Genomic DNA, 115343 nt, shown 5'->3' on the forward strand with positions numbered 1-115343 from the left:
AGCCCGGCGCATCGATAAAACTAAAGAAGGCCGCTCCAAACAGGGCGGCCTTTTTACTTGGATTGTGTCGTGGGTGCATAAACTTGGCTATGCAGGCCAAAACCCTCTGATCGGCTTAGATTACGCCAGCCAATACCAACCGAACGATATCTTCGCGTTTAAGACTGCGCGCGCGCAGTTCGGCATCACTCATCAGCCAATAGGCGCGGATTCTGCGGGTTGCCGATCTGGTTTCAGACAGTCTGCGCAGGTTGGAACGGAGGCGACGACTCAGCAGTTGCCACAATGCGGCAGGGCTAAGGTCATGCGGGCGGTAAACGGTGGATTTGGGCATAAGAGCGTTTCGTTGCGTTTTGATTGAACCAGTACAATCTACGCACCCGTGTATTTGCCAGCTAGCCCCGCCCGGTCATATCCGCTGTGCGTTTGGCGCAATGGCCCAGCGATTCCGCTGGGCCATGGTATGCAAATCAAATCGCAGCTTTTGCCGCTGCACGAACAGCCCGGATGTTGTCCCCATAAACGTCCGGTTGTGAAACCGAGCCGCCTTTGAAGACAGCAGATCCCGCAACCAGCACGTCCGCGCCCGCAGCCGCGACCAGAGGGGCTGTGTTCGGGTCCACACCGCCGTCAATCTCAATATGGATAGGGCGGTCACCGATCATCTGACGCAGGCGGCGCACCTTTTCGGTCAGGTCGATGAATTTCTGGCCGCCGAAGCCGGGGTTCACTGTCATGACGCAAACAAGATCAGTCAGGTCCAGCAGATGCTCGACCGCTTCGGCCGGGGTGCCGGGATTGAGGGCAACGCCAGCTTTCATGCCAGCGGCACGAATGGCCTGCAACGTGCGGTGCGTGTGCGGGCCAGCTTCGACATGGGCTGTCAGGATGTCTGCACCGGCATCTGCATAGGCGTCAATATACGGATCTACAGGCGTGATCATCAGGTGCACGTCCATCACCGTTTTTACATGAGGACGAAACGCTTTGACGGCGGGGGGGCCAAAGGTCAGGTTTGGCACGAAATGGCCATCCATCACGTCAACATGGACCCAATCTGCGCCCTGTGCTTCGATCGCCTGAATCTCGGCGCCGAAATTGGCAAAGTCGGCGGACAGAATCGACGGAGCGATTTTGATGCTGCGGTCAAAGGACATGTTTGGCCTCGTGTCAGGATAAAGAGTCGGCCCGCATATACCCGCGATATGCGGGGAAGGGTAGGGCCAACAACAGCGAGCGCTGCGTTACAAAACTTTCACCCAATCGACACACAGCCGTTGAACACCGCCTTTAGCTAGCCGCCAACACATTTGGGGGTGGCTCGTGCTGCGAATAGAAAAACTGACGAAACGCTTTGGCGAAAATACGGCTGTGGATGCTGCTTCGCTGGACGTCGACAAGCCGTGCATGATCGGCATCATTGGACGCTCGGGCGCAGGTAAGTCGACCCTCTTGCGCATGATCAACCGCCTGACAGACGCCAGCGACGGAGAGATCATTTTTGAAGGCCGCGATGTAACCAAACTGAAAGGTCGCGAAAAGCGCGCGTGGCAAGCCGATTGCGCGATGATTTTTCAGCAGTTCAATCTGGTGCCGCGCATGGACGTGGTGTCAAACGTTCTGCATGGCACGCTGAACCGTCATTCCACGCTGGCCACCATGTTCAATCTGTTTCCGATGGACGATGTCCACCGCGCTATCGACATTCTGGATCGTCTGGGCATTGCCGAACACGCACCCAAACGGGCCGAGGCGTTGTCGGGCGGTCAGCAACAACGTGTCGCCATTGCGCGCGCCTTGATGCAGGATCCAAGCATCATTCTGGCAGATGAACCGATCGCCTCACTTGACCCGATGAACGCTCAGGTCGTCATGCAGGCGTTGCGCCGCATCCATGAAGAGGACGGCCGGACAGTCATCGCCAACCTGCACACGCTGGACACCGCACGCCGCTATTGCGACCGCGTCGTCGGAATGCGCGACGGGCGTATCGTTTTCGACGGCCTGCCCGAACAACTGACAACCGGTGTCGCGCGTGAGATTTACGGAGCCGATGCCAGCTTCTCGGAAGAGGCGACATCGACCGAGATCGAGACGCTGGATGCGACTCAAAAGGCCCTGATGGAAGCGGAAGCAACCGTCTGAGCCGATCCCCCCTTTCATCGACCGGCCGATGAAAGGCCGGCATATCAAACCGGAGAGATACAGATGAAAAAACTGATTGCTGCCCTTGTTGCGACAACTGCGATCGCCGCCCCAGCCATGGCTGCGGATATAAACGAATTCCGCATCGGCATTCTGGGCGGTGAAAACGCTCAGGACCGTTTGAACAACAACGAATGCCTGCGCGAATACACCGAAGAAGCGCTGGGTGTAGAAACCAAGCTGTTTGCGCCTGCCGATTATGACGGCGTAATCCAGGGTCTGCTGGGCGGCACCATCGACATGGCGTGGCTGGGTGCCTCGGGCTATGCGAAAACCTATCTATCCGACCCCGAAGCGGTTGAGCCGGTTCTGGTCAAGGTCAACACCGACGGCGGCTATGGCTACTACTCGATCGGATTTGCCCGCAAGGACAGCGGCATCACCTCGTTGGACGACATGAAGGGCAAGACCTTCGGCTTTGGCGATCCGAACTCGACCTCGGGCTACCTGATCCCGTCCATCGAAATCCCTGCCGCCACTGGCGCGACCATGGACTCGGGCGACTATTTTGGTGAGGTGAAATTCACCGGCGGCCATGAGCAGACCATCGTTGCCGTAAACAACGGCGATGTTGATGGCGGCGTGACCTGGGCTGACGGGCTGGGCGATTGGGAAGACGGCTATAAGTCGGGCGCGCTGCGCCGTGCTGTTGATGCCGGTCTGGTTGACATGAACGACATGGTCCAGATTTGGAAATCCAAGCCGATCCCCGAAGGCCCGGTTGTGCTGCGCACCGCCCTGCCTGCGGATGTGAAAGAGAAAATGACTGCACTGATGGCGGGTCTGGCCGAGAAAGACCGCGAGTGTTTCTATGGCGTTGCCGCGGGTGAAGCAAAGGCGTTCGAGCCGATCACCCACGAGGCGTATGAGATCATCATCGAAGCACGCAAGCTGAAGTCCAACTAAGCCTGCATACCCCAAAGACCGGGGTCCGGTGTCGAAACCGGGCCCCGTTTCCCACTCAGGAGCATTCCATGACAGACCTGACCGCAGGGTCCCCAACCGTCGACCAGATCCGGGCCGACTATTCCGAGATGACGCGACGCAAGCGGGTCTATGGTGGTATCCTTCTGATCGTATTCGTGGCGTTGATGGCTGCAGGGTTTCGCACCGCCGATGACCGCAACGCAGGCAGCTTTGTGGACGGCTGGCACCGCATCTTTGACTACCCCGCCGAAGTTCTGTCCGAGGCCTGGGACAAGATCGACGCGCTGCCCGCCAACTTGGTCAAATTCTTCCCGGCGCTGGTTGAGACGATCAACATTGCTGCTGCGTCCACGTTGATTGGCACCATCGCGGGAACTTTTCTGGCGCTAATGTCCACGCGGGGTATGGCGCTCTGGCCTGCGCTGATCCCGCTGTTCCGGCGTATTGCCGATATTTGCCGCGCAATTCCTGAGATTGTGATCGCGCTGGTCCTGATCTTTATTCTGGGCGGCGGTCCGGTGCCAGCGATGATCGCCATTGCAATCCATACGGCAGGAGCGCTGGGTAAGCTGTTTTCCGAGGTGAACGAGAACGCATCGTTGAAGCCGGTCGAGGGGCTGCATTCGGTCGGGGCCAACTGGTCACAGCGGATGTATCTGGGTGTGATCCCTCAGGTGGGGCCAAACTATGTCAGCTATGCCTTGCTGCGGTTCGAGATCAACATCCGCGCCTCGGCCATTCTGGGCTTCGTCGGCGCGGGTGGTCTGGGGTACCAGCTGCGCAATTCGATGTCATGGGGGCAGGGGCGCTATGATGAGGCTGCCGCGATCTTCCTGTTGCTGTTTGTCACCATCGTTGTCGTCGACCAAATCTCGGGTCATCTGCGTGATCGCCTGACTCACGGATCCGAGAAAGGAGCGCGGGTATGAGCACCTTCGCCACAAATCTGACCATTGATGAGCTGAAGGCCGAAGCTGACCACCTGTTCAGCCGCAAACGTCTTGTGAATTTCGGTCTGCCGTCGCTGGTGCTGGCTTATCTGATCTATGTGTTCTTCGCTTTCGACGTGCCCGGTCTGGCCGAGCGTGCGAATTGGGAAAACGGCAAGACGTTGGTGGCCGACAGCTATAGCTACAAAACCCATATCGAGCGCGATAACCGCACCGGAGAAATCTCAGCCGCTATCGAAGGCGAGCGTAAGGGTGCCTATCCCGTGGGCGAAGCGCCAGATTGGGTCACGCTGGGCGAAACCACGGTGATTGATCTGGAGGACGGTCACGTCGTGCGGTTCGGCCCCGAGACCGTCGAATACGATATCCCCGGATACGGCACTGTCCGTGCCACACCCACTCGTGCAGCAGGTGTACAGGCCGAACTGCCTGCTGGCGATGTGCCGGACTGGATCAACATCTCGAAAAACAGGATGGCGATCACGACGGATGCGGGGCGGCTGACGGTGACGCGGAACCGGTCCGAAGTCTTCCGCTACTTCACCGGATGGGAGCTGTTCTTCTTTACTCTCGACAGCCCCTATTACGGTAAATCCTTCCCGCAACTGGTTGGGCTGGCCGCGAATGGTGAGGCGGGGGCGATCCTGAAAGATTTCTGGACCAACAAGATGTGGCGGCATCAGGACGTGGCATGGGCCATATTCGAGACGATTCTGATGGCCTTCCTTGGTACGCTGGGTGCAGGCATGGTCGCGCTGCCGCTGGCCTTCCTTGCAACGCGCAACTTCAACCCGCTGAGGTCGGTTCGGTTTCTGACCCGCCGCGTGTTCGACTTTGTTCGTGGCGTAGATGCCTTGATCTGGACCGTCGTGCTGGCGCGCGCTTTTGGTCCCGGACCGCTGACAGGTGCGCTGGCCATTCTAGTGACTGATACAGGAACCTTCGGCAAAATCTTCTCGGAAGCGCTGGAAAACGTCGATCAGAAGCAGATCGAAGGTGTCCAATCCACAGGTGCCAACGCGCCGCAACGGTATAGGTTTGGCGTGATCCCGCAGGTGACGCCCGTTTTGCTCAGTCAGTTGTTGTACTTCCTTGAATCCAACACCCGCAGCGCGACCGTGATCGGTGCCATCACAGGTGGCGGGATCGGGTTGCTGCTGACCCAAGCGATTATCACGCAAAAGGACTGGGAAGAGGTCGCTTATTACATCGTCCTGATCATCCTGATGGTTATGCTGATGGATTGGTTCTCAGGTTGGTTGCGCAGGCGTCTGATCCAGGGGGAAACTTCGCCCAAACGTAAGAAGGCAAAGCCCGTCAAAGCAGGCTGAACTGGCACAGGCAGAGGGATCAAAAGATGGCGCGTCTTCGTTCGGATCAACCTTTCATTCACCCTGGTTGCACGATCTCGAACAGTGAAATTGGCGCGTATGTTGAGATCGGAGCAGGGACGCGGGTTGCGAATTCCGTGGTCGGGGATTACTCGTATTGTGATCGAACTTGTGACATTGCCAATGCCGAGATCGGGAAATTTGCCAATATAGCCAGCTTTACCCGGATTGGGGCAACGGATCACCCGATGGAGAAAGCATCGCTGCACCATTTTCTCTATCGGTCGGCTGATTATTGGGATGATGCCGAGGACGACGCCCAATGGTTTGCCCGTCGCGCAAGCCGGGTCACGACGATCGGGCATGATACCTGGATTGGACACGCGGCAATCATCAAGCCCGAAGTTACCATTGGCCACGGCGCAGTCGTCGCATCGGGTGCGATCGTTACCAAAGACGTCGCGCCCTATACCATCGTCGGCGGCGTTACGGCACAACCGATCCGACGCCGGTACCCCGAGGCCGTGGCCGAGCGGATGATGAACCTTGCTTGGTGGGACTGGGACAATGCGCGTCTTCGCGCAGCGCTGCCGGATTTTCGCGCGCTGGGGGCCGAGGCGTTTTTAGATAAATATGAAAGCGTTCCCGCCTGCTGATACTGCTGATCTTGGCCGCTGCGGTCATTGAAGGCAGGTACAGATTTCAACTCAGTCTTCGTTCAATGTCAGCGTCACGCGGTCGCCCGCGAAAACCGTCCGGCCATATTCCACGGGCACGCCGTTTGTGTCGGCGTTAATGCCTGTGGAATACAGAACCGGTGCGCCCTCGGTCAGGCGGAGGTGCAGGGCTTGCGTGGCCGTCGCAGCCCGCGCCGTCAGGCGGGTTGAGACGCGGGTGTAATCCTGCACGCCGCACACTTGGAGGGCTTTTGTCACCGATTGCGTCTCGGACAGGGCCACAAGGATATTGGGCAGGCGGTCGGCTGGAAATACACTTTGAAACAGACCAATGGGCTGACCATCAGCCAATGACAGACCATCGTAGACATGAACTGTCGCGCCCGGCTCAAGCTGCAACGCCTCGGCTTCGGAGTTGTCTGCTGTTCGGGTGGTGAGTGTCAGTATCTTCTTTCCGGGGATCTTGCCGCTGGCCGAAATGCTCTGGTGATACCGCACGCGTTTTCCGATTGGGTAATCCGTTGGACGCGCGGTCACGAACACGCCTGCGCCGCGTCTGGAATGCACCAATCCCTGATCGGACAGGTCCGACAATGCGCGCCGAACGGTATGCCTGTTGACGCCATGCTGCGAGGCCAACTGCGCCTCGGTCGGAAGTTGGTCACCGGTTTTGTACCGCCCTTCGGCGATGTCCGATGTCAGGCTTAATGCGATGCTTTTCCAGACCGGAGTTTTTCTCATGTCACCAAATCTTCACAGTTCCCCGGATTGCGAGTCGCCCCGGCTGGGTGTATTATTTGTCTAGTTGTATATTACGCATAGACAACCCGGCCAAGAGGGTTTGATGGTGGTTCAGATGAAAACAGAAGATATCGCGCGCAAGGAATGGATGGGCCTTCTGGCCCGTGTGCCGTCCGAGGCGCTGATTGCGAAATGGGGCGAGTTCGACCTGCGTCCTGATTTTGAGTGGCTTCGTCGACCCGAAGTGGGCGGGGTCATGGTGCGGGGGCGCACTGGCGGAACCGGCGCGGCGTTTAACCTTGGGGAAATGACCGTCACGCGCTGTTCGCTGGCTTTGGATGACGGGACAGTCGGTCATGGATATGTGCAGGGCCGTTCAAAATCAAAGGCTGAGGTGGCAGCGCTGATTGATGCGCTGATGCAGACCGACATTGCAGAAAAAGTCCGATCACAGGTGATCGAGCCTCTGGCCGAAATGATGCAAGCCGCAAAAACCAGCCGCGCGGCAAAGGCTGCCGCCACAAAGGTAGAGTTCTTTACTCTGGTTCGGGGAGAGGATTGATGGCGACGCAATCCCAGTTCTCAGGCGGTTTCAGTGACGCGCCGATTCAGGCCGCACACGCGTTTCGGGCCGCGATGACTGCGATGGCCCGACCGGGCGAGATACGATCACTGACCGGTGGGCTGCCGCCCAAGCCGCTGTCTGTCGCCGCAGGTACGCTGTTGCTGACGCTTTGCGATCCTGAGACCAACGTTCACCTGGCCGGGTCAGCCGATACACCCGCAGTGCGCCAGTGGCTGACCTTTCACACGGGCGCTCCAGTCACGGGCGCAGACGAGGCGGATTTTGCCGTGGGGACGTGGCAGGATCTTGGGTCGCTGACGATCTATCGGACTGGAGCGGCCGAATATCCGGACCGGTCCGCGACCCTGATCGTTGAATGCGCCGAATTGGTCAACGCAGGCGCAACACTCAGTGGCCCGGGGATCAGGGATGTAGCGCGTTTGTCCCTGCCGGATATCCCGGCTTTGCAGGCCAATTCGTCTTTGTTTCCTCTGGGCTGCGATTTCTTTTTCACCTGCGGTAGCAAGGTTGCTGCCTTGCCGCGCAGCACGACAATTCGGTCGGAGGGTTAGGCGATGTATGTTGCAGTCAAAGGTGGTGAAAAGGCCATCGAAAATGCTCATTCCTGGCTGGCCGAGGAACGCCGGGGGTCAACGGATGTGGCCGAGTTGAGCATCGCTCAAATTCGCGAGCAGCTTTCCTTGGCCGTGAACCGGGTCATGGCCGAGGGGTCTCTGTTCGACCCCGATCTGGCGGCCTTGGCGATCAAGCAGGCGCGGGGCGATCTGATCGAGGCGATATTCCTGATCCGCGCGTACCGAACAACTCTGCCTCGGTTTGGGTATTCAATTCCGGTGGCCACGGGTGCGATGGCGTGCGACAGACGAGTCTCGGCCACCTTCAAGGATGCGCCGGGCGGACAGGTTCTTGGGCCGACCTTCGATTACACACACCGTTTGCTGGATTTCAAACTGGCGGTCGAGGGGGAAGTTCCCGACGCGCCGAAGGGCGCTCCGCGCGATGAACTGACGCCGCATATTACGGAATTTCTGCAAGGTGAGGGGATCATTCAGGATGAGCCCGAAAACGATGAAACCCCTGACGATCTGACCCGGCAACCGATGGAATTTCCGTCCAACCGTCCGCTGCGGCTTCAATCCCTGACGCGTGGTGATGAAGGCTTCGTTTTGGGCATGGCATACTCGACCCAGCGCGGATACGCCCGCAACCATGCGTTTGTCGGGGAATTGCGCATCGGCAAGGTCACGGTTGAGATGGACATCCCGGAACTGGGATTCGCCATCGACATTGGTGAGGTTGAACTGACCGAATGCGAAACGGTCAACCAGTTCAAAGGATCAAAAACTGAACCGCCCCAGTTCACCCGGGGCTATGGCCTGGTCTTTGGTCAGTCCGAGCGCAAGTCCATCGCGATGGCTTTGGTCGACCGCGCCCTGCGCTGGGAAGAGTTGGGCGAAGACAACCTCGGCGCCCCGGCGCAGGATGAGGAGTTTGTCCTGAGCCACGCCGACAACATTCAGGCCACAGGGTTCCTCGAACATATCAAGCTGCCGCATTACGTGGATTTCCAGTCCGAGTTGGAACTGGTTCGAAAGCTGCGTCGCGAAGCCGAAGATCGCATCACGCCGAAGGAGGCAGCGGAATGAGCGAATACAATTTTGCCTATCTGGACGAACAGACCAAGCGTATGATCCGCCGCGCCATCCTCAAAGGTCTGGCGGTGCCCGGCTATCAGGTGCCTTTTGCCAGTCGTGAAATGCCGATGCCCTATGGCTGGGGTACGGGTGGGGTGCAGGTGTCGGCCGCGACTCTGACCCCGGATGACACGTTCAAGGTGATCGACCAAGGCGCGGATGACACCACGAATGCCGTTTCGATCCGCAAGTTCTTTGAGAACACGGCAGGCGTCGAAACCACCGAGGAAACCGAAAAGGCGAGTGTCATCCAAACTCGCCACCGCATCCCCGAGGCCAAGCTGCGCGAGGATCAGATCCTTGTCTATCAGGTGCCGATCCCCGAACCACTGCGTTTTTTGGAGCCGCGCGAGACCGAGACCCGCAAGATGCACAGCCTTGAAGAATATGGGCTGATGCATGTGAAACTGTACGAGGACATCAGCCAGCATGGGGCGATTTCAACCTCATACGCCTATCCGGTGAAGGTGTCGGGGCGGTATGTGATGGATCCATCTCCGATCCCGAAATTCGACAACCCCAAGCTTGAGATGGACGCGATCCAACTGTTCGGGGCCGGGCGCGAACAGCGTATTTATGCCGTACCGCCACACACCAAGGTCGTGTCTTTGGATTTCGAGGATTACCCCTTTGAGGCCACGAAAGCCGACCACCCCTGCGATCTGTGCGGGGCCGAAGACAGTTATCTGGACGAGGTTATCACCGATGATGCGGGCAGCCGAATGTTTGTCTGCTCTGACACCGATTACTGCCGCTCCCGACGTGAAGCGGGCCACACAGGTCGCATGACCAAGGAGGTTGCAGCATGACCCCTCTGCTACAAGTCAAAGACGTCGAGAAACGATACGGAACCCGGATCGGATGTTCGGGCGTCAGCTTCGATCTTTACCCGGGCGAGGTCATGGGGATCGTCGGTGAAAGCGGTTCGGGCAAATCGACGTTGCTGAATTGTCTGGCCGGTCATCTGGAGCCTGACGCAGGACAGGTTGTTTTTGACACACGCGCGGACGGGCCTGTGGATACGGTGACCATGTCGGAACCTGAACGACGGATGCTGGGCCGGACGGACTGGGCCTTTGTTCATCAGCATGCACGCGACGGGCTGCGCATGTCCGTCAGCGCTGGCGGCAATATTGGCGAGCGCCTGATGGCCGTCGGCGACCGTCACTATGGGCAGATCCGCGACCGGGCGATTGATTGGCTGGGCCGTGTCGAGATTGACGGAAGCCGGGTGGATGACCGCCCGACGGCATTTTCAGGCGGGATGCAACAGCGGTTGCAAATCGCGCGCAATCTGGTGACCGGTCCCCGGCTGGTGTTCATGGACGAACCGACGGGTGGGCTGGACGTGTCGGTGCAGGCCCGGCTGCTGGACTTGTTGCGTGGTCTGGTCCGCGAGATGGGGCTGAGCGCCATCATCGTCACTCATGATCTGGCCGTGGTGCGGTTGCTGGCGGACCGGCTGATGGTGATGAAGGACGGCCACGTGGTCGAGGCAGGATTGACCGATCAGGTTCTGGACGATCCGCAACATGCCTACACGCAGTTGCTTGTTTCAAGCGTGCTGCAGGTTTGAAGGGATAGGGCAATGATTGAACTGATCGGTGTGAACAAAAGTTTTACCCTGCACAATCAGGGCAGCGCAGTCATTCCGGTGATGGAGGGCGCGACGCTTAGTGTCTCGCCCGGAGAATGCGTCGCGCTGACGGGGGCTTCCGGCGCGGGCAAGTCGACCCTGATGCGGGTGATCTACGGTAACTATTTGGCTGCATCCGGGCAGGTTCTGGTCGGCGGGCTGGATGTGGCGCGGGCCGAGCCGCGCCAGATCTTGGCGCTTCGGCGCGAAACGCTAGGATATGTCAGCCAGTTCCTCAGGGTTGTTCCGCGCGTCCCAACGCTTGAGGTAGTGGCGGAACCGTTGCTTGCAATCGGAACCGAAAAGCAAGCGGCGCTGGATCGGGCGGCCGCATTGCTGGCCCGGTTGAACATACCCGAACGGCTCTGGCAGCTTAGTCCAACGACGTTTTCAGGCGGTGAACAGCAGCGCGTGAACATTGCGCGCGGCTTTGCGCATACCTATCCCGCGATGTTGCTGGACGAGCCGACCGCCTCGCTGGACGCGCAGAACCGTGAGACAGTATTGTCCCTGATCGAAGAGGCCAAAAAGCGCGGCGCTGCCATCGTCGGTATTTTCCACGATGTCGAAGCTCGGAGTCGTGTGTGTGATCGGGAAATCGACGTGTCAGGGTTCACACCGGGAAAGGCCGCATGACCCGCGCCCCGGTCATAGCGATTGTCGGCCCGTCCGGGGTGGGCAAGGACAGCGTGATGGAGGCACTGGTTGCGCGTACGCCTGGAATTCTAAGAGTGCGGCGCGTGATTACCCGGCCAAAGGGCGAAGAGGGCGAAGATTTTGACCGGGTCGCTGAAGATGCCTTTCAACACATGGTGGCCGACGATGCGTTTATTTTGCACTGGTCGGCACATGGGCTGAATTATGGCGTCCCGCGTTCGATCGAGACCTTCAGACAAACCGTTGATGCGGTACTTGTGAACCTGTCGCGCGCTGTCTTGCTTCGGGCGCAGGAGGTGTTCGGCGATCTGATCGTAATCTCGCTGACCGCCGACCCCGAGGTTCTTGCCCAACGACTAGCAAGCCGTGGGCGTGAAAGCGCAGCCGAACAAGAACGACGTTTGGCGCGTGCGGAAACCAATTTGCCCGAAGGCCTTGTGCAGGTCTTTGAGGTCGATAATTCCGGCCCGTTGGATCACACGATTGATACTATTCTGAACCGGCTTCAGCCGGAAAGGACGTAACGATGGATCATGTGAAAGCACCCATCCTCAGCCTCGCCCACAAGGGCCAGATCCTTGATCTGAAACGGGTTTGGCAGCAAAGGCGTAAGCCGGTCTTCCAGCGTATTCTGCACCTTGGACAGCGTAGGTTTGTCCAGACGCCCGCTGAGTGTGATGTGAAAGCGGAATGCCTCCATCACGTAGGGATAGCCCCATTGCACGAGATTGGCCTCTTGTTCCGGGATCAGACCTGCGCCGCGCCGGCGGTCAAGTTCGGATTGGGGCGCTGGTGCGCGAAATGCGTCCAGTTCCCGAACACAGCCAGCGGCCAGAGCATTCAGGTCGGTGGTGTCTCCGACAGGGCGAAGAGCCAGAAACCGGCCAAGACGTGCGATCTCAAGCCCGTCCAGAACCACAGGCGCGCGTGTGGTCGCAAATTCAGCACAGGCCGCGTGCAGACCGTCAAACGACTGCCCGACCGCCAGTCGGAATGGAGGCTTCATCGTCGCATGCAGCCCGTATTTTCGCGGAACCTCAGTCACCGAGGAAACGTCAACCCCGGCGATGTCCGGATGGGCCACGGCCTGTCCGGTCTCCATGTCCCAACCCAGCCATTGGGTCGCAAATTTTGTCCAACCGGCCTCGGCCGGGGGCGCAAAATAGATTGCGTATCGCGTGAATGTCACATTGGCCTCCTATGCGTGGCCTTCCCAATAGCTCAAACCGTGTGAAGTTCAGATGACAGAAGAAATGATCCTTGCCAATGCCACACTCGTTCTTCCCAACGAGACGCTAACTGGCAGCGTTCGGATTGCGGGTGAGACAATTATCGAGGTCGCGTCGGGTGCTGCGATTCCTGCAGGTGCGATTGACTGCGAAGGGGATTATGTCTGCCCCGGACTGGTCGAATTGCACACCGACAATCTGGAACGTCACATTCAGCCGCGCCCCAAGGTCGACTGGCCCCACGCAGCGGCCATCCTCGCGCATGATGCTGAACTGGCCAGCACAGGGATCACCACCGTGTTTGACGCCATGCGCATCGGCTCGATCCCCAGCGGCCAGCGCTATAAGAAATATGCGCGCGACCTGTCCCGCGAGCTTTGGCAACTGCGCGAGCAGGACGCGCTGAAGATCAGCCATTTCCTGCACCTTCGGGCAGAGGTCTGTTCCGAGACACTGGTCGAGGAGCTTGACGAGTTTGACGCTGGCGACCGTGTGGGCCTTGTTTCGCTGATGGATCATACCCCCGGCCAGCGGCAGTTTCGGGACATGACCCAGCTTGAGGCTTATATGAAGGGCAAGCATGGCATGAATGATGACGACTTTCTTCAGCATGTCGCCCAGCTCAAGGCGTTGCGCGAACGCTTTGGCGACAGGCACGAAGTCGAAACGGTCAAGGCCGCCCGGCGCTTTGGCGCGATGTTGGCGAGCCACGATGATACCACGGCTGCGCAAGTGCGCACATCCGCAGGGCATGGAATTACGTTGGCCGAATTCCCCACAACGGTTGAGGCCGCCCGTGCCTGCCACGATCACGGAATCAAGGTGATGATGGGCGCTCCGAATGTCATCCGGGGCGGGTCCCATTCCGGCAATGTCGCGGCGCATGAACTGGCCGAGCTTGGGCATCTCGACATTCTGTCGTCAGACTATGTGCCTGCCGCTCTTTTGCTGTCGGCGGCGCGATTGGGCGAGATGTGGGGGGACATGGCACGTGGATTGCGGACCGTGACGCAGACGCCTGCACAGGTCGTCGGATTGAATGATCGCGGCGAATTGCGCGTCGGGGCCCGCGCGGACGTCATTCGGTTCCGAATGCGCGAGGGCGCGCCTGCGCTAAATGGTGTCTGGTCGCGTGGACGCCGTGTGGCCTGATCAGGCTCTGTAGAACAGGTACCGGTCCGGGGCGATGGTGTCCGGGCCGCTAATCTGGTCGAACCCCACCAAGGGCTGACCCGAGATCAATAGCCCGCCCGGACGCATTACGCGCGCTATAAGGGGGCTGAGACGAGCCGCTTCGGCCATATCCTCGTCCTTGATGCCGCGCCCAAAATCATAGTGTGCCATCGCCATTTTTTGCCCACCAGCGGCCAGCTTTTCGAGCATGGGTTCCGCTTCGCCCTGCAGAAAATCCTCGGGCGGCGGAGTGCTGGATGGATGGCATTGCAGAACCCGGTCCATCACCCAGATGCGGCGGTCCGGCAAGATTTCTCTGAGGTGATCATAGGTTCGACCGTTTCCCAGACCCATATCCAGAACGTCCCCGATGATGTCGGATATCTGTTCGGCTGCCCAGTCCAGCCCATCTCTTTGGGCCGTCAGGCGGCGCAGCATGGAATCCAGTCGGCTCATTCGGGTCTCCGTTTTGTGTCGTTTTGCAGCGCGGTCCAGATAACGGCAGGCCCATCCAGAAGCCGGTGCAACAGGTCTCGTGTGAATGTCCAGATGTCTTCGTCATGAACAAGGTGATGGGTCAGAACACCAAAGGGTTCAGCGTTGTCGGTACGCCCCTCACGGCGATCCCGCAGCAGGTCCACGGCTTGGTTGATCAGGACGTCCGGGGCGATCAATCCCCGTGTTCTGCGCCAGTCAATCGGATCAAGATGCGTATTGACCTGCTGAATTCCTGACACCGGGTAAGCGGCGTTTCGCGGTGTGGCAGTAGACAAAAACTGGTAACCCAGATCGGGCAGTTCTTTTACCACGTCTGGGGCAATTCGGTTCCATGGCGGTACGAACATCGGGCACAACCTTTCGCCGAACGATACTTTCAATCGGTCTAGCCCGTTTTGTGCATCCTTCAGTATCTCTGACATAGGTCGGTGCAGGCGGAATTCTGATTTCTTCTCGCCCTGCGGTGCGTGGTTTTGATGGGCCCATCCATGAACGACCGGGATCAGGCAGGGGTTGTCAGTGACATGGTCCGTCAGCGCGTCGCCCGCGTCATGTGGGATTACCGCCAGATGCACTGGCAAACCAAGCCTATCTGACAGGGCCGTCAGACGATCAAGCTGTTGTGTCGTGGTTGTTGCATCGTCGTCGCGCCACCAAAGAGGCAGCGACAGGCCCTTGTTGTGCCAGATCTCAAGTTCAACCATCAAAGGACGCCAATCGACGATCATGTGCGCCGCTCCCAAAGGGTCTTGGCGATGTCCACAGACTTTGCTGCACCGTTAAACCCAAATTCTGCGGCTGGTCTGGTTGGGGCATCAATAACCCGGCCTACCGCCGTCGCCAACGTGTCGCCGTTCAGGTCCTGACTTGGCAGAACGTCAATTGCGGGCAGGTTTGAAAGACTTCGCCCGCGTAAGGTTTGCTCAACCTCTTTGCCATCATCGAATGGCACGAATACTGCGGCTGTTCCGGTCTGAAGGATGTCGAGCGCGGTGTTATATCCGCACATGCTAACCGATGCGGCCGCGTGGGGCAGCATTTGACGGAAATCTGGTCGTACTCTTTCAAGTGTTACCGGAGCGTCGCCAACGTATTGGGACAGGTGATCAATACGTTCGCTTGCGTCCTGTCCACCGACCAGCAGGCGCCAGCGCCTGCTGGACATCTTTCTGGCGGCTTCGATGGCCGCGCGAAAGATCGGTTGCCCCACCGATCCCCCTCCGGCGCTGACAAGCACTTCGCCCCGACCCATGGCGTCGGGGTGCGGATCAGGTGCATTGGGCGCAACGAAGCCTGTGTAGAAAAGCCGTTTCTCAAGCTGTTCCGAGACAGGCCAGCTTAGATCCAACGATACGGCTTTCCGATCGGAATGGACCAAAATGCCGTCATAGATTCCCAGCACGATCTGTTCGGTGCGTTCAGCCTTTGCAGGCTTGGACGGCGGAGCAAGAATATCCCGCACAGATCCCAGGATGACGGGTTTGGCAGGCAGTTCCTGTGCCGCTTCAAGTGCTGCGCTGAATTCACCCGTCAACGACCTGCGCCCAAAGGGATAAAGCTCGGTGATTAGAATATCCGGCGCAAAGGATCGCACCGCCTCTACCAGCGCCCGTTTACGTGCCTGCACATAGGCGTCATCGGCAACGTCGCCTGTTTGGGTCAGCAGTCGTGTGAAATCCGTGCCGTCCGATCGCAAAGGTGGTAACCCGAACACCGTCATTCCGGCGCTGTCCAGTTGCGGCGCGGGCATCCCGCCGGAAACCAGCAGGACTTGATGGCCGTCATGCGCAAAGGCCCGCCCCAACGTGAGAGCGCGGCTCAGGTGCCCTGTCCCCAGCAGATGGGTGACGACGATCATCACTTTCATTCGGGAACCTCTGCCCGGATCAGGCGGACGGGCTCGGGGTCGGGGCGCATTGTATCCATATCAATGATATACAGGCGGTTGCGCTTGATTTTGAAGGGGGGAACCCCGCTAAAATCCCAACCCCAAGCCAGGGCCATAATGACCCGCATTATACCGATATGGCAGACCGCTACGGTATCTGCGCGCATTGAGTCCAGCCACGGGCGCAATCGCATCTTCACATCCGCAGGGCTTTCCCCGTTCGGAGGTCGAAAATCCCATCCCCAATCCTCGATATGACGATAGCCGCTGCCTGTATCAGCGATCAGGTCGACACCGCGCAGACCTTCCCAGTCGCCCCAGTTCATTTCGGTCAGTGCAGCGGACATCATGGGGTCCTGTCCTGATACCAACTGGGCTGTTTCGCGGGCCCGCGCAAGCGGGCTGGACCAAATGTCCGCCGTGTCCCACGGTTGCGGCAGGCTGTAGGTCGACAAGTCCTGGCGCGCTTCTTCGTCGAGTTGGATGTCGCTGCGCCCCTGTATGCGACCGGCGCGGTTCCACTCCGTATGTCCGTGGCGCAGCAGTGCAAGGCGGGTCATTGGCGTCCCTCGATCAATGGCCGTGTGGCCTGCCAGAACCTGTCAGTGGCCGCAGGCATGAGGTGTCGCGACGCAATCCGTTCGCGTGACATACGTCCGATTGATTGGCGCAGCGGCTTGTCATTCAGCAGGTCTTGAAGGCGCGTAGCCAACGCAGAAGGACCGGATTCCACCGACGGATAGTCACCCGGAGCCAAAACATCACGAACGCCCGGCCTGTCCTGAGCCACAACCGGAACACCGTTGGCTTGTGCTTCTAGATAGATAATTCCATAGGCCTCATTCACGCCGGGCCAAACCAGCAGGGACGCGGTGTGGTAATGGGCCTGCAACGCGTCCCGATCCAGTTGACCCAGAAACTGCACCTTTGAACCGAAGGGGGACATCAACGCTTCGACCTCTGCGCGGGCCGGACCATCCCCCGCTATTTTCAAGGACCAATCGCCCTGTAAATGATCCAGCGATTGCGCCAAAATCTCGTATGAAGCCAGCTTGTCACCGTGCCGCATCATTCCAACCGTCAGCATCGGTCCTGTGCATGTTGATAGGGCCGGCAGTTCTGAAAGTGGTAGGAACGGGGGCAGTTCCACCAAACGTTGGTTTCCAAACCTTTCCCGTTCCAGCGTAATCAGGTCGTTGGCGGTGTGGTAATAGATCACCTGGGCAGCGTCGCATGCATCGTGTGCAGCTTGCGCGAACCCGGCCCATGGGCCTTTCAATCTGCTTGTGGCGCGCGTGCTTTCCAATTGCACATAAGGGATGTTGCGGGCTTTGCACACGCGAGGGCCCAGTAGGTCCGGCGCTTTGTAATAGTTGTGATAGGTCACCCAAAGCGCCGTTTCCGTAGGCAATTCTGTAATCAGTCTCTGCGACTCTGTCTCGGCTTGCTTGCGCAATGCCTCTTGGACGTCGGTGTCGCCGTTCTTGTCGTAGATGCGCAGGCGCGACACCAGATCAACCGTGTCACCTTGCGCGCCAATGGCCTGCATCAGGTTGCGCGCCATTTCACGGTCACCCGAAGGAACCGGGCTGTCCGGTGATTTCATTGGCGTGTAAAAGGCGACGCGCGCCATTAGTCCGGACCCGCGCCAAGGGCGTTGAGCCGCTGGGAAAGACGCGCGATGCCTGGATCCATCCGAAAATCGGCGATGAGCCGGTCATAGGCAGCGTCTGCCATTGCTGCGGTTTCGCCGGGATCGGTGGCCATCTGGATCATGGCGGAAGCCAGGGCCGCAGGATCATCGTCGGACAAAATGCCATGCCGACCGGTTTCGATGAACTCCGGGATCGCGGAGATGGGTGTGGACAGGATCGGCAGGCGCTGGGACGCGGCCTCCATCAGCACGTTGGGCAAGCCGTCCCGGTCCCCATCTGACGCGATGCGGCTGGGCAGCACAAACAAGTTGGCTTCGCGCATGGCAGCGATGACTTCCGGCTGGTCGCAGGCACCTTTCCACGTGATCCGATGCGCGACCCCGGCGGCCAGCGCGCGTTCCTGCAGGGCCTTTCCCAAGGTGCCGCCACCAATATGCGTCCAGTGCCAGTTCAGCTCGCCCGGTAGCATGGCAAGTGCGTCGATCAGACGGTCGAACCCCTTCTTTTCGACCAGCCGCCCAACGGACAGCATATGAAACGGGTCATTCGGGGCGCGGGGCGTTCGATCTGGTGGGGGCGGGAACCGCGTCAGGTCCAACCCGTGATAGATCAGATCAACCCGCCTTGGATCGTCGGCCAGACTGCGTAGGTGTTCCGCCCCGACTGCGGTACAGGTCGCGCCAAACGCAGCGCCATGCATGCTGGCCCGCAGTTTTTCGGATTTTTCCCAATCGGGCGAAGTCCAAATGTCCTTGGCGTGGGCGGAAAAGCTCCAGGGCAGGCCGCGCATGATGGCTGCATAGCGGGCGACGGATGATGGCGTATGCATGAAATGGGCATACAACGCCCGCGTCGCCTGCGGCAGTTCGGCGGCCAGAACGCACGCCTGCCCAAAGCGTCGAATGCGGTTATGCGTCGGGTCACGACGCAGGTCAGCACGCCAGACCCGATAGGCCTGAGCATAGCCGGGTAAGCCTTGGGCCAGGTGCCTGGCAGCCCAGACGCGATCAGGCTCTTGGTAAAGGTATTCGGGCAGGTAGTGCACCCGACCCTCGAACCGATCATGCAGCGGGTGGCGTTTCACATCAGTCGGATGCCGCAGGGACCAGATATCAAAGCGATGGCCTGCGTCCTGCAAGGCAACCAGTTCTTGCGCGATGAATGTCTCGGACAGGCGCGGCCACCCTTTGACCAGCACCGCCAGTTTCGGAGGGGTGGACGTCATCCGGTGGCCCGTTCCCGTTCACCACCCAGCAGGGCGTCAACACGGCTGGTGACATAATCCAACCCATCCAGCAGCCCGTCTTGAATGGCCTGAGAAGGCAGCGGCTGATGGGGTAGCGCGCGGATCGCCTGTACCATCGCGTCGGTTGTCAGCCCGTCCCGGTTTTCGTCCAGCATCCGAACCAGTCCCAGACCTTCCGCGCGCGAGGCCCGGATCCACTGTTCCAATCTTGGCGTTGTGCGCGGAACAATGACCGCGCGTTTGTCGAAAGACAGCACCTCGCAGAAGGTGTTGTAGCCCCCCATACAAACCACACCAGCGGCACCCGCAAATAGTGTTTCGATCTGGGATTCAAAGCCCACGGCTGTCACGCGGCCATTCAGGGCGGCGACGCGTGTTTCAAAATCCTCGCGCAACTCACCGGACAGGAAAGGGCCATAGACCAGCACGGCCCGTGGGGAAAGGTCCGGGTCCTGTTCGTAGGCGGACAAAACCAGATTGACCATCGCCTTGCCGTCGCCACCGCCGCCCGGAGTGATCAGGATGTAGGGTTGCTCGGGCGGTTCACCTATTGGCCCCAGATCACGCCGCAGGTAGCCGGTCCAATGGATGCGGGATTGCGTAGCCGGGCTAAGGGGCAAGCCACTGGTGGGATCATAGATCGACCGCAAGCCATATACCCAGATTTCGTCATAGTATTTTTCGGTCGCGGTAACGGCTTCTTTCCGGTCCCACTCGGCTGCAAGAACTTCGGGTTCATCCAGAACATCGCGCAACCCCAAGACCAAGCGTGTGTCCTTGGTTTGGTACAGCGTTTCAAGCGTTGGCAGCAGCTCACCGCGGAATCCGGTGGGTTCCTTGTCGACAATCAGGACGTCGGGTTCGAACTGCTGGACCGCAGTTTGTATCAAGCCTGCCCGCAGTTCCGTCACCTCTTCAATGCCCATGCCCATCGTTTGCGAGGCATAGGACCCATCAGCCCGTTTCGTCACCCCGGGCAGGCGGACGTGGTCCACGCGGCGCGGAAATGTGAATCGGCCCGCGACAGGTGATCCTGTCAGGATCAACGCAGATGCGCTCGAGTCAGCCTGCGTAATCGCCGAGGCCAATGCACGAGACCTGCGCAAATGGCCCAGTCCAAACGTATCATGGCTGTAAAACAGGATGCGGGGCGCACGGCCGATTGTATCTTTTTGTCTTCCTAGGCTCATGCTTTCGCCTGTCTTAGTGTTCCGGTGCAGCTCCGCGCGTTTGCACCTGTATCGTATATGTTTTCCCTGCGCTTGCAAAAACTCGGTTGAGATGACACGAAACCGGTAAGCATTGCGATTTAGCTACATCTTAGTTGTGATTTGCCAGATATTCCCTGTCCTACATCAAACGCAGAGCGCAGGCATCAGTTTGCAGTCCGTCTAACGGGTCATATGCAGTTTTTTCTGGGTTGAAAACACTTCAATTGGCGTCGGTGCACCCGAGACACGAATAGACACGATCACGAGAAGCGCGAGGCTGAATATTTGAACACCGCGTCACGCTTCTGTAGTGTTTTGTGCAAATGCCGAACTGGATCGAACACCTGATGAAACTTAGATTTTTTGCCGTTCTCGCCCTGTTGGTCTGGATGATGCCAGTGGTTTTGGTAAATGGGGCTGCAGCGCAGACCTCGCTTATTCCCGGATACGGCGCCGCCACAAGCACCACCGAAGACACGACTGACGAAGGCGATCTGGCCGCCGCAATTCGGTCAGCCACTGAAAGTGGCGCCAGTGTCATCGTGATCGACAGCGCAGGTCAGATCGTTTCAACGGGTGCGCAACAGGACACCTCGGCCGAATCCGAGCCGCATGACCCGATGGCCGAAGGTTCGCAACTTATGAAGGCGCAGGAGCGGCTTTCGAAGTTCCGCGAGTCGATGGTCTCGCGGCTCGAGGCGTTGCCATATTCGATATTCGAAGTTCAGTACATTTTGCGGCAGACCAGCCCGGACGGACGCATTCAAACATATGTCGAGGTTCTGTTCTGGAATGTCCTTTTCCTGCTGCTGGGGCGTTGGCTGTCCACCGAGATTTACGGCAAACGTATTGCCAAGAAGATCGTTGTTGCGCGGTCCAAGGAAAACCCGCAGGGGTATCGCGAAAAGATGCCGTTTTTGGTGTTCCGCTTCTTGATGGGGATCGGAGCCACGGTCTTTGCAATGTTGATGGCGCTGATCGTCGGGTATTTGTTCTTCGGTGAGGCCGAAGATATCTCGATTCAGTTCACGGTCACGGCGATATTCACAGCATTCTTCCTGTCTCGAACGGTGTCGGACCTTTGGCGTATGGTGCTGTCGCCGTATCTAAGCCAGTACCGACTGCCGCCGTTTTCGGATCGGGATGCCAAGCGGCTGTATATCTGGGCATCCGCATTGGCGACCTATGACATCACCGTGGTGCTGTTTTCGACATGGGTTGCGGATTTCGGCCTGAATTACAACGTCTATGCCATGGTCTATGGCGGCCTGACGATGGTTGGCGCGCTAGGCAATGTGCTGATGATCCTGTTCAACGCGCGCTCCATATCCAATGCCATCCGCGGGGGCAGGGCACCGGATCAAGTGTCATGGATTTTGCGGCTTATCTCGTTCGCCTGGGCCCCGGTTCTGATCGTTTACATGGTGTTTAGCTGGTTCAAACTGGCGGTCGATCTGGTGCTGGAGAACGACAATTCGATTCCCATTGTCGCAAGCAGCTACGCCATCTTCATGTCGGTCGTCATTGCGTATGGCGCGATGAACTACCTTCTGGAACGGTATTTCGACCGCAATCGCAAGATTGAAGAAATGAATGCCGAGGCCGAAAGGGATGAGGAACCCGAAATCATTGACACACCGCTGGCGGAGCGGCGCAAGCACTCGATCGTGACGTATGAGGACCTGGCTCGGCGCGTCGCTGGTATTCTGGCCTTTGTCGTTGGTCTGTATGCACTGGTGGTGATCTGGAACCCGGATGCAAGCTGGAGCGAGGACCTGCCCATCGAGCGTGCCCTCGACGTGATGGTCATCCTGTTCATCGGGTATATCCTGTTCCATTTCTTCCGCGTCTGGATCGACAGCAAAATTGCCGAAGAGATAGATGACGGTGGGGGTGAGGCCGAGTTGGGCGATGAAGGGGGCGAAGGCGGGCAAAGCCGATTGGCCACGTTGCTGCCGCTGTTCCGTGGCGCGATCCTTGCCGTAGTTGTCGTGACCATCGCACTGATTGCCCTGATGGAACTGGGCATCAATGTCAGTCCCCTGTTTGCAGGTGCGGGCGTCGTGGGTCTGGCTGTGGGCTTTGGTTCGCAAACGCTGGTGCGGGATATCTTCTCGGGCGCGTTCTTCCTGATGGATGATGCGTTCCGTAAGGGAGAATACATCGACATTGGTGATGTGAAAGGAACGGTTGAGAAGATCTCGGTCCGGTCGTTCCAACTGCGTCATCATCTGGGCGCGCTGAACACCATTCCCTTTGGCGAGATCAAAGTTTTGACTAACTATTCCCGCGACTGGGTGATCATGAAACTGCCGCTGCGGGTGACGTATGACACGGACGTTGAAAAGGTGCGCAAGCTCATCAAGAAACTGGGTCAGGAATTGCTGAGTGACCCGGTGATTGGTGACAATTTCATCCAACCGCTCAAGTCGCAGGGCGTGATCGAAATGCAGGATTCCGCGATGATCATTCGGGTCAAGTTCATGACCAAGCCGGGTGATCAGTGGCTTGTGCGTAAGAAGGTCTATCAGGACATCCGCGAGCTGTTCGCCCGTGAAGGCATTCGCTTTGCCCACCGCGAGGTTACGGTTCGTCTGGCCGACGAAAAAGGAGCCGAGGACCTGACACCAAAACAGCGTGAGGCCGTAACTGGTGCGGTGCAGGCTGCGATTGACGAGGATTACCTCGACGATATCGGCCCGGGTGGTGGTGATGATCGCTAGGGGCGGCTCCCGCCCCTTTGGATTGAGCCTCTGACGAGGCACTGCCCAAAGCGTTGGGCCGGGCCGCGCGTGCCGCGCGGCGGGCGCGCTACGACTTAGATGTCAGCCAGTTGGGTTGGGACGAGCCTAGTTTCGACGCAGGCAGGGGCCAGTCCATGTTTGCCTTTCCCACACTGAGGGCAGGTTTCAGGCGGTGGCCTTTGCCCCAGCCCGAGTTCTCGGGCGTGTCAGAAAAATCGGCGGGCATGGCCTGCGTTATGTCTTCTGAAGTTTCGGATTTGGCGAGGCTTGCCAGTAACTCGGCTGTGCGAGCCAGCGACAGCCGGGCCTGCATGACAGACCCACCCGATGCGGCCTCGGCCAGCGCGGAAAGAATGGCAGCTGCCATCAGATAGCCGGTTGCGTGATCCAGTGCCTGCACAGGCAGCGGCGTCGGCTTGTCGGATTTTGCCCAGACGCGCCCTGCGTCTGCGATTCCGCTGCTCATCTGTACGAGGCTGTCAAAGCCACGCCGACTGGCCCACGGTCCCTGCCAACCATATGCGTTCAGGGTGACTTCGACGCGGTTTGGGGCAAGTTCGTCCCGCTTTGCCTGTGTCAGGCCAAGCGCGTCCAAAGCGCCGGGTCGGTAACCGTGTACAAACACATCCGCTTGCGCCAGAAGAGACTGCAATTGCTCAATGCCTGCGGGTGATTTAAAATCCAGATAGGTACAGCGCTTACCCAAAGAGATATCTGGGATCACGCCGGGCTCGTCCCAGCCCGGAGGATCAACGCGAAGTACCTCGGCCCCGAATCCGGCCAGGGTGCGTGTGGATACTGGCCCGGCCAGCACGCGGGTCAGATCGAGAACACGGAGGCCCGACAGCGGGCGATCTGCCGTCGCTTGCGGCCTGTCGCGCAAGGTAATCTGGCGGGGATTGGTCCACCCGATCAATGGATCGCGGGACGCGGCGCGCCCCTGCGGATGATCCAACCAGTCCGAACGGCTGCGCATGGCGGCGGCAACGCCACCCTCTGCGACGATCGCGGTTTCGAGGTCAGAAATCGCCCAGGTTTTCACTGCCTCCGATACGGCCTCACGCTCCGGTTTGGCACCCAATACTTTCAAGGCCGCCGCCCGGTGACGGGGTAGATTGGTATGCAGTCTAATCCACCCATCCGCGGCCTGATAATCCCCGGCGATGGCGTCCCAAAGGCTTGGCATGTCCCATCCGTCTGGCTTGAAGGAAAACCCATACCAGAGCGAGGCCAGCCGATGATCAACCGAAACCTCTGGCGCGCTGGGGGCAAGGTTCAGCGCAGCAATCAAGCGGGCCAGTTCCTGACCCACAGCGACGAAACTGGCGGTTGCCAGTTCGGAGACTGCATAAAGACTGGGCCGGGAACCCGATCCCGTTGTCAAATAACCATCTGATGCGGGAAGGGCAGAGATCAGGGTCATTGCTGATAAGGGTCCAGACTGTCCCGCAGCCCGTCGCCAAGGAAGTTGAAGGCCAAAACCACAACAATGATCGGAAGCATCGGGATCGCCGTCCATGGGTAGATCTCGATCGAAGCGAGGTTCTGGGCATCGTTCAACATCACACCCCAACTGACGGCAGGGGCCCTCAGGCCAAGGCCAAGGAAGCTGAGCGCCGTTTCCCCAAGTATCATGGCTGGGATCGACAGAGTGGCCGAAGCGATCAGGTGAGACATAAAGTTTGGTAACAGGTGCTTGCGGATCACCCGGCCCGAGCTTGCGCCCATCATCTCGGCGGCGCGGACATATTCCTCTTCCCGCAAGGACAGGAATTTGGCGCGCACGGATCGCGCCAGACCGGGCCAATCGAGTATCCCGAGAATGATCGAGATGATGAAGAAGACCGCAACCGGACTCCAATTTGATGGCACCGCAGCCGACAGCGCCAACCACAGCGGAAGTTCTGGGAGAGAGCGTAGAATTTCGATCACACGGTTGATAACCCAGTCGATCTTTCCGCCAAAGTACCCGGCCATGGACCCGAATAAGATGCCAAGGAAGAAGGAAACAGAGATACCAATCAGGCCCACCGTAAGCGACAGTTGCGCGCCGTATAAAATTCGGCTGAACACATCGCGGCCCAAACGGTCAGAGCCCCACAGAAACAGGGTTGCGCCCTCGGGCGGACAGAACAGGTGCGTATCCGTTCGGATCAGCCCCGCCAGCTTGTATTCGGTTCCTTCGCAAAAGAACCGGATTGGTCGCGGGTCTTCCTCATCTGGAATGAACTTCCACTGGAATGTCTCAAGGTCAGCCTCGGCGACGATTGGATAAACAAAAGGTCCGACGAACTTTCCCTCGTGGAAAAAGTTGATGCTTTGCGGTGGGGCGTAAAGGTGTTCGTCGTTGCGCTCATTCGGGCCATAGGGGGCGATGAACCCCGCAAACGGCAGCATCAGATAGCACAGCAACAGGAAGATGCCAGAGATCAGACCCAGCTTGTGCGTTCTGAATTTTCGCCAGACCAAAACCCAGTTGGGCGCGTCCAAATCCGCGCGCTCAAGTTGTTGGAGGGCGGCATCCGGATCGAACGGAGCGTCGTCAACAAAGCGGCCGTCGGAACGTTTGGTCATGCCTCGCGCCCCTCATAGCGAATGCGCGGGTCCAGCATGACCAGCAGAATGTCAGAGATCATGGTTCCGATCAGGGTTAGCAGGGCCACGAACATCAGGATAAAGGCAGATAGGAACTGGTCCTGCGTTTTCAGCGCGGTCAGCAAGGTCGGGCCGATGGTCTGCAAACCCAGAACGACCGACACCAGTACCGAGCCGGATACCATTGACGGCAGCAGGTTACCGATATCCGCCACAAAGGGATTGAAGGCCACGCGCAGCGGGTATTTCGTTAGCATCCTCGACGGAGACATCCCCTTGGCGATTGCCGTTTCCACGTAAGGTTTACCCAATTCATCCAGCATATTGGCACGTAGGCGTTGCATCATGGCAGACGCGCCGGACGTGCCGATCACGAATGTCGGGACAATCAGGTGAACCAGAATGGACTTCATCTTGTCCCAGCTCATTGGCTGGCCCTCGAAGGACGGGTCCATCAGGCCGCCGATCGGCAAGTTGAAGTAGCGGTGGCCGTAATAGAACAGGATCAGAGCCAGCAGGAAGTTCGGCGTGGCCAGTCCAAGATACCCAACAAACGCCGAGGTATAGTCAATCCACGTCCGGGAGCGCGCAGCGGCAATGACGCCAAGCGGCAAGGCGACCGCGTAAACGAATAGAATGGCGGCAAGGTTAACCACGACGGTCAGCCACAAAGTGTCGCCAACGATTTCAGCCACAGGACGGTCAAATTCAAAGGACCAGCCGTAATTGCCTTGTATCAGGCCCTCGAACCCGTGGGGACCGGGCCAGAAACCTATCCAGATCAGATACTGCTCCCACATTGGGCGGTCCAATGCGTATTCCGTACGCAGAAACTCGGCCTTGGCTACGCCTGCAGACTGGCCCGATGCCTGAAGCTCGGCGATCTGGTTGCTGAGATAGTCGCCGGGCGGCAGGTTGATGATCACAAAGATCAGTACCGACACCACCAAAAGCGTCAGCAGCATCGTGAAAAAGCGATACACCGCATAGCGCAGCATTACCATTTAGCTGCTCCTGTCAGTCGGCGAAGAAAAACTCGTCGGGACGATGAATACCAAAATGAGCACCCGGTTCCCATGCCCACATTGCCTGCTCGGGCACATTGCGCAGCCGGTTCGAGACAACGATGGGCTGAGGCGCACCGTTCAGGATACCGATCGCGTACAACTGGTCCGCGTGTATCTTCAGCATTTCGTTCCACGCGGTCTGCCGCTCATCGTCCGTCTTGGCGATCTGCCAATCATGGGCCAGCTCCATCAGGCGCTGTGCTTCGGGCATGTCGGGCGGCTCACCAGCTTCGCCTCCGGTCTGATAGTACTGCCCCCATTTGGGCCAGGCCAGAAACACCTGATCGGTCGGCGCCAGATACGCCGGTGAGGTATGGAGCTGCGGAATTCCATCATCCCAACCAAACCAGACCGAGGCCATCGTGTTCCCCGCGAATACCCGGTTGCGAAGGATATCCCTGTCCAATGGGCGCATCACAAGGTCAACGCCAATCTCACGCCAAGTGTCGGTAACGATCTGCAGCGCGTTCTCAACTTCTTGCCGTTCGCCTGCCGTTTCAATGATCAGCTCCATCGGGCGTCCATCGGGCAACAGGCGGATACCGTTCTTGTCACGCTCGGTCAGGCCAGCCTCATCCAGTAGGGCATTGGCTTGTTCAATATCGTACTGGGCCCAAGCCTTTGCGTTTTCTTCGTCATAAAACGGCGAGGCTGGCAGAACAGACATGGCCCCTGGCTGCGCCAGCTTGAAATAGAGTGCCTGATTGATCGTCTTTCGGTCGATGGCCAACGACAGGGCACGGCGCACGCGCACGTCGCGCAGAACCTCGCGCCACGCATCATCGGCAAAATTCAGGTTGGGATAAATCGCAATCTGCGACGCGACTCCGGTTTTCCATAGCAAGGTTTTGTAGTCGCCGCCCGTTTCACCTTTTTTCAGGATCGAGGCGTCGCGGAACGCCAGCCCACGCCCTTGCAGATCGGTTTCGCCAGCGTTTGTTTTCGCGGCCACCAGTCCGGGAGCGACGATCTCCATCTCGACGACGTCGATATAGGGCAATTGCATGCCTTTGCTGTCGATGCGGTGATAATAAGGGTTGCGGACAAAATTGTGCCGGATCTTCTTGCCGGAACTTGCGTTCAGCCACGGCTGCAACGTGGGCAGTTGGTGATTGTCGAACTTATACAGGTTATCCAACTTGTTGTGCAGCGCGGCCCAGCTTTTGACGCGGGCATCCTCGACCTGAAAGGCCAGCTCATCGGCATCAGCGAATTTCTCGTGATATTGCTTGAGGAATTCTGAAGGCCGGTAAATGAAGGGCGGGCGGGCCTGCGCCAGAGATTGCAGAAAGTCGGGGTTCGGATCGTCCCATTCATACACGACTGTGGTTTCGTCCGGGAAGCTGACGGTTGGCGGCTTGCCCTCGACAATCAGGAAGTCGGGCGGCCCGGACGGGCTGAGCAGTTCGTTGTTCGCAACGTCCTCCCACCAGTACCGAAAGTCCTCGGACGTGAAAGGCGAGCCGTCCGACCATTTATGACCTTCTCGCAGGCGCAGCGTGAACTTGCGGTTCCCTTCGTTTTCAAATGACGCGAGCAGGTCCGGGACAATCTCGTAGTTTTGGTCAAATCCAACCAAACGGGCATAGCCGTAAACGACCATCTGGCGAATGTCCTTGGAACGCGTCACCATCGTGCGCAGGGTGCCGCCCGGGGTGCCAAATTCGCGCCCCTTCGCGGCAAGGTCCACGACCAAGGGGTCAGCCGGAAGCCGCTCCTCGATTGGGGGTAGGTTGCCCGCGCTGACCTCAGACTGCCAGAAGGGGCCTTCGACTGGGGTGGGTGTCGCGGCCAGTGTCGGCAGGGAACACAGGGCCGAAAAAGCGGCTGCCAGTAACAGGGGGCGAGTGGTCTTAAACATGGCATCGTACCTTATGGCCGGGCTCCATCTCTACCAGCGAAGGTATCACGGAGTCGGTAAATCGGAAGGCGTCATCCCAACTGTCTGGTGAACCAGCGCCCAAAGCAACCAAATTCAGGTCAATGGGCCGGTTGATGTCGGGTTCCGGCTGAGCGGCAATCAGCGCCTTGGTGTAGGGGTGGCGGGGGTTGTAGAACAGGGTCTCGGGCGGGGCTTGTTCCACCACCAGACCCCGGCGCATCACCGCGACTTCGTCGGCAATCCGCGCCACGACCGCCAGGTCGTGGGAGATGAAGAAATACGACAGGTTCAGACTTTCCTGCAGGTTTTCCAACAGTGTCAGGATTTGTTCCTGAACCGACACGTCCAGCGCCGAAGTAGGCTCGTCGCAGACGATGAGTTGAGGGTCCAGCATCATGGCGCGTGCGATAGACAGGCGCTGACGCTGGCCACCCGAAAACGCGTGCGGATAGCGTTTCAGCATATCGGCGTTCAAGCCGACCCGTTGTAGCATTTCGGCGGCCTTGTCCCTTTGTTCCGCAGCCGAGCCGATGTTGTGTATTTCCAGCGGTTCGGTCATGGCGTCCTGAATGCGCATACGCGGACTGAGCGAGCTGTAGGGGTCCTGAAACACCATCTGCGCCTTGCGCTGAAAGGCGGTGCGTTGCGCGCGAGACATCCGGTGAACGGTTATCGGGTCCTCGTTCGGGGACGTGCGGAAAAGAACCTCTCCACCCGGATCGGGTGGCTCCGCGCCCAAGGCTATGCGGGCGGCGGTGGTTTTGCCAGAGCCGCTTTCGCCCACGATGGCCAACGTCTTGCCGCGAGCAAGGTTCAGGTCCACGCCGCGGCAGGCATGTATCAGCCGTTCCCCTTGCCACCCTTTGCTTGAACGCATTGTATATGTCTTGGATACGCCCTTCAGTTGCAGGATCAGGTCCTCGTCAGGCATCGGGATGCCTACCGAATCTTCGTCGGGAATTTCCGGGGCCGCGTTGAATAACTGCTGTGTGTATGGATGCGCCGGGTCGGTCAGGATAGGTGCGGCCGCACCGGATTCCATGACGCGGCCCTTGTGCATGACAACGACCTGCTCTGCCATATTCGCAACCACGCCCAGATCGTGTGTTACGAGGATCAGCGCCATTCCGGTTTCACGCTGAAGCTCTTTGATCAGCCCCAGCACCTGCGCCTGAGTTGTCACGTCTAACGCGGTCGTGGGTTCGTCGGCAATCAGCAGCTCTGGCTTGGAAACCATGGCCATCGCGATCATCGCGCGCTGCCGCATACCGCCCGACAGTTCAAACGGATAAGAATCATACGCGCGCTGGGGATCGGGAAACCCGACTCGTTCAAACTGTGTCAGAACTTCTTTGCGCGCCTGGGCTTCGGACGCGCCGCGATGCAGCCAGAGGACTTCGCTTACCTGATTTCCGATCTTGTGCAGGGGCGACAGGGAACGCATCGGCTCCTGAAAGATCATCGAAACACGGTTGCCTCGGATATCCCTCATCTGGCGTTCGCTGATCCGGGTCAGGTCTTCCATTCCCTTGGAATCATTCAGAGTAATGGTGCCGCTGCGAATTTGTGCAGTGCGCGGCAGGATGCGTAGCGCCGCCCTGCACGAGATCGTTTTTCCCGAGCCCGACTCTCCAACCAGCGCAAGTGTCTGCCCGGCTTCGACGTCGAAGTTGACGTCTTTAACAACAGAATCGCCCGCACCGAAACCGATGCTGAGGTCTCGGACAGACAACAACGCAGTCATGCGGGTTTTCCACCCGTCTGGCCGTGGGTTTTCATCGGCTTGTTCAACTCCCCGTGTTTTTTGAAGCAGTTTCGCGCGGTTGGACCCAACTAGTCAAACCCGTTCTTGTGCTGAAATGTCGCGAAAATTTGAATCCGAGGCCTATTTGCCTACACAAAGCCTTGAGGATTTGCCATCAAATGCGATGTCGGTCCCACCTTTCATACCGACAGATATCAAGGAGAGATTTCCCAGTGCCTGACGACCAAAGCCGCCTCGATTTGTTCATCGACCGTATGGTTTCGCAGCGAGCCTGTCTGGACCACGCCATTGCACAGACAAAAGGCATGACGGGGCCTGTGTTCGAACTGGGGTTGGGCAATGGTCGCACCTATCACCATATGGCCCAGTATATCAAAGATCGGCCCGTCTATGTTTTTGAGCGTGCTGTTGCCTCGCATCCTGATTCAACCCCGCCAGAGGATCTGGTGATTTTGGGGGATGTACGGGAAACGCTTCCTGCGGCGCTGGATCGCTTTGGCGCAACGGCCAGCGTGATCCACGCTGATCTTGGCGGTCACAACCGGGAAAAGAACGATGCGTTTGCGCGTCTTGTGTCGCCTTTGATCGAGCCGCTTTTGGCGGAAGGGGGGCTGATGGTATCGAGCGACCGGATGTATTTCGAAACCCTGACAGAATTGCCATTGCCGACGGGGGCCGTCGAAGGCCGCTGCTTCGTTTATCGCCGCTAACTGGCTTATAAGGATTTTTCTGATGCTGTTTTATGATTGCTCTACTGCTCCGAACCCCCGCCGTGCACGGATGTTCATCGCTGAAAAAGGGCTTGCGATTGAGACCCGCGACATCTCCATTGCCAAGGGCGAGCAACTCAGCGAGGAATTTCGTGCCGTCAATCCGAACGCGACCATTCCGGTTCTTGTAACCGACGAAGGGACTACGTTGGCCGAGAATCTGGGAATCGCGGCTTATCTGGAAGCACGCTTTCCCGAGCCGCCCTTGATGGGGCGGACACCGGACGAAAAGGGTGCGGTTCTGATGTGGAACAGTATAGTCGAGCAACAAGGCGGTGCGCCGATTGCCGAGGCGCTGCGCAATACCCATCCGGCGTTTGAAGATAGGGCGATACCCGGACCCGTGAACCACGCCCAGATCCCCGAGTTGGCGCAGCGCGCGACAGTGCGGGTCGCGCGGTTTTTCGATGTTCTGGAAGCCAGGCTTGCCGAAAGTGATTTTGTCGCGGGCGAAGTGTTTACGTTGGCGGATATTTCGACATTTGTATTCGTTGATTTCGCACGCGTAATCAAAATGAAGATTCCTCAGGAAAACACGGCAACTCTGGCCTGGTTTGACAAGATAGCGTCGCGACCCAGCGCCCAGCTTTAAAGTCCCGATCAGGTCTTGCAAGATTTTGACCATCAGAACTGTACAGAAATGTCTAGACAGAGGTGAACAGTGCGTCTAGCGTCCCCTGCGAGTCATGCGGGGGAGTGCAGGATGAAATCTCAGTATCGTGTTGTGGTCATCGGGGGCGGCGTCGTGGGTGCCTCGGTTCTGTATCATCTGGCCAAGTTTGGCTGGTCGGATGTGGTGATGCTGGAACGGCGGCGTCTTGCGTCGGGGTCCTCGTGGCATGCGGCGGGCGGTATTCACGCCTTGAACGCTGATCCGAACATGGCGGCATTGCAGGCTTATACCATTGACCTGCTGAGTGAGATCGAAAAAGAATCCGGCCAGAATATCGGCCTGCACATGACAGGTGGCCTGACCTTGGCGGGCACCCCGGAACGGTGGGAATGGCTGCAAGCGAACTATCGCATCTTCCAATCCATTGGGATCGACGATTGCGAGTTGCTGTCCCCGGAAGAGGCGCAGCGACGTTGCCCGATCATGTCCACTGATGGTGTGCTGGGCGCGATGTGGGCGGATCGCGAAGGGTATATCGACACGACCGGCACCGTGCAGGCTTATGCGACCGCAGCCAAGAAACGCGGTGCTGAATATTACGAAGAGACCAAGGTTGAAAGCCTGACGCATACCGCCGACGGTTGGGAAGTCGTGACCGATAAGGGCACAATCACCTGTGAGCACGTGGTCAACGCAGCCGGCCTCTGGGCCAAGCAGGTGGGCCGCATGGCAGGGGTCGAACTGCCGGTCTCACCACTCAAGCACCATTATCTGATCACCGACACGGTCCCCGAGGTTGCCCAGGCGGATTTCGAGATGCCAATGACCGTGGATCTGGAAGGCTTCACCTATATGCGGCAGGACCAGAAGGGCGTTCTGGTTGGTATTTATGAGGTGGAACACGAACACTGGGCCATGGACGGCGCGCCGTGGAATTACGGTGAAGAACTGTTTCAGGAGCAGCTAGACCGGATCGAGAATGAGCTGACACTGGGCTTTGAACGCTATCCGTCGATCCAGAATGTGGGCATCAAGACGTGGGTCAACGGTGCGTTTACCTTTGCGCCGGACGGGAATCCTCTGGTCGGGCCGGTGCCGGGCAAGCGCGGCTATTGGTCAGCCTGCGCGGTGATGGCAGGCTTCTTGCAAGGCGGTGGCGTCGGTAAGACGCTGGCTGAGTGGATGATCCATGGTGAACCCGAGGCTGATGCGTGGCCTATGGATGTGGCCCGCTTTGGCGATTTCGCGCAGAACAAGCGGTATATCCGCGAAACGACCGGACAGTTCTATTCCCGCCGCTTCGTGATGACCTATCCGAACGAACAACTGCCTGCGGGGCGTCCGTTGAAGATGGCTCCGGCGCATGACGCGATGACCGAGGCGGGTTGCAAGTGGGGCATCAGTTGGGATCTTGAAGTGCCGCTTTATTTCGCGCCCAAAGGGTTCGAGGAAACACCAACCCTGAAGCGATCGAACGCGCATGACATCGTAGCCGAGGAATGCAAGGTGATCCGCCAGGGCGTGGGCCTGATGGATATCAGTGGTTTCTCGCGGTTCGAGGTCAGCGGCCCCAACGCGCAGGTCTGGTTGGATAAAGTGATGGCCTCGAAACTGCCAGCGCCCGGACGGGCAAAGCTGGCCCCGATGCTGGGCGAGAACGGGCGGCTCAAGGGTGACCTGACTGTGCTGAACTGGGGCGATGGGACATGGTGGATCATGGGCAGCTATTACCTGCGCGCCTGGCATATGCGGTGGTTTGAAGACCACATGATCGACGGTGTGGCCGTTCGCGATCTGGGCGAGGAATATTGTGGGTTTGCCGTAGTCGGCCCAAAATCGCAGGCCGTGGTCGAGAAATTGGCTGAGCAGGATATCTCGGGCTTAAAATTCATGGGCTGCGGGGATTTCGATATCGGCCTCGTCCGCGCCCGTGTTGTGCGCATGTCGGTCACCGGTGAAAAAGGGTATGAGATCAACTGCCGTTATGGTGATCACATCAAGCTGCGCCGGATGCTGCTTGAAGCCGGGGCAGACGAAGGCATTCGCGAATGCGGCTTTAACGCCATGCTGTCGACCCGCCTTGAAAAGAGCTTTGGCATCTGGTCGGCAGAGTTCACACAGCTTTACACGCCCGGCATGACGGGGATGGATCGCTGGATCGACTGGGACAAGGAGTTTGTCGGCAAACATGCTGCACTGGCCGAACGCGACGGCAACGGCCCCGCGCAGGTGCAGGTCACGTTGGAGGTTGATGCGCTGGATGCGGACGCAAGCGGGTATGAACCCGTCTGGGCCAATGGTGAGCGGGTCGGGTTCGTGACCTCGGGCGGATATGGCCATTACACCGGCAAGTCGCTGGCGATGGCACTGGTCGACCGCGACAAAGCAACTCCGGGGACTGATCTGTCGGTTCATGTGGTCGGTGTTGAGCGCCCGGCAAGGGTGATTGCACCGTCGCCTTATGATCCGCAAGGCCAGGCGATGCGGGGTTGACGATGATCTCACAAACCTCGGAACGCGGCAGGCGACGGCGTGGGCGTGGCGCAGAAGCCCCATCTGCCGCAATGCGTGATGTGAACTACCGCCAACTCAGGAACCCGTTCCCGCAGATGGAGGTTTTCCCGGCAGAGCAGATCGCCGACATGCATGAAACCGCCCTGCGCTTGTTGCAGGAGTTGGGCATCAAGGTCCTGCTGCCCGAGGCAAGAAGGATTTTCGCCGCAGCCGGTGCCAAGGTTGATGAGCAAACCGAGATGGTCTTTATCGGGCGCGACATTGTCGAGGCCGCTGTAGCCTCGGCCCCAAAATCCATTGCCTGTCGCGCAGGGGCTCGCCGCCGGGATTTTACGCTGGAACTGGGCAGTCTGGTCTTTCAGCCCGGGGCAGGTGCCCCCAATGCGACCGATCTTGAACGGGGGCGCCGTCCGGCAACAGGGCAGGACTATCTGGAGTTCCTGAAGCTTACCCATCATTTTGATGTGTTCCAGATGATCTCGCCCCAGGTTGAACCGCAGGACGTGCCAACCCACTTGCGGCACTATTTCACCACGCAGGCGCAGATGGAGTTGACGGACAAGTTTCCGTTCTTTTTCTCGCGCGGGACACCGCAGGTGATGGATTGCTTTGAAATGCTCTCGACCGCTCGCGGGTTGTCGGATGACGCATTCCGCGCAAACCCGCACTGCTATACGATCATCAACACCAACAGCCCCCGGACGTTGGATGTTCCAATGGCGCAGGGGCTGATAGATTTTGCCCGCCACGGACAGATGTCGATTGTCACGCCCTTTACGCTGATGGGGGCAATGGCACCAATTACTGTGGCAGGGGCAATTACATTGTCCCATGCCGAAGCCCTGTCCGCCATTGCGCTGACCCAATTGGTAAATCCCGGTGCGCCAGTCTGCTATGGGACATTCACAAGCAATGTTGATATGAAATCCGGCGCGCCTGCGTTCGGGACGCCCTCGCATTTTCAGGCGTCGCTGGCGGCGGGGCAGTTGGCGCGGCATCTGGGCCTGCCGTGGCGGTCTGCTGCGGGGTCGGCCTCCAACAGCAATGACGTTCAGGCAGCGAACGAAAACCAGTTCGGTTTGTGGGGGTGTTTGATGGCCGGGGCAACGGTGATCATTCATTCGGCCGGGTGGCTGGAAGGCGGGTTGACCGTTTCCTTCGAAAAGCTGGTCTGTGATGCCGAAGTGTTGAACATGGTGGCCGAACTTTGCGCAGGGGCGCAGGCGGGTCTGGCTGAGATCGGTTTCGACACCGCACTGAGCGAAGTTGAACCCAGCGGCCATTTCTTTGCGACCAGTCAGACGATGGAGCGTTACAACACCGCGTTTTATGAGCCGCACGTTCACGACTATGCCAATTTTGGCACCTGGACTGAGCGCGGGTCAGTCGACGCCAATCACCGGGCTACGGGTGTGTGGAAGGACATCCTAGCCAATTTCCAGCCACCCAAACAGGACGGTGACCGGATTGAGGCTGTGAGGAATTTCGTTGCACGTCGTACGGAAGAGGGCGGCGCACCGCCGGAGAGTTGAATGAGCAATAAACCGATCCTCCACCGAGATGACCCTAAAGCCGAACCTCTGGTCGGTAATATCAAGGTTACGCGCGACGACTGGCTGAACGTGGCGATGGACGTTCTGATTTCCGATGGTGTGGATCAGATAAAAGTACTGAATCTGGCCGAACGGATGGCTGTGTCCCGCTCGTCCTTCTACTGGTATTTCAAGTCGCGTCAGGAGTTGATGGATGCATTGCTCGAACGATGGCAAGCCACAAACACGGCAGCCCTGATCGCGCAGGCCGAAGCCTCGGCAGCAACTGTTACGGCTGCGGTGTGCAACGTGCATCGCTGTGTGGTGAACACCGACTTGTTCGATACTGCGCTGGACTTCGCAGTACGCGATTGGGCACGCAAGTCGGGCAAGGTAAGGCGTGCGCTGGATCAGTCTGACGCGCGGCGGCTGAAGGCGTTGCACGCCATGTTCGCCCGCTATGGCTATTCCGAGGTCGAGGCCGAAACCCGCGCCCGCGTGCTGTATTACATGCAGATCGGCTACGATCTGGCGCAACTGAACGAACCCATGTCTGTGCGGATATCGATGGTTCCGCATTATCTGTACGTCTTTACAGGGGTCGAACCACGACCCGAAGAAATCGAAGAATTCAGCGCCTATTCCATGCGCTACTGGAAAGGAGACCCAGCATGAGCCAACCAGACGCAATCATAATCGGAACAGGAGTGATCGGTTCCGCAATCGCGTTCGAGATGGCAAAAGCGGGCTGGAAAACCCTATCCCTGGATCGAAACAGTCAGGTTGGCCACGGCTCGACCGCTGGTTCCTGTGCGATCATTCGGATGCACTATTCGACCTTTGACGGCACGGCCTTTGCGTGGGAAGGGTATCACTATTGGCGGGATTGGGCCGCGTATTTAGGCTTGCCCAAGGATGCAAACCTTGCGCAGTTTCGCGAGACCGGGTGTCTTGTGATGAAAACCGATGCCAACGGGATGTTGGAAAAGCACATGGCGAACAGCGCCGATCTGGATTGCCCGTTCGAGGAATGGTCGCCTGAAAAAATCACGGAACGCCTGCCTGTGTATTCGCTGGAAAGCTACGCACCGGCCCGTCGAAAAGACGATCCTGAGTTCGGGCAGCCTAACGGGCGCAAGATGCAGGGCGGGGTGTTCTGGCCTCAGGCTGGCTATGTTACCGACCCGGCGCTGTCGGCCCAGAATCTGATGGACGCGGCAAAGCAACACGGGGCCGAGCTGCGCACCGGGGCCGAAGTTGTCGAGATACTAAAAGACGGCGGACGTGTTGCGGGCGTCAAACTGGCCTCGGGCGAAGAGATCCGCGCCAAGGTCGTCGTGAATGTTGCAGGGCCGGGCTCCGCGATCGTGAACAAGATGGCCGGGGTTCTGGACGACATGACGATTGAAACCCGCCCCTTACGGCAGGAGGTAGTACACGTCCCGTCCCCCGAGGGTTTCGATTTTGAACATGACGGTACAATCGTGTCCGACAGTGACATTGCCCTGTATTGCCGGCCCGAGCATGGCAACCATATCCTGATCGGCTCGGAAGATCCCGAATGCGATCCGCATCAATGGTGCGAGGACGACGTTCACTATAACCACGACTTTACGGATCAATGGACGACGCAGGCCATGCGTTACGCGCAGCGGGTGCCCAGCCTTGGGATACCTTCGAAGACACGTGGTGTTGTGGACCTGTATGACGCGTCTACCGACTGGATTCCGATCTACGACAAGTCCAGCCTGCCGGGGTTCTACATGGCCTGCGGCACCAGCGGGAACCAATACAAGAACGCGCCGATTGCAGGTAAGATGATGGCGGCCCTGATCGGCTATTGCGAGGGTGGCGCGGATCACGATGCCCAGCCGTTACAGTTTGAACTGCCGTTTATCAAACGCTCGATTGATGTGGGGTTTTACTCGCGCAAGCGACCCATAAACGAAGAAAGCAGTTTTTCGGTTCTGGGCTAGCCCGGTCAAGTCAAGATTGTGCCCAGAATACAAGGTCGTCAACTTGTGCAAAGTTGGCGGCCATTCATGTGGCTGAACGCGTCTTCTAAGCCGCGAATTTTACCCAGGCCCAAACCATAGCCACATAGGTCAGGTTGTGCAGACACTGATCCAACCCGGCGGCGCGCCAGAACGCGGCCTGTGTCGGCATCAGCTGTTTTTTGTCAGAGTAGCTTGCTTTCGCAAAGTCGATGTTGAAATGGACGATCCATTCCAAGGCGGCGATTATCAGGATGAAGGACCACGGCGCACCAAAGATCAAAAACACCAAGACAGAGCCCACAACATGCACCGCGGCATGCTGAGCGCGTCCCAGATGAAAATACTCGCCACGCCCCGCCAGCATCTTGGGCGTTTGGAGATAATAGTCCGCAAACATGTGTTTGATCTGCAACAAGCAGAGCATCAAAAACACAGCGCCTAAGTTGGCAGGCAAATTAGACCTCCCGATATCGTCCTGCGGACAACAGTATGTGCTTAATTGTTGTTGCGCAAATGAACTTGTTCACAGTCGGCAATTATCTGATCAAATTGGAAACTATTTGCGTATTCTGATGTGATTGCGGTAAAATCACCAAGTTGGATTTGCGACGCATATGTCAGGATCGGATCAGTGATCCGCAACAGGGGCAGGTTCCATAGAACGTACTATTTTCCGGTTTATTTGGAAGTATTCGAAACGCGACCAGCTTATCCTTCTGGCCGTCACCTCGACGCTGTTTCCGCTACTCTACCTGACGTTGGAATTGCCGAAGCGGATCATCAATGACGCTATCGGTGCGGCAAGTCCTGTTGTTGACGTCCTTGGCTACAGCCTGCCGCAGACGACCTTTCTGATCATCTTGTGTTTCGCCTTTCTGGCTGCAGTGCTTGCGCATGGCTTGATGAAGATGCGCATAAACACGATGAAGGGCGTGCTTAGCGAACGCATGTTGCGGCGGTTCCGGTATCAGTTGATCAGCCGCGCCCTGCGCTTTCCCCAGCCATATTTCGAGCGGGTCAGTCAAGGCGAGATGGTGTCGATGGTCACCGCCGAAAGCGAGCCGATGGGCGGCTTGATGGGCGATGCGATCAGTCAGCCGGTATTGCAGGCCGGGCAGATGATAACAATCTTGTCCTTCTTGTTCCTGCAAAGCGTCTGGTTCGGGTTGGCGGCTGTTGCCCTGATCCCGGTACAGGCGTGGCTGATCCCCAAACTTCAGCGCCAGATTAACCTGCTCAACAAACGCCGTATTCAGGAAGTGCGCGTTCTTGCCGCCCAGATTGGCGAGAATGCGGCCGGGGCATCGACGCTGCGGGCCAATGGCGGCTGGCGGTATCGCCGCGCCATGATCTCGGATCAACTGGGGCGTCTGTTTGGGATTCGGTTCGAGATTTACCAGAAGAAGTTCTTTATGAAGTTCATAAACAACTTCATCTCTCAGCTCACGCCGTTCATGTTCTATCTGGTCGGCGGCTTGCTGGTGCTGCAAGGGTCGGTTTCACTGGGTGCCCTTGTCGCGGCGCTTGCTGCGTACAAGGATCTCAGCTCACCCTGGAAAGAGCTGCTGACGTATTACAACCAGACGCAGGATATGTCTCTGCGCTGGGACGTCGTGATAGATCGTTTTGCGCCGCCCGGCATGCTGGACGAAAAGCTGTTCGAGGATGACCCAAAAGAGCGCCCGCATTTGAACGCGGATGTTGTTCTGGATCATGTCTCGGTGCGGGATATGGATGGAAATCAGGTTCTGGATGATCTGAACCTGACATTCCCGGGGGGTAAAACCATCGGCATTGCCGCCCCGAGTGAAGAAGATCGCCGTGCGATTGCTGAGTTGCTGACGCGTGAAATCCTTCCCAGTGCGGGTCGCGTCGAAATCGGGGGTCACAATCTGTCTGGCCTGCATCAGAGCGTTGTGGCAACCCGGATCGGGTACGCCTCGTCCCGGCCGGTCATGTTTCAGGGAACTCTGGGTGACAATGTCATGATGCCCATGCGGTTCAAACCGCTGTCGGCCACGACGGATGACCCCGGTTTTGCCGAAACGCAAAGGGCTGGCAACAGTCGTGACCCGTTTAAGGCAGAATGGCTGGATCCGTCGCTGGCCGGGGTCGAGACCGCGGACGCGCTGCGTGACTGGTGGCTGCAACTGATTGACGGGATGGGATCCGGCGCGGCCCTGTTCCAACGCGGATCAGAACAGGCATTTGGCGTTGATGAACATCGCGAACTGGCCCAAAAGCTAGTCGAGCTGCGCCCGATCGTCCAACAAGCCGTGCGTGATGCTGGGCTGGAACAGCAGGCGCTGGTTTTTGACCGCGATGCCTATAATGCCGCTTTGCCAGTTGCCGAGAACCTTTTGTTTGCCACGCCGCGCGTGCCCGTTACGCAGGCCCTGTTGGCACGTCAGCCCGTCTTTTTGGGGCAACTGCGCGAATTGGGGCTCGATGAAACGCTGGTCAACCTGACGCGCGACGTGGTCGATATGCTACGCCAGATCTTTGGTCTGGACGGGACCGACCACCCCTTGTTCCGCAAGCTGGGTCTTGAGGTTCAGACCTACGAAAGCGCGGTGGAATTGCTGGAGCGAACCCGCGATGAAGGTGTGTCCGGGCTGGACGACGAACAGCTTGCCAATCTGCTGGCTGTTCCCGTTGTCATATCCGCCGAACAGATCGGGCCTGCGTTTACGGATGAGCTTAAGAACCGCATCCTCGAATTGCGGCACAGCCACTCACACAAGTTGCTGGAAACGCTGCACGACGTATTTGCCCCTCTGGATGCCGAGGCGTTTGCGCCGGGTCTGACGGTGATGGAGAATGCGCTGTTCGGCAAGGTCAGCCAGATCGGTGGGGCCAGATCGGACGAAGTGCGCAAATTGATCGTCGATGTGCTGGATCAAAACGGTGCGCGCCCCTTGGTGGTCGAGCTGATCTATGACGTCCCGGTTGCTTTGGGTGGCCAGAACTTGCCAGCAGTATTTGCCGAACCGCTGGCCTTTACGCGCGCGACAATCAAGAAGCCGGACATTCTTATTCTGGAAAACGCATTGGCAAGCTATGACATGGCAACGCAGGTCGCGGTTTATAAAAACTTGCGTTCATTGCTGCCTGATACAACTGTCATCTATCTGAATGATCAGTTCGACAGTCCCGACGTATTCGACATGTTTGTCGAAATCAGGCAAGGTCGGGTTGTTTCGGATGAGGGACCGGCGGACGTGGAGGAAGACAGTGCAGCCTCGGCAGACCTTGCGCGTAAACTGCGGGCGCTAGAGCAAACGCCGTTGTTCTCGGGTCTGGATCGACGTCAGTTGCGCCTTTTGGCCTTTGGTGCGCGCTGGTTTGATGCGAAGCCGGGTGAAGTTGTATTCCTGAAGGACGATCAACCAACAGACGGCGCGTATGTTGTGCTGGAAGGAGAGGCGGGCCTGTATCTGCCTCAGGCGGGCGGGCCGGATCAGCTTATCGCGACGGTCGGCGCGGGCGCGTTGGTCGGTGAACTGGGGTTGATCCGAAAAGAACCCCGCGCCCTGAGCATGATCGCCGAAACAGCGTTGTCCTGTCTGCGAATCGGTGAAGAAGAGTTTCTGGCCGTTGTCGAAAATGACGCGGCGACCGCGTTCAAGCTGTTGCAGGTCATCGCGGGATACGTATCGAACTAAGTGGATCAGCTTTTGGGTTTGCAGAACAAATCGTATAGCAGGCCGATCACTTGCGCCGTGTTGCCGTCCTGAAGCGAGTAGTAAATCGTTTTCCCTTCGCGGCGGGTCGAAACCAGACCTTCACCGCGTAACCTCGCAAGCATCTGGCTGACGGCCGCCTGCCGCGTATCCAGCAGCCGTTCAAGCTCACTTACCGATTTTTCGCCCTCGCCCAAATGACATAGGATCATCAGCCGCCCCTCATGCGCCAAAGCCTTCAGGAACGCCGCAGCATTTGCGGCGCTGTCCTTCATGTCCGACAGGGCGTCGTCGGTGTTCTGAATGTTGTCTTCTTTGAGCGTCACGCGCAGCCTGTTCGCAACTGGGGGCTGGTCCAATATGCCTCAGATCGCGGGGGCTTGTCACCCCTCGGTTGCTGGCGCCCCGCCCTGAAAGGCGTTTCCGTTGACATAGTCGCAAGGTTCCTCCTGCATCTGCAGGTGCAGCCCGTCGCCAGTGAACGGATGCGCGCGGGCCAGATCTTCGTCCACGTCGATCCCCAGACCGGGTGCGGTTGGGGCCGTTACAAACCCGTCTTCGACGCGAAGCGTGCCCTTGATCAGGCTATCGTGAAATGGCGTTTCGATGGTTTCCAACAGCAACAGGTTCGGGATAGACGCCGCCAGTTGGATGTTGGCGGCCCATTCAATCGGACCGGCATAAAGGTGCGGGGCCATCTGCGCGTTGAACACTTCGGCAATTGCCGCAACTTTCTTCATCTCCCAAATACCCCCTGCGCGACCGAGTGCGGGCTGCAAGATTTCAGCCGCACCAGCCCGCAAAACCGCGCCGAATTCGGCCTTGGTTGTCATGCGTTCCCCAGTCGCAACTGGGATACGGACGTTACGGGCAACGCGGGCCATATCCTCGATCATGTCGGGCGGGGTGGGTTCTTCGAACCAAAGCGGGGAATAGGGTTCCAACGCCTGCCCCAAGCGGATCGCGCCTGCGGTGTTGAATTGGCCATGGGTGCCAAATAGCAAGTCTGCCTTGTCTCCGACGGCGTCGCGGATCGCTTTGCAAAATGCAACCGACATTGAAATGTCGGTCATCGCAGGCATGTGTCCGCCGCGAATTGTATAGGGGCCGGCGGGGTCGAATTTTACAGCCGTGAAACCACGCCGGACCATTTCGGCCGCGCAGTCCGCGGCCTGATCTGGCGCAGTCCAGAAATCGGTCAGGTTATGCTGGGGCAGGGGGTAAAGATACGTGTAGGCCCGGATGCGCGGGTTCATCAGCCCGCCCAGCAAGGCATAGACAGGGCGGTCGCGGTCCTTGCCAAGGATATCCCAGCACGCGATCTCAAGACCCGAAAACGCGCCCATCACGGTCAGGTCCGGGCGCTGGGTAAATCCGCTGGAATAGGCGCGGCGGAACATCAGTTCGATATTCTCGGGGTTTTCGCCCATCATGTGCCGTTCGAACACATCGCGGATGACGTGCCGCATCGCTTCGGGGCCAACCGATGAGGCATAACATTCCCCCCAACCGGTGATCCCGGTGTCGGTCGTGAGCTTAACGAGGATCCAGTACCGCCCACCCCAGCCCGGAGCAGGCGGTGCGGTGATGATGATATCGAGATCCTGCAGTTTCATCCCGGTTCTCCCCGCGTTGTGTCAGGCCCTGTCGAACACAATGACATTGCGTTTGGCCGATCCGGTTTTGGTGTCTGCGATTGCTTCGTTGATCTGCGCCAGAGACCAGCGGCCCGAGATCAGTTCGTCCAGTTTCAATCTGCCCTGTTCATACAGGTCGATCATCCAAGGAATATCGCGCTGGATGACCACGTCGCCCATCTTGGATCCTATCAAGCCTTGTCCCAAAGCGGCCAGAATGACGGGTTCGTAGCTGGCGGTGTCACCGGAATGGGGCATTCCGATCATGACGGCCTTGCCTCCGCGCCCCAGATACCGGACGGCCTGATCATATGCCGGTATCGCGCCAACCGTAATCAGAACGGCATCGGCACCGCGCCCACCCAACGCTTTGTAGGCGTCCTTCCACGGAGTCTTGGATGTCGCCAAAACGCCATGGGTCGCGCCGAACTCTTTCGCGATTGCAAGTTTTTCTTCGGTCATGTCGACGGCCACGATGCGCCGGGCCCCGGCGATGCGGGCCCCCTGAATGGCGTTCAGGCCAACCCCGCCCGCGCCGATGACCACGACATCTTGCCCGGCGCGCAGACCGGCGGCATTCACTGCGGCACCGACCCCAGTAATCACCCCGCAAGATAGCAGGCTGGCCACGTCCTTTGGCATATTTTCAGGGATTTTGACAATCTGCCGGTGACTGACCACCACCTTTTCCGCAAACGCGCCACAGGCCATTGATTGTTCCAGCGGCTCGCCCTTCGATGTCTTCAGCGGCCCTTTGACCGTGTCGTATGGCGTTTCGCAAATTGTTGGCTGACCTCCTGCGCAGGACGGGCAGGATCCGCAGGCCCGGATCAGCGTGACGACAACAGCGTCACCTACCTTGAACCCATCGGTGGAGCTGCCGACTGCGGTGACGATTCCAGCGGCCTCATGCCCGTAAACGGCAGGCAGGAATCCACCCCACGCTCCACTTGCGTATGAGATGTCGGAATGGCAGATCGCCACCGCATCCAAGGTCACTTCAACTTCGCCCGCAGCCGGTGGCGCAAGCTGAACATCTTCGATCACCAAAGGTTCGTTGAACGCGTGGCATACGGCGGCCTTGATCGTCTGCATGGATTCCCCTCGTTTCGTTTGGATCACGGTGGCGCGGTCAGGGACGCTCTGCAAGACGGAAACCGTCATTTGGGGGTCGTTGTTAAGACTTGTTGGGGCGTGAACGCAAAAACATGGTAAATCCAACGATCATCAAGACCATAGCCAGTAGGAACGGTGCCCCGGGCAGGTAAAGCGCGGTTCCGGGTTTGACGAACTGCGCAAAAATACTGGTCATCAACAACGGGGAAATCACCATGGACAGGGCGTGCAGCGATGTAAGAACGCCCTGAAGTTCACCCTGCTGAGAATCCGGTGTTGCGCGCGACATCAGCGCCTGCAGGGCAGGCGTAACAACCGCCCCAAGCGCCGTAATGGGGATTAGGAGCAACGCAATCAATCCGTTTGTGAGAAAACTCAACAACAGAAAGCTGACGATCTCGAAGGCCATACCGTAGACAATGGTGACACGTTCACCCAGATATCGGGTCGCCGGGCGGATCAGCCCGCCTTGTACTGCGGCCATTCCAATTCCGTAGACACCCAGCGACAGGCCGATCATTTGCGCAGACCAGCCGAAACGCTCGGTCGTGAAATAGGCCCAGATCGCCGGATAGACATAGATCGAAACCGAATAAAGGAAATACACCCACAGCAACGGTCGAATGCCCGGCAGTTCAGCAATTGCGTGCAGCGAATTGACAGGGTTGGCGCGGCGCAAGCTGAAGGGTCTGCGGGTTTTGTCAGTGACCGTTTCCGGCATGACAAACACTCCGATGATGAACGATAGCGAAGACAATATTGCTGCCGCCCAAAAGGGCGCGCGCGTTCCGTATTCACTTAGCAATCCACCAATCACGGGACCGAGGACAAAGCCAACGCCGAAAGCAGCCCCTAGCAGACCAAAGTTCGCGGCTTTTTCATGCGGCTTCGATACGTCGGCCATAAATGCCGCAGCGGTTGAGTGGGTGGCAGCCGTGATGCCCCCGACAATCCGGCCGGCCAGTAACAGCCAGATGCTGCCGGCGATGGCCATAACGACATAGTCCAGCGCCATGACAAAAAGGGAGACTAACAAAACAATGCGTCTGCCATAGGCGTCTGACAGGTTCCCCAGAATAGGGCCGAAAATAAACTGCATCGCAGCGAATGAGGTGCTGAGGACACCGCCCCAAATTGCCGCGCTTGCCAGCGTTCCCCCCTGAACCTCGACGATCAGGTCGGGCATGATGGGCAGCACCAGCCCGATGCCCATGGCGTCGATCATGACTGTCAGCAGGACAAAAAAGAAAGGCAGGCGCATAGGAACCGGGAGAAGGACATGTCGACCGGACCTTAACCACAGTCGTTTGACAAGGAAAATACCGGTTTCGGAAATTCTTATGGGTCGGACGGCAACAAATTGGCGATCTCGTCAAGGATTTCAGCCAACTGGTCCGGATAAGAAAAGAACGGAGAGTGCGAGCTGTCGATCACGTATCGCATGTGTTGGGGCGCGGCTTGGCTCATGTGTTCCTGATATTCGTTTGGTATTGTCCGGTCGTCGGATGCGCGGATATATGCCTTTGGAACTTGCGTAAATTGGTCGCCAAGAGGCAGCGGCGTATCCTGAGGCGCAATGGCCTGCGGACACAATCGCGCCAGGGCATAGGGCACCGTTGCAGGGGGACAGTCATGGTAGAATAGCGCCTGAACGCGATCCGGTTTAACGGAATAGGACAACCCATCCGAGGATTTCTCGACAGCGTCGCCGATCGTTTGTCGCGGCGATTTACGGCGCATCTCGATCATTGATTGACCTTCTTCGGGCACATAGGCGCAAAGGTATACCAGTGCTTTCATACCTTTCGGGTCCGCATCGGCTGCTGCGCTGATCGGATAGCCTCCCCAGGAATGCCCGACGATTATCGTTTGGGGCGAACTGGCGGACAGAACGGTATCGCGGCAACTGCGCAATGTCACATCTGCGATCGGTGTCGGGTCTGAACCGTGGCTGGGCATGTCGATCGCGTGCGCCGAGTGCCCCAGATGCTCTAGCGCTGGGACTACGTCGCGCCAGCACCACGCCCCGTGGCACGACCCATGGACCAATAGGAAATCCGCCAAAATACCGCTCCTTCAAAATACGTCTAAATATGTCCTATGTCGGCCATGAACTGCTGAAGCAGGGCCGCGTATTCAACTGGTTGTTCAACACATGGAAGATGGCCCGCCCTCCGCATTAGCTCGAACCGTGAGCCGGGGATCAGGTCGATGGTTTCGCGCACCAGATCGGGCGGGGTCGAGCCGTCTTCGCTGCCGGCAATTCCAAGCGTTGGCAATCTCAGGCCGCTGGTCGGCGTGTAAAAATCGGTGCCTGAAATGGCGGCGCAGCAACCCAGATATCCATCTACCGGCTGGCGCACCATCATGTTTCGCCACAGCAAGTGGTCCGGCGACGCGCGAAACGGCTTTGAGAACCACCGCTCCATCGTGGCGTCCGCCAGCGCTTCGATCCCGCCCTGACGTACCGCGTTCATCCTGTCCTGCCAGATTGACGGGGTTCCGATCTTCGCGGCCGTGTTCGACAGGACCAAGGCGCGAACCTGATCCATGCGCTTTACGGCAAGCCCCTGCGCGATCAACCCGCCGATGGACAGGCCGACGAAGACACAATCCCGAATCTCAAGAAAGTCCAACAAAGCTTCGGCGTCGCGGATCAGTGACCCCATCGAATAAGGCGCAGAAGGGCAGGACGACAGACCGTGCCCACGCTTGTCATACCGGATGATCCGCAGGCCCGGTGGCAAATGCGGCAGCATGGCGTCCCACAAGCGTAGGTCGGTACCCAGAGAATTGGCGAATACCACGGGTGCGCCATTTGGGTCGCCGTCGACCCGGTAATGGATGCCAATATCTCCTATCTCGGCGAACTGCATGACTTAATCCCCATTCGTCACACGTGGAATTCACAACCTGACTTATCCTGCGTGCGCTGTCAGGTCAGGAATTCCAGTGCTTTCCCAAAGACTTCGGGGTCCGTATTGCCCCCCGATGCAACAACTATCACCGCGTCGCCCTTGATTTCATCGCTGCGGAAAAGGGCCGAGGCCAATGATACAGCACCGCCCGGTTCCAGAACAATCTTGAGGCGCAGAAAGGCAAGCGCCATAGCCCGCAGCGCTTCTTCTTCGGTGACGGAAAACCCCGGACCGCAAAGCCGTTTCAAGATCGGAAAGGTGATTTGGCCCGGTTGCGGTGTCAGGATCGCATCGCAGATATTCCCAGACGACGCGGCGTTGTTCTGTATGTGCCCGGTCGCCAGAGAGCGTTTCACATCGTCGAACCCCTCGGGCTCGCAAGGTCGGGCGCGCAGACCCGGGGCATGCCTTTCAAGCGCCAGCGCGATACCTGACGTCAGCCCGCCACCGCCACAGCACACAAGTACGTCGGCTGTCTCAACCCCCAAGGACGCGGCTTGACGGGCGATCTCAAGGCCGGTTGTGCCTTGCCCTGCGATTACCTGCGGCTCATCATAGGGCCGGATCAGGGTCAGGCCGCGTTCCGAGGCAAGCCTTTCTCCGATATCCTCCCGGCTTTCATTTGCGCGATCATAAAGGACCACCTCACCGCCCAACGCGCGCGTATTGTTGATCTTCAACTGCGGCGCATCCGATGGCATGACAATGACTGACGCCGTGCCGTGTAAAGAAGCGGCGTGCGCAACCCCCTGCGCGTGGTTCCCCGAGGAATAGGCAATTACACCGCGCTTGCGATCCGCTTCGCTGAGGGCCGAGATCGCCGACCATGCCCCCCGAAATTTGAAGCTGCCAGTATGTTGCAGACATTCCGGCTTTACCAATACACGGCGTCCCGCGATCTCATCCAGAAACGGAGAGGTCAGGATCGGGGTTTCCCGAACGTGGCCTTTTAACCGCCCTGCCGCGGCTTCAATCAGGTCAAGCGAGCTCATGCAGCGTCCAGTACTTTGTGAATGAGGTCAAGCGATTGGGGTTCGTCCAGAAATGGGGCGTGCCCCCGATCCGGTATCTCTGCCGAGATAAGGCCGGGGTGACGCTTGTGCATTTCCGTCAGCGTTTCTTTGCCAAGTATATCAGAATTCTCGCCCCGTATGACGCCGGTTGGCGTGTCACGAAGCGCCTCGAAGAACATCCACATATCCGGAACGGCCCCCGTTGCGGCTTGTTCAAGCAATGCGGTTCGCAGCGCCGGGTCATAACGCATCGCAAGCCCGTCACCCGTCTGTTCATACTGGATTTCAGCCTGTTGCCGCCAACGCTCCAATGGGACGCCTGGGAAGGTCGGCTCCATAAACTGTTGCAGGACATTTGCGACTTCATCATAGTTTTTGGACACGGGCTGTTTGCCAACGTAATCCATGATCTTAGCAATACCCGACAGTTCCAGAACCGGGCCGACATCGTTTAGAACCACAGCCGACAGGCGCTCGGGGTGGCTGGCGGCCAACGCCATTGCGATCAGACCGCCCCGGGATGTTCCGATCACCGTCGCCTTTTCGAGACCGAGGTGATCCAGCAATTCGATCGCGTCATGGGATTCGCGAAAGATATTGTAGTTCATATAGTCCGGGTCGCGGTCCGAATTGCCGCGCCCGCGGTAGTCCATGGTGATCATCCGCATACCCGTCAGGTGCGGTGCCAGAAACGAAAAATCTCGACTGCAGCGGGTCAGTCCCGCCAAGCATAACACCGGCTGGCCCGAGCCTGTGTCATTGAAATAAATGTTCCTGCCGTCTGTCGTGGTGAAGAAAGTCATTCAAGCCCAGCCAGTTGCGGTATCGTCGTCAGGTCGGTCAGAACATGTGCGGGTTTCCATGGCAAACGGTCCACCGGTTCACCCGCCCTGTTGACCCATGCGGTCGTAAAGCCGTAACCGGACGCACCGGCTGCGTCCCAGCCGTTAGAGCTGACGAACAGAACTTCGTCGCGTTCGCCGCCGAACCTACCCTGCACAAGATCATAAACGCTTGCGTGGGGCTTAAAGACTCCAACGCTTTCGACCGACAGGACGTCATCCAGAACGTCACCGATGCCTGCGGATTTTACGGCGCCGTCAAGCATTGGGGGGGAACCGTTGGACAGGATGGCGGTTTGCAACCCTCCGGCCTTCAGCGCGCGCAACATCTCGGGGACTTCGGGATATGCCTGCAACTGCCAGTACAAGTCCAAGAGCCGCTGTCGCAACGTGCTGTCTCCGTCTAGGCCGGTTGCCTCAAGCGCCCAATCCAACCCGTCTTGCGTGACATCCCAGAAATCTGCATGGGCATCCGCAACTGCGCGCAACCACGTGTATTGCAACTGTTTCAAGCGCCAGTAATTCGCCAGTTCCGGCCATTTCTGCTGCAATGCTTCAAAGCCGGGTTCGGCAGCAGCCTGACGTGCGGCCGCCGCGACGTCGAACAGCGTTCCATACGCGTCGAAAACGCAAGTTTTGATTGGCATTTGATCCCCTCCATTCTTTGGGCGCAGGTTGGCAAAAGAGCGAAGGGTTTACAATGCCGTGTCACACCCTAGGGTTGGCCGCTCAATCCTTTTTCAGGCCGGAGGCCAATATGACCGAAATCAAGCAAGGCGACACGGTTCGCATTCACTACACCGGGACGCTGTTGGACGGCAAAGTCTTTGACAGCTCGGATCGGCGTGACCCGTTGGAATTCGTTGTCGGCTCCGGTCAGATTATTCCCGGTCTGGATAGCGCTACGCCCGGGTTGTCCGTGGGTGAAAAGAAGCGGGTCGAGATCGCTTGTGCGGACGCTTATGGCCCGATCAATCCCGCAATGCGGCAGAGCATTCCGCGCGAAGGAATTCCTGATGACATCCCGCTGGATCCCGGTTCGCAATTGCAGATGCAGGCCCCCGACGGACAGGTTATGCCAGTGACTGTCGTTGAGGCGGACGAGGCGACCGTTACGCTCGACGCAAACCATCCGCTGGCAGGGCAGGACCTGATTTTCGATATTGAGGTTGTTTCGATAAACTAAGCCCACACAAGGCCCGGATCGGATCAGCCTGTAATCAGGCTGGTCCAGGATTCAAAAGTGGCGCGAACATGCGGTTGCGTGAAGAATACAAATAGCATCAACAGCATTGTCAGCGTCAGCAATGCTGCGCGACCACGAACCCCCAAAAAACCCTGCTTTCGGCGGTAGCGGGAAACGCGCGGGCTACTTGCGATAATATGTTCAGCTTTGCTCATGCCGCTATCACTGCCGGGGAAAGATGTTCAAATCTTGGCACCGACAGGGAAAGATCGGGTCACATGTGATCCGGTTGGGGCATGCCCAGAACGTGGAATCCGCCATCGACGCGGATGATTTCGCCGGAAGTACACGCGCCGGCATCTGATGCCAGGTAGACAGCAGTGCCGCCCACAGCTTCAAGCGTCGCGTTCGAGCGCATCGGCGCGTTCTGGTCGCAGAACTTGTAGGTCTTGCGCGCGCCGCCAATGGCCGCCCCTGCCAGTGTCTTCATCGGACCGGGGGAGATGGCGTTCACGCGGATACCTTCAGGGCCAAGATCGTTGGCCAGATAGCGTGTGGCCGATTCCAGCGCGGCCTTGGCCACGCCCATGACATTGTAATTCGGAACCACGCGGTTCGAGCCCTGATAGGTCAGCGTCAGCAACGTGCCGCCATTGTCTTTCATCAGCGGATAGGCGCGGCGCGCGACCTCGATGAACGAATAGGCCGACACATCCATCGAGTGTTTGAAATTCGCCCGTGTTGTGTTCAGAAACCGGCCCGTCAATTCGGATTTGTCCGAATAGGCAATGGCGTGGACCACGAAATCAATCGTCGGCCAGCGTTCGCCCAATTCGCCAAATGCACGGTCCAGCGAGGCGTCGTCGGTGACGTCCGCATCCACCATGAAATCGCTGCCGAGGCTTTGTGCCAATGGCTCCAGCCGCTTGCCGAATGCTTCGCCCTGATAGGTGAATGCGAGTTCCGCGCCAGCCTCGTGCATGGCTTTGGCAATGCCCCACGCGATCGAGCGGTCATTCGCCACGCCCATGATCAGGCCGCGTTTGCCCTTAAGAAGATCCGACATCATATTCACCCGTTATACTTGGACAGAACCATGGACCCGTTCGTGCCGCCAAAGCCGAAGCTGTTGGTCATCACACTGTCCAAACCTGCATTTTCAATCACTTGTGTTGCAATTTCACCGGGCAGGATGCCTTCGGCAAGTGTGTCGACATTGATCGACGGCGTAATGAAGTCATGGTGCAACATCAGCAGGCAGAAAATTGCCTCGAGTGCGCCAGCCGCCCCCTGCGCGTGGCCGGTCATCGACTTGGTCGATGAAATCGGAGGCACATTGCCTTCGCCAAAGATTCTTCGCACGGCTTCAACCTCGCCCACGTCACCGACCGGGGTCGAGGTTCCATGTGCGTTGATATAGCCGACCTTCCGACCCTCGGGGAGGGTGCCCAAGGCCAGACGCATGGCGCGTTCGCCGCCTTCGCCGGACGGGGCAACCATGTCGTGACCGTCAGAGGTTGCAGCATAACCTGTGACCTCGGCATAGATTTTTGCGCCGCGGGCCAGAGCGTGATCCAGATCTTCCAACACGACGATACCGCCGCCGCCCGAGATCACGAATCCGTCGCGATCCTGATCGAACGCGCGCGAGGCTTTGGTCGGCGTGTCATTGTATTTCGACGACATCGCGCCCATCGCGTCGAACAAGCAGGACAGGGTCCAGTCCAGCTCTTCACCACCGCCGGCAAACATGACGTCTTGCTTGCCCAGCATGATCTGTTCTGCCGCGTTGCCGATGCAGTGCAAAGAGGTCGAGCAGGCCGATGTGATCGAGTAGTTGATGCCCTTGATCTTGAACGCCGTCGCAAGGTTGGCCGAGATGGTCGAGCACATGCATTTGGGTACAGCGAACGGCCCGATCCGCTTGGTTGCGCCGTTTTTCAGAACAGTCTGATGCGCCGTCAGCATTGCACTGGTCGACGGACCGCCCGAGCCTGCGACAAGACCTGTGCGCGGGTTCACGACCTGATCTTCGGTCAGACCGGCGTCAGCAATGGCCTGCGACATGGCGATATGCGCATAGGCCGCGCCGGGCCCCATAAACCGCAGCGTGCGCTTGTCGACATGCTCGGTCACGTCGATCTTGAGCGACCCGGCGATCTGGCTGCGAAAGCCGTGTTCAACCATCTGGTCATTAGCCTCGATGCCGGACTTACCAGCTTTGAGTGAGGCCAGAACCTCTTCGGCATTGTTCCCGATGGAGGACACGACCCCCAAGCCGGTGACAACTACTCGACGCATTTGCGTGCTCCTTATTTCGGCCCTGTCAGGCTTAGGCTTCAGATAATACGACTTTCATATCTTTGACGTCGTAGATCATTTCACCGTCCGCTTCGACGATTCCATCCGCAACACCCATGGTCAGGCGCCGTGTCTGGATCGCTTTTTTGAAGTCTATTTTGTAAGTCAGCATCTTGCGGTCAGGACGTACCATGCCGGTCAGCTTGACCTCGCCCACGCCGACGGCCATGCCGCGCCCCTGCCAGCCGCGCCAACCCAGGTTGAAGCCTGTCAATTGCCACAGCCCGTCCAGCCCCAGACAGCCGGGCATGATCGGATTGCCAGGGAAGTGGCAGTCAAAGAACCACAGATCAGGCGTGATATCGAATTCGGCCAGAACGTGGCCTTTGCCATGCGCGCCGCCATCGGCCGAGATATCGGTGATCCGGTCCATCATCAGCATAGGTGGGGCAGGCAACTGTGCGTTACCGGGGCCGAATAATTCGCCACGGGCGCATTTCAGCAGATCGTCCTTGTCAAAGCTGCTCGGGAATTGGGCCATTCTTGCCGCCTCTCCTGCCAGGGGTCCGTTTATCTAATCTGGCCTCGTCTAGCACCCGTATGCAAGGTCCTGCAAGAGCGGTGGTCCACATCATGTTGTGTTCAGACTATTCTTTGCGAATGAATTTCATTTGAAATTACCTGACCACAGCACTTATATATACCTAAGTACAACGAAGGTATCGGATTGATGACACCTGAAAGCCAGAACATCGCCACGAATTGGTTGGTTCACGCCGGATTGCGTCCGACGCGTCAGCGGGTGGCGCTGGCCGAGTTGTTGGTGGGCGATGGCCGTCATCGCCATGTGACCGCAGAGAGCCTTTTTGAATCAGCCAAAAAGAACGGTGATGCCGTATCTTTGGCAACCGTTTACAACACATTGCGCGCCTTCTGCGATGCGGGCGTTTTGCAGGAAATTACAGTGGACGGGTCGAAAAGCTATTTCGACACCAACACCCATGACCATCCCCACTTTTTCTGGGAGGATGAGGGCCGCCTGAGCGATGCACCATCAGAAGAACTGGTGATTCAACGTCTTCCCGAAGCGCCCGAAGGCGTGGAAATAGCATCGGTGGACGTCGTGATCCGCCTGCGGAAGAAGTAACCTTTTCTCATTAATTATCAGTAATCGCAATGCCTTACCCGTAAACGGGTCCAGCGGCTGTGTGACGTGTCGCGTTGAATCTCCAACGAGGCAGATCCTTGCGCGACCATCGTGTTTTGCCCGATTTTCAGATTTACCCCAAGAATTGCCGGGCCGCTGATGGCAAGCTGCCATGTCTGCCAATCGCGCAAAGATATACGCTCTGAAGCCGGGGGAAACAAAAAGGAAATCAAGTCCAAATTCGAAAGATATGATTTGAACCGGGGTTTGATCCATGCGCAGATCGACGAACCATCGGAACGGAGACAGAAAAGATGCACCCTTTGGTTACGCAAGAAATGATTGACGCCTATCAGCGCGACGGTGTGATTCTGATCAAAGGTTTGTTTGCGGACTACGTCGACACCCTGCGCGATGGGATTGAGGTCAACATCGCTGATCCCGGCCCATATGCGTCGGATAACAAAAAGCAGGGTGAAACGGGGCTGTTTTTTGACGATTACTGCAACTGGTCGCGGATCGAACAATTCCAGAAAGTCGTCCACAACTCGCCCGTGGCCGAAGTCGCGGCGGATCTGATGCAGTCTCAGACTGTTCAGATGTTTCACGATCACGTTCTGGTAAAAGAGCCGGGTACGTCGATGGCAACTCCATGGCATCAAGACGGGCCGTATTATTTTGTCGAAGGTCAGCAAACCATCAGTTTCTGGTCGCCGCTGGACCCCGTGTCACAAGCAACGCTGAGGTGCGTCGCCGGATCGCACCGGTGGAAGAAAGAGGTTCTGCCGACTCGCTGGGTTTCCGAAGAAGGGTTCTTTCCCGATGGGGGGCAGTACATCCAAGTCCCTGACCCCGACGCAGAGGGCATGAAGGTCGTCGAGTATGAGATGGCGCCGGGTGACGCCGTTGCCTTCAATTACCGAACCTTGCACGGTGCACGTGGCAATCATTCAGACAGTCGCCGCCGCGCCTTTTCATTGCGCCTTGTTGGTGACGATGCGCGCTATGTCGAACGCCCGGGTCGCACATCTCCTCCGTTTCCGGGGCATGACATGCAGCCCGGACAGCGGCTGCGAGAGGATTGGTTCCCGATTCTTCTAAGACGTTAGGCGTTCGAATCAAAACCACTGACCGGTTTCGATCAACCCCAAGTCCAGCAATTGTCGCGACGACCACTGAAACGGGGTCGAGTTGCTCCAGCGAAAGCACTGGATATTGCTGTTTGAACCAGCGTTGATTTTCAACGCCTTTGCCGCGCGAAACGAGCAGATGGCAGCGGTCAGGTTGTGATGCCACGGGCAGGAATAGGTATTATATTCGGGCTCGTTGAACGTGTGATCGGGTCTGAGTTCCAATCCCGGCTGCGTTTTGAATATGGCGATCCGGTCGATGCGACGGCGTTCATAAGGGATCTGGTCTTCGAACCGCCACCGCAGGCCACCGGACATGTCCAACTGACGCTCCAGCGGATGGCCGTCGGTGTCGTGGCGGGTGTGGGCATAATAACCGGTCTTGTCCAACAGGGCGCGATCAGGGGCTACCCCATTCGGCGCAGCCGTCAGATCATCCGCGTAAAGATCAACGACATGGCATAGCATGGAATTACGGCGCTCTTCCGAATGGAAGGCTAGCAATTCGCCGATCGTCCGTGTCTCACAAAACGGAAAAAACAGGTACTCGGTGTTATAGCAATAATACATCCAAACATCCGGCGCGGCTTTCATGACCTTGTTGATCGCCTCAAAGACGGTTGTGCGCGGTGCGCATGTCAAAGTGACGCGGTGGATACGGTCGGCAAGGGCAGGGTCCAGAGAAAACTCCTGCGGCATGAACACGACAAGAGATTTGAAGCCCAGGTTCAGGTGGTGCTGAATTGTGCCATCGACCTCAACATCGTCTTCGGCAAAAATCAGTGCGACTGGGCCTTTCATGAGGGCCTTCGCGCCGGTTCGCAGGAAAGAGTTGAGGGAGTCGTACTGCATCGCCCGTCTGATTTCATCCAACTGGAGTTTTTGGCCAAAATCGGGTAATCGCGCGGGCATTGCAAGCGGCGTTCGTAAAGTATAGACGACGTCGATCCCGCGAACGCAAAGGCTACACCCATGTCGGAACCCAAAAAGCTGTACATCAAGACCTATGGTTGTCAGATGAACGTCTACGACAGCGAGCGTATGGCCGAGACAATGGGCGGTCAGGGCTATGTCGAAACAAAGACGCCTGACGATGCAGATATGATTCTGCTGAACACCTGCCACATCCGTGAAAAGGCGGCTGAAAAGGTCTATTCCGAACTGGGCCGTTTCAAGGGACTGAAGGCGGAAAAGCCTGATCTGAAGATCGGCGTCGCAGGCTGTGTTGCGCAAGCTGAGGGCGAAGAGATCATGCGCCGGCAACCTCTGGTCGATTTGGTGGTGGGACCGCAGAGCTATCACCGTCTTCCAGAGATGGAAGCCAAGACCCGCGAAGGTGCCAAGGCGCTAGACACGGATTTCCCCGAGGAAGACAAGTTCGAGAAATTGAAAAACCGCCCCAAGGCCAAGCGCGGCCCGACGGCGTTTCTGACTGTACAGGAAGGTTGCGACAAGTTCTGCGCCTTCTGTGTGGTGCCATATACCCGCGGGGCCGAAGTCAGCCGTCCAGCCGACCGCATCATTCGCGAAGCGCAGGATCTGGTTGAACGTGGCGTGCGCGAAATCACTCTGCTGGGTCAGAACGTTAACGCCTATCACGGTGCGGGGCCCAATGGGGACATGACGCTGGCGGGTCTGATCTGGGAATTGAACAAGGTTGATGGGCTGGAGCGCATCCGGTTCACCACCTCGCACCCCAACGACATGGCCGATGACCTGATCGAGGCGCATGGAACTTGCGACAAGCTGATGCCCTACCTGCATCTGCCGGTGCAGTCAGGCTCGGATCGGATTTTGAAGCGGATGAACCGCAGTCATACCGCCGAAAGCTATCTGCGCCTGATCGAACGCATCCGCGCAGCGCGGCCTGATATCATGATGTCAGGCGATTTCATCGTGGGCTTCCCCGAGGAGACAGACGAGGACTTTCAGGCCACGTTGGATTTGGTCGAGCAGGTCAGATACGGATATGCGTATTCGTTCAAGTATTCCACGCGCCCCGGAACCCCTGCCGCCGAACGGTCTCAGGTTGATCCTGAGGTGGCGGATGACCGCCTACAGCGTTTGCAGGCCATAATCACGCGGCACCAGCGCGAAATTCAGGATTCGATGGTTGGACGAAATGTCCGCGTGCTGTTTGAAAAACCCGGCCGTCTGCCCGGGCAGATGGTCGGAAAATCTGAGTATCTTCATTCGGTTCACGTCTCGGATGCCGATGTCGAGGTGGGTGAGTTGAGAGACGTGCAGATCACCAGCTCAGGCTCGAATTCGCTGGCTGGCAGGTTGCTTTGACGCGACATTTTTCGTGTCGTTGCGTCATGGTTGAATCTTATGGAAAAATTTACCCTTGATTTATGACTTGGAACTATGTTCCGAGAAAAGTCATATTTTTTAGGGGTATACGGCTCTAGCCGTCCCTGAGGTCGTTTTTTGCGTTGCCCAGTATCAAGGGCGTGGCCATGGAGAGTGCGAGTGAAGGTTTTGAATCTTATCAATATACTCAAATTCAAGCTGCCACTTTCTGCTTTGGTTGCATTTGTGCTTCTTTCCGGCGCGGTAACGGCTGGCAACCTTGAAGAAGGTGTTTCAGATCCTCCCATCGTCAGCCCCAAGCGTTTCGACAGCGACGTCAGTGCGTTTTATCTTGGCTTGACCGGCGGATACGCGACCAGTGGAACGGATCGCTTTGGCTTGACAACGCCCACCGATACATTTGCGATCGGTGAATTGGATCTAAGCGGTTCCTATGGTGGTGTACGGGCAGGATGGCGGGGTATTCTACCGGCCAGGCAAGGCCGCGACTATGTCTACGGGTTTGAAATCGGATATGACTTCGGTTCGCTGGATGATGATGTCACGACGCAAATCGGGGGCATCACTGTGGACGGTGGATCCGAAGTCTCGGACGTTGTGTCGATTCGCTTCCGAAATGGCCTTACCAACAAAAGCGGCACGGTGTTGTATTTCCTCTCGGTGGGTTATGTGAACGGTGACGTCGAAACCACGAACAGCTTGTCTCTTGGGCCTACGGTTCAAAGCTTTGTAGAAAGCGACTCGCGCAACGGGTTTTCCGCCAGCATTGGTGCGGAACACAATTTGAACGCCAATTGGTCGATTACAGGCGAATATGAATACGTTCAGTTTGGTTCCAAGGACATCGTCTTTGAAAATGGATTTTCCACCAAGTCGACACCGCGGTATCGAGGTTTGCGATTTGGCTTGAATTACCGGTTCTGAACAACCGGCTTTTTGCCAGTTTTTTATGCCTGCGCGGGTTTTCAAACCGGACTGTGATCGGCGGTTTCGACATCAGTTACGGAAAATTTGAAACTGTGACTTGCACCCACCAAGAGTTGTTGTCTACGCTCAAGGTGAAACGCCAAGACAGGAGAACGTATTGGCCATCGGTGCCCTGAACCCACCGCAAAATGAAATGCCCCAGCGTGAGGCGTTTGTTGAATTCCCAGACAACCGGTTGTTGATTGATCTGTGCGGCGAATATGACCGCAATCTGACTGATATTGAGCATAAATTATCCGTTCAGATCGTGCGACGCGGAAACCAGTTGGTTGTGATGGGCGAGGAAGATGCCCAGAAACAGGCAATTGAGGTCCTTCAGGCCCTGTACACCCGCCTTGAGGGTGGGCGCGAGGTCGAAGCAGCAGATGTGGATCGCGAACTTCGTATGGGCGGATCTGAAAAAGGCACCGGAAGCCGCGACGGTGACCAGCTTGAAATGTTCAAAGGTGGCACGGTTGAGATCAAGACCCGCAAAAAGCTGGTTGAACCGCGTACCGATGCGCAAAAGGCTTATGTGCAATCCCTGTTCAATAACGAACTGGCCTTTGGGATCGGTCCGGCAGGGACAGGTAAAACCTATCTGGCCGTCGCGGTGGGCGTGTCGATGTTCATTGGCGGCCATGTGGACCGCATCATCCTCAGCCGTCCTGCGGTCGAAGCGGGTGAGAAGCTGGGATATTTGCCCGGTGACATGAAGGACAAGGTCGATCCGTATATGCAGCCGCTTTATGATGCGCTGAACGACTTTCTTCCCGGCAAGCAATTGGCCAAGCTGATCGAAGAAAAACGAATCGAAATTGCTCCGCTTGCCTTTATGCGCGGTCGAACGCTGGCGAATGCCTTTGTTGTTCTGGACGAGGCGCAGAACGCCACGACCATGCAGATGAAAATGTTCCTGACCCGGTTGGGCGAAGGCAGCCGGATGGTAATTACGGGCGACCGATCGCAGGTCGATCTGCCGCGCGGGGTCCAATCGGGGCTTGCCGATGCCGAGCGTTTGCTGAAGACGATCCCGAACATCAGCTTCAACTATTTCACCTCGAAGGATGTGGTGCGGCACCCGCTTGTCGCTGCGATTATCGAAGCGTATGAGGCTGACTCGGGTCGTGAAACCGGGTAGTTTCAAAGGCCCTGCGGGGACTTTGGAAGAGACAGAATGAATCTTGAACTAACGGTTGAGGACATGCGCTGGCAGGGGGTAGAGCCCTTGGCCACGCGTGCTGTGACCGCAGTGCTGGCCCATCGGGGCGTGGAATCCGAATTGTGTGAGATAAGCCTTCTTGCCTGCGGCGACACTCGTATAGCCGAGTTGAACGCGGAATTTCGCGAAAAACCCGCTCCGACCAATGTTCTGAGCTGGCCAGCCGATGATCTGGCGGCTGAGATCGCGGGTCAGGAACCCGCTTGTCCAAGCCCGGATTTCACCGGAGAAATCGCACTGGGCGACATCGCAATTTCCTATGATACCTGCGCACGCGAAGCCAATGAGGCGGGGAAACCTTTCGAAGATCACGTGACACATCTGCTTGTTCACGGAACATTGCATTTGCTGGGATACGATCACGTTCGTGACCCCGACGCCACTTTGATGGAGGGTGTCGAGGTCGAGATACTTGGCAAACTGGGTATTGATAACCCATATATAGTTTAATACGGGCCCATTCGGGCCGATCATTTGGAATGGGAAAATGGGCGATACAGACGGCAGTTCTATGGCGGCGCAGGGCGCGCAACCAAAGGACGACGACAATGACATAAGAGAGAAAACGGGTTTCTTTTCTCGAATAGTGGACGCGTTCTCGACCCAGAACGTCGAAGAGGTTGCTGCGGCCAACGGACACGAGGCCGACAAGAGCCAGCCACGGGGCATGATCAACCTGCGGCGTATGCGCGTCGAAGATGTGGCCATCCCAACGGCAGAGATCGTGTCTGTATCCTCGACCATCACCAAAGACGAATTGGCGCAGGTTTTTCGTGACAGCGGGCTGTCGCGGATACCGGTATACGAGGGGACGCTTGATACACCGCTTGGGTTTGTGCACCTCAAGGATTTTGCGCTGACGCATGGGTTCAACGGAACGTCCTCTGAATTTGATCTGGTGTCGATGCTGCGGACCCTGTTGTTTGTGCCGCCGTCAATGCCGATTGGGGTCTTGTTGACCAAAATGCAGACGGAACGCCGGCACATGGCGCTTGTGATAGACGAGTATGGCGGCGTTGACGGATTGCTGACGATCGAGGACCTGATTGAACAGGTGGTCGGTGAGATTGCCGATGAACATGACGCCGACGAAAGCCAGCTCTGGGTTGAAGAGAAGCCGGGTTGCTATGTGGTTCAGGCCCGTGTCCCGCTTGAAGAATTCGAAGCCGAGATCGGGCGCTCGTTGACCAGCCACGAGGATGTCGACGAAGAAGAGATCGACACGCTGGGCGGTTTGGTCTTTATGCTATCGGGGCGTGTCCCTGCACGTGGCGAAGTTGTTTTACACCCCGAGGGGCCAGAGTTCGAAGTCTTGGATGCCGATCCGCGCAGGATCAAACGCTTGCGTGTCATGTTGCCGGATATCGTTGCATGAACCCTGCCCAGGGCTTGCCTATTTGGTTAAGGCTAGTGTTGGCGTTCATATTGGGCGCGGTAACTGCGTTTGGTCTGGCGCCATTCGGGTTTTGGGCTGCATCCATTGCAGCGTTACTTGCTTTGGCGCCCCTGTACTTGGCAACGAAAACGCGGGCACAGGCGGCTTGGCTGGGGTGGGCCTTTGCGACGGGCTATTTCGCTCATGCGTTAAGTTGGATCATTGAACCGTTCCTTGTGGACGCGGAACGTCATGCCTGGATGGCACCCTTTGCGCTTGTGTTCATGGCCGGAGGGCTGGCGCTGTTCTGGGCGCTGGCCTTTTGGGTGGCGCGCCGCCCGGGGCAAGGCGCAATTGGTCAGGCTGTGTTTCTGACCATCGCGATATCCTTGGCAGAGTGCGCCCGCGGTTACGTACTGACCGGATTTCCATGGGCTGGGTTGGCGCAGATTTGGGTCGCCACGCCCTTCGCTCAGGTTTTGGCGCTGGTTGGTCCATATGGGGTAGGCGCTCTGACGCTGTTGGCAACATTGCCTATGGGAGCCGCTCTGACGCAACGATCCTCGTTTGCGTTGCCTGCGTGCTTGTCTGTGGGTGTGGTGTGCTTGGCCGTTGGTTATGCTGCTTTTCGGCCTGACGTTACCGAGACGGGGCATATCGTACGCCTAATTCAGCCCAACGCGCCGCAACACCAGAAATGGGACCCGGACTATGCGCCGCTGTTTTTTGCGCGTCAGATTGAGTTCACGGCCGCGCAACCAAAACCCGATTTGATTGTCTGGCCGGAAACCTCGGTGCCGGCTTGGTTGGGCAGCGCGCAACCTTACCTGGATGTTGTCGTGGATGCGGCACAGGGGACGCCGGTCTTTTTGGGTATTCAACGCGGGGACGGGCCTCGGATCTACAACTCGATGATCTACCTGAACGAGGACGGTCAACAACAAGGGCTGTACGATAAACATCACCTTGCCCCGTTCGGAGAGTACGTGCCGCTTGGCGACCTCATGGCGCGAATTGGTATCTATGGCATGGCTGCAACCACGGGCAGCGGGTTCAGCGCTGGGCCGGGCGCTGCCTTGATGGATGCGGGTGCGCTGGGTAAGGCACTGCCTTTGATTTGCTACGAAGCGGTCTTTACCCAGGATGTTCTGTCCGCTCCGGGACGTGCCGATTTCTTGTTGCAGATTACCAACGATGCGTGGTTTGGAACGCGATCAGGCCCTTATCAACATCTTGCACAAGCCCAGATGCGGGCCATTGAGCAGGGATTGCCCATGATGCGGTCAGCCAATACCGGGGTGTCGGCAATGATTGACCCGCTGGGCCGCATCACTCGGTCGCTTGCTTTGGGTGAGGCCGGGTATGTCGATGCAAACCTGCCAAAGCCTTTTGCGGTCACACTTTATTCAAGGATTGGTGACATACCCATCTTTTTGCTGCTGGTCGGAGCGTTTGCGCTGCTTTGGCGCAACGCTCGGAGAGAGGGCGCGTAATTTCGGATTGACCCGATGATTTTGCGGGCGTATCCCATCGAATGCCTGTCACAACGGCTTCCTGGCGTGATGGGGAAATCTTAATGGAGCACTTTCATGTCCCGACAGAACTACACTTTCACTTCGGAATCCGTATCCGAAGGGCACCCGGATAAGGTTTGTGACCGGATTTCCGATGCCGTCCTAGACGCTTTTCTGAATGAAGAACCCGAAGCGCGCGTCGCGTGCGAAACCTTCGCAACGACTGACCGCGTTGTCATCGGCGGAGAAGTAGGTCTGTCTGATCAGGAAAAACTGCACGATTACATGGGCCGTATCGACGAGATCGCGCGCGCTTGTATCAAGGATATCGGCTATGAGCAGGACAAGTTTCACCACGAAACCGTCGAGGTGACGAACCTGCTACACGAGCAGTCCGCGCATATCGCGCAGGGTGTTGATGCCTCGGGCGACAAGGACGAGGGCGCGGGCGATCAGGGGATCATGTTTGGTTATGCCACGACTGAAACCCCTGCGCTGATGCCAGCCCCGATCCAGTACTCCCACGCGATCCTGCGCCGTCTGGCCGAGGTTCGCAAAAACGGCACCGAGCCCGCGCTGGGTCCGGACGCGAAATCGCAACTGTCCGTCGTGTACCGTGACGGCAAGCCTGTGGGCGTCAGCTCGGTCGTGCTGTCGACACAGCATCTGGATGAGGCGCTGTCCTCGGACGATATCCGCGCGATTGTTGAGCCCTACATAACCGAAACTCTACCCGATGGCTGGCTGTCGGCCGACACAGAATGGCATGTGAATCCCACCGGCAAATTTGTGATCGGCGGCCCCGATGGCGATGCGGGCCTGACCGGGCGCAAAATCATCGTGGACACCTATGGCGGTGCCGCGCCTCATGGCGGCGGTGCGTTCTCGGGCAAAGACCCAACCAAGGTGGACCGTTCGGCTGCTTACGCTGCACGCTATCTGGCCAAGAACGTGGTGGCCGCGGGCATGGCGGAACGCTGCACGATTCAGCTTAGCTATGCGATTGGCGTATCCAAGCCTTTGTCGATCTATGCGGATACGCATGGTACTGGGCAGATTTCGGATGCCGAGATCGAAAAAGCCGTCGGTCAGGTGATGGACCTGACGCCGCGCGGCATTCGCCAGCACCTGCAGATGAACAAGCCGATCTACCAGCGCACGGCGGCTTATGGCCACTTTGGCCGTGAACCCGACGCGGATGGCGGTTTCAGTTGGGAACGCACCGATCTGGTGGACGCCCTGAAATCGGCTGTCTGATTGTTATCCAAAGGTGCGCCCTAACGGGCGCGCTCTATTCTGGTGCTTTTTGAGGGTGGCAGGTCTGTTGAGTGGACCGGGCCGCCCTCTTGTGTCCGTGGTGTCTGCACAGTATGGGCTTCGCCCATGAGCAACCAGACACCCCAACGCCCCCGCAGAAACTTTTATGGCCGCTTCAAGGGCAAGACCCTGAAGCCCAGTCAAAAGACGTATCTAAGTGAAGACCTCGATGCGTTGTCCCCCGGCGCGGTCGATTGGGAGAGTAACCCCGAACGCGCGCCGCTGGATCTGCAGGCGCTGTTTGGCGGACGGGATGTTTGGCTTGAGGTCGGTTTTGGTGGCGGTGAGCATCTGGTGCATCAGGCTGCCTGCAACCCCGGTATCGGTATTATAGGTGCCGAGCCCTACATCAACGGCGTCGCGATGTTGCTGGGCAAAATCCGGCAGGCGGGGGTTGAGAACCTTGCCGTTCATCCCGGCGATGCGCGCGACCTGTTCGACGTGCTGCCTGAGGCCAGTATCTCGCGCGCCTTCCTTCTCTATCCTGACCCATGGCCCAAAACGCGGCACCACCGCCGCCGCTTTGTGACGCAAGAACATCTGGAGCCACTTGCCCGCGCCTTGAAGCCGGGTTCAATCTTTCGCGTGGCAACGGACATTCCCGACTATGTTCGCCAAACGCTGGAAGAAGTGCCGCGCGCTGGTTTCGAATGGCTGGCCGAGCGTCCCGCCGATTGGCGTGAGCCGTGGGGCGATTGGATTTCCACCCGCTATGAACAGAAGGCCCTGCGCGAGGGGCGCGTGCCCCATTACCTGACCTTCCGCCGCAAGGGCTGATTGTCGCTGGACCATCTGGCCCCAATTCGCTAAGCGGCTAAGGCACTGATAGCGAAAACAGGAGCCCCCATGTCCGGACACGGTACGCCCATCCCGATGACCTCGCATCCCTGCGGCCCGTTGACCGGTACGGCAGAGGTGCCCGGCGACAAGTCGATCTCGCACCGTTCGCTGATTTTGGGTGCGATGGCGGTGGGTGAGACGAAGATCTCCGGTCTGCTGGAAGGTGAGGACGTTCTGGATACTGCCAAGGCCATGCGCGCCTTTGGGGCCGAGGTGACAGATCACGGTGGCGGTGAATGGACGGTGCATGGCGTGGGTGTCGGCGGTTTTGCTGAACCTGATCAGGTGATCGATTGCGGCAACTCGGGCACGGGTGTGCGACTGATCATGGGTGCGATGGCGACTTGTCCGATTAGCGCGACGTTTACTGGCGACGCAAGCCTGAACAAACGCCCCATGGCGCGAGTGACGGATCCGTTGGCTCTGTTCGGGGCGCAGGCCGTTGGACGCTCGGGCGGACGTTTGCCGATGACCATCGTCGGCGCGGCTGAACCTGTTCCGGTGCGCTATGAGGTTCCCGTTCCGTCGGCGCAGGTGAAATCCGCCGTGCTGCTAGCAGGTCTGAATGCGCCGGGCAAAACCGTGGTGATCGAGAAAGAGGCCACCCGTGACCATTCCGAACGGATGTTGGCCGGGTTCGGTGCAGAGATTACCGTTGAAGATACGGATGAAGGCCGGGTGATCACCCTGACCGGTCGTCCTGAGTTGAAACCGCAGGTGATTGCCGTGCCGCGTGATCCGTCCAGCGCTGCCTTTCCGGTTTGCGCGGCGCTGATCACGCCGGGCTCGGATGTGTTGGTGCCGGGCATCGGCCTGAACCCGACCCGGGCGGGCCTCTTTTCCACGCTGCGGGAGATGGGCGCAGACCTGACCTATGAGAACGAGCGTGAAGAGGGCGGCGAGCCTGTTGCCGATCTACGCGCGAAATACTCACCAAATATGAAGGGCATCAATGTGCCGCCGGAACGTGCGGCCTCGATGATCGACGAATATCCGGTGCTGTCCGTGGTCGCGGCCAATGCCACTGGCACCACGATGATGGGCGGCGTGAAAGAGCTGCGGGTCAAGGAAAGCGACCGGATCGACGCGATGGCTCGAGGCCTGCGCGCCAATGGCGTGAGCGTGGATGAGGGCGAGGAATGGTGGTCGGTCGAGGGGCTGGGCATCGGCAACGTCCCCGGCGGCGGCACCTGCGAGAGCTTTCTGGATCACCGTATCGCCATGTCCTTCATGGTGATGGGGATGGGCGCAAAAACGCCGGTCTCGGTCGATGATGGCGGCCCGATCGCGACCTCGTTCCCGATCTTTGAACCGCTGATGGCGGCACTGGGTGCCAAGGTGGACCGCACGTGAGCTTCACGGTTGCCATAGACGGGCCTGCAGCGGCGGGGAAGGGGACGATTTCGAAAGGGGTTTCGGCTCATTTCGGGTTCGCGCATCTGGACACCGGCCTGCTGTACCGTGCGGTTGGCCGCCGGACACTTGACGGGATGGAACCGGTCGCAGCCGCTCAGGCTTTAACTGCTGAAGAGTTAGGGCAGGGCGATCTACGCACCGCCGAAATCGCTCAGGCCGCGTCAAAGGTGGCTGTGATCCCTGAAGTTAGGTCGGCACTTGTGGACTTTCAGCGCAGTTTCGCAACCCGCCCCGGAGGCGCCGTTCTGGATGGGCGCGATATCGGGACGGTGATCTGCCCCGAGGCTGAGGTTAAGCTGTTTGTCACCGCCAGCGCCGAGGTTCGGGCAGAGCGGCGGTATCTGGAACTCAGCGCTAATGGGTCCGACACAACCCGCGCGCAGGTTCTGCAAGATGTCCGTGAACGCGACGCCCGCGATGCCGAGCGCAGCACGGCCCCGATGAAACCTGCGGAGGATGCTGTGCTGCTGGATACATCGAATCTGAGTATCGAAGCGGCGTTGGCCGAGGCGATTGCCATAGTTGAAGACGCCAAACGCAAGGTGTTTTAGAACCTTGGTGGCTCTCACGATTTTGGGAACGCTCCTCACCAAGCTTTGTTTGGTCAGTCGCCTCAGGGCTGCGTAGGGTGAATTGGTAATCCGCAGGAGCGATACCATGATCCGATTGACCTTAGCTCTGATTTTTCTGGGTGGAAGTCTGGCTGCGCAAGAAGCCGAGCCACCCATGACCTATGAGCGTCTTGGGAAGATAATTTTTGCGCTGGATCCGGACGCGCAACCCCAAGGGCCGGGTTTCCAAATGACCGTGTCGGATGTTTCGGTTTTGGTGATCACGGATATCAACGCGGATCGGATGCGGGCGATGGTTTCCATCAGCAGCGCCGCTGATTTGTCGGCTGCGGACCTTCAACGCATGATGCAGGCGAATTTCGACAGCACTCTGGACGCGCGCTATGCCATTGCCAACGGCACGTTGTGGGCCGCATTCATTCACCCCCTGTCTAAACTAGATAAGGACCAACTGATTTCGGGGCTGGCCCAAACCGTGAATATCGCCAAGACGTATGGCACCCTGTATTCAGGCGGCGCTGCCGAATTCGGAGGGGGCGACAGCCAGGATCTTCAGCGTGAGCTGATTGATGAGCTGCTTAAGAAGGGCGAGGAAATCTAATCCATCTAGGGATTTGCACTATTCGTAACGCTGGGATTGCCAATAGTTGCCAGCCCGCAAAAACGGTTGAAACCGGGGCATCTTTGATGAGTTTCGCCGGTTTCATAGCGGTGATGGGATGAGGGAATCTTCACGGATTGTCACAGCTTTGAACATGCTGACAACCAAGGAGGCCTAGGCCCTAGCGAGGTATCGGAAAGCTGGTATAGTCCCCTGAAATATTGAGGGGGAGAGCTAAATGAACAACCGTTTGCGTAAAATCACTATTGTGGGCGGCGGCACCGCAGGTTGGATGACCGCGCTGATCCTTGAGATGGTGTTTTCTCGCACGTCAGCGCCAAAGGACCGACCGCGCATCTGCCTGATCGAAAGCCCGAATATTTCGACGGTGGGGGTGGGAGAGGCTACCGTGCCGCGCATGCCGGTTACGCTCCGGCAGGCGGGGATTGCCGAGCGGGACTTTTTCCGCGAGACAAACGCGTCGTTTAAACTGGGTGTGAAGTTCTGTAACTGGAACAACGACGCCAAGGGCAACCGCATCGACTATATGAACCCTTTTGCTCATGGCCAGATGCTGGAAGGGCTGGAGGCGGCCGAATATTTCCTGCGCTTTGGCAACGGGGATCGGGACTTTACGCAATCAATCTCGCCGCACGATGATCTGGCTCGTATGTGCAAAGGCGCGCGGCCACTGGGTGCACCGGAATTCGAACAACGGTTCGGCTTTGCATACCACCTGGACGCTGTGAAATTCGCGGGGATGTTGACGAAGGTCTGCACCAAGCGCGGGGTCGAGCATATTCAGGATGAGGTCCAATCGGTCGAACTGGACGAGCAGGGCAATGTCAGCCATCTGATGCTGGAGCGCAAAGGCCGCCACGATATCGAGATGGTTGTGGATTGCACCGGGTTCCGGGGGCTGATCATTAATCAGGCTCTGGGTGAGCCGTTCATGGATTATTCGGACTACCTGCCCAATGACCGGGCCATGGCCTTGCAGGTCGAACATCCTGACCCCGAAAAGATCGAAAGCGCCACGCGGTCTACGGCGCTGGGGGCTGGTTGGACGTGGCGGGTTCCATTGTTCAATCGTGTAGGCACGGGCTATGTGTATTCCTCGGCGCATCGCACGGATGATCAGGCGGCGGACGAATATCTTGAATGGCTAGGCGACAGCGGCAAAGGTTTGACGCCGCGTGTGATCCCAATGCGGGTTGGACGGGTGCGCAATGCATGGGTCAAGAACTGCGTGGCCGTCGGTTTGTCCGGCGGGTTTATCGAGCCGTTGGAAAGCACCGCGATTCATATGATCGACCACGCGGTGCGCTGGTTCGCCGAACATCTGCCGACGCAGGCGATCGAACCGTCCTTGCGGGCGCGGTACAACCGACAGATGGACAAGCTTTATGACGAGGTGCTCGAATTCATCTGTCTGCACTATCGCTTGGGTAACCGCACGGATGATCAATATTGGATCGATGCCCGGACCGAGATGAAAATACCCGACCGGTTGGCCGAGAACCTCGAGCTGTGGCAGCACCGCTTGCCGATGCAGCACGATGTTGAGTTCGCGACGCTGTTTGATCACCGCGTTTACCAGACGGTGCTGTTGGGCAAGCAAGTCTACGATACAGGCTATGGCACAGGCATTCGTGATCGGGTGCGACCTTTGAAAAAGCCGATCTGGTTCCAGTGGTGGAAGGGCGCGAAAGTGGACCTTGCGCAGATTCTCAAATCTATGCCGGATCACAAGACCCTGTTGCGCGATATTCGAGGAGAGCTGGAAAAGCCCGCCTTTGGTAAAGCGGTGGCTGCGAAGCCGACGGTTGCGATGCCGGGTGCGAAACCTGCGCCGGTGGCCGTTCAGAACATGCCCAACTTCGCTGAAATCCAGAGCGGCGCAAAGGATTTGCAGTTGTTCTAGAAATTGCCTGTGAGCCGGGCGGTGAAATTCGCCCGGCCGCTGGGCCGTTTGTCGGCAGGTATTGCAGGTTATAGCGCGTATCGCCCGTTATAACTTGCAGCGCCTTGGCGAACCCGCTATAGAGCGCGCGTCGACAAGGCGATTTGAGCCATAAAACAATGAGACGAGCAGGGTCGGAAACAACCGGCCCTCTTTGTTTTGCGGCATATGTCAGGTCGTCTGACCAATCCACTAAGACCGGCGGAGACAACCGCTCGGCCAGCAAAAACGTACTGTAAAGGAAAACAACGCCACATGGCTAACGCATCCATGGAGGAATTCGAAGCCCTCCTTAATGAAAGCTTCGAAATGGACACACCCGAAGAGGGTTCTGTTGTCAAAGGCAAGGTTCTGGCTATCGAAGCCGGCCAAGCCATCATCGACGTAGGCTACAAAATGGAAGGCCGCGTTGATCTGAAAGAATTCGCAAATCCCGGCGAAGCCCCTGAAATCGCTGTAGGTGACGAGGTCGAAGTTTACCTGCGCGCCGCAGAAAACGCCCGTGGCGAAGCTGTCATCTCGCGCGAGATGGCCCGCCGTGAAGAGGCATGGGACCGTCTGGAAAAAGCATATGCCGACGACCAGCGCGTCGAAGGTGCTATCTTTGGTCGCGTCAAAGGTGGCTTCACCGTCGATCTGGGTGGCGCAGTTGCGTTCCTGCCCGGCTCGCAGGTTGATGTTCGCCCCGTGCGCGACGCTGGCCCGCTGATGGGTCTGAAGCAGCCGTTCCAGATTCTGAAAATGGACCGTCGTCGTGGCAACATCGTTGTTTCGCGCCGCGCAATCCTGGAAGAATCGCGTGCCGAACAGCGTGCCGAAGTTATCGGCAACCTGTCCGAAGGTCAGACCGTCGAGGGTGTTGTCAAGAACATCACCGAATACGGTGCATTCGTTGACTTGGGCGGCGTCGACGGCCTGCTGCACGTCACCGACATGGCATGGCGTCGTGTGAACCACCCGTCCGAGATCCTGACGATCGGCGAAACCATCAAGGTTCAGGTCATCAAGATCAACAAAGAGACCCACCGCATCAGCCTGGGCATGAAGCAGCTGCAAGAAGATCCGTGGGATCTGGTTGCTGCGAAATACCCGCTGGGCTCGGTTCATCAGGGTCGCGTCACCAACATCACCGACTACGGCGCGTTCGTCGAGCTGGAAGCCGGTGTCGAGGGTCTGGTGCACGTGTCCGAGATGTCCTGGACCAAGAAAAACGTCCACCCCGGCAAGATCGTTTCGACCAGCCAGGAAGTCGACGTCATGGTTCTGGAAATCGACGGTGCCAAGCGTCGCGTGTCTCTGGGCCTGAAGCAGACCATGCGTAACCCGTGGGAAGTGTTTGCAGAAACACACCCCGAGGGCACCGAGGTCGAAGGCGAAGTCAAGAACATCACCGAATTCGGTCTGTTCATTGGTCTCGAAGGCGACATCGACGGCATGGTACACCTGTCCGACCTGTCTTGGGACGAGCGCGGTGAAGACGCGATCCAGAACTACCGCAAAGGCGATATGGTTTCGGCCGTCGTTTCGGAAGTTGACGTCGAAAAAGAGCGTATCTCTCTGTCGATCAAAGCCCTGGGCGGTGACAAGTTCGCCGAAGCCGTGGGCGGCGTGAAGCGTGGCTCGGTCATCACCGTTGAAGTTACCGCAATCGAAGATGGCGGTATCGAGGTCGAGTATGAAGGCATGAAATCCTTCATCCGCCGTTCGGACCTGTCGCGTGACCGTGCCGAGCAGCGCCCCGAGCGTTTCAACACTGGCGACAAGGTCGACGTCCGTGTCACCAACGTCGACAGCAAGACCCGCCGTCTGGGCCTGTCGATCAAAGCACGCGAGATCGCAGAAGAGAAAGAGGCCGTGGAACAGTACGGTTCTTCCGACTCGGGCGCATCGCTGGGCGACATTCTGGGTGCAGCGCTGAAGTCCGGCGACTAAGCCCGGTCATCAGCCAAAACCTAATTCACGGCCTCGCGCATATGCGCGGGGCCGTTTTTGTTGCGAATCAATATGTTCCAAAATTTGCGATCAGTTTGCGCATCACGCTCTCAATTCGAGCCCATTTCCTGTAAACCAGCAAAAAATCGTGTGAGATTTAAGCAAAATTAAGGCTTTGCGCCCAGAGTCAACATTCCCCCAATCCGGGTTTCTTTCTATACTGCCCAGATTAGTAGACATGGTTAACCGGTCGCCTGGGAGGGTAGCGCACATGATCCGTTCAGAACTGATTCAGAAAATTGCCGACGAAAATCCGCATCTCTATCAGCGTGATGTTGAGCGTATCGTGAATACCGTGTTCGAAGAAGTTACGGATGCCATGGCGCGTGGTGATCGTGTTGAACTGCGCGGATTTGGCGCGTTTTCGGTCAAGCAGCGCGATGCCCGCGTGGGCCGCAATCCCAGAACGGGTGAAACTGTTCAGGTTGAAGAAAAATGTGTTCCATTTTTCAAGACGGGCAAGTTGCTAAGGGATCGTTTGAACGGTAAAGCCTAGGCCATGATGCGCTACCTTCGATATGCTTTTCTGGCGATCCTCGGGATCGTTCTGATTTCGGTTTCTCTTGCCAACCGCGAAACCGTGGAATTGACGCTGATGCCACAGGCCTTTGCCGATTTGCTTGGCTTCAATTTCAGTGCGTCGCTGCCATTGTTCCTTGTGGTTCTGGGCGGCGTGGTTGCTGGCCTTGTCATTGGTTTCCTGTGGGAATGGCTGCGTGAGCACAAGCACCGTCGCGATGCAACTGCCAAGACAAGCGAAGTCCGCAAGCTTGAGCGTGAGGTCAAAAAGCTCAAGAAAAAGCAGAACGAAGGTAAAGACGAAGTTCTTGCGCTGCTGGACGAAGCCAGCTGAGGCCATCTGATGCCGGATATTTCCGTTAAAATCTGCGGCCTGACCGCACCTGATCACGTGCGCGCCGCGGCCGAGGCCGGGGCACGGTACCTTGGGTTCAATTTTTTCCCGAAGTCCCCCCGCTATGTCTCGCCCGCGCAAGCGGCCGCGTTAATGCAGGCCGTGCCGGTTGGTGTGGCTAAAGTGGCCTTGGTGGTGAACGCTTCGGACGAGGAACTGGACAGAATCACCGGGACGGCCCCGTTTGATATGTTGCAGTTGCACGGGTCCGAAAGCGTTGACCGTGTGCGTGAAATCAAAGCGCGCTATGGTTTGCCTGTGATTAAGGTGATCGGGGTGGCCGATGCTGAAGATTTGGCCGCAATCGACGATTACAGCGGCGTTGCGGATCAGCTTTTGATTGACGCCAAGCCGCCCAAGAACGCGGTCTTGCCGGGCGGTAATGGGCTGGCATTTGACTGGCGGCTTTTGGCTGGGCGCAAGTATTGGCGCAAGCCGTGGATGCTGGCAGGTGGTCTGAACCCGGACAACGTAGCAGAAGCGATCCGCATGACGGGTGCGCGTCAGGTCGATGTGGCCTCTGGCGTGGAAAGTGCGCCCGGCGTCAAGGACACTGCTTTGATCAGTGCGTTCATCAAGGCTGCTCAATAGCGTTGCTCTGGGTGTCGCGACGTACGTTTTGCCATGGCAAATCCCGCAGCTACCTCCTATGAACAACGGGTACGACGATGGAGACAGCCATGGCCAACGATCTTTTCAATTCCTTTATGTCCGGCCCCGACGAACAGGGACGTTTCGGCATATTCGGAGGGCGATTTGTCAGCGAGACGCTGATGCCTCTGATCCTGTCGCTGGAAGAGGAATATGAGAAGGCCAAGGATGATCCGACCTTCTGGGCCGAGATGGACGATTTGTGGGCCAACTATGTGGGTCGACCCTCGCCGCTGTATTTCGCGGAACGTCTGACGCAGCATCTGGGCGGAGCCAAGATTTACCTGAAACGTGATGAGCTGAACCATACTGGCGCGCATAAGATCAACAACGTGCTGGGTCAGATCATTCTGGCGCGGCGCATGGGTAAGACCCGGATCATCGCCGAAACCGGGGCAGGGCAGCACGGCGTCGCCACCGCCACTGTCTGCGCCAAATTCGGCCTGAAATGCGTGGTCTATATGGGCGCGCATGACGTACAGCGTCAGGCGCCAAACGTGTTCCGTATGCGCCTGCTGGGCGCCGAGGTGATTCCGGTGACCTCGGGCCGCGGCACCCTGAAGGACGCGATGAATGACGCGCTGCGCGACTGGGTGACCAATGTGCGAGACACGTTCTATTGCATCGGCACCGTGGCCGGGCCGCACCCGTATCCGGCGATGGTGCGAGATTTCCAGTCGATCATCGGCAAGGAAGCCAAAGAGCAGATGCACAAGGCTGAGGGTCGTTTGCCCGACACGATCATCGCCGCCATCGGCGGTGGGTCGAACGCGATGGGGCTGTTCTATCCGTTCCTTGACGACAAATCCGTCAACATCATTGGTGTTGAGGCTGGTGGTAAAGGCGTCAATGAAAAAATGGAACATTGCGCGTCGCTGACCGGCGGTCGCCCCGGCGTGCTGCATGGCAACCGCACCTATCTGCTGCAGGATGATGACGGGCAGATTCTTGAGGGCTATTCGATTTCGGCCGGATTGGATTACCCCGGTATTGGGCCGGAACATTCGTGGTTGAATGACATTGGCCGCGCCAACTATGTCTCGATCACCGATAAAGAGGCGTTGGAGGCGTTCCAACTGTGCTGCGCGACCGAAGGGATTATTCCGGCGCTTGAACCCAGCCACGCGCTTGCCCATGTGATGAAGATTGCGCCGGAACTACCCAAAGATCACCTGATCTGCATGAACATGTGCGGACGCGGCGACAAGGATGTACAGACCGTGGCCAAGTATCTGAATTTCGATATGTCGGATACCGAAGGACGCACGGCAGATTAACCTTTTAGTTCGACTAAGAAACGGCGCGCCATTTGGCAGCGCCGTTTTTGAAACCGGAGCTCATATAGGTGGGGCGGGAGATCCTTGCCTGACCCGTTAGTCTAGTGCCGCCTTCTCCTGTAAGACGCGTAGCGGCACAACGTCCAACGCCCTTTGATGTGTTGCTTCAAGATGCACCATGGGCGCGCAACCTTCGTCATAGGCTTGGAGGAACCGCCCGGCGCACAGGCACCAGCTATCGCCCGGTTTGAGACCCGCAAAGTCGAACTCGGGGCGTGGCGTGCTCAGGTCGTTTCCAACATATTTCGAATACGCGAGAAACTCGGCCGTCATGACTGCGCAAACAGTGTGGCTGCCCTGATCCTCGGGGCAGGTGTTGCACGCCCCGTCCCGGAAAAAACCGGTCAGGGGATCGCGCGAGCAGGGAGCCAGAACACCCCCCAGCACATTTATGCTGTCCTGCTTCTGCATGACGCCATCTTACAGGCTTTGCGCAATTTTGCGGAACATTTCGATATTTTCTTCGTTCACGCCCGCATCGCGAAAGTTGCGGTCTGCCCCGGTTGAAACGATCAGAACATCGCGGGCTTGGTCGAAATAGATATATTGGCCGTAAACACCACGCGCCAGAAACTCTCCCTCATGCGCGCCGACCGGAATCCACCATTGATAGCCATATCCGATTTTCCCTGCCTCAGTCGGTGCGCTGGGCGCGACCGCTTCGGCGATCCATTCGGCAGGGATAAGTTGCTGACTATTATGTGACCCATTCTGCAAAACAACCTGCCCAAATCGGGCAAAGTCGCGGGTGGTGAAATTCAACCCACCCAACACGAACGCGACCCCAGCGCCGTCCGTCACGTAATAGCCATCCTGCTCCAGCCCAAGCGGTTGCAAGATCCGAACCGTCAGCAATTCAGCAACGCTGCGTCCGGTGGCGCCACGGATCACCATTCCGATGACATGCGTATCAATCGAGACATACTGCCAGGTTTCCCCGGGTGTGGTGAAGCTGTCCTGAAGCGAGGCTGCAAAGTCGTCCAGCTCGCCACCCAGCGCAAGCACCCGGCCCATCCGGTTAATGTCGGAATCGTAATCCAGATAGTCCTCGTTGAACGTCACGCCGCTGGCCATGTTCAACACATTGCGTATCGTGGCACCGTCATAGGCCGAGCCTTCCAAGTCCGGTGCGTATTTTGTGACCGGGTCATCAAGCGAGTCGATCGCACCTTCGGCCAGAAGGATACCCAACAGGGAAGAGAGATAGCTTTTAGCGACCGACCACGAAATGCGCCGATCATCCGGCCCAGTGTCCAAATAATATTCCTCGAACCGGATCTGCCCATCCTGCATCACCAGCAAAGATGTTACGGTGCGGTCCTCGATCCAGCCGTCGGTGCCTTCGGGCAAATCGAAGCCCGGCCCGTAAGGCAGCTCCCAAGTTGGGCCGTCCCCACGTGGCAAGTCCACCTTTAGAAAGGCTTCGTCCATATGAGAGAAATTGTGGACGATCTTGTCCTCAGCGAACAAGGAGTTGACGGCCATAAGGCGTTGGATTTCTTCGCGTTTCCAGAAGCCAACAACAGCCGCGGCCAGCACTAGCATCAAAACGATGCGCAGCACCCATTTCAAAAAGGTTCTCATCCATTTCCTCCCATATTCGGGTGGTATTGGAACGCGATTGGGTGGGATCCGCAAATGGTACGTTGCGGCAATGTCAGTGTGTCTATTTGAATTTGTCCAACAGCCGTTGCATGGCCGATCGGTCGTCGCGTGTCGGCTGTGAATCTGGTTGTGAAATCGGCTTTGCAGTCGGCTTGGCAGGCTCAGAGGGGGACTTTGAAGACCGTGGTGGGGCTGTGCGCAAGGCGACAGCGTTCATGAACTTGCCGCCCTCTCCGTCAGCCAGATGTCCAGCACCGTCGGACACACCACGCAGGACGTCATCCAACCAGTCGCTGTCGGCATTGGCGAAGTCACCCAAAACATAAGGTGAGACCATTTCCTTGCGCCCGGGATGACCGATCCCCAGTCGCACCCGGTCATAAGCCGGGCTGATATGTTCGTGGATCGAGCGCAGCCCATTATGGCCAGCATGCCCTCCACCTGCTTTGACCCGAACTTTGCCTGGCGCAAGGTCCAGCTCATCATGGAAAACGGTCACGTCGGTCGAGTCGAGCTTGTAAAAGCGCATCGCCTCGCCAACGGACTGGCCCGAACGGTTCATGAAAGTCTGTGGTTTAATCACAAGAACCTTTTCACCGCCCAGCCGCCCTTCGGCAATTTCGGCCTGGAACTTTGATTTCCACGGCCCGAACCCGTGATCATCCGCGATCCTGTCGACAGCCATAAAGCCAATATTATGCCGGTTTCGGGCATATTTTGATCCTGGATTACCCAAGCCGACAAACAGCTTCATTCCCACGTCCTTACTTTGCGCACCGATCTTCAATTGGTAGATGGCATGGATCAGGGGCAGTTTTCCAGCCCGTTCAGACCAAAAGAAAAGACGGGACCCAAGGGCCCCGTCCGGAAAATCTGGAACGTCGTGTCCGGATTTATTCTTCGGCTTCTTCCTTGCCGACGACTTCGACCTCATCAGGTGCCACTTCGCCCTCTTCACCTTCTTCGTCGTCGCTTGCCGACAGGCCAGTCGGTGCCGAGATGTTGGCGATCACGAAGTCACGGTCGATGGTTGGCTTGGTGCCTGCAGGCAGGTCAACCGACGAGATGGTGACAACGTCGTTGATGTTCAGACCGGTCAGATCAACAGTGATCTTCTCGGGAATTTCACCAGCGGTGCACATCAGTTCGACTTCAGGACGGACAACGGTCAGAACGCCGCCCTTCTTGATGCCGGGCGCTTCTTCTTCGTTGACGAACTCAACGGGGATGAACAGCGCGATCTTGGTGGTCCGACGCAGGCGCATCAGGTCCAGATGGGTGGGCAGGTCTTTGACAACGTCACGCTGTACGTCGCGGCAGATGACGCGCACGTCTTCGTGTCCTTCAACCTTCAGGTTCCACAGGGTCGACTTGAACCGGCCCGCTTTCAGGCGCTTGAACAAAACGTTGAACGGGATGTTGATCGGCAGCGGTTCTTTGTCGCCACCAAATACAATGCCCGGAACCATGCCGTCGCGGCGTGCTTGACGAGCGGCGCCCTTGCCTGTCCCCGTCCGTTCCAGAGCTACGAGATCAGGAATCTCACCAGCCATGATATATTCTCCAATGTTAGGGCGGGCATCCTCCAAGGCTGTATGCCCGCGTGAAGCCGCGTCCATAGCTTGATTCACTGCAATTGGAAAGGGCTTTTTGCGGGATCAGGTTTATTGCGAGGCTCTGCATCGCGCTCCGGGATATTTAAAGCCAGATGAATGAAGGATTCCTGCTTCATCTGGCTAAAAATATCCCGGGGGAGTCGCCTAAAGGGCGGCGGGGGCAGAGCCCCCCTAAACCCGATGGTCAGCCTTGCCAGCGACCGCCGAAATCCTCGGGGACCAAAAGGTTGTGGCGGCCCAAGTCGCCAATGTGGCGCTCACCGCACAGCGCCATCGTGGTATCAAGCTCTTTGTGAATGACATCCAGTGCTGTCGTGACGCCTTTTTGTCCCATTGCGCCCAGTCCATAGACAAAGGCGCGGCCGATATAGGTGCCCTTTGCACCCAGAGCCAATGCTTTGAGCACGTCTTGGCCCGAGCGAATGCCGCTGTCCAGGTGAACCTCGACATCTCCACCGACCGCATCAATGATTTCGGGCAAAACGCGGATTGAACTGAGCGCCCCGTCCAACTGGCGTCCACCGTGATTTGACACGACGATGGCGTCGGCCCCCAACTTGGCTGCCATCTTTGCATCCTCGGCGTCCAGTATGCCCTTAAGGATCACTTTGCCGCCCCATTGCTCCATCAGCTTTTCGACTTTTTTCCAGTCAAGGCTGGGGTCAAACTGTTCCGCTGTCCAAGCGCCGAGTGAGGAAGCATCCGACACCCCTTCGGCGTGGCCAACGATATTGCCGAATTCCCGCCGATGCGCGCCCAGCATTTCAATGCCCCACGCCCATTTGGTCATTAGATTGGCGACGGTTTTTGCAGTCAGTTTTGGCGGGGCAGACAGGCCGTTTTTCAGGTCCTTGTGCCGTTGGCCAAGAATTTGCAGGTCCAGAGTGATAACAAGGGCCGAGCAGTTCGCGTCTTTTGCGCGTTGGATCAGGCGTCCGACGTAGTCCTGATCTTTCATTGTATAGAGCTGGAACCAGAATGGTTTTGTCGTGTGTTCGGCCACATCTTCGATCGAGTTGATTGACATGGTGGACAGCGTGAAGGGAACGCCGAATTCTTCGGCGGCTTTGGCAGCCTTCATCTCTCCGTCGGCGTGTTGCATCCCGGTCAATCCGACGGGGGCCAATGCAACCGGCATCGCAACGTCTTGACCAATCATTTGTGATGCGGTCGAGCGCCCGGCCATGTCCACGGCGACGCGTTGGCGCAGGCGGATTTCTTCGAAATCCGAACTGTTTTCGCGGAACGTTTGTTCTGTCCAGCTTCCGCTTTCGGCGTAGTCGAAAAACATCCGCGGGACGCGCCGTTCGTAGATCCGTTTAAGGTCTTCTATGTTTGTGATGACTGGCATTTGGCTTTGGCCTTTTGAATTGGTTCTTTTTTCTTACCAATTGTTAGGGGGCGCCGCAACGTCGCATGTCTGCGGTCCGTTGCCGCGCCGAAGGAACGCAAAAAAACCGCGGGAGGTATAGGCCAGCCGCGGTTGATCTTATCTTAGGGTTTGTCAGTGTTTTCTGGCCGAATGGGCCCCGTCGGCCAGCGTTTTTACAAAGCTCAGTACGTCGGAAACCGGTTTGCCCGAGGCGATCTGGCTAACGATCGCGGACCCAACCACCGCGCCGTCTGCCACAGAAGCGATCGCGCGGGATTTTTCGGGTGTATTGATTCCAAAGCCGACAATGACAGGCAGATCCGTTGCTGCCTTAATCCGGGCGACCTCGGGGCCGACATTCGTTGCTTGCGCTTCGGCGGCGCCTGTGATCCCCGTGATCGAGACGTAGTATACAAAGCCCGACGTATTTTGCAGAACGCGGGGCAGGCGCTTGTCGTCGGTAGTCGGGGTTGCAAGACGGATAAAGTTCAAACCCGCCGCCTGCGCAGGCAGGCAGAGCTCTTCGTCTTCTTCAGGGGGAAGGTCTACGACGATCAGCCCGTCAATACCCGCAACCTTGGCATCGGCCAAAAACGTGTCGACCCCTCGGCTGTAGATCGGGTTGTAGTACCCCATCAGCACAATGGGGGTCGTATCATCCGTCTCGCGGAAGGCGCGCGCCAGATCCAGAGTTCTTTGCAAGGTCATACCACCGTCCAGGGAACGCTGTCCGGCGGCCTGAATCGTCGGGCCATCGGCCATGGGATCAGTGAATGGCAGGCCAAGTTCGATCACATCGACACCTGCGCCCGGCAGCCCCTTCACGATTTCGAGCGAAGTATCGAAATCAGGGTCTCCGGCCATGATATAGGCGACAAAGGCTTTCTTGTTTTCGGCCTTCAGAGCGGCAAACTTGGCGTCGATACGGGTCATCAGCAGTCCTTGCAAACAGGTTTGAACCTGATGTGCAGAAACTTTGCGCGGAAATCAATCCCGCCGGGCCAGATTAGCTTAGAACCCGTAGTGATATCGCAGGAACAGGGCATTCACACCGGGGTTGAAGCTTTCGGTGCTGGCATTGGACTTGTGCGTTACGGCCAGAGAAATAGCGTTGCCGCTGTCCAAATTGTAACCAACACCCAGAAGGCTGCGAATTTGGAAGCTGCCGCCCAAGTCGTTGTTGTCATTAGATGCGTTGTAATAGCCGGGCAGGACGCTGAGTTCGGCGAACCAGCGGTCCGAGAATGAGTAGACGCCGATCAAACCCGCACCGATATGCGTGTCGCCATCGACATCAACCGTCAGTGCTGCCCCCCAGCCCGCACTGAACCGGGTGGCCTGGTGAAACGGATTGTGCTGGTATTCCAGCGAAAAGATGGCCTGATCCTCGCCATTGCTATCGGAAAAATCAGCGTAGCCTGCTCCGAAGATTACCGATTGAGCGTGTGCTGTAGCCGCTGAAAGTAAGAAAGCAGTGAAAATAAGAAGGAATTTCATAATGCATCTTCGTCAATCTGTTCGCGATAAGTCCGACAATGATTACGTTTGGTCAACAAAATCAAGTCGCGATCAAGACACGCACTTTGACAGGGTTGTGATATTGCAGTCCGGACTCGAACCAAGTTGAGCGGTTGGGTTGCGCATTTGCCCTTACCTGAATAGAAGACGCCGTCGTATCGCTTCAGGAGGCCGAGATGGGCTTTAAAATGGGAATCGTGGGTCTGCCGAATGTTGGCAAGTCGACCCTGTTCAACGCGCTGACCAAGACTGCCGCGGCGCAGGCGGCGAATTTCCCGTTCTGCACCATCGAGCCGAATGTGGGCGACGTGGCCGTGCCTGATGAGCGTTTGGACAAGCTGGCGGCGATTGCGTCCTCGAAACAAATCATCCCGACGCGAATGACCTTCGTGGACATCGCCGGTCTGGTCAAAGGCGCCTCGAAAGGTGAGGGGCTGGGCAACCAGTTTCTGGCCAATATCCGCGAGACCGACGCGATTGCCCATGTGCTGCGCTGTTTCGAAGACGGCGATGTGACCCATGTGGATGGCCGCGTCGACCCGGTGGCCGATGCCGATACGATCGAGACCGAGCTGATGCTGGCCGATCTGGAAAGCATCGAAAAGCGCCGCGCCAACCTGGTGCGCAAGTTGAAGGGCAACGACAAAGAGGCGGCACAGCAAGATCGCCTGCTAGCCGAGGCGCAGGCGATGCTGGAAAACGGTAAACCCGCGCGTCTGGTCGAGGTCTCGGACGAAGACGCCAAGGCGTGGAAGATGCTGCAACTGCTGACCACCAAGCCGGTGCTCTATGTTTGCAACGTGTCTGAGGAAGAAGCGGCCGAGGGCAACGAATATTCCGCCAAGGTTGCTGAAATGGCCGCCGCGCAGGGCAATTCCCACGTCATCATCAGCGCCAAGATCGAAGAAGAAATCAGCCTGTTGGAAGACGACGAAGCCCAGATGTTCCTTGAGGAAATGGGGCTGGAAGAGCCGGGCCTGGATCGTCTGATCCGCGCCGGTTACGACTTGCTGCACCTGGAAACCTATTTCACCGTCGGCCCGAAAGAGGCCCGCGCCTGGACCATCCGCACCGGCACCGCCGCCCCGCAGGCCGCTGGCGTGATCCATGGTGACTTTGAAAAAGGCTTCATCCGTGCCGAGACCATCGCCTATGACGATTACATCGCCGCCAATGGCGAGCAGGGCGCGAAAGAGGCTGGCAAGATGCGAGCAGAGGGCAAGGGCTACATCGTCAAGGACGGTGACGTGATGCATTTCCTGTTCAATACGTGAAGAAGTGCAATCGTTTCGGTAAATGTGCTATCTGAATCTGAGTTTTCCAAACTTGGTTCTATTCCGATGGGTAACGAAACAGTCGAAGCCAACAAAGCCGTAGTTCAAAGGTACATAGACGACATACAGAACGGCCATTCGCTTGATGCCATATGCGAGGTGTTCGCCGAGGATTTCATCGACCACACGGCAAGTGGTGGTGGGGCCTTTGTCGGGGGTATCGAAGGCTTGAAGCAAGGATATGCAAGCTTCTTAAGGGCCTTCCCTGATTTACATGCCTCGGTTGAAGCGCTGATTGCTGAGGGTGAAAAGGTTGTTGCCTATAAGACGCTGAGGGGAACTCATTCCGACGACTGGTTGGGCGTTCCTGCGACCGGGAGCGAGGTCGAGTTCAAGATTATCAGTATCTATAAAGTCAAGGACGGGAAGCTGTCGGAGTTCTGGGGGCTTCAGGATGAAGTTTCTCTTAGGCAGCAGTTGGAAAACAATCTGAACGGATAGGTCTGGGCGCAGTCACTTGCGGCTGAAAACTGCGTTTGGAACTGGGTTTTGGACAATCAGTCAAGTTACCAGCAAGGATATTCAAAGTTGCGCTTATTCCTGCAAATCGTTCTGTGATATCAGGTTGGCCCGTGACCCGAGATGTTCCCAAATGATAGAAATCCGCGACCTGCAACTCCTCAGCGCCTTGGCGCGGCATCAACACTTTGCCAAAGCCGCCGAGGAATGCGGGATTTCTCAACCTGCATTCTCGATGCGTATCCGCAATCTTGAGGATCGGCTGGGCGTTTCGATCGTTCGGCGGGCCAATCGGTTTCAGGGGCTGACGGAAGAAGGCGAAATGATTGTCCAGCGCGCGCGGCGTATTCTGGATGAGACCAAAGCGCTGGAACAGCAGGTGCAGGCATCCAAGGGTGAGATTACGGGGACGCTGATCCTGGGCGTGATTCCGACCGCGATTGCCTTTACTGGACGTCTGGTCAAACGCTTGCAGCAGGCCCATCCGCGCATCCTGTCGCGGATCGAAACCATGTCGGCGACCGCCATTCAGCATCGTCTGGACGAAGGCAGTCTGGATGCGGGCATCACCTATGGTGACAGTATCGGCACCGATCTGCGACAGGTACAGCCCTTGTACGAAGAAACCTATGTACTGCTGGTCCCAGCGCATATGACCGAGGATTCCGGCCCGATCCCATGGGCGCAGGTGGCCAAGTTTCCCCTGAGCCTACTTGAGCCGCAGATGCAGAACCGGCGCATTCTGGATCGCATTTTTGCCGAACAGGGCCTGCACCCGCATGTGGTGGCTGAAACCAGTGGTTTCACCGCCTCGATGGTCATGGCGCGCGAAGGGCTGGCAGCAACGGTTGTTCCCCGCGTGTTGGTGCGGGCTTTGGGTGATCTGAAGGGGACGAAGGTGCTGCCTCTGGTCGATCCAGTGGTCAGCAAACCGATCTGTCTGGCAACCCTCAGCCGTGATCCAGAACTGCCGACGGTCGAGGCGCTGAGGACGGTGGTCGCCTCATTGCGGTGATAATCTGTCGTTATCGTGCGATTAAAATATGCGATTTGACGATATGCTAGTCTGATGAGACACGGGGCCTTAATCGGAGGGCATCATGGCACCATTAGACACCAAGCCATCAGGCGCACCCAAGGGCGTCTGGAAGTCAGGTAAAGGAAAGGGGCGGCATACGCCCAAAGGCCGTCAGTTCACGGATGAGGCACAGGCCGAGATCACGCGCCTGCTGGGCGACCGCCCGCGCCGCCGCGATCTGCTGATCGAATTCCTGCATTTGATTCAGGACGCGCACGGCCATATCAGCGCCGATCACATAGCCGCGTTGGCGGTTGAAATGCGCATCGGTCAGGCTGAAATCTATGAAACCGCGACCTTCTATGCCCATTTCGACGTGGTGAAAGAAGGCGACACCCCTCCGCCCGCGCTGACGATCCGCGTCTGTGATTCTCTGTCCTGCGAAATGGCCGGTGCCCAGCAGTTGCAAAAGGCTTTGGAAGACGGGCTGGACCCCGCTGAAGTGCGCGTTGTCCGCGCGCCGTGCATGGGCCGCTGTGACACCGCTCCGGTGCTTGAGATCGGTCACAACCACATCGATCACGCGACCCCCGAAAAGGTGCAGGCCGCGATTGCAGCGGGTGACACCCATGCGCATCTGCCTGACTACGAAACCTTCTCGGCCTATGAGGCAGAAGGCGGTTACGCCAAGCTGAAAGAGCTGCGCGAGGGCGGCGATTGGGAGAAGGTGCAGGAGGACGTCCTGTCCTCGGGCCTGCGTGGTCTGGGTGGTGCGGGCTTCCCGTCGGGCAAGAAATGGGGCTTTGTTCGCATGAACGAAGGCCCTCGCTATCTGGCGGTGAACGGGGACGAAGGCGAACCGGGCACGTTCAAGGATCGCTATTATCTTGAACGCACGCCGCATGTCTTCCTTGAGGGCATGCTGATCGCGGCCTGGGCGGTTGAGGCCGAGACCTGTTTTATCTACATGCGCGACGAATACCCTGCGGTGCTGGAGATTCTGCGCCGCGAGATCGCCGCGCTGGAAACTGCCGGGATTGTCGCGCCCGGTTATATCGACCTGCGCCGGGGCGCTGGCGCGTATATCTGCGGTGAAGAATCCGCGATGATTGAATCGATCGAGGGTAAAAAGGGCTTGCCGCGTCACCGTCCTCCGTTCGTGGCGCAGGTTGGGGTCTTTAACCGCCCGACCTTGGTGCACAATGTCGAGACTTTGCACTGGGTCACAAAGGTTTGCCGCGAGGGGCCGGAATGCCTCAACAGCACCGAAAAGAATGGCCGCAGGGGGCTGCGCAGCTATTCGGTCTCAGGCCGTGTGGCGAAGCCGGGTGTTTACCTGCTGCCTGCCGGATCGACCATTCTGGACGTGATCGAAGCTGCCGGGGGTATGGTAGAAGGCCAGACCTTTAAGGCGTATCAGCCGGGTGGCCCATCCTCGGGTCTGCTGCCTGCGTCGATGGATGACATTCCGCTGGACTTTGACACATTGCAGCCTCATGGCACCTTTATCGGCTCCGCCGCCGTGGTGGTCCTGTCCGATCGGGACACTGCCCGCGACGCGGCGTTGAACATGCTGCGCTTCTTCGAGGAGGAAAGCTGTGGCCAGTGCACGCCATGTCGCGCGGGCTGCGAAAAGGCGGTCAAGTTGATGCAGGCCGACAAGTGGGACACCGATCTGCTGGAAGATCTGTGCCAGGTCATGGGCGATGCCTCGATCTGTGGTCTGGGGCAGGCTGCTCCGAACCCGATCCGCCTCGTCATGAAACATTTCGCTGACGAAATCTGAGGGGAGACAGAGCCATGCTAGACGCAAGCCCAACCAAGACCGTCACCTTCAACCTGAACGGCGAAGATGTCACCGTGCCCGAGGGCTGGACCATCTGGGAAGCCGCCAAGGGGCAGGGGTTCACCATCCCTCACCTGTGCCACAAGCCGCAGCCGGGCTACAAACCCGACGGTAACTGCCGCGCCTGTATGGTCGAGGTGGAAGGCGAGCGCACTCTGGTCGCTTCGTGCATCCGTCCTGCAGCGGATGGGATGGTCGTGAAGACTGACAGCGACCGCGCCGAGAAATCTCGCGCAATGGTTATGGAACTGCTGGTCGCGGACCAGCCCGAAGAAGCGCACGACGCCTCCAGCCATTTCTGGGACATGGCCAAGCTGAACGATGTCTCGGGCAGCCGTTTCCCCGCAAAAGAGGCCGAAAAGATCCCTCTGCTGGATGAAAGCCACATTGCGATGCGCGTCAATCTGGACGCCTGCATCAACTGCAACCTCTGCGTCCGGGCCTGCCGTGAAGTGCAGGTGAATGACGTGATCGGCATGGCCGGTCGTGGTCATACGGCGCAGGTGGTGTTCGACCAGAACGACCCGATGGGCGATTCGACCTGTGTGGCCTGCGGCGAATGCGTGCAGGCTTGCCCGACTGGTGCGCTGATGCCCGCTACCGTGCTTGACGATCAGCAGAAAGGTGACAGCAAAGACTACGACTCTGAGACAGAAAGCGTCTGCCCGTTCTGCGGTGTGGGCTGCAAGGTCTCGCTGAAGGTAAAGGACGGTAAGGTCAAATATGTCGAGGGCATCAACGGCCCCGCCAACGAAGGCCGTTTGTGTGTCAAAGGCCGGTTTGGTTTCGACTATATCCACCACCCGCACCGCCTGACCAAGCCGCTGATCCGGCGTGAGGATGCGCCTGAGAAGGGGCTGAATGTCGATCCGTCGGACCTGTCGACCCATTTCCGCGAAGCGACCTGGGACGAGGCGATGGAGCTTGCGGCCTCCAAACTGGTGGCTCTGCGCGACGAAGATCCGCGCAGCGTTGCGGGTTTTGGCTCGGCCAAATGCACCAACGAAGAAGCCTACCTATTCCAGAAGTTCATCCGTCAGGGCTTCAAGCACAACAATGTTGACCACTGCACCCGTCTATGCCACGCGTCGTCGGTGGCCGCTCTGATCGAGAACGTGGGATCGGGCGCGGTGACCGCTACCTTCAACGAGATCGAAAACGCGGATGTGGCAATCATCATTGGGGCCAACCCGATCGAAAACCACCCCGTCGCCGCGACCTATTTCAAGCAGTTCACCAAACGGGGCGGCAAGCTGATCGTGATGGACCCGCGCGGCGTTGGGATGCGGAAGTTCGCAGATGAGATGCTGCAGTTCCGCCCGGGGGCCGATGTTTCGATGCTGAACGCGATCATGAATGTGATCGTCGTGGAAGAGCTCTATGACAGCCAATACATCCACCGCTGGACCGAGAACTGGGAGGCCGAGAAAGAGCATCTGCGCGCCTTCACGCCCGAGGCGATGTCGCCGATCTGTGGCATCGAACCGGATCAGTTGCGCCGTGTCGCGCGCACCTTTGCGCAGGCCAAGGCTGGTCTGATCTTCTGGGGGATGGGCGTCAGCCAGCACATCCACGGCACCGACAATTCGCGTTGCCTGATCAGCCTTGCGCTGATGACGGGCAATGTCGGTAAACCCGGCGCTGGTCTGCACCCGCTGCGGGGCCAGAACAATGTGCAGGGGGCCTCGGACGCGGGTCTGATCCCGATGTTCCTGCCGGATTATCAGACCGTGACTGACGATGGCATTCGCGCCAAGTTCAACGAGGTGTGGAATTCGGACGACTTCTCGAACGAGAAGGGCCTGACTGTCACCGAGATCATTGATCAAGCCTATGCCGGCAACATCAAAGGCATGTATATCATGGGCGAAAACCCGGCCATGTCCGACCCTGATGTGAACCACGCCCGCGACGCGCTGGCCAAGCTGGACTTGATGATCGTGCAGGATATCTTCCTGACCGAAACGGCGAATTATGCTGACGTCATCCTGCCTGCCTCGGCGCTCTATGAAAAGAACGGCACGGTGTCGAATACCAACCGTCAGGTACAGCGGGTGCGCCCCGCCGTGACCCCTCCGGGGGAGGCGCGTGAGGATTGGAAGATCACTGTCGAACTGGCGCAGCGCATCGGGCTGAACTGGGATTACACCGATGTGTCGCAGGTCTTTGCCGAGATGAAACTGACGATGGCCTCGCTGGACAACATCACCTGGGACCGGCTCGAGACCGAGACGATCACCTACCCGTCGCTGTCTGAAACCGATCCGGGCCAGTCCATCGTGTTCGGCGACGGTTTCCCACGTTCGGATGGCAAGGCGAAATTCACCCCGGCCAGCGTCATCCCGCCCGATGAAGCCCCGGATGAGGAATATCCGATGATCGCCACCACGGGTCGCCAGTTGGAACATTGGCACACCGGGTCGATGACGCGACGCGCTACGGTTCTGGACGCCGTGGAACCCGAAGCAAACTGTTCGATGAACCCGCGCACGCTCAAGCTGATGGAGATCGAACCGGGCGAGACCATCCGCCTGACAACGCGTCGCGGGACGATCGAGATCATGGTGCGTGCCGACCGCGCAATCGCCGAGGACATGGTGTTCATCCCCTTTGCCTATGTCGAGGCGGCGGCAAATATTCTGACCAACTCGGCCATCGATCCCTATGGCAAAATCCCCGAGTTCAAGTTCTCGGCCATTCGGGTTGAGAAAATCGAAGACGCCATCGCGGCGGAATAGGTAGAAAAGGGGGTCCCAGTGGCCGCCTTTTTCTTTCCTTGACAGAAGGTTAGATGCGGCCAAACCTATCACCGCTTGGGGTGATGGAGGGTTTCATGCCGCGCCGTTTTGTCGATTTGTCCGTTCCGCTGGAAACCGGGATCGTATCCGACCCGCCGATCATGTTGCCCGAAATCGAATACCTGACTCACGACCAGACCGCAGAACAGATCATGTCCTTTTTTCCGGGCTTGCAAAAAGATGATCTGCCGGGGGGTGAAGGTTGGGCGATTGAGCGTCTTCAGATCGCGACCCATAATGGTACCCATCTGGATGCGCCATATCACCACCACTCGACCATGAACAACGGCGAACGCGCGATTACCATAGACGAGGTGCCGCTCGAATGGTGCATGAATCCAGGTGTGAAGTTGGACTTCCGGCATTTCGATGACGGTTATGTTGCGACCGCCGCCGACGTCGCGGCAGAGCTGAAGCGCATAGGTCACGATCTGCAACCGCTGGACATCGTGATCGTCAATACGTCTGCGGGAACGCGTTATGGTCAGCCTGACTATTTGATGAAAGGTTGCGGAATGGGCCGTGAGGCGACGCTGTACCTGACGGAACGCGGCGTCCGCGTGACCGGTACGGACGCCTGGAGCTGGGATGCGCCCTTTGCCCTGACCGCGCAGGAATATGCTGAGACGCAGGATGCTTCGATCATCTGGGAGGGGCATCGCGCCTCGATGGAGATCGGGTATTGCCACATGGAAAAGCTGGCCAACCTCGAAGACCTGCCGCCAACGGGGTTTGAAATCTCGTGCTTTCCTTTCAAGATCAAGGGCGCGTCGGCGGGCTTTGTTCGGGCCGTTGCGATTTTTGAGGAGGACGCAGATGACTGAACCCCTAAGCGGGCATGACGGCCCCTATGATGCGCCGGTCGAAATTCGGGGTTTCCGGGTGCTGCCGGAATGGATCGACTATAACGGCCACATGAATGTCGGCTACTACGGTGTGGCCTTCGATTTGGCGCTGGAAAAGCTGATGGTCGAGCATTTGGGCCTTGGCGAAGTGCAAGTGGCGGCTTTGGGGCAGGGGCCCTACGTTTTGCAGTCGCATATGACTTTCCTGCGCGAAGTACAGGAGAACGAACCCTTCTTTTATCGGATACGCCTGCTGGATGCAGACCACAAGAGGGGCCATTATTTTGCGCAGATGCTGTCAGAAAACGACGGTGAAGTCTGTGCAACGCAAGAGGCGTTGTTCATGAATGTCAGCCATAAGACCGGGCGTTCGGTCGCTTACCCGGACTGGGCCGCAGAACGGCTTGCCCGAATGGTGCGTGATCACGCGGGGTTGGACGCAGCCCCTCAGGCCGGGCAGGCGATTGGGATACGGCGGGCTTAGTAGTCGCGTTCGAAAAACACCCCGACGCCTGTTTCCCCGCGTCCGTCAACTGTTCCGCGAACGGTGAAATTGTCGGTTACATCAAGATTCAGGTTCACCTCGGTATCGCCTTCGGTGTTCACGGTGAAATCGGTGTAGAGATTGTCACTCAAGTAAGCCCCTGCACCCAATCGACCCGCGCCGCCTTCGGTCGCTCCGATGTCCACCGAGTCTACACCGGTCGCATCCCGTAGCCCCTTGGTGGCGTCCCCGCCCGCACCGCTGAGTTGGGCAAGTGATGCAGCCATTTGCGCGATGACAAACGGCGACAATTCGGAAAAGCGGTTGCCGAACAGAAGCATCGCCAGCGCTTCTTCCGCAGGGCGCTCGGGGTCAGAAAACACGTCTACTTCCGGCGCATCTAGTGGTCCCGCGATTTCAATCGTTGCCGTGCCGTCCGACGTGCTGGCGGACGACTCGAACTCGATATAGGGGGTCAGGTCGCCTTGCAGGGTCACGATGCCTTTGGTCAGCGCAAGCCTGCGACCCAGAATGTCCAAGTTACCACGGATCAGTTCGATTTGACCTGATGGCACCACCGAAGACGTTGTGCCGCCAATAAACAAACGACCACCAAGTTCCGCGTTCACGCCGCGCCCGCGTACAAAGACAGCTTTTGGTGCCAAAAGCGCAATGTCGAGAGAAATGCGGGAATCGCTGGGCGTTGCTTCTTCGTCAACAACCAGCCCTGCGCGTTCGCGGGTGATCAAGCTGGCCGAGCCTTCGCCAATATGTTGAATGTCGGGAATAGGCGCGGCCCCAACCGCCCCGGATGCAGCGGCCAGATTGATATTTGTTTCTTCAAACGTGATCTGTCCCGCAATTGAACTGTTGCCAGCCAAAGCGCCGGTCATCGCGATTTGGCCGTTCAGCGTTGTTTCATACAAAAGCTGGTCGGTCAGAACGAGACTGTTGAGCGTTGTCGTGATATTTGCGTTGAAGGGCGGCGTCAGGTCTACCGGGCCTGTCACGACAAAGTTACCACCGGCGCGCGGCCCGCCGCTGAGGGAAATCGTCGCGCGGCTTTGGGCCAGTTCCACTGACCCGCTGATACCCGTGATGGTCTGCCCGGCACCGGGAATTGCCAAAGAGGTGCCCGAGGTGGTTACCGTTCCACTCAGCGCTTCCAAAGAAGGTTTCCCCTTCAACGCCAGATCATATCGTGCCGTACCGTCGATCTTGTTGGGGGTAATGAACAGGTTGGCGATACCGATATTGACCCCGCCTGCGGCTTTCAGGTCGGCCTCACCAGATGCTTCGTCAAATGTGCCGGAAACCCGGCTGCTGATTTCTGCGGGGCCTTCAGCCGTTGTGTCGATCGTCCAAACGCCGTTGTCACGTTTCGCTGTACCATTCGCGGCAATCGTACCGGGGAATTCCGGGGCGAACCGCTCAATCCGGTTTAGTTTTGCATCAAAAACCAGATCCGCCGCGCCGTCTGAATCCACGGACCCTTCCAATGTGGCGTAGGAACTGTCCGGACCGCGCAAGTTTGCCGTTCCTTCCAGACCGGACGATGTGGGTGCCACGTTCCCCTCCAGCGTCAGTGGACCGGACAGAGTTTGTGTGATCCGCGCGACGTCATCCAGTTGGACAAAATAGTTCAACCCTCCGGCTTCGCGCGCGACTTTTCCTGATGCATTGGCTGAAATGGCCGACCCCTGCAGGCGGAAATTTCGAACCTCCAGACCCTGATCCCCGTTTTGGGCGTCCACGGTCAAGGTTGTGCGGCCATTCACAAGCTTGTCGACAAAGTCGATACCGACTTGAATGTCGTCGGCGTCCAGGTTGCCCTGAATATCAAAGGCGCGGGTCGCCAGATCGCCGCTGCCCTGGAAATTGGCGGTCACAGAACCGGTCAGGTCCCGACCCGCCATCCCCGAGAATAGGGATAGGTCTGGCACATCAATGCGCGCCTCGCCATTGCCGGATGGCTCTCCGGTCGGGTCGGTCACTGTGGCCTGTACCTGTGCGCTTAGGGCTTTGCCATTCACTGTCGCGTTTCGAATCTCGATCTGATCGGCAGAGCGTGCACCGTCCCACTGAATAGTGGTTTGGCCGGTCAAAAGCGGGTCGATGTCAGCCATGCCGGTTTGCAGGTTCCTGCCGACCACACTTGCGGTGCCGTCAAACTCCAACGTCTGAACAGTACCGGTGCCGTCGACTTCGGCGCGAAGTGAGCCGTCAAGATCGCGCTGGGCCAGACCCGAGAAAACGGACAAATCCGGTGCGTTGACCTGCGCTTGCCCGTCGATGGTCAGGTTTCCATTTGGCGTTGTGACCACACCGTTTGCCTGTGCCTGAGCCGCTTCACTGTTCAGTTCAAAAGACCGGATCGTGATGCCGTCAGACCCGCGTTTGCCGTCCAGTGAGATCGTAGTTTCCCCTGTGATCACCGGATCAATGTCGTCGCGTCCGGTGGCCAGATCGCTGCCGTCAACAAACAGTGTCCCGTCAAAACTGCCCTCAAGCGGTGACCCTTTCCCTTCGACCCGCGCCGACACCTGCCCCTTAAGGTCAAGCTTGGCGATATCCGAAAACCGCGCCAGATCGGTTGCCTCTAGCGTCGCTGATCCATCCACGGTCAATCCGCTTGTCAGACCGTCAATCAACGCGTCCAAAGCCAGTGCGTAGTCAGACCCGATCAGCTCGAACCCGGACAGGTTAAGAGATTGATCGCTGCCATAATCGAATTGTCCGTCTAACGTGATGCGCTGACCAACGGCCGCATTCAGGGCCGGATCGGTCAGGTCGATACCAGTGACACTGGCCTGAACATCCCCGCTGACGGCCAGAGCCTCGCCTTGGTCCAGCACGCCCTGCGCGCTGATACGCGCGTTTTGCAGATTGGCCTGCGGTGATTTGAATGCGTTTGCAGTCAGGCTCAGATCCCAGAGGTTTCCGTTCTTGTGGTCGTACAGGGCGGAAATTTGCGCAGCTTCAATGGACGTTTCACCACCAGCGACCGGCAACACGACCGCCTCTCCGTCGGGCGGTGTGATGCGGCCCTGAAGGGCAGCCAGTTGGAGTGAGCCGCCTTCCGCCAGTTCCAATTCTCCCTTTAGGTTCAGCGCCTGTGTGGTCAGTTCAAGATCTGACACCTCAAGCGCGCCTTCGGGTTTGGTTTGGCCGTCCACGAACAGGCGTGTGTCCGTCCCGAAGAACGGATCAATTTCTGGGGTCAGGAACGGGGTCAGATCGCCGCTCAGGTCCGTTGTAAAGGCGATCCCTTGTTGCGCGCCACCATCAGCCGCACGCAGGCGCACTTGCCCTGAAACGCGTTGTTGGTTGTCGCTGCTCAACCCGATATCGGCTGTGAAATCGGTAAGCGGCCCTGATCCCTTGGCGGTCAGGCCAATCGGGGGGCTGTCCGGGATTTTCAAGGCGGTCGAAATCAACCCGCCTGCGGCCTCGGTCACTTGCAGGTCCAGATTGATCTCGCTCGTGGCGTTTTCAAATCCTGCCGTCAGCTTGATCTCATCCCCTGCGCGGTCCAGACGGGTTACATCCAGCGATGTATCAAGCGTTCCGTCCGCCAGAGACAGGTTTCCTTTGATCGAAAGGTCCGCAGCGACCCCGATCAGAGGTTCACCCAATGACACTTCGTCAATGCGGATTTCTCCGATTTCAATTGCGACGGGCAGTTCTGGCAGTTGGAAGGGCTGTGTTTCGACGGTTGCCGCTGGTTCGTCTGTCGTCGTCGCACCGGGTGCACGGGCAATGTCGATCTCTTGCGCGGTCAGCGAGTTGACCGAAAACCGGCCGCGGATCAGCGCCAGACGGTTCCAGTCAAGCTGCGCGTCCTTGATGGTCAACCAGACGCCTTCGTCGTCTGCGACGGTAATTTCCTCGATTGTCGCGCGCGCGCTAAGTGCACCCTGAAGGCCGGTCACGGTCACGTTCTGATTGTCGCCCGACAGCGTGTCCTGGAGAAAGTTCTCCAGCATGCTGCCGCCGCCATCTTCTTGCGCGACCACAGGCGGCGCGGTCAGGATAAGTGTCGCGGTCAGCACAGGATATGAATATCGCCGTATCAAAATGCCTGTCCGATCCCGATATAAAACTGCAGGCCGTCGCCTGTGTCGCCCTGAACAGGCACCGCTAGATCCAGACGTAGCGGGCCAAATCCGCCCAAGTCATACCTGACCCCCAAACCCGCACCGGAATGAGAAGCCGCGGCGCTGGTGACAAAAGACGAGGAGTCCACCACACCATAGTCATAAAATCCGACCAGCGATATCGTCTCGGTTATTTTCCCACGCACCTCGCCGGAGAGGCCAAGAAAGGACTTACCGCCAGCAACTTCGTTTCCAACCGGGATGCCGAGGCTTTCAAAAGGTTGCCCGCGTACGGTACCGGCCCCGCCCGAGAAAAACAGGAAGTCGGGCGTCACACCATCCAGCGAGGGGCCAAGGACCGACCCGACCTGAACCCGACCGGCCAGAACGATGCGTCCTTCGGTGTTTAGGCTGGTGTAGCCGCGTCCGTCAAAGAAGAATCGAATGCCTGTTTCCGTGCCAGACAGCCCGACGAATGGCATGATCTGAGAATCCAGATAGAACCCGCGCGTCGCGCTGACCTTGCTGTCCCGTTGGTCCCACTCGGACCGCGTCGGTATAATGAAGTAACGGAACTTGCGACCATCCCCAAAGGCGTCATCGGCATTTGACCACTGAAAGCCGGCCGAGGCTTCGGCATAAAGGCGGTCTGAGAATGTGCGCCGTGCACCATAGGCCAGTGACGTGATTGTCACGTTGTAGTTGTCGGTGTTCCGACGTTCGATCAACGCGCTCCAGAATGTGTTGTCGTCCGGGCCCAGCCTGTCGGGTTGATCCAGACGAAGGCCGATACGTCCGTCCAAGTCCTCGGCCCCGCCAATATTGCGCAGCGCAGCTTCGAAACGCAGCCTTTCGGCACGCCGGAATACGTTACGATGCGTCCAGGTTGCGGTCACGTCGATCCCATCGCGCGAGGCGATCTCGAACCCGAAAGTCAGGCGACGTTTCGGCAAATCTTCGAAATAGGCGTCGAAATCCAGCGTCCCATCTGGGTTCGGGGTTTCATGTTCTTCGATGGAAACCACGTTGAACGTTCCGGTCCGACGCAGGCGTGTTCCAACTTTTTGAATTTGCTCGGGCGAGTAAACCTCGCCCGACGGGAATCCGGCAACTTTTTCGATGGACCTGTGGCGCACGTCCGAGTCGCCCTTGATGAACATTTTCCCGAAGGTCAGGCGTGGCCCCGGTGCCAGATCGACACGCGCATCTAGCCTAGCCTGCGCATGCCGCGCGATGACCTGTTCGTCCTCAACCCCGGCCTTGGCGTGACCCGCGTCGCGCCAACCCTGCACACCGGCAGAGGCCGCGCGTTGAATGGCGCCGGTCGTGGCCAACTGGCCTGTTGCAAAATCTTCGGGCAACTCGGTTTCAGGGGCCAATGGAACAACGACGGCTTCGCCGAACTTGAAGGTGGGGCCCGTGTTTACTGTTATTACCGCGCGGTTGATTTGCGCCGGGACGCTGAGTGAACTGATTTCCGCCGCTTCCTGACCGTCCAGCTTGATGCTGACGACCGGGCTGAAATACCCTTCGTCATAGAGAATTTGAACGATGGTCCGGTAATCTGACAATGCGGCTGACAGAATTTCCAGCGGAGTGTCCAGACCGCGAGACTCGGCCGTTGCAACCGAAGAGGTTTCTTCGATCCGTTCCACCAACTTGCTTGGCGCACCCGGCGCGGTCAGGGTCGTTTCAAGCGCCGCAACAGATGTGGGTAAAACAAGCGAGAGAGCACCAAAAAGGCAATTCCTAAAAACGGCGTGCCGCCCGTTTCCCTGCATCTTTTGGCTCCAACTGCCCCAAATCGAGTTTTAGGTCACCGCCTTGTGCAACGCGACGGTTCGTTAAAGCCATGTTAGAGCATCAATTTTCGCGCAGGGAAGAGAATTTTTGGCCGGACCTGTCGAATTCGCATTTGTGTGGTCGACCAGTCTCGGGCTTATGATCCCACGTTGCGGAACCAACGGATGATAGCTTCGCGATCTTCTGGTTCCATATAGGTCACGTTGGCCGGGGGCATGGCGTGGCTGACACCCGATTGCAGGTATATCTGTTTTGCGTTTCGGGCAATGTCACCTTCGGTTTCCAGCAGCACGCCCTTAGGGGCCCATTGGATGCCCTCCCACACGGGTTCGCGGGCGTGACACATCGAGCATCGACCCAAGACGACATCATGGGCCTCTTCAAACCCTTCAGCGGCTGCAAACTTCTGCTCATACGGCGTAAGGGGCTGCGCCTCTGCCTCTTCTAGCGGTTTATACATTGGTGCCGTGGACAGCCACATGATCGCGATGAACAGCAAGGCTGTGACCAGCCATGTCCATGTGGGATCACCCGCGCGTGCGTGGCGTGTATTGAAGTAATGGCGGATCGTGACGCCCATCAAGAAGACCAGTGCAGCGATGATCCAATTGTATTCCGTCGCAAAGGCCAGCGGGTAGTGGTTCGACAGCATCAGGAATACGACAGGCAGCGTCAGATAGTTGTTGTGGGTCGAGCGCAGCTTTGCGATTTTTCCGTATTTCGGGTCCGGAGTGCGGCCGTTCTTCAGGTCATCCACCACGATGCGCTGGTTCGGCATGATGATGAAAAACACATTGGCGGTCATGATCGTCGCTGTGAACGCGCCCAGATGCAGCATCATCGCCCGACCAGTGAAAATCTGATTGTACCCCCAGCCCATCGCCACAAGCAGGACGAACAGAAGCACCATCAGCAGCGTTGGACGCTCGCCCAGGCCTGACTTGCAGAGAAAATCGTAGATCAGCCAGCCGACGGTCAGGGAAGCTGCCGAAATCGCAATACCCTGCCATAAGGCGAGATCCGCCTTTTCCGCGTCGATCAGATACAGCTCTCCGCCGACCCAGTAGACGATCATCAGCAATCCGGCACCGCTGAGCCAGGTCGCGTAGCTTTCCCATTTGAACCAGGTCAGGTGGTCCGGCATCCGTTCGGGCGCGACCAGGTATTTTTGAATGTGGTAGAAACCACCGCCATGGACCTGCCATTCCTCACCATCTGCAGGTCCGGGGATATTGCGGTTCAGGCCAAGGTCCAGCGCGATGAAATAAAAGGATGATCCGATCCAGGCGATTGCGGTGATTACGTGCAGCCAGCGCACGGCAAATGCCATCCAGTCCCAGAACACGGCGAATTCGAACATGAGAGGTCTCTCCGATTGGTTGCCGCCACACTAGGCAAACGCGGTTTTCTTCGGTATTCCCGTATATTGTCAAACTGTATCAAAAAAAACGATAAGATGTCCTATCTCGACAATATCCGAACCTTCGTCAGGGTCTATGATTTGGGTAGCATGTCCGCCGCAGGGCGCGACCTGCGCATTTCCCCTGCGGTCACCTCGGCGCGGATTTCCCAGCTTGAGGATCATCTGGGTGTCCGCCTGTTCCAGCGCACGACGCGCAACCTCAGCCCGACTGAGCAAGGGCGGGCATTTTATCCCGGCGCGGCGGCGGTTCTGGACGCGGTTGACGAGGCTGAGGCGCAGGTGGTTCATCTGACCGAAGCACCGCGCGGGTCGTTGTTCGTCGCGGCACCGCTGGGTGTAGGGCGCAGGCTGCTTGCCCCACATGTACCTGATTTTCTTGCAGCATACCCCGAGATCGACGTTCGGCTGCGCCTGACGGACCGATCCGTTGACCTAACGACTGAAGGGTTGGATTTAGCGTTTTTCATAGGTCAGCCAGAAGACAGCACTTTGCGCATCCGGAAGATCGCGGATTGTCAGCGCGTCCTGTGTGCTGCCCCAGAATACATAAAACGTCGGGGCATGCCCAAAACCGGATCGGACCTGATTTCGGAAAAGCACGAATGCCTGAACTTGCGGTTTCCGGGTGCTGCTGAATTTCAGTGGCAACTGGGAACACCCGAGGGGGCCAAACGCTTTGCGGTGACCGGTCGGTTTGAATGTGATGATGGGGACGTTCTGACGGACTGGGCCTTGTCAGGGCAAGGTATCGCGATGAAGCCCGTTTTTGAGGTGACGGACCACCTGAAGGCGGGGCGTCTCGTCCCCGTCGCCACAGACACGCCACCGGTTTCCGTCCAGATGGCGTGTCTTTATACGCACCGCAGGCATCAGGACCCTAAGGCGCGGTTGTTTATGGATTTCATGATTGCCCGGATCGGGGACGTTGTCCGCAATTCAGAGGTTTGAGCCCTCAACTGCCGCGATAGGTTGAGTACCCGTAAGGCGACAGCAAAAGCGGCACGTGGTAGTGGGCTTCGGCATCGGACATGCCGAACCGGATGGGAACTTCGTCTAGAAACAGCGGTTCTTCTGCGGACTGACCGGTTGCGCGCAAATAGTCACCGGCGAAGAAAACCAGTTCATACGTACCGGTTGTAAAGTCGTCCTGCGGCAGGATCGGGCTGTTTGTGCGCCCGTCCTCGTTGGTTTTGGTCTCGGCCAGCTTACGGCGATTTCCGTCCGTGATTTCGAACAGCTCAATTTTCAGCCCCTCTGCCGGGCAGCCGCGCGCGGTGTCCAGAACATGGGTTGTCAGATAACCTGCCACGGGAATCTCCTAATTTCTAATCGTCTCATTGGTTTGCTGATGCTTATCACATAAAGCGCACATGTTTTGTTTGACACAGTCTGGTTTGAATTCCGAAACTTTGGGAATGCCGAAAGAAATGGAAACAGCGTTCGGATTGATTTGATAATCATCGCTGCGTTTCTGCGGTAAAGCGTAGGTAATGTGACAAAGACAAGACGGAAGACATCATGCAGCCCCCTCGTTACCCCCGCGACATGATCGGATACGGAGCCAACCCACCAGACGCCAAATGGCCAGGTGGGGCGAAATTGGCGGTTCAGATCGTGCTGAATTATGAAGAGGGCGGAGAGAACTGCGTGCTGCACGGGGACGCTGCGTCCGAGGCATTCCTGTCCGAGATCGTCGGAGCCGCCCAGTGGCCGGGACAGCGCCATTGGAACATGGAGTCGATCTATGAATACGGATCGCGAGCCGGGTTCTGGCGCTTGCACCGGTTGATGAAGGGCTTGCCGATCACTGTCTACGGTGTCGCAACGGCCTTGGCCCGTTCCCCGGATCAGGTTGCAGCGATGAAATCCGCAGGGTGGGAGATCGCGAGCCACGGCCTCAAGTGGGTTGAACATAAGGACATGCCCGAGGGTGAGGAACGCGCCCAGATTGCCGAGGCGATCCGTCTTCATACCGAGGTTGTCGGTGAACGCCCGGTGGGGTGGTACACCGGGCGCTGTTCCGAAAACACCGTGCGGTTGGTCGCCGAAGAAGGCGGCTTTTCCTACGTGGCTGACACATACGCTGACGATCTGCCTTATTGGATGAACACTGGTGGGCGGGACCAGTTGATCGTCCCCTACACGCTGGATTGCAATGATATGCGTTTTGCCACGCCGCAGGGGTTTAACTCGGGCGATCAGTTCTATGCGTATCTCAAGGACAGTTTCGATGCGCTTTATGCAGAAGGTGAGGCGGGTGCGCCAAAGATGCTGTCGATCGGCCTGCATTGCCGCCTGATCGGTCGTCCGGGCCGGGTCGTGGCTCTCAAGCGGCTTTTGGAATACGCGCAGGGGCATTCGGATGTCTGGTTCGCGACCCGCCAGCAAATCGCCGCGCATTGGGCGGAACAGCATCCCCCTGCCTCACGGCCCAAACCGTCCGAGATGGACCGGGACGCCTTTGTCACAGCCTATGGCGGGATATTCGAACACTCTGCCTGGATCGCTGAACGTGCCTATGATCTGGAACTGGGTCCGGCCCACGACACGGCTGGCGGCTTGCACAATGCGCTGACTCGCATGTTCCGATCCGCATCGGAACCAGAGCGGCTGGGCGTCCTGACGGCGCACCCGGACCTCGCAGGTAAGCTGGCGCAGGCCAAGCGATTGACGCAGGAAAGTACGTCCGAGCAGGCATCAGCCGGATTGGACGCGCTAACGGATGCTGAGCGCGACGCTTTTACGGATCTGAACACGCGCTATACGCAGAAATTCGGATTTCCCTTCATCATTGCGGTGCGTGATAACAACAAGGCTTCGATTCTGGACGCATTCCAACGCCGGATTGAACAGGACCGAGACACGGAGTTTGCCGAAGCCTGTCGTCAGGTTGAGCGTATCGCCGAGTTCCGGTTGCAGGACGCTTTGCCCTCATGAAGCGGATCGCGGCAACCCCTCTGACGCACGCCGCGTTCGCGCCTTTTGGGGATGTGATCGAAGTCGCAGGCGACCCGGACAAGATCATCAATCAGGGTCAATGCGGCCGGTTCCATGACCGTGCTGAGATGGATTTTTCGGATGGCCGTGCAGGGATCAGCCTGTTTAACGCCAACCCGCGTGCCCTGCCATATCAGCTTGATATGGTAGAGCGGCATCCGGATGGCAGCCAAGCCTTTATCCCCATGACCCATCAGCCTTTTCTGGTCATCGTTGCCCTGGACGAGAACGGCGAGCCGGGCGAGCCGGTGGCGTTCATTACCTCTCCGGGGCAGGCGGTGAACTATCGCAGGGGCACATGGCATGGCGTTCTGACGCCACTGCACGGCCCCGGCCTGTTCGCGGTTGTTGATCGGATCGGCACAGGCACCAACCTTGAGGAATTTTGGTTCGACACACCCTACGAAGTCGTGTCGTGACCGTTGAAGCCGCAGGATAAGCGGCAAGACCCCCGTGAACCTGACAGAGAGGACAGTAACTCATGGCTGACACTTCCATAGGGACCCCCGAACAGCTTCGGGACCCGAACTATACTCCGGCTTTGCATAAGGCGGTTCCGCTGGGCATCCAGCACGTCTTGGCGATGTTCGTATCCAACGTCACGCCCGCGATCATCGTGGCAGGGGCGGCCGGGTTCGGATTTGGGTCCAACTCACCGGACTTTCCTGAGTTGCTGTACCTGATCCAGATGTCGATGCTGTTTGCCGGCGTCGCGACGCTGCTGCAGACAGTAACGCTCGGGCCGGTCGGAGCCGCTTTGCCCATCGTGCAGGGCACTAGTTTTGCCTTTCTGCCCATCATGATTCCGCTGGTCGCGGGTAAAGGCGTCGATGGCCTGGCGGCCTTGTTCGGCGGGGTGATCGTCGGCGGTTTGTTCCATGCTTTGCTGGGGACTGTGATCGGAAAAATCCGCTTTGCGCTGCCGCCTCTGGTGACCGGGCTGGTGGTCACAATGATCGGTCTGGCATTGGTCAAGGTCGGCATTCAATACGCCGCAGGAGGTGTTCCGGCCATCGGGACGCCTGAATATGGGTCGGCCCTGAACTGGTCGGCGGCTCTGGTCGTGATCATCGTCACGCTGGCGCTAAAGTTTTTCACGCGCGGGATGCTCTCTGTCTCGGCTGTTTTGATTGGCCTAGTTGCTGGCTATGGGTACGCCCTGATGGTTGGAATGGTCACGTTCGAAGCAATTGGCACAAGTTGGGATCGCGCGGCATCCTTTGCGCTGCCGGTGCCGTTCAAATACGGGTTCGAGTTCTCGTTCGCGGCGATCATCGGTTTCTGCCTGATGGCCTTTGTGTCGGCGATTGAAACCGTGGGCGATGTGTCCGGTGTCACCAAGGGTGGGGCAGGGCGCGAAGCCACTGACAAGGAAATCGCCGGGGCCACCTATGCGGACGGTTTCGGGTCAGCCTTGGCTGGTGTGTTTGGTGGCTTGCCAAATACCTCCTTCAGCCAGAATGTCGGGCTGATCGCCATGACCGGTGTGATGAGCCGCAACGTGGTTACGATTGGCGCGCTGTTCCTGATCCTGTGCGGTCTTGTTCCCAAGGTAGGGGCGATCATCCGTACCGTTCCAATCGAAGTGCTGGGCGGTGGTGTGATTGTGATGTTCGGGATGGTCGTCGCAGCCGGTGTTTCGATGCTGTCAGATGTGGACTGGAACCGGCGCAACATGGTGATCTTTGCAATCTCGCTGTCGATCGGGTTTGGCTTACAGCTCGAGCCTAATGCGGTTCAGCACCTGCCTGACACGTTGGGCATCCTGATGAAAAGCGGCCTGTTGCCTGCAGCACTGATCGCTATCGTTTTGAACCTGATCCTGCCGCACGAACTGGCAGATGAGGCGACCGAAGAAGTCTCGGGCGGAATGTCCGGGCATGGGTCGGGCAGCCTGCCGGGCGAATAATCAAAAGAAAGCGGATCGCAGTGTTCTGCGGTCCGCTTACCCTCGGGCCATTAACCGCGCCACGTCCAGCATCCGGGCTGAAAAGCCCCATTCGTTGTCATACCATCCGAAAACGCGAACCTGACACTCACCGATCTGGCGTGTTTCGGGGCCTGCGATAACCAGAGACTCGGGGCGCGTGCGCAGGTCGGACGAGACCAACGGCTCGTCCGTCCAACCCAATACTGGCGAGGACGACACTGCCGCGCGCAATTCCTTATCGAACGCCTTGGGTGTCATACCTCGTTCCAGTGTCACAACCAGATCAACCGCTGAAACACTGGCTGTCGGAACCCGAACAGCGGCCCCGGAAATGCGCCCTGCGAGGTGGGGCAGAACCTCATCAATCAGATGCGTGGCACTTGTGGTGGTCGGCACCATCGACAACGCTCCCGCGCGAGAACGGGCCAGATCACCGCGCGGCGCGTCGACCATCGGCTGGCTGTTGGTATAGCAGTGGATGGTGGTCATATGCGCCGAGGCCACGCCCCCGATTTGATCCAGAACCTTGACCAAGGGCGCAAGCCCGTTGGTCGTGCAGGATGCGTTTGAAACAATCCGCGCGGCACCCAGTTGATCTTCGTTCGCGCCTAGAACAATCGTGATTTCGGTTGCGGGGGACGGGCCAGAGATCAGCACCTTGCTGGCCCCAGCAGTCAGACCCTGGCTGGCCACATCCGACGTTCTGGCGACACCGGTGCAGTCCATCAGGACATCAACGCCGGTCAAGTCCACCTGCGACAAGTCCGAACTATGCGTGACCGGGATTGCGCGCCCGTCTACCACCAGTTCCGCGTCACCTTGCGCGACCGTGCCGGTGTAGGGGCCAAACGTGCTGTCGTATTTGAACAGATAAGCGCAGGTCTCAAGCGGTGCGATATCGTTGATCAGCACCAGCTCAACGTCTTTGTCCTGCGGCTGTGCCAGAAGCTGCCGCAGGATCGTGCGGCCGATCCGACCGAATCCGTTAATCGCGAGTTTCATGCGCAAGCTATGGCAGCGCGTTGCGCTGACCTCAATGCCCGTTTGGTGCCGGGGTCAGTTGCAGCTAACTTGCGAGAAGAACTGCCCAGAGATGTTTTGATACATACTGCCAACAATTGGTCTGCATCCCGTGGCCTGCTGAATCGCGGTTGCGGCCTGAAGCGTCCGCAGGCGCGGCGGCGGGCCAAAGGGATTCAGATTGTTGTTGTCCCGCGTCGCGCGGTACACGACCGGCGCATCCGACACCTGCGTCACCGCCCAAGTGCGGCTCATGACGAAAACCTGTTTGGTTTCTTCCTTGGCTACAACAGGGGTTGCCTGAAAAGCAGTCAGGCCAACTGTTGCCGCCAGTGCCAGCATTGATCCGCGCAGTACCATTGAACAATCTCCAGTGCTAAAAACAGGTGTTATTTCACCAGATTCAAGCGCTTCTGTGAAGCCCTGCGCGGGAAAAAGCCGATTTGCCGTCAACGCTTGGTTAACGACAGCGGCATGTGCCGGTTTACGTCCTTGTAAAGCAGATAGCGAAATCTGCCCGGCCCACCGGCGTAACAGGCCTGAGGGCAGAACGCGCGCAGCCACATATAGTCGCCCGCCTCGACCTCAACCCAGTCCTGATTCAACCGATAGACGGCTTTGCCTTCTAATACATACAGGCCATGTTCCATGACGTGTGTTTCGGCAAACGGGATGACGCCGCCGGGTTCGAACGTCACGATGTTGACGTGCATGTCATGGCGCAAGTCCTGAGGGTCCGCGAACCGGGTGGTCGCCCAGCGCCCTTCGGTTCCGGGCATGGGGATCGGCGCAACGTCGCGCTCGTTCGTGATGATCGGGTCGGGGGCTGGCAGGCCGGGGACCGCTTCATAGGCTTTGCGAACCCAGTGAAAACGCGCGGTTTCATCGGCACGGTTGTGCAGGGTCCAGTCCGATCCGGCCGGAATATAAGCGTATCCTCCGGTTTCAAGGACGTGGACAGCCCCGTCCAAGGTCAACGCCACGGCCCCTTCGACCACGAACAGAACACCTTGTGCGTTTGCGTCTGTCTCGGGCTGGTCGCTGCCGCCGCCCGGCTGAACCTCCATGATGTACTGAGAGAACGTCTCGGCAAATCCGCTCAGGGGGCGGGACAGGACCCAAAGGCGGGTGTTTTCCCAGAACGGCAAATTGCTGGTTACGATATCCCGCATCGTGCCCTTGGGGATCACGGCATATGCGTCGGTGAACATGGCGCGGTCAGTCAAAAGCTGATCCTGCCCCGGGTGACCCCCGGTTGGCGCATAGTATGTTGGCTGTGCCATTTCGTGCCTCTAACTCGTGTTTCGGGCACTATGCTGGGATTGCACTTTCGCCTCTAGCGGCAGAGTCGCGATAGGTTTGTTCGGATTTATTTGAAGGTCGCAAGAGGACTTGGCCGCCCATTGCAGGCGGTATAGTCTGAATGACGAAGTCATTTTTGAAAGGCGAGGTATTCATGAAACCTCTGGCGGTCACGGCATTTGTTTTTGCAGCTATGGTGGGTTTTGGAACAGGCGGTCACGCCAAGCCCTTGTCGAGAATCATTGCTGAAATGGGCCTAAGCCCAGCGGACTTCAACGTGGTGAACGCGACAGCGGATTCGATGCTGGAAAATGGCGCGCCTCTGGTCGGAACGGAACGCAATTGGACCAGTCAGGATTCGGGGTCAAAAGGAACCATTCGTGTGCGCGATGTGCGGGACAATTGTGTGCATTTCCAACACTTGATCCAGCCTGAAGGCACCGAGCAGGTGCGCGAGGTCAGAACTCGCAGATGTCAGGACGCTGGTGGCGCCTGGATTCTGACCCCCTGACCAACGATCAATACCCCCGCGCGCGGTCCACTTCGTGCAGCAGGGGTTTTCTGTCGGTCAGACGCTGAAAATTCTCGGCCACATCCCCAAGGGCCTCGCCCAGATGCCAACCTGAAACATGCGGGGTGATCATCACGTTCGGGTGAGCCCAGAGAGGGCTTTGCGATGGCAGCGGTTCAGTGGACGTGACATCAAGAACGGCGTGCCCCAATGTGCCCTTGTCCAAAGCCGAGATTAGCGCTGTTTCGTCTATCAGATCCCCACGTCCAGCATTCAGCAGTTGACTGCCCGGCTTCATGGCCGCCAGCATTTCGGCATCGAACAATCCGATGGTCTGCGGGGTCGACGGCAGGATTGCGCAGACATGGTCGCATTGGCCCAATAGGTCGGGCAAGGCTGCGTCCCCGTGCACGCAAGTCACCCCGTCAAGTTGTTTGGGTGATCGGCTCCAGCCCATGACGTTGAACCCAATCGCACGCAGCATCAGGGCGCTGCGTGCACCGATATGTCCCAAACCCAGAACGCCGACGGTTTTCTCGGGAGTATAGCCCGGTGCCTTGGGCAGCCACTCCGCCTTGCGCTGGGCTGTTTCGTAGAAAGAAACGTTTCTTTGGCGATGCAGGATGTAGGTCACGAACCACTCGGCAATGCCTTGTGCAGGGGCATCCGGTTTCAGGCGCGCCACCCGAACGCGATCAGGCAGGTTTGGATTGTTGATGATCGTTTCAACCCCTGCACCCAATTTCTGAACCAGTTTCAGATTGGGAAGTTGCGTTGGGTGTGTATCGTTCAAGCCGACGACGGCAATCATCGTTATGTCGGCGGGGTCGCCGATGGTGTCTGGCGTCCTGACGTCCATACCGGGGCGCAAGCGCTTAATTTCACGAACTATGTCGCCATCACTCATCCAGTCGGAAAGTCCTGTTTCGATCAGCAAGGCCATTTTGCGCTCCGTAGTTTTTATTCCAGGTGTGGTGACGTTCTGACCACCAACCGGACGGTGTACTGGCAGCTAATTCATTCTCTTCGGGAACGTAAAGACTGGTCTCGGGGTTTGAGCAGAAATTTTCTTCGCACTTTGTGCAAACTCAGTGCTTGGCTGGTGGGCCGTATGCGATACACAGATGTCAGGCCGCCCGGACCGGCTGGAGAATTGTTTTTGGGGAAAAGGTATAGACAAGAACATGAGCGGCAACCCTGATCTGAACCAGCAGTCGTTTTTTCACATTCGTTCAGATGGGGCATTTGTCGGCAACGAAGCTGCGCGCGGTCCCTGGTCGCCAGATCATTGTCATGCCGGGCCAGTCACGGGTCTTGTTGCGCGGGCCGCTGAAACCGAAGTCGGCCCGGAAAAGATGCTGACCCGCTTGACCATCGACATGCTGCGCCCGATGCCCTTGGCGGGGTTGCGCGTGGCGGCGGAAACCACGCGCCATACCAAGACGATGGCAACGACCCGGGTCACCGTGCATGATTTGGACGATACGCTTTGTGCCACTGCAACGACCATGCATCTGGTTCGTCGAAATCTCGGGCCTGTCCCAAATGTAGCTGTACCTCCGCCCCAACTTGAAGGTGCGGTAATCGGCCCTTTCCCGATAGGCGAGACACGTCACAACCTTGGCGGCTTTGCCAACCATACCGAGATTCTGTATCCCAAGGGCGTCAGTTTTGGACCCGGGCCCAAGGCGATTTGGATGCGCGCGCCGTCCTTGTTGTCTGATGAGGTCCAGTCGCCGATTCAGGCGCTGTGTCCTTTGGCCGATTGCGCCAACGGCTTATCATGGAATGCGCCCACGACCGAAATGGGGTTTATGAACACGGACCTGACCGTGCAAATTCACCGCGAACCGGTATCAGATTGGCTGGCGTCCGATTCAATTTGCCACTGGCAGCCGTCTGGAATCGGCCTGTCTCAGGCGGTGCTTTATGACACCGAAGGTCCGATCGGTGCGGCGTTGCAGACGCTGGTTCTGTTCCCTCAGCCCTGATTGATGGCCGAAAACCGCGCTCATGCTACGAAACGCATTGCCGGGCGCAGATAGTCATCCTATCTTTCGCATATGCGTTGGTTTTTGACCCTTTTGGCCTGTTGTGCCCCGATTCCGGCCCTGACTCACCCTCATGTCTTTATCGACACGGGGTTAGAGTTCATCGTGGATGAAACCGGAAACCTGACACATGTCCGCGTCACATGGGCCTATGATGAATTCTATTCGCTTCTGATCCTTGAAGACATGAAGCTGGATCAGGACGCGGACGGCATACTGACCCCAGCAGAAAAAGGTTTTCTTGCAGGGTTTGATGCGCAATGGGTCGAAGGATACAACGGCGATCTTTTGGTTTGGGCGGATGGGAAGCCAGTTGCCCTGTCTGGCCCGGCAGAGGCGTCTGCCACGACTGAGGATGGTCGCATCGTCACAACTCATCTGAGGGCGGTCGAGGATGCGGCGGCACCGGCGGCGAACCTGACGGCCAAAGCTTTTGATGAAACCTATTACACCGCATACGAAGTAACGCGACCCGTTACCGTTTCCGGGCCGCATTCATGCCAGATTGACCGGATCGAGCCGGATATTGACGGGCAGTTGGCCCAGATGCAGGCGTTTTTGCGCACATTGGACGCCGACTATGACCTTGAGGAAAACGATATCCCGCTTGTCGGCGAAAACTTTGCGACCGAGATCCGTATTTCATGTCCAAATACCTGATTGTACCGGTCGCTCTGGCCATTGGATTGCTGCTTTGGTTCTGGGGCAGCGGAGGCTTCGATCAGCTTGCGGCTTGGGCGGCTGGCGAACAGCGCGCTTTCCAGAACCAGATCGCTCGCTCTTTAAGGGCCGCCCGAGCCGAGCAGCCCGAGGCGGTTGCGACATTGCTAACCGTTTGTTTCGCCTATGGGTTTTTCCATGCCATTGGTCCGGGGCATGGCAAGGTGTTGATCGGGGGGTACGGCTTGGGGCGCCGCGTTGCGTTCTGGCGCTTGTCGGCAATCAGCGTTTTGTCGAGCTTGGGACAGGCTGTAACCGCGATCGTGCTTGTCTATGCGGGTGTTCTGGTGTTCCAGATGTCACGGGAAAGCCTTGTGGGGACGACTGAACAGGTCATGGCACCTATAAGCTATGGCGCCATTGCAGCAATCGGGCTGTGGCTGGTTTTCCGAGCCTTGCGGAGCTTTGCAAGGCGGCACAAGTCCCAAACAGCCCATCACGATCACCATCATCACGACCATCATCACCATGAAGGCGAAGTCTGTTCAGATTGTGGCCACCGCCACGGCCCCACCGCCGAGGAGGTTGCCAATGTCGGCAGCCTGCGCGAGGCGTTGATTCTAATCGCGGGTATCGCGGCGCGCCCCTGCACTGGCGCGTTGTTTGTGCTGATCCTGACGTGGCAGATGGGCATCGCGATGGTGGGGGTTGCAGGTGCGTTTGCAATGGCACTGGGAACGGCGATGGTCACAACTCTGGTCGGTTGGACTTCTTTGGGGCTACGCGGTGGTTTGCTGGCCTCGGCCTCGGCAACGCGGTTCGCACAAGTGCTGGCCCCGACCATCGAACTGGTTGCTGGGCTGATGATTGCGGTGATTGCCAGCGGGCTGTTGCTGCGCGCTATCTGACCGTATCAAAAAACTGGCTGGGGATAACCGACCTGCGCCAGATAGAGCCCTTGTGGAGGGCATACCGGGCCACAAGCCGCACGGTCAGCCGCTTGCAGCGCGGCACGCACATCTTGGGGCGTCCAAGCGCCCGCGCCAACACGTTCCAGCGTGCCGACAAAGCTGCGCACCTGATTGTGCAGGAAAGACCGGGCGCGGACGTGAAAGTGGATTTCGGGGCCGGAAAAACCCTGAACCTGTTCAACGCGCAATTCGTCCAGAGTTTTGACCGGGCTGGCAGCCTGACAGATCGAGGATCGAAACGTCGTAAAATCATGTCGGCCGATCAGCATGTCTGCGCCAGCTTGCATGGCGTCCACATCCAGCATGTGGTTGATCTGCCAGACCTGCCCCGCGTCGTGGGTTGCGGGCGCGCGGCGCATCAGAATGCGGAACAGGTACTGCCGCTCCACCGCGGAAAACCGGGCGTGCCAGTCATCCTCGACATGTGCGGCTTTCACGATCGCTACAGGCTGCGGTTTCAAGTGATAATTCAACGCCTCTGACAGGCGGAACGGATCCCATTCCTTAGCCATGTCGCAATGGGCAACCTGTCCCAGCGCGTGCACCCCGGCATCCGTTCGACCGGCTGCAGCAATCGTATGCGCGCCGGGCTGGATACGCGACAACGCCTGTTCGATCGCCCCCTGAACGGAAGGCAACTCTTTCTGCCGTTGCCACCCGGCGAACGGCTCTCCTTGGTATTCGACTTTCAGTGCGTATCTTGGCATGGGCTGCTGGTAACGTCCTGCAACGCAACGGGCAAGGGTGGGAAAGCGCTGGTATGTCGGGTCCTCGCTGCCTATTTTGAAAGAAACGAAAACAGCGGGGCGACAATTTGGTCATCTCTTCCCTGTCAGACAGTCTGGTGCGCGGGTTTGAAACTGTCGGCGACAGCGTGTCCGAAGCCCTGTTCGAGCCGGTCATCCGTCTGGGCGTTACAGGACTGGCGCGATCTGGAAAAACGGTGTTTATCACCTCGCTTGTCGCCAATTTGCAGGACCGTGGCCGCATGACTGGTCTTGTGGCCCAGCGTGAGGGGCGGATTAACGCCGCCTATCTTCAGCCGCAGCCCGACGACACGGTGCCCCGGTTCGACTATGAAAACCATCTGGCGGCCCTGACCGGACCGCGACCTCATTGGCCGGACAGCACCCGCGCCGTGTCGGAACTGCGCTTGTCGTTCAAAGTGCGTCCCGCTGGTTTGCTGTCGGGGTTGCAAGGGCCGCGGACGGTTCATCTGGATATCGTGGATTATCCGGGCGAGTGGCTTTTGGACTTGGCCCTGTTGGACAAGTCTTACGAGGACTGGTCGACCGAGACATTGAACCGCATAGCAGGGCGCGCCGAGGCTGACGCGTTTCTGACGTTGGCCAAGGCCGCAGAGCCCAGAGCGGATCATGACGAATCCACCGCGCAGTCGTTGGCCAAAGCGTTTTCAGATTACCTGAACGCGGCGCGGGATGCAGGATACTATGACTGCACGCCCGGGCGGTTCCTGTTGCCCGGTGATTTGTCGGGCTCTCCGGTTCTGACCTTTGCGCCCGTGCCGGTCGAGGGAAAACCCCATCGGCGCAGCCTACATCACGAGATGGCGCGCCGGTACGCGGCCTATAAATCTCAGGTCTTGAAGCCGTTCTTTCGCGACCATTTTTCCCGAATTGACCGACAGGTCGTGTTGGTCGATGCGCTGGGCGCAATTCACAAGGGGCCGCAGGCGGTCGAAGATATGCGCCGTGCCATGGCGGATATCCTGTCGGCCTTCCGACCGGGCCGCAATGCGTGGCTGAGCCAATTGCTTGTGGGCAAACGGGTCGAGCGTATCCTTTTTGCGGCGACCAAGGCCGATCACCTGCATCATCTGCAGCACCCCCGCCTGACCAACATCATGGAGGCCTTAACGCGTGACGCCCGCGACCGGGCGAACTTTGCCGGAGCGCAAACGGCGGCCTTGTCACTGGCGGCGCTGCGCGCGACAACCGAAGAAATCCGGTCCCATCAGGGGGCAGACCTTCCTTGCGTGCGCGGTACTCTGCCTGATGGCAAGCACGCGGCTTTCTATCCTGGTGAGTTGCCCGAAGACCCTGCCCGCCTGTTGGGGCCGGCCCGCGACGGGGCAGGCGCATGGCTGGACGCCGATTATGGTTTCATGGCGTTTGAGCCTGCCCAACTGACATTGCGGCCGGGCGACGGCCCACCCCATATCAGGTTGGACCGGGCGGCGCAGTTTCTGATAGGAGACCGCCTATGACCGTGATCCTGCGTCCGGCCCGCAGTACAGACGCCGGAGCGACCGGTGAAATCCTGCACGGTTTCGCCCTTGAGCATGACTGGATGCCGGAATTGCACTCGCGCGCTGAGACAATAGCCTTTTGTGGCCGGATGATTGATCAGGACTGGGTGACTGTGGCGGAAACCGATGACAGCGTCGTAGGTTTTCTGGCTTTGAACCAATGCGAAGTTCATTCCCTGTATCTTGCACCCAAGGCCCGCGGGCGCGGCATCGGGCAGCGCCTGCTGGACCACGCCAAGTCCATGCGGTCAGAACTGTCCCTGTTCGCGTTTCAGTCAAACCACCGGGCCTGCCGATTTTATGAGCGGAACGGGTTTGCCGAAGTCACCCGAAGCGACGGAGCGGACAACGACGAACACCTGCCGGACATCAAATACGTCTGGAAGCGAAGCGAGGCTGCTGATGGCTAAAGGTCCCGTTGTTTTCGATCTCGATGCCGAAGAGCCCTCGGTTGACGTGTCCGCTGCGCCGCCGGTGCCGGATGTCGCGCCAGTGCAAGGGCAGGCCATGCAAACGGCGGTCAGGTTGGCGGCCAGAAAGCCCTCGGTCTTGTCCCGGTGGTTTTGGGGGCTGGCAACGGCAGCAGTTGGTGCGGTCGTTTCCATAGCAGCGTGGGATTTTGTCACTTCACTGGTGGTACGCGCGCCTGTTCTGGGATGGATCGTAACCGGGCTGTTTGGCGCGCTGGCTCTGGTCGCGCTGCTTATTGCCCTGCGCGAGTTGGCCGCGATTGGGCGGTTGTCTCGTATTGACGGCCTGCGCCGGGCTGCTGACGAGGCGCTGGCCGATGAAGACTTGAAAAAGGCCCGCGACGTTACCCATAAACTGATCAATTTCTACAAAGGCCGCGACGATACGAAATGGGGGCGTGACCGATTGAACGAACGTATGGCCGAGCAATTCGACGCCTCGGGCTTGTTTGAACTGGCCGAAGATGAATTGCTTGCCCCACTCGATGCGGCCGCCAGCCGCGAGGTCGAAGCCGCGGCGCGTCAGGTCGCAACCGTGACGGCTCTGGTCCCGCTGGCTTTGGCGGACGTTGTGACGGCGCTGGCAGCGTCGCTTAGGATGATCCGGCGCATTGCTGAAATCTATGGCGGACGTTCCGGGTTTCTGGGGGGATGGCAGCTGACGCGTGCCGTATTCGTGCATTTGGTGGCCACTGGCGCCGTGGCGGTTGGCGACGATCTGCTAGAGCCGGTTTTGGGTGGCTCGGTCCTTAGCAAACTGTCCCGCCGATTTGGCGAAGGGTTTGTGAACGGAGCCCTGAGCGCCCGCGTCGGTGTTGCCGCAATGGATGTCTGCCGTCCTTTGCCGTTCTCGGACCGTCATAAACCGTCGACGCGCACGATGATCAAGCGGGCTTTGACAGGTTTGTTCACCAAGACTTGACCTAACGCAAAGATTTCTTGTCTGCTGGTCCGCATTAAAGCGCCGGAGCCAGCCATGAACGAGCACGGACACAGCCAGCAGGAAATTTCCGAGAGGATCAATGCCCCTCCGGGCCGCGGTGTGCTGCGTGATGTTGTCTATGGCGGTATTGACGGTTCGGTCACGACATTTGCGATCATTGCCGGCGTGGCTGGGGCGGGTTTGTCACCGTTTGTCATTGTTGTTCTGGGATTGGCTAATGTTCTGGCCGACGGTTTTTCAATGGCAGCAGGCAATTATTCGGGTACCAAGGCCGAACTGGACAACATCCGCCGTATTCGGGCCATCGAAGAACGTCATATTGACCTTTATCCCGATGGAGAACGTCAGGAAGTCCGCGAAATTCTTGCGCAGAAAGGCCTGTCCGGGCGGGTGTTGGACGAGGCGACCGATGCGATCACGGACAACCACGAAAACTGGATCAATCTAATGATCGAGGGCGAATATGGCCTCGGAACCGTTGATCCAAACCCATTCAAGGCTGCGATGGCCACGTTCATGGCTTTCTTGGTTGCAGGGATGATTCCGCTCTTGCCGTTTTTACTGTCGGTCGAGAACGCTTTTACGGTGTCTGTCTGGATGACGATGGGTGTGTTTTTCGCGATAGGCGCGTTGAAAAGCCGCTGGTCGTTGGCCCCTTGGTGGCGGTCAGGGATGGAAACGCTGCTGATTGGTGGTGCGGCCGCGTTGATCGCGTATCTGGTGGGGTCGTTGTTCCACCCTTAGGGGGGATTCGTGTATCGATGGGCAAAGGAACCCGCGCCATTCGCCGCAGGGGGCGGAACCTCTGGACCATCCGAAGCGGGCGTCCTATAAGCGCGGCCATGTATGACCGGATGGCCATCATTATTCGAATTATATCCCCGGCGCTCTGATATCCTGAGACGCCGGGCAAAGGTGTTTGAGACTTCGCACCGACCGCTTCGATCCATACGACGAACAGATGATCCAAAGGACGCCCCCAATGTGCGCCGAAACACCTGATTACAAAGATACGCTGAACCTGCCCAAAACCGATTTCCCCATGCGCGCCGGATTGCCCAAGCGCGAACCCGCATGGTTGGAACGGTGGGAGAAAATCGGCGTTTACGACCGCCTGCGTGAAAAACAGGGCCGCACGCCCTTTACTCTGCATGATGGCCCCCCCTATGCGAACGGCCACCTGCATATCGGTCACGCGCTGAACAAGACCATCAAGGACATGATCGTGCGGTCCCATCAGATGATGGGTTTCGACGCGCGTTACGTGCCGGGCTGGGACTGCCACGGTCTGCCGATCGAATGGAAGATCGAGGAGCAGTACCGTAAGAAGGGCAAGAACAAGGACGAAGTGAACGTCGTCGATTTCCGTCAGGAATGCCGCAAGTTCGCCGAGGGCTGGATCGACATCCAGCGGGACGAGTTCAAGCGTCTTGGCATCACCGGCAACTGGGCCGATCCCTATATCACTATGGACTATCACGCCGAGGCCGTGATCGCCGATGAGTTCATGAAGTTCCTGATGAACGGCACGCTCTATCAGGGGTCCAAGCCCGTGATGTGGTCGCCCATCGAGAAAACCGCCTTGGCCGAGGCCGAGGTTGAGTATCACGACAAGGAAAGCTTCACCATCTGGGTGAAGTTCAAGGTCGTGAATGCGGGCGATCTGGATGATGCGTTTGTCGTGATCTGGACCACGACCCCTTGGACCATGCCGTCGAACAAGGCGGTCGTCTATGGCAAGGACATCTCATACGGTCTCTACGAAGTCACCGGCGCGCCTGAGGAATGCTGGGCCGCTGTGGGCGACAAGTTCCTGCTGGCCGACAATCTGGCCGCTGACGTGCTGGGTCGTGCGCGTCTGAACGACGACCAGTGGACTCGCGTCCGTGACGTGACCACGGATGAGCTGGCAGGTGTGCAACTGACGCACCCGTTGGCCGGGGCCGAGGGCGGCAATGGCGAATGGGACGACATCCGCGATTTCCGCGCGGCTGAGTTCGTGACCGATACCGAAGGGACCGGTTTCGTCCACTGTGCGCCGTCGCATGGGATGGAGGAGTTCGAGCTTTATCGCGATCTGGGCATGCTTGAGCAGGTCATCACTTATAACGTTACGGACGACGGCTCTTTCCGTGCTGACCTGCCGTTCTTTGGTGGCAAATACATCCTGTCCCGCAAGGGCGGTGAGGGTGACGCGAACAAAGCGGTCATCGACAAGCTGGTCGAGGTCGGAGGGCTGCTGGCGCGGGGCAAGATCAAACACAGCTATCCGCATTCGTGGCGCTCGAAGGCTCCGATCATCTATCGGAACACGCCGCAGTGGTTTGCCTCTGTTGACCGCAAGCTGGACGACGGCATGGGCGAGATGGGGGATACCATCCGTGAACGCGCCCTGCGCTCCATCGACGAACTGGTGAAGTGGACGCCGCAGACTGGTCGCAACCGTTTGTACTCGATGATCGAGGCGCGCCCGGATTGGGTTCTGTCCCGCCAGCGAGCCTGGGGTGTGCCACTGACGTGTTTTACCAAGAAAGGCGCTCTGCCCACCGACGCGGATTACCTGCTGCGCAATGCTGATCTGAACGCGCGCATCAAAGCGGCGTTCGAGGAAAATGGCGCGGATATTTGGTATACCGACGGGTTCAAGGAACAGATGCTGGACGGCATCGCCAACCCCGACGACTATGATCAGGTGTTTGACGTGCTGGACGTGTGGTTCGATAGTGGCTCGACCCACGCTTTCGTTCTGCGCGACCGTGAGGACGGGACCGAGGACGGCATTGCTGACGTCTATATGGAGGGCACCGACCAACACCGCGGGTGGTTCCATTCGTCCATGCTGCAGGCTTGCGGCACCAAGGGCCGCGCGCCCTACCGGAACGTGGTGACCCATGGCTTTACGCTGGATGCCAAAGGCAACAAGATGTCCAAATCACTGGGCAATACCATCGTGCCGGAAGAGGTCATCAAGCAATACGGTGCCGATATCCTGCGTCTGTGGGTGGCCCAGACCGACTATACCGCCGACCAGCGGATCGGGCCGGAGATCCTGAAAGGCACCGCCGACAGCTATCGCCGTCTGCGCAACACGATGCGCTTTATGCTGGGATCGCTGGCGGATTTCACCGAAGCCGACCGGGTCGCGCCCGAAGACATGCCGCGTCTGGAGCGTTGGGTTCTGAGCCGTCTGGCCGACCTGGATGAACAGGTGCGCAAAGGCTATGCCGCGTTCGATTTCCAGGGTGTGTTTAGCGCCGTGTTCACCTTCGCCACGGTTGATCTGTCCTCGTTCTATTTCGACGTGCGCAAGGATGCGCTCTATTGCGACGGCGACAGCCTGCGCCGCCGCGCTGCGCGGACTGTTCTGGACATCCTATTCCACCGTCTGACTACATGGTTGGCCCCGGTTCTGGTCTTCACCATGGAAGAGGTCTGGCTGGAGCGGTTCCCGGGCGATGACAGCTCGGTTCATCTGGTGGACTTCCCTGACACGCCAGCCGACTGGCGCGATGCTGATCTTGAATCCAGCATGGCCAAAATCCGCCGCGTCCGCCGCGCCGTGACTGCCGCGCTGGAGGTTCAGCGCCAAGAGAAAGTCATCGGTTCCAGCCTTGAGGCCGCGCCGATCGTGTATGTCGAAGACACCGAGGTTCGTGACCTGCTGGCGACTTTCGACGTGGATGATTTGTGCATCACCTCGGGCCTGACTGTCACCGGTGATCCGGCCCCGGCCGAGGCGTTCCGTGTGCCCGAGATCGAAGGGGTCGCGGTGGTGTTTGAAAAAGCCGAGGGTGAAAAGTGCCAACGCTGCTGGAAAATCCTGCCGGATGTGGGGCGCCATGCGCATGACGGCGTGTGCGGACGCTGTAACGAGGCATTGGGATAAGTTTCGGGATTTTGCGAGGCTCTGCCTCGCGCTCCGAAGTATTTTTGAACAGAAGAAGCAAGGGGCGCGACCTGTTTAGGGTTGCGCCCTTTGTCAAAACGCTGTCAGCATTTCGCTATGCCGATGATTGCTGTTGAAACTCAATTTGGATGCCTCGGGGTCGAGGAGGCGGACGGGGCGATTACGCGTCTGGTTTGGAATGGGCGAAGCGCGGGCGAGGCAACGTCAGTGCTGAAGGAGGCAGCGGCGCAACTGAAGGCTTATGATCAAGGGCGGTTGGAGCGGTTTGATCTGCCCTATCGTATTGCGGGATCCGAGTTCCAGCGGCAGGTCTGTGATCTGATGTTTGCGATACCCTTGGGTGAGA

Annotated in this window: 109 protein-coding genes and 1 riboswitch (1 of these 110 running past the window's edge); of the genes, 63 read left to right on the plus strand and 46 right to left on the minus strand. The window is 58.2% G+C overall.

The features are described from left to right. A partial coding sequence (locus tag GOX75_RS20235; RefSeq protein WP_217354421.1) for a hypothetical protein occupies positions 1-361 on the plus strand: 361 nt, incomplete at its 5' end. A 109-nt stretch (positions 362-470) separates the two neighbouring features. Here GOX75_RS20235 and rpe read toward each other — a convergent pair. Beyond that, entirely contained in the window at positions 471-1157 is a 687-nt protein-coding gene (gene rpe / locus GOX75_RS06165) for a ribulose-phosphate 3-epimerase (RefSeq protein ID WP_171121722.1), read from the minus strand. Positions 1158-1323: 166 nt separating this feature from the next. On the opposite strand from rpe, the gene phnC reads away from it, so the two are divergent. From phnC to GOX75_RS06190, 5 genes are all read left to right on the plus strand, one after another. Then, entirely contained in the window at positions 1324-2145 is an 822-nt protein-coding gene (gene phnC, locus GOX75_RS06170; protein WP_171121723.1) for a phosphonate ABC transporter ATP-binding protein, read from the plus strand. Positions 2146-2208: 63 nt separating this feature from the next. Further along, positions 2209-3111, plus strand: coding sequence for a phosphonate ABC transporter substrate-binding protein (phnD, locus tag GOX75_RS06175; protein WP_171121724.1), 903 nt, complete (start codon positions 2209-2211; stop codon positions 3109-3111). A gap of 68 nt (positions 3112-3179) precedes the next feature. After that, complete coding sequence (gene phnE, locus GOX75_RS06180) at positions 3180-4061, plus strand: phosphonate ABC transporter, permease protein PhnE (RefSeq protein ID WP_171121725.1); 882 nt, start codon at positions 3180-3182, stop codon at positions 4059-4061. Beyond that, on the plus strand, positions 4058-5413 hold the full coding sequence (gene phnE / locus GOX75_RS06185; RefSeq protein ID WP_171121726.1) for a phosphonate ABC transporter, permease protein PhnE: 1356 nt from the start codon (positions 4058-4060) through the stop codon (positions 5411-5413). The genes phnE (GOX75_RS06180) and phnE (GOX75_RS06185) overlap by 4 nt, the downstream gene beginning before the upstream one ends. A 26-nt stretch (positions 5414-5439) precedes the next feature. Then, positions 5440-6069, plus strand: coding sequence for a chloramphenicol acetyltransferase (locus GOX75_RS06190; RefSeq protein WP_171121727.1), 630 nt, complete (start codon positions 5440-5442; stop codon positions 6067-6069). Between the two features lie 51 nt (positions 6070-6120). Here the strand turns inward: GOX75_RS06190 and phnF are convergent, their stop codons facing one another. Next, on the minus strand, positions 6121-6831 hold the full coding sequence (phnF, locus tag GOX75_RS06195; RefSeq protein WP_171121728.1) for a phosphonate metabolism transcriptional regulator PhnF: 711 nt from the start codon (positions 6829-6831) through the stop codon (positions 6121-6123). A gap of 115 nt (positions 6832-6946) precedes the next feature. On the opposite strand from phnF, the gene phnG reads away from it, so the two are divergent. From phnG to phnN, 7 genes are read left to right on the plus strand one after another with little or no spacing between them, the layout of a single operon-like run. Beyond that, positions 6947-7393: a phosphonate C-P lyase system protein PhnG gene (gene phnG / locus GOX75_RS06200; protein WP_171121729.1), complete on the plus strand. Its 447-nt coding sequence runs from the start codon at positions 6947-6949 to the stop codon at positions 7391-7393. Next, the gene (gene phnH / locus GOX75_RS06205) at positions 7393-7968 is read left to right on the plus strand and encodes a phosphonate C-P lyase system protein PhnH (protein WP_171121730.1); all 576 of its coding nucleotides are present in this window, start codon (positions 7393-7395) and stop codon (positions 7966-7968) included. The genes phnG and phnH overlap by 1 nt, the downstream gene beginning before the upstream one ends. A gap of 3 nt (positions 7969-7971) precedes the next feature. Next, positions 7972-9063 (plus strand): carbon-phosphorus lyase complex subunit PhnI, encoded by a 1092-nt coding sequence (locus GOX75_RS06210; RefSeq protein ID WP_171121731.1) that lies wholly within the window; start codon positions 7972-7974, stop codon positions 9061-9063. Further along, complete coding sequence (locus GOX75_RS06215) at positions 9060-9920, plus strand: alpha-D-ribose 1-methylphosphonate 5-phosphate C-P-lyase PhnJ (protein ID WP_171121732.1); 861 nt, start codon at positions 9060-9062, stop codon at positions 9918-9920. The genes GOX75_RS06210 and GOX75_RS06215 overlap by 4 nt, the downstream gene beginning before the upstream one ends. Then, positions 9917-10687: a phosphonate C-P lyase system protein PhnK gene (gene phnK, locus GOX75_RS06220; RefSeq protein ID WP_171121733.1), complete on the plus strand. Its 771-nt coding sequence runs from the start codon at positions 9917-9919 to the stop codon at positions 10685-10687. The genes GOX75_RS06215 and phnK overlap by 4 nt, the downstream gene beginning before the upstream one ends. A gap of 12 nt (positions 10688-10699) precedes the next feature. After that, positions 10700-11383 carry a phosphonate C-P lyase system protein PhnL gene (gene phnL / locus GOX75_RS06225; protein WP_171121734.1) on the plus strand — a complete coding sequence of 228 codons (684 nt, stop codon included), beginning with the start codon at positions 10700-10702 and terminating at the stop codon, positions 11381-11383. Further along, positions 11380-11928, plus strand: coding sequence for a phosphonate metabolism protein/1,5-bisphosphokinase (PRPP-forming) PhnN (gene phnN / locus GOX75_RS06230; RefSeq protein WP_171121735.1), 549 nt, complete (start codon positions 11380-11382; stop codon positions 11926-11928). Before phnL ends, phnN begins: the two co-directional genes overlap by 4 nt. On the opposite strand, the gene GOX75_RS06235 is transcribed toward phnN, so the two are convergent. Beyond that, positions 11910-12593, minus strand: coding sequence for a DUF1045 domain-containing protein (locus GOX75_RS06235; protein WP_171121736.1), 684 nt, complete (start codon positions 12591-12593; stop codon positions 11910-11912). The two genes, phnN and GOX75_RS06235, sit on opposite strands and share 19 nt — an antisense overlap. 52 nt (positions 12594-12645) lie before the next feature. Here GOX75_RS06235 and GOX75_RS06240 point away from each other — a divergent pair, with 52 nt between their 5' ends. After that, positions 12646-13785, plus strand: coding sequence for an alpha-D-ribose 1-methylphosphonate 5-triphosphate diphosphatase (locus tag GOX75_RS06240; RefSeq protein ID WP_171121737.1), 1140 nt, complete (start codon positions 12646-12648; stop codon positions 13783-13785). Here GOX75_RS06240 and GOX75_RS06245 read toward each other — a convergent pair whose 3' ends face one another. The 7 genes from GOX75_RS06245 to GOX75_RS06275 are packed head-to-tail and all read right to left on the minus strand — an operon-like array spanning position 13786 to position 20283. Continuing rightward, a complete protein-coding gene (locus tag GOX75_RS06245; RefSeq protein WP_171121738.1) occupies positions 13786-14262 on the minus strand; it encodes a class I SAM-dependent methyltransferase in 477 nt (158 codons plus the stop codon). It lies immediately after the preceding gene. Next, positions 14259-15032 (minus strand): polysaccharide deacetylase family protein, encoded by a 774-nt coding sequence (locus tag GOX75_RS06250; RefSeq protein WP_171121739.1) that lies wholly within the window; start codon positions 15030-15032, stop codon positions 14259-14261. Before GOX75_RS06250 ends, GOX75_RS06245 begins: the two co-directional genes overlap by 4 nt. Further along, the gene (locus GOX75_RS06255; protein ID WP_171121740.1) at positions 15029-16171 is read right to left on the minus strand and encodes a glycosyltransferase family protein; all 1143 of its coding nucleotides are present in this window, start codon (positions 16169-16171) and stop codon (positions 15029-15031) included. The genes GOX75_RS06250 and GOX75_RS06255 overlap by 4 nt, the downstream gene beginning before the upstream one ends. Further along, positions 16168-16752 (minus strand): histidine phosphatase family protein, encoded by a 585-nt coding sequence (locus GOX75_RS06260; protein ID WP_171121741.1) that lies wholly within the window; start codon positions 16750-16752, stop codon positions 16168-16170. The genes GOX75_RS06255 and GOX75_RS06260 overlap by 4 nt, the downstream gene beginning before the upstream one ends. Further along, a complete protein-coding gene (locus GOX75_RS06265) occupies positions 16749-17825 on the minus strand; it encodes a glycosyltransferase family 4 protein (protein WP_171121742.1) in 1077 nt (358 codons plus the stop codon). The genes GOX75_RS06260 and GOX75_RS06265 overlap by 4 nt, the downstream gene beginning before the upstream one ends. Next, positions 17825-19072: a glycosyltransferase family 4 protein gene (locus tag GOX75_RS06270; protein ID WP_171121743.1), complete on the minus strand. Its 1248-nt coding sequence runs from the start codon at positions 19070-19072 to the stop codon at positions 17825-17827. The genes GOX75_RS06265 and GOX75_RS06270 overlap by 1 nt, the downstream gene beginning before the upstream one ends. Beyond that, a complete protein-coding gene (locus GOX75_RS06275) occupies positions 19069-20283 on the minus strand; it encodes a glycosyltransferase family protein (protein ID WP_171121744.1) in 1215 nt (404 codons plus the stop codon). The genes GOX75_RS06270 and GOX75_RS06275 overlap by 4 nt, the downstream gene beginning before the upstream one ends. A 368-nt stretch (positions 20284-20651) precedes the next feature. Between GOX75_RS06275 and GOX75_RS06280 the strand changes: the two genes are divergently transcribed. Next, positions 20652-23027, plus strand: coding sequence for a mechanosensitive ion channel domain-containing protein (locus GOX75_RS06280; RefSeq protein ID WP_171121745.1), 2376 nt, complete (start codon positions 20652-20654; stop codon positions 23025-23027). 88 nt (positions 23028-23115) lie between these two features. Here GOX75_RS06280 and GOX75_RS06285 read toward each other — a convergent pair whose 3' ends face one another. From GOX75_RS06285 to GOX75_RS06305, 5 genes are read right to left on the minus strand one after another with little or no spacing between them, the layout of a single operon-like run. Continuing rightward, entirely contained in the window at positions 23116-24471 is a 1356-nt protein-coding gene (locus tag GOX75_RS06285) for a CoA transferase (protein WP_171121746.1), read from the minus strand. Beyond that, positions 24468-25622, minus strand: coding sequence for an ABC transporter permease (locus GOX75_RS06290; RefSeq protein WP_171121747.1), 1155 nt, complete (start codon positions 25620-25622; stop codon positions 24468-24470). The genes GOX75_RS06285 and GOX75_RS06290 overlap by 4 nt, the downstream gene beginning before the upstream one ends. Next, positions 25619-26647, minus strand: coding sequence for an ABC transporter permease (locus GOX75_RS06295; RefSeq protein ID WP_171121748.1), 1029 nt, complete (start codon positions 26645-26647; stop codon positions 25619-25621). The genes GOX75_RS06290 and GOX75_RS06295 overlap by 4 nt, the downstream gene beginning before the upstream one ends. A gap of 13 nt (positions 26648-26660) precedes the next feature. Next, positions 26661-28571: an ABC transporter substrate-binding protein gene (locus tag GOX75_RS06300; protein ID WP_171121749.1), complete on the minus strand. Its 1911-nt coding sequence runs from the start codon at positions 28569-28571 to the stop codon at positions 26661-26663. After that, the gene (locus GOX75_RS06305; protein ID WP_171121750.1) at positions 28564-30336 is read right to left on the minus strand and encodes an ABC transporter ATP-binding protein; all 1773 of its coding nucleotides are present in this window, start codon (positions 30334-30336) and stop codon (positions 28564-28566) included. The genes GOX75_RS06300 and GOX75_RS06305 overlap by 8 nt, the downstream gene beginning before the upstream one ends. A gap of 233 nt (positions 30337-30569) precedes the next feature. On the opposite strand from GOX75_RS06305, the gene GOX75_RS06310 reads away from it, so the two are divergent. The 6 genes from GOX75_RS06310 to GOX75_RS06335 all read left to right on the plus strand — a co-directional run bounded on the left by GOX75_RS06310 (position 30570) and on the right by GOX75_RS06335 (position 37762). Next, positions 30570-31067: a class I SAM-dependent methyltransferase gene (locus GOX75_RS06310; protein WP_371808140.1), complete on the plus strand. Its 498-nt coding sequence runs from the start codon at positions 30570-30572 to the stop codon at positions 31065-31067. 22 nt (positions 31068-31089) lie between these two features. After that, positions 31090-31719: a glutathione S-transferase family protein gene (locus GOX75_RS06315; protein ID WP_171121752.1), complete on the plus strand. Its 630-nt coding sequence runs from the start codon at positions 31090-31092 to the stop codon at positions 31717-31719. Between the two features lie 111 nt (positions 31720-31830). Further along, positions 31831-34233 (plus strand): FAD-dependent oxidoreductase, encoded by a 2403-nt coding sequence (locus GOX75_RS06320; protein ID WP_171121753.1) that lies wholly within the window; start codon positions 31831-31833, stop codon positions 34231-34233. Positions 34234-34235: 2 nt separating this feature from the next. Continuing rightward, positions 34236-35786 carry a trimethylamine methyltransferase family protein gene (locus GOX75_RS06325; protein WP_171121754.1) on the plus strand — a complete coding sequence of 517 codons (1551 nt, stop codon included), beginning with the start codon at positions 34236-34238 and terminating at the stop codon, positions 35784-35786. Next, positions 35787-36461: a TetR/AcrR family transcriptional regulator gene (locus GOX75_RS06330; RefSeq protein ID WP_171121755.1), complete on the plus strand. Its 675-nt coding sequence runs from the start codon at positions 35787-35789 to the stop codon at positions 36459-36461. Next, positions 36458-37762 (plus strand): FAD-binding oxidoreductase, encoded by a 1305-nt coding sequence (locus GOX75_RS06335; protein WP_171121756.1) that lies wholly within the window; start codon positions 36458-36460, stop codon positions 37760-37762. The genes GOX75_RS06330 and GOX75_RS06335 overlap by 4 nt, the downstream gene beginning before the upstream one ends. Positions 37763-37847: 85 nt before the next feature. Here GOX75_RS06335 and GOX75_RS06340 read toward each other — a convergent pair whose 3' ends face one another. Beyond that, positions 37848-38207, minus strand: a complete 360-nt coding sequence (locus GOX75_RS06340; RefSeq protein ID WP_171122314.1) for a DUF3307 domain-containing protein — start codon at positions 38205-38207, stop codon at positions 37848-37850. Between the two features lie 244 nt (positions 38208-38451). Between GOX75_RS06340 and GOX75_RS06345 the strand changes: the two genes are divergently transcribed. Further along, entirely contained in the window at positions 38452-41448 is a 2997-nt protein-coding gene (locus GOX75_RS06345) for an ABC transporter transmembrane domain-containing protein (RefSeq protein ID WP_171122317.1), read from the plus strand. A gap of 5 nt (positions 41449-41453) precedes the next feature. Here GOX75_RS06345 and GOX75_RS06350 read toward each other — a convergent pair whose 3' ends face one another. The 9 genes from GOX75_RS06350 to GOX75_RS06390 all read right to left on the minus strand — a co-directional run bounded on the left by GOX75_RS06350 (position 41454) and on the right by GOX75_RS06390 (position 49639). Further along, on the minus strand, positions 41454-41741 hold the full coding sequence (locus GOX75_RS06350; RefSeq protein ID WP_171122319.1) for a helix-turn-helix transcriptional regulator: 288 nt from the start codon (positions 41739-41741) through the stop codon (positions 41454-41456). Between the two features lie 108 nt (positions 41742-41849). Then, positions 41850-43082: a mandelate racemase/muconate lactonizing enzyme family protein gene (locus GOX75_RS06355; protein WP_171121757.1), complete on the minus strand. Its 1233-nt coding sequence runs from the start codon at positions 43080-43082 to the stop codon at positions 41850-41852. Between the two features lie 21 nt (positions 43083-43103). Continuing rightward, positions 43104-44198, minus strand: a complete 1095-nt coding sequence (locus GOX75_RS06360; RefSeq protein ID WP_171122321.1) for a Zn-dependent alcohol dehydrogenase — start codon at positions 44196-44198, stop codon at positions 43104-43106. An 82-nt stretch (positions 44199-44280) separates the two neighbouring features. Beyond that, a complete protein-coding gene (locus tag GOX75_RS06365) occupies positions 44281-45480 on the minus strand; it encodes a TCR/Tet family MFS transporter (protein WP_171121758.1) in 1200 nt (399 codons plus the stop codon). 77 nt (positions 45481-45557) lie between these two features. After that, positions 45558-46283, minus strand: coding sequence for an alpha/beta fold hydrolase (locus GOX75_RS06370; RefSeq protein WP_171121759.1), 726 nt, complete (start codon positions 46281-46283; stop codon positions 45558-45560). Between the two features lie 23 nt (positions 46284-46306). Beyond that, positions 46307-47095, minus strand: coding sequence for a 3-oxoadipate enol-lactonase (gene pcaD, locus GOX75_RS06375; RefSeq protein ID WP_171121760.1), 789 nt, complete (start codon positions 47093-47095; stop codon positions 46307-46309). Positions 47096-47154: 59 nt separating this feature from the next. After that, positions 47155-48129: a threonine/serine dehydratase gene (locus GOX75_RS06380; protein ID WP_171121761.1), complete on the minus strand. Its 975-nt coding sequence runs from the start codon at positions 48127-48129 to the stop codon at positions 47155-47157. After that, the gene (locus GOX75_RS06385; protein WP_171121762.1) at positions 48126-48953 is read right to left on the minus strand and encodes an alpha/beta fold hydrolase; all 828 of its coding nucleotides are present in this window, start codon (positions 48951-48953) and stop codon (positions 48126-48128) included. The genes GOX75_RS06380 and GOX75_RS06385 overlap by 4 nt, the downstream gene beginning before the upstream one ends. After that, the gene (locus GOX75_RS06390) at positions 48950-49639 is read right to left on the minus strand and encodes a haloacid dehalogenase type II (RefSeq protein ID WP_171121763.1); all 690 of its coding nucleotides are present in this window, start codon (positions 49637-49639) and stop codon (positions 48950-48952) included. Before GOX75_RS06390 ends, GOX75_RS06385 begins: the two co-directional genes overlap by 4 nt. Before the next feature lie 110 nt (positions 49640-49749). Here GOX75_RS06390 and GOX75_RS06395 point away from each other — a divergent pair, with 110 nt between their 5' ends. Next, positions 49750-50178 carry a peptidylprolyl isomerase gene (locus GOX75_RS06395; protein ID WP_171121764.1) on the plus strand — a complete coding sequence of 143 codons (429 nt, stop codon included), beginning with the start codon at positions 49750-49752 and terminating at the stop codon, positions 50176-50178. A 23-nt stretch (positions 50179-50201) separates the two neighbouring features. Here the strand turns inward: GOX75_RS06395 and GOX75_RS06400 are convergent, their stop codons facing one another. From GOX75_RS06400 to fabA, 4 genes are read right to left on the minus strand one after another with little or no spacing between them, the layout of a single operon-like run. After that, positions 50202-50393: a hypothetical protein gene (locus GOX75_RS06400; RefSeq protein WP_171121765.1), complete on the minus strand. Its 192-nt coding sequence runs from the start codon at positions 50391-50393 to the stop codon at positions 50202-50204. A 59-nt stretch (positions 50394-50452) separates the two neighbouring features. Then, positions 50453-51244 carry an enoyl-ACP reductase gene (locus GOX75_RS06405; protein ID WP_171121766.1) on the minus strand — a complete coding sequence of 264 codons (792 nt, stop codon included), beginning with the start codon at positions 51242-51244 and terminating at the stop codon, positions 50453-50455. A gap of 5 nt (positions 51245-51249) precedes the next feature. After that, complete coding sequence (fabB, locus tag GOX75_RS06410; protein ID WP_171121767.1) at positions 51250-52479, minus strand: beta-ketoacyl-ACP synthase I; 1230 nt, start codon at positions 52477-52479, stop codon at positions 51250-51252. A gap of 31 nt (positions 52480-52510) precedes the next feature. After that, the gene (fabA, locus tag GOX75_RS06415) at positions 52511-53020 is read right to left on the minus strand and encodes a bifunctional 3-hydroxydecanoyl-ACP dehydratase/trans-2-decenoyl-ACP isomerase (RefSeq protein ID WP_170326986.1); all 510 of its coding nucleotides are present in this window, start codon (positions 53018-53020) and stop codon (positions 52511-52513) included. A gap of 189 nt (positions 53021-53209) precedes the next feature. Here fabA and irrA point away from each other — a divergent pair, with 189 nt between their 5' ends. Continuing rightward, positions 53210-53626, plus strand: coding sequence for an iron response transcriptional regulator IrrA (gene irrA, locus GOX75_RS06420; protein ID WP_171121768.1), 417 nt, complete (start codon positions 53210-53212; stop codon positions 53624-53626). Between the two features lie 314 nt (positions 53627-53940). Next, positions 53941-54735 (plus strand): phytanoyl-CoA dioxygenase family protein, encoded by a 795-nt coding sequence (locus GOX75_RS06425; protein WP_171121769.1) that lies wholly within the window; start codon positions 53941-53943, stop codon positions 54733-54735. A gap of 9 nt (positions 54736-54744) precedes the next feature. Here GOX75_RS06425 and GOX75_RS06430 read toward each other — a convergent pair whose 3' ends face one another. Next, entirely contained in the window at positions 54745-55668 is a 924-nt protein-coding gene (locus tag GOX75_RS06430; RefSeq protein WP_371808141.1) for a hypothetical protein, read from the minus strand. Between the two features lie 60 nt (positions 55669-55728). On the opposite strand from GOX75_RS06430, the gene miaB reads away from it, so the two are divergent. The 17 genes from miaB (at position 55729) to trpB (ending at position 73688) form a co-directional block, all read left to right on the plus strand. Then, on the plus strand, positions 55729-57048 hold the full coding sequence (gene miaB, locus GOX75_RS06435; RefSeq protein WP_171121771.1) for a tRNA (N6-isopentenyl adenosine(37)-C2)-methylthiotransferase MiaB: 1320 nt from the start codon (positions 55729-55731) through the stop codon (positions 57046-57048). A 180-nt stretch (positions 57049-57228) separates the two neighbouring features. Further along, positions 57229-57993 carry an outer membrane beta-barrel protein gene (locus tag GOX75_RS06440; RefSeq protein ID WP_171121772.1) on the plus strand — a complete coding sequence of 255 codons (765 nt, stop codon included), beginning with the start codon at positions 57229-57231 and terminating at the stop codon, positions 57991-57993. A gap of 160 nt (positions 57994-58153) precedes the next feature. Further along, entirely contained in the window at positions 58154-59176 is a 1023-nt protein-coding gene (locus tag GOX75_RS06445) for a PhoH family protein (protein WP_171121773.1), read from the plus strand. 36 nt (positions 59177-59212) lie between these two features. After that, on the plus strand, positions 59213-59707 hold the full coding sequence (ybeY, locus tag GOX75_RS06450) for an rRNA maturation RNase YbeY (protein ID WP_171121774.1): 495 nt from the start codon (positions 59213-59215) through the stop codon (positions 59705-59707). 37 nt (positions 59708-59744) lie between these two features. Further along, positions 59745-60632 (plus strand): hemolysin family protein, encoded by an 888-nt coding sequence (locus GOX75_RS06455; protein WP_171121775.1) that lies wholly within the window; start codon positions 59745-59747, stop codon positions 60630-60632. Beyond that, a complete protein-coding gene (gene lnt / locus GOX75_RS06460; RefSeq protein ID WP_171121776.1) occupies positions 60629-62125 on the plus strand; it encodes an apolipoprotein N-acyltransferase in 1497 nt (498 codons plus the stop codon). Before GOX75_RS06455 ends, lnt begins: the two co-directional genes overlap by 4 nt. Positions 62126-62167: 42 nt before the next feature. Further along, positions 62168-62216: riboswitch (SAM-SAH riboswitch) on the plus strand. A gap of 5 nt (positions 62217-62221) precedes the next feature. After that, on the plus strand, positions 62222-63403 hold the full coding sequence (gene metK / locus GOX75_RS06465; RefSeq protein ID WP_171121777.1) for a methionine adenosyltransferase: 1182 nt from the start codon (positions 62222-62224) through the stop codon (positions 63401-63403). A 126-nt stretch (positions 63404-63529) separates the two neighbouring features. After that, positions 63530-64240 carry a tRNA (guanosine(46)-N(7))-methyltransferase TrmB gene (locus tag GOX75_RS06470; RefSeq protein ID WP_171121778.1) on the plus strand — a complete coding sequence of 237 codons (711 nt, stop codon included), beginning with the start codon at positions 63530-63532 and terminating at the stop codon, positions 64238-64240. 69 nt (positions 64241-64309) lie between these two features. Then, positions 64310-65656, plus strand: a complete 1347-nt coding sequence (gene aroA, locus GOX75_RS06475; RefSeq protein ID WP_171121779.1) for a 3-phosphoshikimate 1-carboxyvinyltransferase — start codon at positions 64310-64312, stop codon at positions 65654-65656. Next, complete coding sequence (gene cmk / locus GOX75_RS06480) at positions 65653-66270, plus strand: (d)CMP kinase (protein WP_171121780.1); 618 nt, start codon at positions 65653-65655, stop codon at positions 66268-66270. Before aroA ends, cmk begins: the two co-directional genes overlap by 4 nt. A 106-nt stretch (positions 66271-66376) precedes the next feature. Further along, on the plus strand, positions 66377-66892 hold the full coding sequence (locus GOX75_RS06485; RefSeq protein ID WP_171121781.1) for a hypothetical protein: 516 nt from the start codon (positions 66377-66379) through the stop codon (positions 66890-66892). A 238-nt stretch (positions 66893-67130) separates the two neighbouring features. Next, a complete protein-coding gene (locus tag GOX75_RS06490) occupies positions 67131-68816 on the plus strand; it encodes a tryptophan halogenase family protein (RefSeq protein ID WP_171121782.1) in 1686 nt (561 codons plus the stop codon). A 294-nt stretch (positions 68817-69110) separates the two neighbouring features. Further along, complete coding sequence (rpsA, locus tag GOX75_RS06495) at positions 69111-70787, plus strand: 30S ribosomal protein S1 (protein ID WP_170462358.1); 1677 nt, start codon at positions 69111-69113, stop codon at positions 70785-70787. A 271-nt stretch (positions 70788-71058) separates the two neighbouring features. Next, positions 71059-71343 carry an integration host factor subunit beta gene (gene ihfB, locus GOX75_RS06500; RefSeq protein WP_037310872.1) on the plus strand — a complete coding sequence of 95 codons (285 nt, stop codon included), beginning with the start codon at positions 71059-71061 and terminating at the stop codon, positions 71341-71343. 6 nt (positions 71344-71349) lie between these two features. Next, positions 71350-71700 (plus strand): lipopolysaccharide assembly protein LapA domain-containing protein, encoded by a 351-nt coding sequence (locus GOX75_RS06505; RefSeq protein WP_171122323.1) that lies wholly within the window; start codon positions 71350-71352, stop codon positions 71698-71700. A 9-nt stretch (positions 71701-71709) separates the two neighbouring features. After that, positions 71710-72351 carry a phosphoribosylanthranilate isomerase gene (locus GOX75_RS06510; protein ID WP_171121783.1) on the plus strand — a complete coding sequence of 214 codons (642 nt, stop codon included), beginning with the start codon at positions 71710-71712 and terminating at the stop codon, positions 72349-72351. A gap of 89 nt (positions 72352-72440) precedes the next feature. Then, on the plus strand, positions 72441-73688 hold the full coding sequence (gene trpB / locus GOX75_RS06515) for a tryptophan synthase subunit beta (RefSeq protein WP_171121784.1): 1248 nt from the start codon (positions 72441-72443) through the stop codon (positions 73686-73688). A gap of 96 nt (positions 73689-73784) precedes the next feature. Here trpB and GOX75_RS06520 read toward each other — a convergent pair whose 3' ends face one another. The 7 genes from GOX75_RS06520 to GOX75_RS06550 form a co-directional block, all read right to left on the minus strand. After that, positions 73785-74159 (minus strand): DUF2237 family protein, encoded by a 375-nt coding sequence (locus GOX75_RS06520; RefSeq protein ID WP_171121785.1) that lies wholly within the window; start codon positions 74157-74159, stop codon positions 73785-73787. A gap of 9 nt (positions 74160-74168) precedes the next feature. Then, the gene (locus GOX75_RS06525) at positions 74169-75332 is read right to left on the minus strand and encodes a serine hydrolase (RefSeq protein WP_171121786.1); all 1164 of its coding nucleotides are present in this window, start codon (positions 75330-75332) and stop codon (positions 74169-74171) included. 82 nt (positions 75333-75414) lie between these two features. Next, entirely contained in the window at positions 75415-76107 is a 693-nt protein-coding gene (gene pth / locus GOX75_RS06530) for an aminoacyl-tRNA hydrolase (protein ID WP_171121787.1), read from the minus strand. A gap of 139 nt (positions 76108-76246) precedes the next feature. After that, positions 76247-76906, minus strand: a complete 660-nt coding sequence (locus tag GOX75_RS06535; protein WP_171121788.1) for a 50S ribosomal protein L25/general stress protein Ctc — start codon at positions 76904-76906, stop codon at positions 76247-76249. A 247-nt stretch (positions 76907-77153) separates the two neighbouring features. Beyond that, positions 77154-78320 (minus strand): alpha-hydroxy acid oxidase, encoded by a 1167-nt coding sequence (locus GOX75_RS06540; RefSeq protein WP_171121789.1) that lies wholly within the window; start codon positions 78318-78320, stop codon positions 77154-77156. 153 nt (positions 78321-78473) lie between these two features. Further along, positions 78474-79274: a tryptophan synthase subunit alpha gene (gene trpA, locus GOX75_RS06545; RefSeq protein WP_171121790.1), complete on the minus strand. Its 801-nt coding sequence runs from the start codon at positions 79272-79274 to the stop codon at positions 78474-78476. Positions 79275-79352: 78 nt separating this feature from the next. Beyond that, positions 79353-79838: an acyloxyacyl hydrolase gene (locus GOX75_RS06550; RefSeq protein ID WP_171121791.1), complete on the minus strand. Its 486-nt coding sequence runs from the start codon at positions 79836-79838 to the stop codon at positions 79353-79355. Between the two features lie 197 nt (positions 79839-80035). Here GOX75_RS06550 and ychF point away from each other — a divergent pair, with 197 nt between their 5' ends. The 7 genes from ychF to GOX75_RS06585 all read left to right on the plus strand — a co-directional run bounded on the left by ychF (position 80036) and on the right by GOX75_RS06585 (position 88643). Next, the gene (ychF, locus tag GOX75_RS06555; RefSeq protein WP_171121792.1) at positions 80036-81133 is read left to right on the plus strand and encodes a redox-regulated ATPase YchF; all 1098 of its coding nucleotides are present in this window, start codon (positions 80036-80038) and stop codon (positions 81131-81133) included. 66 nt (positions 81134-81199) lie between these two features. Next, on the plus strand, positions 81200-81634 hold the full coding sequence (locus GOX75_RS06560; protein WP_171121793.1) for an ester cyclase: 435 nt from the start codon (positions 81200-81202) through the stop codon (positions 81632-81634). 151 nt (positions 81635-81785) lie between these two features. Next, positions 81786-82667, plus strand: a complete 882-nt coding sequence (locus GOX75_RS06565; RefSeq protein WP_171121794.1) for a LysR family transcriptional regulator — start codon at positions 81786-81788, stop codon at positions 82665-82667. 85 nt (positions 82668-82752) lie between these two features. Further along, positions 82753-84456, plus strand: a complete 1704-nt coding sequence (locus GOX75_RS06570; protein ID WP_171121795.1) for an NAD(P)H-dependent oxidoreductase subunit E — start codon at positions 82753-82755, stop codon at positions 84454-84456. 14 nt (positions 84457-84470) lie between these two features. Further along, positions 84471-87254: a formate dehydrogenase subunit alpha gene (fdhF, locus tag GOX75_RS06575; protein ID WP_171121796.1), complete on the plus strand. Its 2784-nt coding sequence runs from the start codon at positions 84471-84473 to the stop codon at positions 87252-87254. A gap of 95 nt (positions 87255-87349) precedes the next feature. After that, entirely contained in the window at positions 87350-88138 is a 789-nt protein-coding gene (locus tag GOX75_RS06580) for a cyclase family protein (protein WP_171121797.1), read from the plus strand. Next, a complete protein-coding gene (locus GOX75_RS06585; protein WP_171121798.1) occupies positions 88131-88643 on the plus strand; it encodes a thioesterase family protein in 513 nt (170 codons plus the stop codon). The genes GOX75_RS06580 and GOX75_RS06585 overlap by 8 nt, the downstream gene beginning before the upstream one ends. On the opposite strand, the gene GOX75_RS06590 is transcribed toward GOX75_RS06585, so the two are convergent. The 3 genes from GOX75_RS06590 to GOX75_RS06600 all read right to left on the minus strand — a co-directional run bounded on the left by GOX75_RS06590 (position 88640) and on the right by GOX75_RS06600 (position 95903). After that, entirely contained in the window at positions 88640-92719 is a 4080-nt protein-coding gene (locus GOX75_RS06590) for a translocation/assembly module TamB domain-containing protein (protein WP_254428699.1), read from the minus strand. The two genes, GOX75_RS06585 and GOX75_RS06590, sit on opposite strands and share 4 nt — an antisense overlap. Further along, positions 92716-94521: an autotransporter assembly complex family protein gene (locus tag GOX75_RS06595; RefSeq protein ID WP_171121799.1), complete on the minus strand. Its 1806-nt coding sequence runs from the start codon at positions 94519-94521 to the stop codon at positions 92716-92718. Before GOX75_RS06595 ends, GOX75_RS06590 begins: the two co-directional genes overlap by 4 nt. Positions 94522-94679: 158 nt before the next feature. Continuing rightward, a complete protein-coding gene (locus tag GOX75_RS06600; protein WP_171121800.1) occupies positions 94680-95903 on the minus strand; it encodes a urate hydroxylase PuuD in 1224 nt (407 codons plus the stop codon). A gap of 96 nt (positions 95904-95999) precedes the next feature. Here GOX75_RS06600 and GOX75_RS06605 point away from each other — a divergent pair, with 96 nt between their 5' ends. Continuing rightward, entirely contained in the window at positions 96000-96914 is a 915-nt protein-coding gene (locus tag GOX75_RS06605) for a LysR family transcriptional regulator (RefSeq protein WP_171121801.1), read from the plus strand. Between the two features lie 4 nt (positions 96915-96918). Here GOX75_RS06605 and uraH read toward each other — a convergent pair whose 3' ends face one another. Continuing rightward, the gene (gene uraH / locus GOX75_RS06610; protein WP_171121802.1) at positions 96919-97275 is read right to left on the minus strand and encodes a hydroxyisourate hydrolase; all 357 of its coding nucleotides are present in this window, start codon (positions 97273-97275) and stop codon (positions 96919-96921) included. A gap of 209 nt (positions 97276-97484) precedes the next feature. Here uraH and puuE point away from each other — a divergent pair, with 209 nt between their 5' ends. The 3 genes from puuE to GOX75_RS06625 all read left to right on the plus strand — a co-directional run bounded on the left by puuE (position 97485) and on the right by GOX75_RS06625 (position 100872). Then, a complete protein-coding gene (gene puuE / locus GOX75_RS06615; RefSeq protein ID WP_171121803.1) occupies positions 97485-98903 on the plus strand; it encodes an allantoinase PuuE in 1419 nt (472 codons plus the stop codon). Continuing rightward, positions 98900-99382: an ureidoglycolate lyase gene (locus GOX75_RS06620; protein ID WP_171121804.1), complete on the plus strand. Its 483-nt coding sequence runs from the start codon at positions 98900-98902 to the stop codon at positions 99380-99382. Before puuE ends, GOX75_RS06620 begins: the two co-directional genes overlap by 4 nt. A 62-nt stretch (positions 99383-99444) precedes the next feature. Next, the gene (locus tag GOX75_RS06625) at positions 99445-100872 is read left to right on the plus strand and encodes a nucleobase:cation symporter-2 family protein (RefSeq protein WP_171121805.1); all 1428 of its coding nucleotides are present in this window, start codon (positions 99445-99447) and stop codon (positions 100870-100872) included. Between the two features lie 36 nt (positions 100873-100908). On the opposite strand, the gene GOX75_RS06630 is transcribed toward GOX75_RS06625, so the two are convergent. The 3 genes from GOX75_RS06630 to GOX75_RS06640 all read right to left on the minus strand — a co-directional run bounded on the left by GOX75_RS06630 (position 100909) and on the right by GOX75_RS06640 (position 103196). Beyond that, positions 100909-101895, minus strand: a complete 987-nt coding sequence (locus tag GOX75_RS06630) for a type I glyceraldehyde-3-phosphate dehydrogenase (RefSeq protein ID WP_171121806.1) — start codon at positions 101893-101895, stop codon at positions 100909-100911. Between the two features lie 54 nt (positions 101896-101949). Then, complete coding sequence (locus GOX75_RS06635) at positions 101950-102273, minus strand: hypothetical protein (RefSeq protein ID WP_171121807.1); 324 nt, start codon at positions 102271-102273, stop codon at positions 101950-101952. A gap of 89 nt (positions 102274-102362) precedes the next feature. Next, positions 102363-103196: a bifunctional allantoicase/(S)-ureidoglycine aminohydrolase gene (locus GOX75_RS06640; protein WP_171121808.1), complete on the minus strand. Its 834-nt coding sequence runs from the start codon at positions 103194-103196 to the stop codon at positions 102363-102365. 140 nt (positions 103197-103336) lie between these two features. Here GOX75_RS06640 and GOX75_RS06645 point away from each other — a divergent pair, with 140 nt between their 5' ends. Further along, entirely contained in the window at positions 103337-103726 is a 390-nt protein-coding gene (locus tag GOX75_RS06645; RefSeq protein WP_171121809.1) for a hypothetical protein, read from the plus strand. Between the two features lie 7 nt (positions 103727-103733). Here the strand turns inward: GOX75_RS06645 and GOX75_RS06650 are convergent, their stop codons facing one another. Then, the gene (locus GOX75_RS06650) at positions 103734-104669 is read right to left on the minus strand and encodes a glyoxylate/hydroxypyruvate reductase A (protein WP_171121810.1); all 936 of its coding nucleotides are present in this window, start codon (positions 104667-104669) and stop codon (positions 103734-103736) included. A gap of 241 nt (positions 104670-104910) precedes the next feature. Here GOX75_RS06650 and GOX75_RS06655 point away from each other — a divergent pair, with 241 nt between their 5' ends. The 3 genes from GOX75_RS06655 to GOX75_RS06665 all read left to right on the plus strand — a co-directional run bounded on the left by GOX75_RS06655 (position 104911) and on the right by GOX75_RS06665 (position 107345). Next, positions 104911-105717 (plus strand): thioesterase family protein, encoded by an 807-nt coding sequence (locus GOX75_RS06655; protein WP_171121811.1) that lies wholly within the window; start codon positions 104911-104913, stop codon positions 105715-105717. Positions 105718-105789: 72 nt separating this feature from the next. Next, the gene (locus GOX75_RS06660) at positions 105790-106437 is read left to right on the plus strand and encodes a DUF1007 family protein (RefSeq protein WP_171121812.1); all 648 of its coding nucleotides are present in this window, start codon (positions 105790-105792) and stop codon (positions 106435-106437) included. Beyond that, entirely contained in the window at positions 106422-107345 is a 924-nt protein-coding gene (locus tag GOX75_RS06665; protein ID WP_171121813.1) for a nickel/cobalt transporter, read from the plus strand. Before GOX75_RS06660 ends, GOX75_RS06665 begins: the two co-directional genes overlap by 16 nt. 5 nt (positions 107346-107350) lie before the next feature. On the opposite strand, the gene truA is transcribed toward GOX75_RS06665, so the two are convergent. After that, positions 107351-108115 carry a tRNA pseudouridine(38-40) synthase TruA gene (truA, locus tag GOX75_RS06670; RefSeq protein WP_171121814.1) on the minus strand — a complete coding sequence of 255 codons (765 nt, stop codon included), beginning with the start codon at positions 108113-108115 and terminating at the stop codon, positions 107351-107353. Positions 108116-108222: 107 nt separating this feature from the next. Between truA and GOX75_RS06675 the strand changes: the two genes are divergently transcribed. From GOX75_RS06675 to GOX75_RS06700, 6 genes are all read left to right on the plus strand, one after another. Then, on the plus strand, positions 108223-109635 hold the full coding sequence (locus tag GOX75_RS06675) for a YcjX family protein (protein WP_171121815.1): 1413 nt from the start codon (positions 108223-108225) through the stop codon (positions 109633-109635). Further along, a complete protein-coding gene (locus GOX75_RS06680; RefSeq protein WP_171121816.1) occupies positions 109632-110087 on the plus strand; it encodes a GNAT family N-acetyltransferase in 456 nt (151 codons plus the stop codon). The genes GOX75_RS06675 and GOX75_RS06680 overlap by 4 nt, the downstream gene beginning before the upstream one ends. Further along, complete coding sequence (locus tag GOX75_RS06685) at positions 110080-111069, plus strand: YcjF family protein (RefSeq protein WP_171121817.1); 990 nt, start codon at positions 110080-110082, stop codon at positions 111067-111069. The genes GOX75_RS06680 and GOX75_RS06685 overlap by 8 nt, the downstream gene beginning before the upstream one ends. Before the next feature lie 54 nt (positions 111070-111123). Next, positions 111124-111834, plus strand: a complete 711-nt coding sequence (locus tag GOX75_RS06690) for a VIT1/CCC1 transporter family protein (RefSeq protein ID WP_171121818.1) — start codon at positions 111124-111126, stop codon at positions 111832-111834. Positions 111835-112072: 238 nt separating this feature from the next. After that, the gene (gene ileS, locus GOX75_RS06695) at positions 112073-114976 is read left to right on the plus strand and encodes an isoleucine--tRNA ligase (RefSeq protein WP_171121819.1); all 2904 of its coding nucleotides are present in this window, start codon (positions 112073-112075) and stop codon (positions 114974-114976) included. A gap of 117 nt (positions 114977-115093) precedes the next feature. Continuing rightward, on the plus strand, positions 115094-115343 hold the 5' portion of the coding sequence (locus GOX75_RS06700) for a methylated-DNA--[protein]-cysteine S-methyltransferase (protein ID WP_171121820.1). Its footprint extends 206 nt past the window's final position; only the first 250 of its 456 coding nucleotides appear in the window; the start codon lies at positions 115094-115096; the stop codon falls past the right edge of the window.

It is taken from the genome of Ruegeria sp. HKCCD7251 (genome assembly GCF_013031165.1).
Taxonomy (GTDB): Bacteria; Pseudomonadota; Alphaproteobacteria; order Rhodobacterales; family Rhodobacteraceae; genus Ruegeria.

Bases quoted from the DNA above. Each gene is read 5' to 3' on its own strand.
- rpe (WP_171121722.1), bottom strand. From the start codon at position 1,157: ATGTCCTTTGACCGCAGCATCAAAATCGCTCCGTCGATTCTGTCCGCC.
- phnD (WP_171121724.1), top strand. From the start codon at position 2,209: ATGAAAAAACTGATTGCTGCCCTTGTTGCGACAACTGCGATCGCCGCC.
- phnE (WP_171121725.1), top strand. From the start codon at position 3,180: ATGACAGACCTGACCGCAGGGTCCCCAACCGTCGACCAGATCCGGGCC.
- phnE (WP_171121726.1), top strand. From the start codon at position 4,058: ATGAGCACCTTCGCCACAAATCTGACCATTGATGAGCTGAAGGCCGAA.
- GOX75_RS06190 (WP_171121727.1), top strand. From the start codon at position 5,440: ATGGCGCGTCTTCGTTCGGATCAACCTTTCATTCACCCTGGTTGCACG.
- phnF (WP_171121728.1), bottom strand. From the start codon at position 6,831: ATGAGAAAAACTCCGGTCTGGAAAAGCATCGCATTAAGCCTGACATCG.
- phnG (WP_171121729.1), top strand. From the start codon at position 6,947: ATGAAAACAGAAGATATCGCGCGCAAGGAATGGATGGGCCTTCTGGCC.
- phnH (WP_171121730.1), top strand. From the start codon at position 7,393: ATGGCGACGCAATCCCAGTTCTCAGGCGGTTTCAGTGACGCGCCGATT.
- GOX75_RS06210 (WP_171121731.1), top strand. From the start codon at position 7,972: ATGTATGTTGCAGTCAAAGGTGGTGAAAAGGCCATCGAAAATGCTCAT.
- GOX75_RS06215 (WP_171121732.1), top strand. From the start codon at position 9,060: ATGAGCGAATACAATTTTGCCTATCTGGACGAACAGACCAAGCGTATG.
- phnK (WP_171121733.1), top strand. From the start codon at position 9,917: ATGACCCCTCTGCTACAAGTCAAAGACGTCGAGAAACGATACGGAACC.
- phnL (WP_171121734.1), top strand. From the start codon at position 10,700: ATGATTGAACTGATCGGTGTGAACAAAAGTTTTACCCTGCACAATCAG.
- phnN (WP_171121735.1), top strand. From the start codon at position 11,380: ATGACCCGCGCCCCGGTCATAGCGATTGTCGGCCCGTCCGGGGTGGGC.
- GOX75_RS06240 (WP_171121737.1), top strand. From the start codon at position 12,646: ATGACAGAAGAAATGATCCTTGCCAATGCCACACTCGTTCTTCCCAAC.
- GOX75_RS06245 (WP_171121738.1), bottom strand. From the start codon at position 14,262: ATGAGCCGACTGGATTCCATGCTGCGCCGCCTGACGGCCCAAAGAGAT.
- GOX75_RS06250 (WP_171121739.1), bottom strand. From the start codon at position 15,032: ATGATCGTCGATTGGCGTCCTTTGATGGTTGAACTTGAGATCTGGCAC.
- GOX75_RS06255 (WP_171121740.1), bottom strand. From the start codon at position 16,171: ATGAAAGTGATGATCGTCGTCACCCATCTGCTGGGGACAGGGCACCTG.
- GOX75_RS06260 (WP_171121741.1), bottom strand. From the start codon at position 16,752: ATGACCCGCCTTGCACTGCTGCGCCACGGACATACGGAGTGGAACCGC.
- GOX75_RS06265 (WP_171121742.1), bottom strand. From the start codon at position 17,825: ATGGCGCGCGTCGCCTTTTACACGCCAATGAAATCACCGGACAGCCCG.
- GOX75_RS06270 (WP_171121743.1), bottom strand. From the start codon at position 19,072: ATGACGTCCACCCCTCCGAAACTGGCGGTGCTGGTCAAAGGGTGGCCG.
- GOX75_RS06275 (WP_171121744.1), bottom strand. From the start codon at position 20,283: ATGAGCCTAGGAAGACAAAAAGATACAATCGGCCGTGCGCCCCGCATC.
- GOX75_RS06280 (WP_171121745.1), top strand. From the start codon at position 20,652: ATGAAACTTAGATTTTTTGCCGTTCTCGCCCTGTTGGTCTGGATGATG.
- GOX75_RS06285 (WP_171121746.1), bottom strand. From the start codon at position 24,471: ATGACCCTGATCTCTGCCCTTCCCGCATCAGATGGTTATTTGACAACG.
- GOX75_RS06290 (WP_171121747.1), bottom strand. From the start codon at position 25,622: ATGACCAAACGTTCCGACGGCCGCTTTGTTGACGACGCTCCGTTCGAT.
- GOX75_RS06295 (WP_171121748.1), bottom strand. From the start codon at position 26,647: ATGGTAATGCTGCGCTATGCGGTGTATCGCTTTTTCACGATGCTGCTG.
- GOX75_RS06300 (WP_171121749.1), bottom strand. From the start codon at position 28,571: ATGTTTAAGACCACTCGCCCCCTGTTACTGGCAGCCGCTTTTTCGGCC.
- GOX75_RS06305 (WP_171121750.1), bottom strand. From the start codon at position 30,336: ATGACTGCGTTGTTGTCTGTCCGAGACCTCAGCATCGGTTTCGGTGCG.
- GOX75_RS06315 (WP_171121752.1), top strand. From the start codon at position 31,090: ATGCTGTTTTATGATTGCTCTACTGCTCCGAACCCCCGCCGTGCACGG.
- GOX75_RS06320 (WP_171121753.1), top strand. From the start codon at position 31,831: ATGAAATCTCAGTATCGTGTTGTGGTCATCGGGGGCGGCGTCGTGGGT.
- GOX75_RS06325 (WP_171121754.1), top strand. From the start codon at position 34,236: ATGATCTCACAAACCTCGGAACGCGGCAGGCGACGGCGTGGGCGTGGC.
- GOX75_RS06330 (WP_171121755.1), top strand. From the start codon at position 35,787: ATGAGCAATAAACCGATCCTCCACCGAGATGACCCTAAAGCCGAACCT.
- GOX75_RS06335 (WP_171121756.1), top strand. From the start codon at position 36,458: ATGAGCCAACCAGACGCAATCATAATCGGAACAGGAGTGATCGGTTCC.
- GOX75_RS06340 (WP_171122314.1), bottom strand. From the start codon at position 38,207: ATGCTCTGCTTGTTGCAGATCAAACACATGTTTGCGGACTATTATCTC.
- GOX75_RS06350 (WP_171122319.1), bottom strand. From the start codon at position 41,741: ATGAAGGACAGCGCCGCAAATGCTGCGGCGTTCCTGAAGGCTTTGGCG.
- GOX75_RS06355 (WP_171121757.1), bottom strand. From the start codon at position 43,082: ATGAAACTGCAGGATCTCGATATCATCATCACCGCACCGCCTGCTCCG.
- GOX75_RS06360 (WP_171122321.1), bottom strand. From the start codon at position 44,198: ATGCAGACGATCAAGGCCGCCGTATGCCACGCGTTCAACGAACCTTTG.
- GOX75_RS06365 (WP_171121758.1), bottom strand. From the start codon at position 45,480: ATGCGCCTGCCTTTCTTTTTTGTCCTGCTGACAGTCATGATCGACGCC.
- pcaD (WP_171121760.1), bottom strand. From the start codon at position 47,095: ATGCAGTTCGCCGAGATAGGAGATATTGGCATCCATTACCGGGTCGAC.
- GOX75_RS06380 (WP_171121761.1), bottom strand. From the start codon at position 48,129: ATGAGCTCGCTTGACCTGATTGAAGCCGCGGCAGGGCGGTTAAAAGGC.
- GOX75_RS06385 (WP_171121762.1), bottom strand. From the start codon at position 48,953: ATGACTTTCTTCACCACGACAGACGGCAGGAACATTTATTTCAATGAC.
- GOX75_RS06390 (WP_171121763.1), bottom strand. From the start codon at position 49,639: ATGCCAATCAAAACTTGCGTTTTCGACGCGTATGGAACGCTGTTCGAC.
- GOX75_RS06395 (WP_171121764.1), top strand. From the start codon at position 49,750: ATGACCGAAATCAAGCAAGGCGACACGGTTCGCATTCACTACACCGGG.
- GOX75_RS06400 (WP_171121765.1), bottom strand. From the start codon at position 50,393: ATGAGCAAAGCTGAACATATTATCGCAAGTAGCCCGCGCGTTTCCCGC.
- GOX75_RS06405 (WP_171121766.1), bottom strand. From the start codon at position 51,244: ATGTCGGATCTTCTTAAGGGCAAACGCGGCCTGATCATGGGCGTGGCG.
- fabB (WP_171121767.1), bottom strand. From the start codon at position 52,479: ATGCGTCGAGTAGTTGTCACCGGCTTGGGGGTCGTGTCCTCCATCGGG.
- fabA (WP_170326986.1), bottom strand. From the start codon at position 53,020: ATGGCCCAATTCCCGAGCAGCTTTGACAAGGACGATCTGCTGAAATGC.
- irrA (WP_171121768.1), top strand. From the start codon at position 53,210: ATGACACCTGAAAGCCAGAACATCGCCACGAATTGGTTGGTTCACGCC.
- GOX75_RS06425 (WP_171121769.1), top strand. From the start codon at position 53,941: ATGCACCCTTTGGTTACGCAAGAAATGATTGACGCCTATCAGCGCGAC.
- GOX75_RS06430 (WP_371808141.1), bottom strand. From the start codon at position 55,668: ATGCCCGCGCGATTACCCGATTTTGGCCAAAAACTCCAGTTGGATGAA.
- miaB (WP_171121771.1), top strand. From the start codon at position 55,729: ATGTCGGAACCCAAAAAGCTGTACATCAAGACCTATGGTTGTCAGATG.
- ybeY (WP_171121774.1), top strand. From the start codon at position 59,213: ATGAATCTTGAACTAACGGTTGAGGACATGCGCTGGCAGGGGGTAGAG.
- GOX75_RS06455 (WP_171121775.1), top strand. From the start codon at position 59,745: ATGGGCGATACAGACGGCAGTTCTATGGCGGCGCAGGGCGCGCAACCA.
- lnt (WP_171121776.1), top strand. From the start codon at position 60,629: ATGAACCCTGCCCAGGGCTTGCCTATTTGGTTAAGGCTAGTGTTGGCG.
- metK (WP_171121777.1), top strand. From the start codon at position 62,222: ATGTCCCGACAGAACTACACTTTCACTTCGGAATCCGTATCCGAAGGG.
- GOX75_RS06470 (WP_171121778.1), top strand. From the start codon at position 63,530: ATGAGCAACCAGACACCCCAACGCCCCCGCAGAAACTTTTATGGCCGC.
- aroA (WP_171121779.1), top strand. From the start codon at position 64,310: ATGTCCGGACACGGTACGCCCATCCCGATGACCTCGCATCCCTGCGGC.
- GOX75_RS06485 (WP_171121781.1), top strand. From the start codon at position 66,377: ATGATCCGATTGACCTTAGCTCTGATTTTTCTGGGTGGAAGTCTGGCT.
- GOX75_RS06490 (WP_171121782.1), top strand. From the start codon at position 67,131: ATGAACAACCGTTTGCGTAAAATCACTATTGTGGGCGGCGGCACCGCA.
- rpsA (WP_170462358.1), top strand. From the start codon at position 69,111: ATGGCTAACGCATCCATGGAGGAATTCGAAGCCCTCCTTAATGAAAGC.
- ihfB (WP_037310872.1), top strand. From the start codon at position 71,059: ATGATCCGTTCAGAACTGATTCAGAAAATTGCCGACGAAAATCCGCAT.
- GOX75_RS06505 (WP_171122323.1), top strand. From the start codon at position 71,350: ATGCGCTACCTTCGATATGCTTTTCTGGCGATCCTCGGGATCGTTCTG.
- GOX75_RS06510 (WP_171121783.1), top strand. From the start codon at position 71,710: ATGCCGGATATTTCCGTTAAAATCTGCGGCCTGACCGCACCTGATCAC.
- trpB (WP_171121784.1), top strand. From the start codon at position 72,441: ATGGCCAACGATCTTTTCAATTCCTTTATGTCCGGCCCCGACGAACAG.
- GOX75_RS06520 (WP_171121785.1), bottom strand. From the start codon at position 74,159: ATGCAGAAGCAGGACAGCATAAATGTGCTGGGGGGTGTTCTGGCTCCC.
- GOX75_RS06525 (WP_171121786.1), bottom strand. From the start codon at position 75,332: ATGAGAACCTTTTTGAAATGGGTGCTGCGCATCGTTTTGATGCTAGTG.
- pth (WP_171121787.1), bottom strand. From the start codon at position 76,107: ATGAAGCTGTTTGTCGGCTTGGGTAATCCAGGATCAAAATATGCCCGA.
- GOX75_RS06535 (WP_171121788.1), bottom strand. From the start codon at position 76,906: ATGGCTGGTGAGATTCCTGATCTCGTAGCTCTGGAACGGACGGGGACA.
- GOX75_RS06540 (WP_171121789.1), bottom strand. From the start codon at position 78,320: ATGCCAGTCATCACAAACATAGAAGACCTTAAACGGATCTACGAACGG.
- trpA (WP_171121790.1), bottom strand. From the start codon at position 79,274: ATGACCCGTATCGACGCCAAGTTTGCCGCTCTGAAGGCCGAAAACAAG.
- GOX75_RS06550 (WP_171121791.1), bottom strand. From the start codon at position 79,838: ATGAAATTCCTTCTTATTTTCACTGCTTTCTTACTTTCAGCGGCTACA.
- ychF (WP_171121792.1), top strand. From the start codon at position 80,036: ATGGGCTTTAAAATGGGAATCGTGGGTCTGCCGAATGTTGGCAAGTCG.
- GOX75_RS06560 (WP_171121793.1), top strand. From the start codon at position 81,200: ATGGGTAACGAAACAGTCGAAGCCAACAAAGCCGTAGTTCAAAGGTAC.
- GOX75_RS06565 (WP_171121794.1), top strand. From the start codon at position 81,786: ATGATAGAAATCCGCGACCTGCAACTCCTCAGCGCCTTGGCGCGGCAT.
- GOX75_RS06570 (WP_171121795.1), top strand. From the start codon at position 82,753: ATGGCACCATTAGACACCAAGCCATCAGGCGCACCCAAGGGCGTCTGG.
- fdhF (WP_171121796.1), top strand. From the start codon at position 84,471: ATGCTAGACGCAAGCCCAACCAAGACCGTCACCTTCAACCTGAACGGC.
- GOX75_RS06580 (WP_171121797.1), top strand. From the start codon at position 87,350: ATGCCGCGCCGTTTTGTCGATTTGTCCGTTCCGCTGGAAACCGGGATC.
- GOX75_RS06585 (WP_171121798.1), top strand. From the start codon at position 88,131: ATGACTGAACCCCTAAGCGGGCATGACGGCCCCTATGATGCGCCGGTC.
- GOX75_RS06595 (WP_171121799.1), bottom strand. From the start codon at position 94,521: ATGCAGGGAAACGGGCGGCACGCCGTTTTTAGGAATTGCCTTTTTGGT.
- GOX75_RS06600 (WP_171121800.1), bottom strand. From the start codon at position 95,903: ATGTTCGAATTCGCCGTGTTCTGGGACTGGATGGCATTTGCCGTGCGC.
- GOX75_RS06605 (WP_171121801.1), top strand. From the start codon at position 96,000: ATGTCCTATCTCGACAATATCCGAACCTTCGTCAGGGTCTATGATTTG.
- puuE (WP_171121803.1), top strand. From the start codon at position 97,485: ATGCAGCCCCCTCGTTACCCCCGCGACATGATCGGATACGGAGCCAAC.
- GOX75_RS06620 (WP_171121804.1), top strand. From the start codon at position 98,900: ATGAAGCGGATCGCGGCAACCCCTCTGACGCACGCCGCGTTCGCGCCT.
- GOX75_RS06625 (WP_171121805.1), top strand. From the start codon at position 99,445: ATGGCTGACACTTCCATAGGGACCCCCGAACAGCTTCGGGACCCGAAC.
- GOX75_RS06630 (WP_171121806.1), bottom strand. From the start codon at position 101,895: ATGAAACTCGCGATTAACGGATTCGGTCGGATCGGCCGCACGATCCTG.
- GOX75_RS06635 (WP_171121807.1), bottom strand. From the start codon at position 102,273: ATGGTACTGCGCGGATCAATGCTGGCACTGGCGGCAACAGTTGGCCTG.
- GOX75_RS06640 (WP_171121808.1), bottom strand. From the start codon at position 103,196: ATGGCACAGCCAACATACTATGCGCCAACCGGGGGTCACCCGGGGCAG.
- GOX75_RS06645 (WP_171121809.1), top strand. From the start codon at position 103,337: ATGACGAAGTCATTTTTGAAAGGCGAGGTATTCATGAAACCTCTGGCG.
- GOX75_RS06650 (WP_171121810.1), bottom strand. From the start codon at position 104,669: ATGGCCTTGCTGATCGAAACAGGACTTTCCGACTGGATGAGTGATGGC.
- GOX75_RS06655 (WP_171121811.1), top strand. From the start codon at position 104,911: ATGAGCGGCAACCCTGATCTGAACCAGCAGTCGTTTTTTCACATTCGT.
- GOX75_RS06660 (WP_171121812.1), top strand. From the start codon at position 105,790: ATGCGTTGGTTTTTGACCCTTTTGGCCTGTTGTGCCCCGATTCCGGCC.
- GOX75_RS06665 (WP_171121813.1), top strand. From the start codon at position 106,422: ATGTCCAAATACCTGATTGTACCGGTCGCTCTGGCCATTGGATTGCTG.
- truA (WP_171121814.1), bottom strand. From the start codon at position 108,115: ATGCCAAGATACGCACTGAAAGTCGAATACCAAGGAGAGCCGTTCGCC.
- GOX75_RS06680 (WP_171121816.1), top strand. From the start codon at position 109,632: ATGACCGTGATCCTGCGTCCGGCCCGCAGTACAGACGCCGGAGCGACC.
- GOX75_RS06685 (WP_171121817.1), top strand. From the start codon at position 110,080: ATGGCTAAAGGTCCCGTTGTTTTCGATCTCGATGCCGAAGAGCCCTCG.
- GOX75_RS06690 (WP_171121818.1), top strand. From the start codon at position 111,124: ATGAACGAGCACGGACACAGCCAGCAGGAAATTTCCGAGAGGATCAAT.
- ileS (WP_171121819.1), top strand. From the start codon at position 112,073: ATGTGCGCCGAAACACCTGATTACAAAGATACGCTGAACCTGCCCAAA.